Annotated in this window: 112 protein-coding genes, 1 tRNA gene and 1 pseudogene (1 of these 114 cut by a window edge); 46 read left to right on the top strand and 68 right to left on the bottom strand. The window is 67.7% G+C overall.

Annotated elements, in window-relative coordinates; genetic code table 11:
* The 3 genes from fusA to rpsL form a co-directional block, all read right to left on the bottom strand.
* Positions 1 to 1,136 carry the 5' portion of an elongation factor G gene (gene fusA / locus ACP690_RS10985; protein ID WP_043060690.1) on the bottom strand. Its footprint begins 958 nt before the window's first position, so only the first 1,136 of its 2,094 coding nucleotides appear in the window; it begins with the start codon at positions 1,134 to 1,136; the stop codon falls past the left edge of the window.
* 84 nt (positions 1,137 to 1,220) lie between these two features.
* The gene (rpsG, locus tag ACP690_RS10980) at positions 1,221 to 1,691 is read right to left on the bottom strand and encodes a 30S ribosomal protein S7 (RefSeq protein WP_017979497.1); all 471 of its coding nucleotides are present in this window, start codon (positions 1,689 to 1,691) and stop codon (positions 1,221 to 1,223) included.
* 57 nt (positions 1,692 to 1,748) lie between these two features.
* Positions 1,749 to 2,120, bottom strand: coding sequence for a 30S ribosomal protein S12 (rpsL, locus tag ACP690_RS10975; protein WP_010185487.1), 372 nt, complete (start codon positions 2,118 to 2,120; stop codon positions 1,749 to 1,751).
* 272 nt (positions 2,121 to 2,392) lie between these two features.
* Between rpsL and ACP690_RS10970 the strand changes: the two genes are divergently transcribed.
* The 7 genes from ACP690_RS10970 (at position 2,393) to ACP690_RS10940 (ending at position 5,772) form a co-directional block, all read left to right on the top strand.
* Positions 2,393 to 3,019: a hypothetical protein gene (locus ACP690_RS10970; protein WP_426261092.1), complete on the top strand. Its 627-nt coding sequence runs from the start codon at positions 2,393 to 2,395 to the stop codon at positions 3,017 to 3,019.
* Positions 3,020 to 3,102: 83 nt separating this feature from the next.
* Positions 3,103 to 3,178: transfer RNA gene (locus ACP690_RS10965), tRNA-Trp, on the top strand.
* A gap of 135 nt (positions 3,179 to 3,313) precedes the next feature.
* Positions 3,314 to 3,457 (top strand): hypothetical protein, encoded by a 144-nt coding sequence (locus ACP690_RS10960; protein ID WP_167509723.1) that lies wholly within the window; start codon positions 3,314 to 3,316, stop codon positions 3,455 to 3,457.
* Between the two features lie 173 nt (positions 3,458 to 3,630).
* Positions 3,631 to 3,828 (top strand): preprotein translocase subunit SecE, encoded by a 198-nt coding sequence (secE, locus tag ACP690_RS10955; protein ID WP_017979500.1) that lies wholly within the window; start codon positions 3,631 to 3,633, stop codon positions 3,826 to 3,828.
* Between the two features lie 11 nt (positions 3,829 to 3,839).
* Positions 3,840 to 4,376 carry a transcription termination/antitermination protein NusG gene (gene nusG, locus ACP690_RS10950; RefSeq protein ID WP_017979501.1) on the top strand — a complete coding sequence of 179 codons (537 nt, stop codon included), beginning with the start codon at positions 3,840 to 3,842 and terminating at the stop codon, positions 4,374 to 4,376.
* A 185-nt stretch (positions 4,377 to 4,561) separates the two neighbouring features.
* Positions 4,562 to 5,035: a hypothetical protein gene (locus tag ACP690_RS10945; protein ID WP_426261093.1), complete on the top strand. Its 474-nt coding sequence runs from the start codon at positions 4,562 to 4,564 to the stop codon at positions 5,033 to 5,035.
* Positions 5,032 to 5,772, top strand: a complete 741-nt coding sequence (locus tag ACP690_RS10940) for a TorF family putative porin (RefSeq protein ID WP_426261094.1) — start codon at positions 5,032 to 5,034, stop codon at positions 5,770 to 5,772. The genes ACP690_RS10945 and ACP690_RS10940 overlap by 4 nt, the downstream gene beginning before the upstream one ends.
* Before the next feature lie 25 nt (positions 5,773 to 5,797).
* Here the strand turns inward: ACP690_RS10940 and ACP690_RS10935 are convergent, their stop codons facing one another.
* Genes ACP690_RS10935 through glmU form a run of 5 tightly spaced genes read right to left on the bottom strand, consistent with a single transcriptional unit; the run spans position 5,798 to position 13,797 of the window.
* Positions 5,798 to 7,687, bottom strand: coding sequence for an ATP-binding protein (locus ACP690_RS10935; protein WP_426261095.1), 1,890 nt, complete (start codon positions 7,685 to 7,687; stop codon positions 5,798 to 5,800).
* Positions 7,684 to 9,588, bottom strand: a complete 1,905-nt coding sequence (locus tag ACP690_RS10930; RefSeq protein WP_331361554.1) for an EAL domain-containing protein — start codon at positions 9,586 to 9,588, stop codon at positions 7,684 to 7,686. Before ACP690_RS10930 ends, ACP690_RS10935 begins: the two co-directional genes overlap by 4 nt.
* Before the next feature lie 48 nt (positions 9,589 to 9,636).
* On the bottom strand, positions 9,637 to 10,569 hold the full coding sequence (locus tag ACP690_RS10925; protein ID WP_426261096.1) for an ROK family protein: 933 nt from the start codon (positions 10,567 to 10,569) through the stop codon (positions 9,637 to 9,639).
* Positions 10,570 to 10,619: 50 nt separating this feature from the next.
* A complete protein-coding gene (gene glmS, locus ACP690_RS10920; RefSeq protein ID WP_294284518.1) occupies positions 10,620 to 12,443 on the bottom strand; it encodes a glutamine--fructose-6-phosphate transaminase (isomerizing) in 1,824 nt (607 codons plus the stop codon).
* A 1-nt stretch (position 12,444) separates the two neighbouring features.
* The gene (gene glmU, locus ACP690_RS10915) at positions 12,445 to 13,797 is read right to left on the bottom strand and encodes a bifunctional UDP-N-acetylglucosamine diphosphorylase/glucosamine-1-phosphate N-acetyltransferase GlmU (RefSeq protein ID WP_426261097.1); all 1,353 of its coding nucleotides are present in this window, start codon (positions 13,795 to 13,797) and stop codon (positions 12,445 to 12,447) included.
* A 62-nt stretch (positions 13,798 to 13,859) separates the two neighbouring features.
* Here glmU and ACP690_RS10910 point away from each other — a divergent pair, with 62 nt between their 5' ends.
* Complete coding sequence (locus tag ACP690_RS10910; protein ID WP_426261098.1) at positions 13,860 to 14,552, top strand: HAD-IA family hydrolase; 693 nt, start codon at positions 13,860 to 13,862, stop codon at positions 14,550 to 14,552.
* A gap of 132 nt (positions 14,553 to 14,684) precedes the next feature.
* Here the strand turns inward: ACP690_RS10910 and ACP690_RS10905 are convergent, their stop codons facing one another.
* The 4 genes from ACP690_RS10905 to ACP690_RS10890 are packed head-to-tail and all read right to left on the bottom strand — an operon-like array spanning position 14,685 to position 17,275.
* Entirely contained in the window at positions 14,685 to 15,716 is a 1,032-nt protein-coding gene (locus ACP690_RS10905) for a nucleotidyltransferase domain-containing protein (RefSeq protein ID WP_426261099.1), read from the bottom strand.
* Positions 15,701 to 16,555 carry an HprK-related kinase A gene (locus ACP690_RS10900; RefSeq protein WP_426261100.1) on the bottom strand — a complete coding sequence of 285 codons (855 nt, stop codon included), beginning with the start codon at positions 16,553 to 16,555 and terminating at the stop codon, positions 15,701 to 15,703. Before ACP690_RS10900 ends, ACP690_RS10905 begins: the two co-directional genes overlap by 16 nt.
* Positions 16,552 to 16,833, bottom strand: a complete 282-nt coding sequence (locus ACP690_RS10895) for an HPr-rel-A system PqqD family peptide chaperone (RefSeq protein ID WP_426261101.1) — start codon at positions 16,831 to 16,833, stop codon at positions 16,552 to 16,554. Before ACP690_RS10895 ends, ACP690_RS10900 begins: the two co-directional genes overlap by 4 nt.
* 4 nt (positions 16,834 to 16,837) lie before the next feature.
* The gene (locus ACP690_RS10890) at positions 16,838 to 17,275 is read right to left on the bottom strand and encodes a hypothetical protein (RefSeq protein WP_017979513.1); all 438 of its coding nucleotides are present in this window, start codon (positions 17,273 to 17,275) and stop codon (positions 16,838 to 16,840) included.
* 166 nt (positions 17,276 to 17,441) lie between these two features.
* Here ACP690_RS10890 and ACP690_RS10885 point away from each other — a divergent pair, with 166 nt between their 5' ends.
* The 9 genes from ACP690_RS10885 to ACP690_RS10845 all read left to right on the top strand — a co-directional run bounded on the left by ACP690_RS10885 (position 17,442) and on the right by ACP690_RS10845 (position 26,472).
* Complete coding sequence (locus ACP690_RS10885) at positions 17,442 to 18,677, top strand: ATP-binding protein (protein ID WP_426261102.1); 1,236 nt, start codon at positions 17,442 to 17,444, stop codon at positions 18,675 to 18,677.
* A 248-nt stretch (positions 18,678 to 18,925) separates the two neighbouring features.
* Positions 18,926 to 19,996 carry a substrate-binding domain-containing protein gene (locus ACP690_RS10880; RefSeq protein WP_426261103.1) on the top strand — a complete coding sequence of 357 codons (1,071 nt, stop codon included), beginning with the start codon at positions 18,926 to 18,928 and terminating at the stop codon, positions 19,994 to 19,996.
* 169 nt (positions 19,997 to 20,165) lie between these two features.
* The gene (gene pstC / locus ACP690_RS10875; protein ID WP_426261104.1) at positions 20,166 to 21,542 is read left to right on the top strand and encodes a phosphate ABC transporter permease subunit PstC; all 1,377 of its coding nucleotides are present in this window, start codon (positions 20,166 to 20,168) and stop codon (positions 21,540 to 21,542) included.
* A complete protein-coding gene (pstA, locus tag ACP690_RS10870; RefSeq protein ID WP_426261105.1) occupies positions 21,535 to 22,785 on the top strand; it encodes a phosphate ABC transporter permease PstA in 1,251 nt (416 codons plus the stop codon). Before pstC ends, pstA begins: the two co-directional genes overlap by 8 nt.
* Positions 22,779 to 23,540, top strand: a complete 762-nt coding sequence (gene pstB, locus ACP690_RS10865; protein WP_426261159.1) for a phosphate ABC transporter ATP-binding protein PstB — start codon at positions 22,779 to 22,781, stop codon at positions 23,538 to 23,540. The genes pstA and pstB overlap by 7 nt, the downstream gene beginning before the upstream one ends.
* Positions 23,540 to 24,244, top strand: a complete 705-nt coding sequence (gene phoU, locus ACP690_RS10860) for a phosphate signaling complex protein PhoU (protein ID WP_017979519.1) — start codon at positions 23,540 to 23,542, stop codon at positions 24,242 to 24,244. The genes pstB and phoU overlap by 1 nt, the downstream gene beginning before the upstream one ends.
* The gene (gene phoB, locus ACP690_RS10855; protein WP_020486556.1) at positions 24,244 to 24,936 is read left to right on the top strand and encodes a phosphate regulon transcriptional regulator PhoB; all 693 of its coding nucleotides are present in this window, start codon (positions 24,244 to 24,246) and stop codon (positions 24,934 to 24,936) included. Before phoU ends, phoB begins: the two co-directional genes overlap by 1 nt.
* Positions 24,937 to 25,046: 110 nt before the next feature.
* A complete protein-coding gene (locus ACP690_RS10850) occupies positions 25,047 to 25,466 on the top strand; it encodes a hypothetical protein (protein ID WP_426261106.1) in 420 nt (139 codons plus the stop codon).
* 100 nt (positions 25,467 to 25,566) lie between these two features.
* Positions 25,567 to 26,472 (top strand): SDR family NAD(P)-dependent oxidoreductase, encoded by a 906-nt coding sequence (locus tag ACP690_RS10845; protein ID WP_426261107.1) that lies wholly within the window; start codon positions 25,567 to 25,569, stop codon positions 26,470 to 26,472.
* 49 nt (positions 26,473 to 26,521) lie between these two features.
* Here the strand turns inward: ACP690_RS10845 and ACP690_RS10840 are convergent, their stop codons facing one another.
* Positions 26,522 to 27,343 (bottom strand): ferredoxin--NADP reductase, encoded by an 822-nt coding sequence (locus ACP690_RS10840; RefSeq protein ID WP_043060734.1) that lies wholly within the window; start codon positions 27,341 to 27,343, stop codon positions 26,522 to 26,524.
* Between the two features lie 137 nt (positions 27,344 to 27,480).
* Between ACP690_RS10840 and uvrB the strand changes: the two genes are divergently transcribed.
* Both uvrB and ACP690_RS10830 read left to right on the top strand, forming a co-directional pair.
* Positions 27,481 to 29,676 (top strand): excinuclease ABC subunit UvrB, encoded by a 2,196-nt coding sequence (gene uvrB, locus ACP690_RS10835; protein ID WP_426261108.1) that lies wholly within the window; start codon positions 27,481 to 27,483, stop codon positions 29,674 to 29,676.
* 98 nt (positions 29,677 to 29,774) lie between these two features.
* The gene (locus ACP690_RS10830; RefSeq protein WP_426261109.1) at positions 29,775 to 31,259 is read left to right on the top strand and encodes a PQQ-dependent sugar dehydrogenase; all 1,485 of its coding nucleotides are present in this window, start codon (positions 29,775 to 29,777) and stop codon (positions 31,257 to 31,259) included.
* Between the two features lie 15 nt (positions 31,260 to 31,274).
* Here the strand turns inward: ACP690_RS10830 and ACP690_RS10825 are convergent, their stop codons facing one another.
* Positions 31,275 to 31,652, bottom strand: coding sequence for a PRC-barrel domain-containing protein (locus tag ACP690_RS10825; RefSeq protein WP_017979527.1), 378 nt, complete (start codon positions 31,650 to 31,652; stop codon positions 31,275 to 31,277).
* A gap of 103 nt (positions 31,653 to 31,755) precedes the next feature.
* Between ACP690_RS10825 and ACP690_RS10820 the strand changes: the two genes are divergently transcribed.
* Entirely contained in the window at positions 31,756 to 32,298 is a 543-nt protein-coding gene (locus tag ACP690_RS10820) for a hypothetical protein (RefSeq protein ID WP_426261110.1), read from the top strand.
* Positions 32,299 to 32,663: 365 nt separating this feature from the next.
* Here ACP690_RS10820 and ACP690_RS10815 read toward each other — a convergent pair whose 3' ends face one another.
* Complete coding sequence (locus ACP690_RS10815) at positions 32,664 to 33,155, bottom strand: GNAT family N-acetyltransferase (RefSeq protein WP_426261111.1); 492 nt, start codon at positions 33,153 to 33,155, stop codon at positions 32,664 to 32,666.
* Positions 33,152 to 33,580: a hemerythrin domain-containing protein gene (locus tag ACP690_RS10810; protein WP_426261112.1), complete on the bottom strand. Its 429-nt coding sequence runs from the start codon at positions 33,578 to 33,580 to the stop codon at positions 33,152 to 33,154. Before ACP690_RS10810 ends, ACP690_RS10815 begins: the two co-directional genes overlap by 4 nt.
* Before the next feature lie 127 nt (positions 33,581 to 33,707).
* Here ACP690_RS10810 and ACP690_RS10805 point away from each other — a divergent pair, with 127 nt between their 5' ends.
* Genes ACP690_RS10805 through ACP690_RS10790 form a run of 4 tightly spaced genes read left to right on the top strand, consistent with a single transcriptional unit; the run spans position 33,708 to position 35,489 of the window.
* A complete protein-coding gene (locus ACP690_RS10805) occupies positions 33,708 to 33,959 on the top strand; it encodes a helix-turn-helix transcriptional regulator (RefSeq protein WP_116461802.1) in 252 nt (83 codons plus the stop codon).
* Positions 33,959 to 34,471, top strand: coding sequence for a hypothetical protein (locus tag ACP690_RS10800; protein WP_426261113.1), 513 nt, complete (start codon positions 33,959 to 33,961; stop codon positions 34,469 to 34,471). The genes ACP690_RS10805 and ACP690_RS10800 overlap by 1 nt, the downstream gene beginning before the upstream one ends.
* Positions 34,468 to 34,974, top strand: coding sequence for a hypothetical protein (locus ACP690_RS10795; protein WP_426261114.1), 507 nt, complete (start codon positions 34,468 to 34,470; stop codon positions 34,972 to 34,974). Before ACP690_RS10800 ends, ACP690_RS10795 begins: the two co-directional genes overlap by 4 nt.
* On the top strand, positions 34,971 to 35,489 hold the full coding sequence (locus tag ACP690_RS10790; protein WP_426261115.1) for a hypothetical protein: 519 nt from the start codon (positions 34,971 to 34,973) through the stop codon (positions 35,487 to 35,489). The genes ACP690_RS10795 and ACP690_RS10790 overlap by 4 nt, the downstream gene beginning before the upstream one ends.
* A gap of 161 nt (positions 35,490 to 35,650) precedes the next feature.
* Here the strand turns inward: ACP690_RS10790 and ACP690_RS10785 are convergent, their stop codons facing one another.
* Positions 35,651 to 37,183, bottom strand: a complete 1,533-nt coding sequence (locus tag ACP690_RS10785) for a fumarate hydratase (protein ID WP_426261116.1) — start codon at positions 37,181 to 37,183, stop codon at positions 35,651 to 35,653.
* Between the two features lie 184 nt (positions 37,184 to 37,367).
* Between ACP690_RS10785 and ACP690_RS10780 the strand changes: the two genes are divergently transcribed.
* From ACP690_RS10780 to ACP690_RS10760, 5 genes are all read left to right on the top strand, one after another.
* Positions 37,368 to 39,938: a putative bifunctional diguanylate cyclase/phosphodiesterase gene (locus tag ACP690_RS10780; protein WP_426261117.1), complete on the top strand. Its 2,571-nt coding sequence runs from the start codon at positions 37,368 to 37,370 to the stop codon at positions 39,936 to 39,938.
* A gap of 149 nt (positions 39,939 to 40,087) precedes the next feature.
* Positions 40,088 to 40,819, top strand: coding sequence for a prolyl hydroxylase family protein (locus ACP690_RS10775; RefSeq protein WP_426261118.1), 732 nt, complete (start codon positions 40,088 to 40,090; stop codon positions 40,817 to 40,819).
* 13 nt (positions 40,820 to 40,832) lie between these two features.
* The gene (locus tag ACP690_RS10770) at positions 40,833 to 41,153 is read left to right on the top strand and encodes a hypothetical protein (protein ID WP_426261119.1); all 321 of its coding nucleotides are present in this window, start codon (positions 40,833 to 40,835) and stop codon (positions 41,151 to 41,153) included.
* A gap of 78 nt (positions 41,154 to 41,231) precedes the next feature.
* A complete protein-coding gene (locus ACP690_RS10765) occupies positions 41,232 to 41,759 on the top strand; it encodes an AAA family ATPase (protein ID WP_426261120.1) in 528 nt (175 codons plus the stop codon).
* Positions 41,760 to 41,823: 64 nt separating this feature from the next.
* Positions 41,824 to 42,612 carry a class I SAM-dependent methyltransferase gene (locus ACP690_RS10760; protein ID WP_244055919.1) on the top strand — a complete coding sequence of 263 codons (789 nt, stop codon included), beginning with the start codon at positions 41,824 to 41,826 and terminating at the stop codon, positions 42,610 to 42,612.
* A 91-nt stretch (positions 42,613 to 42,703) separates the two neighbouring features.
* Here the strand turns inward: ACP690_RS10760 and ACP690_RS10755 are convergent, their stop codons facing one another.
* Positions 42,704 to 43,609, bottom strand: coding sequence for a protein-L-isoaspartate(D-aspartate) O-methyltransferase (locus ACP690_RS10755; RefSeq protein ID WP_426261121.1), 906 nt, complete (start codon positions 43,607 to 43,609; stop codon positions 42,704 to 42,706).
* 413 nt (positions 43,610 to 44,022) lie between these two features.
* Here ACP690_RS10755 and ACP690_RS10750 point away from each other — a divergent pair, with 413 nt between their 5' ends.
* Positions 44,023 to 45,933 carry a ribonucleoside-diphosphate reductase subunit alpha gene (locus ACP690_RS10750; RefSeq protein ID WP_017979541.1) on the top strand — a complete coding sequence of 637 codons (1,911 nt, stop codon included), beginning with the start codon at positions 44,023 to 44,025 and terminating at the stop codon, positions 45,931 to 45,933.
* 245 nt (positions 45,934 to 46,178) lie between these two features.
* On the top strand, positions 46,179 to 46,595 hold the full coding sequence (locus ACP690_RS10745) for an endonuclease domain-containing protein (RefSeq protein WP_426261122.1): 417 nt from the start codon (positions 46,179 to 46,181) through the stop codon (positions 46,593 to 46,595).
* Between the two features lie 74 nt (positions 46,596 to 46,669).
* Here ACP690_RS10745 and ACP690_RS10740 read toward each other — a convergent pair whose 3' ends face one another.
* Positions 46,670 to 46,918 (bottom strand): DUF2171 domain-containing protein, encoded by a 249-nt coding sequence (locus ACP690_RS10740; protein WP_043060737.1) that lies wholly within the window; start codon positions 46,916 to 46,918, stop codon positions 46,670 to 46,672.
* Between the two features lie 74 nt (positions 46,919 to 46,992).
* On the opposite strand from ACP690_RS10740, the gene ACP690_RS10735 reads away from it, so the two are divergent.
* From ACP690_RS10735 to ACP690_RS10725, 3 genes are read left to right on the top strand one after another with little or no spacing between them, the layout of a single operon-like run.
* Positions 46,993 to 47,193, top strand: coding sequence for a hypothetical protein (locus ACP690_RS10735; RefSeq protein WP_063685777.1), 201 nt, complete (start codon positions 46,993 to 46,995; stop codon positions 47,191 to 47,193).
* Positions 47,190 to 47,402, top strand: a complete 213-nt coding sequence (locus ACP690_RS10730; RefSeq protein ID WP_426261123.1) for a hypothetical protein — start codon at positions 47,190 to 47,192, stop codon at positions 47,400 to 47,402. Before ACP690_RS10735 ends, ACP690_RS10730 begins: the two co-directional genes overlap by 4 nt.
* Positions 47,403 to 47,406: 4 nt before the next feature.
* Entirely contained in the window at positions 47,407 to 48,468 is a 1,062-nt protein-coding gene (locus ACP690_RS10725; protein ID WP_017979546.1) for a ribonucleotide-diphosphate reductase subunit beta, read from the top strand.
* 1,008 nt (positions 48,469 to 49,476) lie between these two features.
* On the opposite strand, the gene ACP690_RS10720 is transcribed toward ACP690_RS10725, so the two are convergent.
* Entirely contained in the window at positions 49,477 to 49,902 is a 426-nt protein-coding gene (locus ACP690_RS10720; RefSeq protein ID WP_426261124.1) for an ExbD/TolR family protein, read from the bottom strand.
* Between the two features lie 119 nt (positions 49,903 to 50,021).
* Here ACP690_RS10720 and ACP690_RS10715 point away from each other — a divergent pair, with 119 nt between their 5' ends.
* Both ACP690_RS10715 and ACP690_RS10710 read left to right on the top strand, forming a co-directional pair.
* Positions 50,022 to 50,222 (top strand): hypothetical protein, encoded by a 201-nt coding sequence (locus tag ACP690_RS10715; protein WP_017979549.1) that lies wholly within the window; start codon positions 50,022 to 50,024, stop codon positions 50,220 to 50,222.
* A gap of 176 nt (positions 50,223 to 50,398) precedes the next feature.
* Complete coding sequence (locus ACP690_RS10710; protein WP_426261125.1) at positions 50,399 to 51,046, top strand: hypothetical protein; 648 nt, start codon at positions 50,399 to 50,401, stop codon at positions 51,044 to 51,046.
* 48 nt (positions 51,047 to 51,094) lie between these two features.
* Here the strand turns inward: ACP690_RS10710 and ACP690_RS10705 are convergent, their stop codons facing one another.
* The 6 genes from ACP690_RS10705 to ACP690_RS10680 form a co-directional block, all read right to left on the bottom strand.
* Complete coding sequence (locus ACP690_RS10705; RefSeq protein ID WP_241769258.1) at positions 51,095 to 51,430, bottom strand: HNH endonuclease; 336 nt, start codon at positions 51,428 to 51,430, stop codon at positions 51,095 to 51,097.
* A 115-nt stretch (positions 51,431 to 51,545) separates the two neighbouring features.
* On the bottom strand, positions 51,546 to 52,205 hold the full coding sequence (locus ACP690_RS10700) for a hypothetical protein (protein ID WP_017979552.1): 660 nt from the start codon (positions 52,203 to 52,205) through the stop codon (positions 51,546 to 51,548).
* A gap of 348 nt (positions 52,206 to 52,553) precedes the next feature.
* The gene (locus tag ACP690_RS10695; protein WP_426261126.1) at positions 52,554 to 52,895 is read right to left on the bottom strand and encodes a DNA primase; all 342 of its coding nucleotides are present in this window, start codon (positions 52,893 to 52,895) and stop codon (positions 52,554 to 52,556) included.
* A 54-nt stretch (positions 52,896 to 52,949) separates the two neighbouring features.
* On the bottom strand, positions 52,950 to 54,218 hold the full coding sequence (locus ACP690_RS10690) for a multidrug effflux MFS transporter (RefSeq protein WP_043060723.1): 1,269 nt from the start codon (positions 54,216 to 54,218) through the stop codon (positions 52,950 to 52,952).
* Between the two features lie 73 nt (positions 54,219 to 54,291).
* Positions 54,292 to 54,747 (bottom strand): peroxiredoxin, encoded by a 456-nt coding sequence (locus tag ACP690_RS10685; RefSeq protein ID WP_426261127.1) that lies wholly within the window; start codon positions 54,745 to 54,747, stop codon positions 54,292 to 54,294.
* Positions 54,740 to 57,430: a DUF294 nucleotidyltransferase-like domain-containing protein gene (locus ACP690_RS10680; RefSeq protein WP_426261128.1), complete on the bottom strand. Its 2,691-nt coding sequence runs from the start codon at positions 57,428 to 57,430 to the stop codon at positions 54,740 to 54,742. The genes ACP690_RS10685 and ACP690_RS10680 overlap by 8 nt, the downstream gene beginning before the upstream one ends.
* Positions 57,431 to 57,503: 73 nt before the next feature.
* Between ACP690_RS10680 and ACP690_RS10675 the strand changes: the two genes are divergently transcribed.
* Entirely contained in the window at positions 57,504 to 57,674 is a 171-nt protein-coding gene (locus ACP690_RS10675) for a hypothetical protein (protein ID WP_426261129.1), read from the top strand.
* Positions 57,675 to 57,698: 24 nt separating this feature from the next.
* Here the strand turns inward: ACP690_RS10675 and ACP690_RS10670 are convergent, their stop codons facing one another.
* The 3 genes from ACP690_RS10670 to ACP690_RS10660 form a co-directional block, all read right to left on the bottom strand.
* The gene (locus ACP690_RS10670) at positions 57,699 to 58,355 is read right to left on the bottom strand and encodes a sigma-70 family RNA polymerase sigma factor (protein WP_017979558.1); all 657 of its coding nucleotides are present in this window, start codon (positions 58,353 to 58,355) and stop codon (positions 57,699 to 57,701) included.
* A 99-nt stretch (positions 58,356 to 58,454) separates the two neighbouring features.
* Positions 58,455 to 58,592 carry a hypothetical protein gene (locus ACP690_RS10665; RefSeq protein WP_426261130.1) on the bottom strand — a complete coding sequence of 46 codons (138 nt, stop codon included), beginning with the start codon at positions 58,590 to 58,592 and terminating at the stop codon, positions 58,455 to 58,457.
* Between the two features lie 95 nt (positions 58,593 to 58,687).
* On the bottom strand, positions 58,688 to 59,497 hold the full coding sequence (locus ACP690_RS10660) for a response regulator (RefSeq protein ID WP_426261131.1): 810 nt from the start codon (positions 59,495 to 59,497) through the stop codon (positions 58,688 to 58,690).
* A gap of 243 nt (positions 59,498 to 59,740) precedes the next feature.
* Between ACP690_RS10660 and ACP690_RS10655 the strand changes: the two genes are divergently transcribed.
* From ACP690_RS10655 to ACP690_RS10645, 3 genes are all read left to right on the top strand, one after another.
* Entirely contained in the window at positions 59,741 to 59,911 is a 171-nt protein-coding gene (locus tag ACP690_RS10655) for a NepR family anti-sigma factor (RefSeq protein WP_017979561.1), read from the top strand.
* Positions 59,912 to 59,973: 62 nt separating this feature from the next.
* Positions 59,974 to 61,512, top strand: a complete 1,539-nt coding sequence (locus tag ACP690_RS10650; protein ID WP_426261132.1) for a sensor histidine kinase — start codon at positions 59,974 to 59,976, stop codon at positions 61,510 to 61,512.
* Between the two features lie 279 nt (positions 61,513 to 61,791).
* Positions 61,792 to 61,926: an entericidin A/B family lipoprotein gene (locus tag ACP690_RS10645; protein ID WP_017979563.1), complete on the top strand. Its 135-nt coding sequence runs from the start codon at positions 61,792 to 61,794 to the stop codon at positions 61,924 to 61,926.
* Positions 61,927 to 61,992: 66 nt separating this feature from the next.
* On the opposite strand, the gene tatC is transcribed toward ACP690_RS10645, so the two are convergent.
* The 31 genes from tatC to ACP690_RS10490 form a co-directional block, all read right to left on the bottom strand.
* Entirely contained in the window at positions 61,993 to 62,772 is a 780-nt protein-coding gene (gene tatC, locus ACP690_RS10640; RefSeq protein ID WP_426255279.1) for a twin-arginine translocase subunit TatC, read from the bottom strand.
* Positions 62,769 to 63,176: a Sec-independent protein translocase protein TatB gene (gene tatB, locus ACP690_RS10635; RefSeq protein ID WP_426255278.1), complete on the bottom strand. Its 408-nt coding sequence runs from the start codon at positions 63,174 to 63,176 to the stop codon at positions 62,769 to 62,771. The genes tatC and tatB overlap by 4 nt, the downstream gene beginning before the upstream one ends.
* 29 nt (positions 63,177 to 63,205) lie before the next feature.
* Positions 63,206 to 63,445: a Sec-independent protein translocase subunit TatA gene (locus ACP690_RS10630; RefSeq protein WP_063685790.1), complete on the bottom strand. Its 240-nt coding sequence runs from the start codon at positions 63,443 to 63,445 to the stop codon at positions 63,206 to 63,208.
* Between the two features lie 27 nt (positions 63,446 to 63,472).
* On the bottom strand, positions 63,473 to 64,051 hold the full coding sequence (scpB, locus tag ACP690_RS10625; protein WP_426255277.1) for an SMC-Scp complex subunit ScpB: 579 nt from the start codon (positions 64,049 to 64,051) through the stop codon (positions 63,473 to 63,475).
* Positions 64,048 to 64,773 (bottom strand): segregation and condensation protein A, encoded by a 726-nt coding sequence (locus tag ACP690_RS10620; RefSeq protein WP_426261133.1) that lies wholly within the window; start codon positions 64,771 to 64,773, stop codon positions 64,048 to 64,050. Before ACP690_RS10620 ends, scpB begins: the two co-directional genes overlap by 4 nt.
* Before the next feature lie 10 nt (positions 64,774 to 64,783).
* Positions 64,784 to 65,785: a glycoside hydrolase family 3 N-terminal domain-containing protein gene (locus ACP690_RS10615; RefSeq protein WP_426261134.1), complete on the bottom strand. Its 1,002-nt coding sequence runs from the start codon at positions 65,783 to 65,785 to the stop codon at positions 64,784 to 64,786.
* A 59-nt stretch (positions 65,786 to 65,844) separates the two neighbouring features.
* On the bottom strand, positions 65,845 to 66,564 hold the full coding sequence (locus ACP690_RS10610; protein ID WP_426261135.1) for an SPOR domain-containing protein: 720 nt from the start codon (positions 66,562 to 66,564) through the stop codon (positions 65,845 to 65,847).
* Positions 66,564 to 68,291 carry an arginine--tRNA ligase gene (argS, locus tag ACP690_RS10605; RefSeq protein ID WP_426261136.1) on the bottom strand — a complete coding sequence of 576 codons (1,728 nt, stop codon included), beginning with the start codon at positions 68,289 to 68,291 and terminating at the stop codon, positions 66,564 to 66,566. The genes ACP690_RS10610 and argS overlap by 1 nt, the downstream gene beginning before the upstream one ends.
* Before the next feature lie 267 nt (positions 68,292 to 68,558).
* Positions 68,559 to 69,707, bottom strand: a complete 1,149-nt coding sequence (locus ACP690_RS10600) for a DUF1501 domain-containing protein (protein ID WP_426255272.1) — start codon at positions 69,705 to 69,707, stop codon at positions 68,559 to 68,561.
* A gap of 4 nt (positions 69,708 to 69,711) precedes the next feature.
* The gene (locus ACP690_RS10595) at positions 69,712 to 71,226 is read right to left on the bottom strand and encodes a DUF1800 domain-containing protein (RefSeq protein ID WP_426261137.1); all 1,515 of its coding nucleotides are present in this window, start codon (positions 71,224 to 71,226) and stop codon (positions 69,712 to 69,714) included.
* A 196-nt stretch (positions 71,227 to 71,422) separates the two neighbouring features.
* A complete protein-coding gene (locus ACP690_RS10590; protein ID WP_426261138.1) occupies positions 71,423 to 72,589 on the bottom strand; it encodes a deoxyguanosinetriphosphate triphosphohydrolase in 1,167 nt (388 codons plus the stop codon).
* Between the two features lie 10 nt (positions 72,590 to 72,599).
* Positions 72,600 to 74,648: an SPOR domain-containing protein gene (locus tag ACP690_RS10585; protein ID WP_426261139.1), complete on the bottom strand. Its 2,049-nt coding sequence runs from the start codon at positions 74,646 to 74,648 to the stop codon at positions 72,600 to 72,602.
* 549 nt (positions 74,649 to 75,197) lie between these two features.
* Entirely contained in the window at positions 75,198 to 76,724 is a 1,527-nt protein-coding gene (gene ftsZ, locus ACP690_RS10580) for a cell division protein FtsZ (protein ID WP_183949534.1), read from the bottom strand.
* Positions 76,725 to 76,837: 113 nt separating this feature from the next.
* Positions 76,838 to 78,100 carry a cell division protein FtsA gene (ftsA, locus tag ACP690_RS10575; RefSeq protein ID WP_426255268.1) on the bottom strand — a complete coding sequence of 421 codons (1,263 nt, stop codon included), beginning with the start codon at positions 78,098 to 78,100 and terminating at the stop codon, positions 76,838 to 76,840.
* Positions 78,100 to 79,068 (bottom strand): cell division protein FtsQ/DivIB, encoded by a 969-nt coding sequence (locus ACP690_RS10570; protein WP_426261140.1) that lies wholly within the window; start codon positions 79,066 to 79,068, stop codon positions 78,100 to 78,102. Before ACP690_RS10570 ends, ftsA begins: the two co-directional genes overlap by 1 nt.
* A complete protein-coding gene (locus tag ACP690_RS10565) occupies positions 79,065 to 80,012 on the bottom strand; it encodes a D-alanine--D-alanine ligase (RefSeq protein WP_426261141.1) in 948 nt (315 codons plus the stop codon). Before ACP690_RS10565 ends, ACP690_RS10570 begins: the two co-directional genes overlap by 4 nt.
* Positions 80,013 to 80,169: 157 nt before the next feature.
* Entirely contained in the window at positions 80,170 to 81,060 is an 891-nt protein-coding gene (murB, locus tag ACP690_RS10560; protein ID WP_426261142.1) for a UDP-N-acetylmuramate dehydrogenase, read from the bottom strand.
* Positions 81,057 to 81,257 carry a hypothetical protein gene (locus ACP690_RS10555; RefSeq protein WP_024310406.1) on the bottom strand — a complete coding sequence of 67 codons (201 nt, stop codon included), beginning with the start codon at positions 81,255 to 81,257 and terminating at the stop codon, positions 81,057 to 81,059. The genes murB and ACP690_RS10555 overlap by 4 nt, the downstream gene beginning before the upstream one ends.
* Positions 81,254 to 82,669, bottom strand: a complete 1,416-nt coding sequence (gene murC, locus ACP690_RS10550; protein WP_426255347.1) for a UDP-N-acetylmuramate--L-alanine ligase — start codon at positions 82,667 to 82,669, stop codon at positions 81,254 to 81,256. The genes ACP690_RS10555 and murC overlap by 4 nt, the downstream gene beginning before the upstream one ends.
* Positions 82,669 to 83,826, bottom strand: a complete 1,158-nt coding sequence (gene murG, locus ACP690_RS10545; RefSeq protein ID WP_426261143.1) for an undecaprenyldiphospho-muramoylpentapeptide beta-N-acetylglucosaminyltransferase — start codon at positions 83,824 to 83,826, stop codon at positions 82,669 to 82,671. Before murG ends, murC begins: the two co-directional genes overlap by 1 nt.
* Positions 83,811 to 85,028, bottom strand: a complete 1,218-nt coding sequence (locus tag ACP690_RS10540) for an FtsW/RodA/SpoVE family cell cycle protein (protein ID WP_020486562.1) — start codon at positions 85,026 to 85,028, stop codon at positions 83,811 to 83,813. The genes murG and ACP690_RS10540 overlap by 16 nt, the downstream gene beginning before the upstream one ends.
* Positions 85,029 to 85,039: 11 nt before the next feature.
* On the bottom strand, positions 85,040 to 86,332 hold the full coding sequence (murD, locus tag ACP690_RS10535; protein WP_426261144.1) for a UDP-N-acetylmuramoyl-L-alanine--D-glutamate ligase: 1,293 nt from the start codon (positions 86,330 to 86,332) through the stop codon (positions 85,040 to 85,042).
* A 157-nt stretch (positions 86,333 to 86,489) separates the two neighbouring features.
* Positions 86,490 to 87,560 carry a phospho-N-acetylmuramoyl-pentapeptide-transferase gene (gene mraY, locus ACP690_RS10530; protein ID WP_017979586.1) on the bottom strand — a complete coding sequence of 357 codons (1,071 nt, stop codon included), beginning with the start codon at positions 87,558 to 87,560 and terminating at the stop codon, positions 86,490 to 86,492.
* Positions 87,561 to 88,964, bottom strand: a complete 1,404-nt coding sequence (locus tag ACP690_RS10525; RefSeq protein ID WP_043060311.1) for a UDP-N-acetylmuramoyl-tripeptide--D-alanyl-D-alanine ligase — start codon at positions 88,962 to 88,964, stop codon at positions 87,561 to 87,563.
* Between the two features lie 136 nt (positions 88,965 to 89,100).
* Positions 89,101 to 90,516 (bottom strand): UDP-N-acetylmuramoyl-L-alanyl-D-glutamate--2,6-diaminopimelate ligase, encoded by a 1,416-nt coding sequence (locus ACP690_RS10520; protein ID WP_426261145.1) that lies wholly within the window; start codon positions 90,514 to 90,516, stop codon positions 89,101 to 89,103.
* Positions 90,517 to 90,541: 25 nt separating this feature from the next.
* Positions 90,542 to 92,257 (bottom strand): peptidoglycan D,D-transpeptidase FtsI family protein, encoded by a 1,716-nt coding sequence (locus ACP690_RS10515; protein ID WP_017979589.1) that lies wholly within the window; start codon positions 92,255 to 92,257, stop codon positions 90,542 to 90,544.
* Positions 92,254 to 92,889, bottom strand: a complete 636-nt coding sequence (locus ACP690_RS10510; protein WP_241890994.1) for a hypothetical protein — start codon at positions 92,887 to 92,889, stop codon at positions 92,254 to 92,256. Before ACP690_RS10510 ends, ACP690_RS10515 begins: the two co-directional genes overlap by 4 nt.
* A complete protein-coding gene (gene rsmH, locus ACP690_RS10505) occupies positions 92,886 to 93,812 on the bottom strand; it encodes a 16S rRNA (cytosine(1402)-N(4))-methyltransferase RsmH (RefSeq protein ID WP_426261146.1) in 927 nt (308 codons plus the stop codon). The genes ACP690_RS10510 and rsmH overlap by 4 nt, the downstream gene beginning before the upstream one ends.
* Positions 93,805 to 94,308: a division/cell wall cluster transcriptional repressor MraZ gene (locus ACP690_RS10500; RefSeq protein ID WP_024310403.1), complete on the bottom strand. Its 504-nt coding sequence runs from the start codon at positions 94,306 to 94,308 to the stop codon at positions 93,805 to 93,807. Before ACP690_RS10500 ends, rsmH begins: the two co-directional genes overlap by 8 nt.
* Positions 94,309 to 94,609: 301 nt before the next feature.
* Entirely contained in the window at positions 94,610 to 94,879 is a 270-nt protein-coding gene (locus ACP690_RS10495; protein WP_286165109.1) for a hypothetical protein, read from the bottom strand.
* A 207-nt stretch (positions 94,880 to 95,086) separates the two neighbouring features.
* Positions 95,087 to 96,055: a cysteine synthase A gene (locus ACP690_RS10490; protein WP_043060316.1), complete on the bottom strand. Its 969-nt coding sequence runs from the start codon at positions 96,053 to 96,055 to the stop codon at positions 95,087 to 95,089.
* Between the two features lie 141 nt (positions 96,056 to 96,196).
* Here ACP690_RS10490 and ACP690_RS10485 point away from each other — a divergent pair, with 141 nt between their 5' ends.
* Together ACP690_RS10485 and ACP690_RS10480 are read left to right on the top strand one after the other, a co-directional pair.
* Positions 96,197 to 96,583, top strand: coding sequence for a hypothetical protein (locus ACP690_RS10485; RefSeq protein WP_017979595.1), 387 nt, complete (start codon positions 96,197 to 96,199; stop codon positions 96,581 to 96,583).
* A gap of 170 nt (positions 96,584 to 96,753) precedes the next feature.
* Positions 96,754 to 98,853 carry a TonB-dependent siderophore receptor gene (locus ACP690_RS10480; RefSeq protein WP_426261147.1) on the top strand — a complete coding sequence of 700 codons (2,100 nt, stop codon included), beginning with the start codon at positions 96,754 to 96,756 and terminating at the stop codon, positions 98,851 to 98,853.
* Between the two features lie 22 nt (positions 98,854 to 98,875).
* Here ACP690_RS10480 and ACP690_RS10475 read toward each other — a convergent pair whose 3' ends face one another.
* Positions 98,876 to 99,958, bottom strand: coding sequence for an alpha/beta hydrolase (locus ACP690_RS10475; RefSeq protein ID WP_426261148.1), 1,083 nt, complete (start codon positions 99,956 to 99,958; stop codon positions 98,876 to 98,878).
* A gap of 101 nt (positions 99,959 to 100,059) precedes the next feature.
* Here ACP690_RS10475 and ACP690_RS10470 point away from each other — a divergent pair, with 101 nt between their 5' ends.
* Together ACP690_RS10470 and aat are read left to right on the top strand one after the other, a co-directional pair.
* Positions 100,060 to 100,770, top strand: coding sequence for a ParA family protein (locus tag ACP690_RS10470; protein ID WP_426261149.1), 711 nt, complete (start codon positions 100,060 to 100,062; stop codon positions 100,768 to 100,770).
* A 110-nt stretch (positions 100,771 to 100,880) separates the two neighbouring features.
* Complete coding sequence (aat, locus tag ACP690_RS10465) at positions 100,881 to 101,624, top strand: leucyl/phenylalanyl-tRNA--protein transferase (RefSeq protein ID WP_426261150.1); 744 nt, start codon at positions 100,881 to 100,883, stop codon at positions 101,622 to 101,624.
* A 35-nt stretch (positions 101,625 to 101,659) separates the two neighbouring features.
* Here aat and ACP690_RS10460 read toward each other — a convergent pair.
* The 5 genes and pseudogenes from ACP690_RS10460 to ACP690_RS10440 all read right to left on the bottom strand — a co-directional run.
* Positions 101,660 to 101,893, bottom strand: a pseudogene (locus tag ACP690_RS10460) (DUF2155 domain-containing protein); the annotation flags it as partial.
* A 209-nt stretch (positions 101,894 to 102,102) separates the two neighbouring features.
* Positions 102,103 to 102,498, bottom strand: a complete 396-nt coding sequence (locus ACP690_RS10455; RefSeq protein ID WP_426261151.1) for an NADH:ubiquinone oxidoreductase subunit NDUFA12 — start codon at positions 102,496 to 102,498, stop codon at positions 102,103 to 102,105.
* A gap of 112 nt (positions 102,499 to 102,610) precedes the next feature.
* On the bottom strand, positions 102,611 to 103,111 hold the full coding sequence (locus tag ACP690_RS10450) for a DUF192 domain-containing protein (RefSeq protein ID WP_426261152.1): 501 nt from the start codon (positions 103,109 to 103,111) through the stop codon (positions 102,611 to 102,613).
* Positions 103,112 to 103,114: 3 nt separating this feature from the next.
* Positions 103,115 to 103,726 carry a cold-shock protein gene (locus ACP690_RS10445; protein ID WP_426261153.1) on the bottom strand — a complete coding sequence of 204 codons (612 nt, stop codon included), beginning with the start codon at positions 103,724 to 103,726 and terminating at the stop codon, positions 103,115 to 103,117.
* Positions 103,727 to 103,850: 124 nt separating this feature from the next.
* Entirely contained in the window at positions 103,851 to 104,423 is a 573-nt protein-coding gene (locus tag ACP690_RS10440; RefSeq protein WP_426261154.1) for a RecX family transcriptional regulator, read from the bottom strand.
* A 98-nt stretch (positions 104,424 to 104,521) separates the two neighbouring features.
* On the opposite strand from ACP690_RS10440, the gene ACP690_RS10435 reads away from it, so the two are divergent.
* Together ACP690_RS10435 and ACP690_RS10430 are read left to right on the top strand one after the other, a co-directional pair.
* Positions 104,522 to 106,291, top strand: coding sequence for a fatty acyl-AMP ligase (locus tag ACP690_RS10435; protein ID WP_426261155.1), 1,770 nt, complete (start codon positions 104,522 to 104,524; stop codon positions 106,289 to 106,291).
* A gap of 72 nt (positions 106,292 to 106,363) precedes the next feature.
* Positions 106,364 to 108,721: a putative bifunctional diguanylate cyclase/phosphodiesterase gene (locus tag ACP690_RS10430; protein WP_426261156.1), complete on the top strand. Its 2,358-nt coding sequence runs from the start codon at positions 106,364 to 106,366 to the stop codon at positions 108,719 to 108,721.
* Between the two features lie 2 nt (positions 108,722 to 108,723).
* Here ACP690_RS10430 and ACP690_RS10425 read toward each other — a convergent pair whose 3' ends face one another.
* Together ACP690_RS10425 and ACP690_RS10420 are read right to left on the bottom strand one after the other, a co-directional pair.
* On the bottom strand, positions 108,724 to 109,068 hold the full coding sequence (locus ACP690_RS10425; RefSeq protein ID WP_426261157.1) for a DUF3140 domain-containing protein: 345 nt from the start codon (positions 109,066 to 109,068) through the stop codon (positions 108,724 to 108,726).
* Between the two features lie 56 nt (positions 109,069 to 109,124).
* A complete protein-coding gene (locus ACP690_RS10420; RefSeq protein WP_426261158.1) occupies positions 109,125 to 110,534 on the bottom strand; it encodes a hypothetical protein in 1,410 nt (469 codons plus the stop codon).
* Between the last annotated feature and the right edge of the window lie 203 nt (positions 110,535 to 110,737).

Below are 110,737 nucleotides of genomic sequence, written 5' to 3'. Positions count from 1 at the left end.
TCGCCCGCACGCGCCTCTTCGATGTCCTCACGCGAGTTCGCGTGCATGAGGAGCATACGGCCGATCTTTTCCTTCTTGTCCTTCACCGAGTTCAGGTAGCCGCCCTTGACCAGGACGCCCGAATAGATGCGCGCGAAGGTGAGCGAGCCGACGAACGGATCGTTCATGATCTTGAACGCCAGCGCCGAGAAGGGCGCTTCGTCCGACGACGGACGCTCGTCCGGCGTTTCGCCGTCGAGCTTGACGCCGTTGATCGCCGGCACGTCGAGCGGGCTCGGCAGATAGTCGACGACCGCGTCGAGCAGGGGCTGCACGCCCTTGTTCTTGAACGCCGAGCCGCAGACGACCGGCACGAACGCCATCGACAGCGTACCCTTGCGGATCAGCGCCTTCAGCGTCTTCGTGTCGGGCTCGTTGCCCTCGAGGTACGCTTCCATCGCCTCGTCGTCCTGCTCGACGGCGAGTTCGATCAGGTCGTTGCGATACTTCGCCGCCTTCTCGACCATGTCGGCCGGAATGTCCTGATATTCGAACTTCGCGCCCAGCGACTCTTCGAGCCAGATGATCGCGCGGTTCTCGACCAGGTCGACCAGGCCCTTGAAGCCGCCCTCGACGCCGATCGGCAGATACAGCACCGCCGGCTTCGCACCCAGACGATCGATGATCGAATTGACGCAGAAGTAGAAGTCGGCGCCGGTGCGGTCGAGCTTGTTAACGAAGCACATGCGCGGCACGCCGTACTTGTCGGCCTGACGCCACACGGTTTCCGACTGCGGCTCGACGCCAGCAACGCCGTCGAAGCAGGCGACCGCGCCGTCGAGGACGCGCAGCGAACGCTCGACTTCGATCGTGAAGTCGACGTGGCCCGGCGTGTCGATGATGTTGATCAGGTGCTCAGGGCCCTGACCCTCTTCGGCCTTCCACTTGCAGGTGGTGGCGGCCGACGTGATCGTGATCCCGCGCTCCTGCTCCTGCTCCATCCAGTCCATCGTCGCGGTGCCTTCGTGCACTTCGCCGATCTTGTAGGACTTGCCGGTGTAATAGAGGATGCGCTCGGTCGTGGTCGTCTTGCCGGCGTCGATGTGCGCCATGATGCCGATATTGCGATAGCGCTCGAGCGGATGGCTGCGGGCCATGATCGTGATTTCCTTAGAGATATGGGGAGCGCAGCTTTCGCCGGCTCCCCATGATATAGTTTAAAAGCGGTGCGCTTCCAAGCCTTACCAGCGGTAGTGCGAGAACGCCCGGTTCGCTTCCGCCATGCGGTGCGTGTCTTCGCGCTTCTTCACCGCGTTACCGCGGTTGTTGGCGGCATCCATCAGCTCGCCCGAGAGGCGGGCCGACATGGTGTTCTCGCTGCGGGCACGCGCCGCGGCGATGAGCCAGCGGATCGCGAGCGCCTGGGCGCGCTCCGGACGGACCTCGACGGGGACCTGGTAGGTCGCACCACCGACGCGGCGCGAACGCACTTCGATGCCCGGCTTGATGTTGTTCAGCGCGTCGTGGAACACGCCGATCGGCTCGCGCTTCGCGCGCTGCTCGACGGTTTCCAGAGCACCGTAGACGATGAGTTCTGCGACGGACTTCTTGCCGTCCAGCATCACCGAATTCATGAACTTCGACAGAACCTCATCCCCGAACTTGGGATCAGGCAGGATGACCCGCTTTTCGGGACGACGACGACGTGCCATTTCAAAAACCTTTCAAACTTCAGCCTTCTGGACGAGCCTCTCGGGAGGCCGACCGGCTTACTTCGGACGCTTGGCGCCGTACTTGGAGCGGGACTGGCGGCGATCCTTGACGCCCTGCGTGTCGAGCACGCCGCGCAGGACGTGGTAGCGCACGCCGGGAAGATCGCGCACACGGCCGCCGCGGATGAGCACCACCGAGTGCTCCTGCAGGTTGTGGCCTTCGCCCGGGATGTACGAAATGACTTCGCGACTGTTGGTCAGGCGGACCTTGGCCACCTTGCGAAGCGCCGAGTTCGGCTTCTTCGGGGTCGTCGTGTAGACGCGGGTGCAGACGCCGCGCTTCTGCGGGTTCTGCTCCATCGCAGGGACCTTCGACTTGGCCTTCTGCGGGTCGCGGCCCTTGCGGACCAGCTGGTTGATCGTCGGCATGAAGCCTTCACCTCGTATATGGGTTACTTTGCTGGAGCCATCACAGCACTTCGGAATACAAAAAGGGACGCGGACGGCGAAACGCCACCCCGGCCCCACAACTTTTGCATCCAGCAATGTTCAAGCTTGCCCACCGGATCGCTCCGATGGAACGGGCGGGCCTATACGCAGAGTCGGGCCGGCGGTCAATCCGGGGCGCTCCGGGCACGCTATCGTACGGGCACGATGACGCCTTAACCACGCGGCAACCGGTCCGGGTGCAGAACAGGGCCATGCCGCCGTTCCGTCATGCCCCTCCCCCCATGCCGGTCGCGGCGCTTGCGAGCGCGGCGCTGATGGCGGGTCTGTTGCCCGATACCGGCTGGAGCGACGCTTTGGCATTGCTGGCCATCACCGCCGCGCTGTTCGCCGCGCACGAATGCCGCCATCGCGACATGGTGATCGCCGCGGCGCTGGGCGTCGCCTTGTCCCCGGCGGGGCTGCTGCTGGCGCCGCTATGCCTCGGCCTCGCCATCGGCCGCGGCGCGATCCGACACCTGCCCGTGGCTGCCGTCATCGGGCTGCTGGTCGCCACCCGCCTGCCATGGACCGTGCCGGCCGCCCAGCTGCCGAATCTGGCGCTACTCCCCGCGGCATGGCCGGCAAGCCTCGCTTTGGTCGCCGCAATCGGCGTCGGCGCGAGTGCGTGGCTGGCGGCACGCGGCTCCATCACCCGTCCGGCCACCTTGTTCGCCGAAGCCCGCTTAGGAATCGTCGTGCTGGCCATGCTCCTGCCTCTGCCGCCGGGCGTCCTCGGCTTCGTGGTGATGATCCTTGCCCTCCCCCTGTCGACCCCCGTCCGCTGCCACGCGGCGAACGACAATGTCGTCGTGCGCCGCCCGATCCGCCTCGCCGCCTGACGCATTCGCCCCCCGCGCCGTCTTTCGTCACACGAGCCGCTTGCGGTTTCGCCCGGACAGCGCTAGAGGCCGCCCCCGGCTGCAGGAGTGTAGCTCAGTTGGTAGAGCATCGGTCTCCAAAACCGAGGGCCCACGGTTCGAGTCCGTGCACTCCTGCCAGTTCGCCACCGAACGGCGAACACGCGCATCGCGACGAACACTTCGAAAAATAAGACTGACAGATGAATGATCTGTCATAATCCTTGACGAAGGTTGTTTACGCCGCCGTCGGGCATCCCTACACGCGCCCGCATCATGGATGAAGCGACCCGCCACACCCTCGTCATTGCGATCATCGCGGTTCTGCTTCTGATCGGCACGCCGGTGCTCATCCTGAAGTTGCGCAAGCGCAAGCGGGACAAGCTGCGGCGGCGCGGGATCAAACGCTACGGCCATTGATCGTGCGAGGCAGGCGGGCCGCCCTTGCGTTCGGCGCCCCGTACGGCTATTTGCGTAGGCCATCCGACAGCTGAGGACGGGCAGCGCCGGTTTCCCATCATGGGAAAGCGGCGGAAGGCTCATGCCCCGGCGGTACGGATTTTCGTGATTCCAGCGGGTTTCTGAGAAAAACAGTGGCAAAGACGACCCCCATCGAATTCATCCGCCAGGTTCAGGCCGAAACCAAGAAGGTGGTCTGGCCGACCCGGCGCGAGACGATCATGACGGGCGTCATGGTGGTCATCATGACGACCATCCTCGCGCTGTTCTTCCTGGGCGTCGATACGTTCTTCAACGCGGTCGTCCAGGCGCTGCTCAAGCTCGCGAAGTAAAGGTTCAGGCAATGGCGCGCTGGTACATCATTCACGCCTATTCGGGCTTCGAGGGCAAGGTTCGCGACGCGATCATGGCAGAGGCGACGCGCCTCGGCCTGGAGCAGCTGGTCGAACAGATCGAGGTGCCGACCGAGACGGTGACGGAAGCCCGTCGCGGCAAGAAGATCGCGGTCGAGCGCAAGTTCATGCCGGGCTATGTGCTCGCCAAGCTGAACATGAACGACGACGTCTATCACCTCGTCAAGAACACGCCCAAGGTCACCGGCTTCCTCGGCAGCATGGGCAAGCCGCAGGCGATCAGCGAGGCGGAAGCCGCGCGCATGCTCAACAGCAAGGAAGAAGCGGCCGCCGCACCCAAGACCAAGATCAAGGTCGATTACGAGATCGGCGATGCGGTCAAGGTGCTCGAGGGTCCGTTCGCGAGCTTCAACGGCGTCGTCGAGGAACTCGATTTCGACAAGGCGAAGGTCAAGGTGTCGGTGTCGATCTTCGGCCGCGCGACCCCGGTCGAGCTGGACTTCGAACAGGTCGAACGCAGCAAGTAAGACCTGCCGGCGCCTGGCGCTGGCAATCTTGCAGAAACACACGGGAAAACCGGGGCTTAGGCTCCGGTTTTTTTGTGTTTCCGGCCGCCCGGCCAGCGCCCCATGGTGGCAACCCGGCACCCGTTCGGCCATTGTGCCTGCATCACGGTCACCGGCCCAAAGGCCGGGACCGCCGCAGGAGACCCATGATGCCCCCTCACCTTCCCGTGCTGGCCCTGACGCTCGGTCTGGCCGCACCAGCCATGGCGCGTGATGTCGCGCCGGCGGTGACGATCGACCACAGCGCACAGCTCGATCATCACAGCGGCCCCGTCACCGCCCGGTATCGCGGCGCGTTGGTGGTCGACCATCGCCAGATCGGCGCCGTCGCGCCCGCCGGTCGTGCCCCCAGCTTGCGCTGCCACTGGACCGCCCAGCTCGCGGTCGATCGCCACGCCACCACCGCGACTGGCGCCACCACGCAGCGCAGCTTTGTGAGCGATCGGTCGCTATCCGGCCATCGTCCCGGCTGGTGCGCCGGCCAGCGCGACGCCATCGCGCGAGACGTCGCCGCGCAGTCCATCGCTCTGGACCGTCACATCCAGGCGGTCGCCCGCGAGGATCATGACATATTGCGTGCCGAGCTCGATCGTCTGCACGGCAGCGTTGCCGCCGGATGATCGACAGTCTTGCGAAAACCGCCCTCGCTGCCGGCGCACTGCTGGCGACCACGCCCGCCATCGCGCAACTCGCGACCAGCGCCGGTGTCGAGGCGACGACGGACGAGAATCGCCGCGGCATCAGCTGGAGCGAGGGCCGCGCCTCGATCGCGGGGGATGCCACGGTCAGCGGCTACGGCCTCGATGTCAGCGCGCGCGTCGCGGCGCTGCGCGGATCGGACCGGCACGGGGGCGCAGGTGCGGTCGCCGACCTGACGCTCGGCAGCGGGTGGGACGTCGGGGCGGTGCGGCTGCGCGCACAGGGCACCGCGCATATCTTCGGCGGCGCACGTGAAAGCATGGACTATGCCGAACTCGGCGGATCGGCGAGCTACACCTATGGCCCCGCCGATCTCACCGCGGGGGCGATCTGGGCGCCCGAGCAGCGCGCGATCGGGGGCAGCAACCTGTACCTCTACGCCAATGCGAGCGCGGGCCTCCCCGGTACGCCGTTGACCGCAATCGCCGGGCTAGGCCACTCGTCGGGAACGGTCACCGATCCGGTCCGCGCGCAGCGGTTGCGCCCCGGCGGCAACTATACCGATTGGCGGCTTGGCGTCGAATATCGCCGCGACCGCCTGACGCTGGGCGTCGACTATGTCGGGACGGACGTCACGCGCGCCGATGCGTTCGGGCCGTTCGCGGATGCGGGCCATGCCGGCGACAGGCTACTCGGCCGGGTCCGCTTCGACTTCTGATCCCGCGCGCCGCCACGGGACGCGATCACGCCGCCTGCGCGATCTCGTCCCGTTCCGCCGCGCGCAGTGTCAGCACCGCGGTCGCGCCCAGTCCCTTGCCGTCGCTCTCGAGACGCAGGCTGCCCTCCATCGCGGTCATCGAATTGGCGCACCAGTGCAGGCCCAGCCCGCCCGATTTGTGCGCGCGCGTCGAAAAGCCGCGCTGGAACAAGGTCGCACCCGTCGCCGCGTCGAAGCCCTCGCCATCGTCGCGAATCCGCACCACGACCTCATCGCCTTCCTCGTCGATCGTCACCCCGATCGACCCGCTCTGCCGCCCGGTCGCCGCGATCGATTCGGCCGCATTACCCAGCAAGTTGCCGATCACCTGGCTCAGGATCACGCGGTTCGCCAAGCCCAGATGCGCCTCCGCGGGGAAGCTGAACGCGATCGACGCGCTGTCCGAATAGCGCGCGATGGCCGCGTTGCGCGCGACGATCTCGCTGAGGTCGCAGCGTTCCAGACTGGGGCGCTCGTGCGCCTGCTTCTGCTGCTGGCCGATGATCTCCAGCACGTGCGCCATCGCCTCGCGCCCCACCTCCAGCTCGCGGCGCATCGCCTCGCGGCTCGCCATCTTGGCGGCGAAGGCGGCCTGGACGAAGGCGGCAAGCTTGGCACGGCGCTCGGCCGGCAGATCGTCGCGCGCGAGTTCCGCGATCGCCCGTTCCAGTGTCGCACGATCGATCGGCGGCGCCTGTGCGATGCCCTGGCTCAGGATCGTGCTGATCGGATTGAGCGCGTTACGCACATTGTGCATCACCGCGACCGCGCTTTCGCTGCGGCCGAGCGCGAAGCTCTGCACCTCGATCTGCTCGCGCAGGTCCTTCAGCTGCGACAGCATCGCGTTGAGGCTGCGGCCCAGCGAACCGAATTCGTCGCGGCGCCCGTCATCCTGGAACAGCGCCATCGATCCCGACGCCCGCACCCGCTGCATATGCCGCTCGACACGCAGCAGCGGCGCCAGCACCAGCCGCGCGATGACGCGGCGCAGGACGAGCAGCACGATCAGCAATAGCAGCGTCGACCCGGCGATGGCGAGCAGCAGCATCCGCCGTCCCAGCAGCGACACGTCGCGCACGACATGGAATCGTGCCGCGGCAACGGCATGGCCATCGACACCCGCAATCGGCACGGCAATCGCCATAGTGCGCTTGCCCGGCGTGACCATCGGCGCATCACCCAGCCCGGACCGGTCGATGCGCGCGTCGAGGCGGATCAGGTCGGACAGCTGACGCGACGTCACCTGCCGCGCCATCAGCACATAGCCGCGCGGGCTTCCCGTACCATCGGACCGTCGCACCTGCGCCACACCGATCGCCGCGACCACCGGCCCCAGCCGCGCATAGAAATGCCCGGAATTGTTACGTCCGATCACCCTGGCAAGATCGGCATGCGTCGCCAGCTGCACCAGCGCCGTGCGCAGCCGCGCCCGTTCGCGTCCGCTGGCGGGGTCGAGCCAGCGCGCGATGCGCAGCGTCCCCTGCGGCGTCACATAGGCCATGCCCTGCACGCCGAGGTTGGTCATCGCCAGCGGCGAGAAGCTGTCGCGTTCGAACGTCGCCGCCGCGGGCGACCCCGGCGGCGTCGCCATATAATCGTAGCTCTGCGTCCAGTCTCCATAGTCGCGCACGGCGTTTTCGACCTTGGCGGCATATTCGCCCAGCGCCGCCTGCGTGCGCTCGACATGGCCGGCGATCGCCTTGGCCTCCAGCGCCGAAAAGCTCGGCGTGATGACGCTCGCGAGCAGCAGCGTGATCCCCAGCGCACCGGCAACGCCGACCGCGGTCAGGATCAGCACCAGCTTGGCACCGAGCGAGGCAGGACCGATCGGCCGCCGGCGCCCGAAGGGCCACCGGGTCCGTAGCGCCGGGATCATCCGTGCGTGCCCGTGGCGGCTCCGGCTTCGACCAGGTCCTGATTGAGGAACCGCTGCTCAGCCAGCGCCAGCGCCGCATCGGGCGCGACGGGCCGCGAGAAGAAATAGCCCTGCAAATGGCTCGCCCCCGCGAGTCGCAGCGCCTGCACCTGCGCCTCCGTCTCGACGCCCTCGGCGATCACCTCCAGCCCCAGCGCGCGGCCCAGGTGGATGATCGAATGGACGATCGCGGCACTCTCACGCTCGCGGCCCATGCCGTCGATGAAGCTGCGATCGATCTTCAGGCTGTCGAGCGCGAACTTCCGGATATTGTAGAGCGAGGAATAGCCGGTGCCGAAATCGTCCAGAGCGATGCGGAATCCCATCTGGCGCAGCTTGTAGAGCGTTTCGGCGGCGCGTTCGGCGTCGTCGAAAATCGCGGTCTCGGTGATCTCGATCTGCACGCGGTTCGGCGTCACGCCGGCGCGCTGCACCGCCTCCATGATGTGGCCGACGAAATTGTGGCGGCGGAACTGGCGGGGGCTGAAGTTGACCGAGACATATTGGCCGGGGAAGCGCGTCACCATGGCGAGCGCGGTGTCGAGGATCCAGTCGCCCAGTTCGTGGATGACGTTCGATTCCTCGGCAATCGGGATGAAGGTCGCCGGGCTGATCGGGCCATATTCCTGCGTGTTCCAGCGGACCAGCGCCTCGAAGCCCGTCACCTCCAGCTGGTTGCGCGCGACGATCGGCTGATAGACGAGGCTCAGCTCGTCGCGCGCGATCGCCTGGCCCAGGCCATGTTCGATCCGGCGGCGGAAGCGGATGCCCTCGTCCATGCTCTCGTCGAACAGGCGGGTCACGCCACGACCGGCGCGCTTGGCATCGTTGAGCGCCAGGTCGGCGCGGCGCAGCGCGTCGATGGGATCGCACACCCCCGCGCCCTCGACGACGACGAGGCCGGCGGACGCGCCGCTCTGCACCGAATTGCCGAACACCTGATGCGTGCCGGCACAGGCCGCGACGATGCGGTCGCAGGCCATGACCGCCGCCTCGTCGCCGGGTGCATCGAACAGCACGCCGAATTCGTCGCCACCCAGACGCGCGACGATCGCCCCCTCGGGCGCCTGCGCATGGAGGATGCTGCACACTTCGCGGATCAGCGCGTCGCCGGCGAGGTGGCCCAACGTGTCGTTGACGATCTTGAACCGGTCGAGATCGAACATCGCGGTCGCGAACAGGCCCGGCCGCTTGGCGCGATCACCCAGCGCGCGCAGGAAGGCGAGCCGGTTGGGCGCATCGGTCAGCGAATCGTGCGTCGCCATGTGGATGGCGCGGCTTTCGTTCGCGGCAAGCTCGGCGCTCTGCTCTTCGAGCTGGACGATCTGGGCCGCGAGCTGCTCCCGCGCGGCGGTGAGTTCGCGATCGACCTGCCAGCGATGCGCCAGCGCGGTCGCGGTCTGGACGATCTCCGCCACTTCGAACGGCTTGGCGATGTAGAAGATCTTGTCCGCCGGCCCTGCGACCTTGCTGATCTCGATCGGCGAAAAGTCGGAAAAGCCGGTGACGATGCACAGGTTGATCTCGGGATCGAGCGCGCGGATGCGGCGCGCGGTCTCGCGGCCGTCGATGCCCGGCGGCATGCGCACATCGATGAACGCGACCGCATAGGGCGTCCCCGCCGCCAGCGCCGCCTCCACCGCCGCGACCGCGTCGAGGCCCTGATGGCAATGCGTCAGGTCGAAGCTGTCGTCCGCCGCCGCATCCGCCGCCGGCGCGTCGTCGCCGAACAGCTCCGCCGCCATCGCGTCGAGCGCATTTTCCGCCGCACCGCGCTGCACCGCGAAGCAGCGGGCATAGCTGTCGTGCATGGCCGGCTCGTCATCGACGATCAGCAGGCGCTTCGAAACGGCGGCGGTCATCTGCAGCAACTTCCCTCTTATGGTTGACGAGGGAGTAAGCAGATGCGGTTAAGGCGTCGTAAACGCCCCCGCCGACGCGGCTGTGCCCATGCGTTCGGCCAGCGCCTGCTCACCGAGCACGATCGCGCCGAGCGGCCCGGCATTGCCCCCCAGCGCGGGCGGCACGATGAACGCGGGTTCGGCGATCTCGGGCAGCGCGATATAGCCGGCGAGGCTCTGCACCATCGCGTCGCGGACGCGCGGGAACAGATGGTCGTTACCGACCATCACGCCGCCGCCCATCACGATCCGCCGCGGCACGCCGGTCAGCACCAGCGTATGGCACAGCTGACCCAGCACATGCGCGACGGGTTCCCACACCGGATGGTCCGCGGGAATGTCTTCCCCCTTGCAGCCGGCGCGTGCGCCGATCGCGGGCCCGGCGGCCAGGCCCTCCAGACAACTGCCGTGGAACGGGCAGATGCCCATCCAGTCGTCGCCCGGCATGCGCTGCGGCCGGATATGGCCGAATTCGCTGTGCGTCAGGCCGTCGACCGGCTTGCCGCCCGCGATCAGGCCGACGCCGATGCCCGTGCCGACGGTGACATAGGCGATATCGGGCAGGCCCTTCGCAGCGCCCCAGCGCGCCTCGGCCAGCGCCGCGCCGACCACGTCGGTGTGGAAGCCGGTCGGCACCTGATAGCGCGCGGTCAGACGGCCCGCGACGTCGGTGCCCGCCCAATGCGGCTTGGGCGTCGAGGTGACGTGGCCGTAATCGGCGGCATGCCGGTCGATCGAGATCGGCCCGAAGCTCGCGATACCCAGCGCCTCGAAACCGCCCCAGCCGTCCAGCACGGCCTCGACCGCCGCCAGCGCCTCGTCGGGCCGGGTCGTCGGGATCTGCACGCGGTCCTGAATATCGTCCGGTCCGCGCGCGAGGATGCAGACGATCTTCGTGCCCCCCAATTCGATGCCGGCAACCAACGGGGGCACACGGTCCATTCTGTCATCCCATCCCATGAAAGCAGCGCAACGGTCGCGCAGGGCCGCGCTTATTCCACCGTCACCGATTTGGCGAGGTTGCGCGGCTGGTCGACGTCGGTGCCCTTCGCTACCGCGACGTGATAGGCGAGCAACTGCACCGGCACCGCATAGACCAGCGGGGCGATCAGCGGATGGACCTTGGGCATCGTGATCGTCGCGACGCAATTCTCGCCCGCCGCCTGGATGCCGTCATAGTCGCTGATCAGCACGACCTTGCCGCCGCGCGCCTGCACTTCCTGCATGTTGCTGACGGTCTTTTCGAACAAAGGACCCGACGGCGCGATGACGATGACGGGGACGTTCTCGTCGATCAGCGCGATGGGGCCGTGCTTCATTTCGCCCGCGGCATAGCCTTCGGCGTGGATGTAGCTGATCTCCTTCAGCTTCAGCGCGCCCTCCAGCGCCAGCGGATAATCGGTGCCGCGGCCCAGATACAGCACGTCACGCGCGGCGGCGACGACGCCCGCCATTTCCTGGATCGATTCGTCATAGGCGAGCGCGGCGTTGAGCGCGGCGGGCGTCTCGGCGAGATGCTTGACGATCTCGCGTTCCTCGCCGTCCTTGAACTTGCCCTTGGCGCGGGCGAGGTTCGCGGCAAGCGCGGCGAGCACCGCGAGCTGGCAGGTGAAGGCCTTGGTCGATGCGACGCCGATCTCCGGCCCGGCATGCGTCGGCAGCAGCAGGTCCGCCTCGCGCGCCATGCTGCTGGTCGGCACGTTGACCACCGCGGCGATCGTCTGCCCTTCCGACTTGGCGTGGCGCAGCGCGGCGAGCGTGTCCGCCGTCTCACCCGACTGGCTGATGACGATCATCAGACCGCCCGGCTCCATCACCGGCGCGCGGTAACGGAATTCGGAGGCGACATCGAGATCGACCGGCACGCGCGCGAACTGTTCGAACCAATATTTGGCGACCATGCCGGCGTAGAAGCTGGTGCCGCACGCGACGATCGTCACGCGCTTGATGCCCGCGAGGTCGAAGTCGGGGATCGGCAGCGTCACGCGATCCTCCATCCGCTGCAGGTACGACCGCAGCGTCTGCGCGACGACGATCGGCTGTTCGTAGATCTCCTTCAGCATGTAATGGCGGTGATTGCCCTTGCTGATCAGCTCGCCGGTGACGCCCGAAATGGTGATCGCCCGCTCGACCGGATGATTGTCGCGGTCATAGACCTGCGCGCCCTCGGTCGTGCAGACGACCCAGTCGCCCTCGTCCAGATAGGCGATGCGCTGCGTCAGCGGGGCGAGCGCCAGCGCGTCCGAGCCGAGATAGGTCTCGCCCTCGCCATAGCCGACGACCAGCGGCGAGCCGAGCCGCGCGCCGATCAGCATGTCGGGATGCTTGCGGAACAGGATGGCGAGCGCGAACGCGCCGTGCAGGCGCGGCAGCACCTCGCGCACCGCGCCGACGGGATCAAGGCCGGCTTCCACCTTCTCGCTCACCAGATGCGCGACGACTTCGGTGTCGGTCTCGCTGGTGAACACGCGGCCGCGCGCGATCAGTTCGTCGCGGAGTGCCTTGAAGTTTTCGATGATGCCGTTGTGGACCACCGCGACCTCGTCGGTCGCATGCGGGTGGGCGTTGTTGGTGGTCGGGCCGCCATGCGTCGCCCAGCGGGTGTGCGCGATGCCGGTCGTGCCGGGCAGCGGCGCGGCGGCGAGTTCCTTGGCGAGGTTGACCAGCTTGCCGCTGGCGCGGCGCCGCTCGATCTGCCCGTCATGGTCGGTGGCGATGCCCGCCGAATCGTAGCCGCGATATTCCAGCCGCTTCAATCCGTCGAGCAGACGGTCGGCAACGGCCTCGGCCCCGACGATTCCAACGATTCCGCACATGTTATTTCGCTTCCTTTTTGGCGCGCATCATCGCGCGGAATTTGGTGGCCCAGCCGGGTTTGGCAATCTGCGGCGGCCGGACGAGCGCGAGTGCGCCGGCCTCAACGTCCTTCGTCAGCACCGATCCCGCCGCGACGATCGCGCCGTCACCGACCGACACCGGCGCGACGAGCGCCGAGTTCGAGCCGATGAAGGCGTCCGCGCCGATGCTGGTCTTGTACTTGAAGAAGCCGTCGTAATTGCAGGTGATCGTGCCCGCGCCGATATTGGCGTTCGCGCCCACCTCGGCATCGCCGATATAGGACAAATGGTTGACCTTGGCGCCCTTGCCGATCGTCGCCTTCTTCACCTCGACGAAATTGCCGACCTTCGCCTTTTCGGCCAGGTCCGCGCCGGGGCGCAGGCGGGCATAGGGGCCGACATCGGCTTTGGCGCCGACCTTCGCACCCTCCAGATGGCTGAAGGCGCGGATCGTCGCGCCGTCGGCGATCGACACGCCGGGACCGAAGACGACGTTGGGCTCGATCACCACGTCGCGGCCGATCTGAGTGTCGTGGCTGAACCACACCGTCTCCGGCGCGATCAGCGTCGCGCCATCGGCCATCGCCTGATGGCGGCGCGCCGCCTGCCAGCCCGCCTCGACCGCGGCGAGTTCGGCGCGGCTGTTGACGCCCGCCACCTCGTCCTCGCCCGTTTCGATCACCACCGCGCGGCCGCCTTCGGCGACGGCGAGCGTGACGATGTCGGGCAGATAATATTCACCCGCCGCATTGTCGTTGCCGACCGCCTCCAGCAGCCGCCACAGGTCGCGCGTGCGCACAGCGGTGACGCCCGAATTGCACAGGTCGACCGCGCGCTCCTCGGGCGAAGCGTCCTTGAACTCGACCATCTTGGCGATCGTGCCGTCCGCATCCGCGATGATCCGGCCATAGGCGCGCGCATCGACGGGTCGGAAGCCGAGCACCGCGACCGTCGGCGCATCCCCGGCCTCCAGCCGCGCGGCGAGCCGTGCCACCGTCTCGGTCGCGAGCAAAGGCGTGTCGCCGAAGCAGACGATCGCGACGCCGTCGAAATCGGCCAGTGCGTCCTTCGCCTGCAACGCGGCATGCGCGGTGCCCAGCTGCTCGCGCTGCCACGCGATCTCGACCCCCGTGGCGGCGACCGCCGCTTCGACCTGCTCGCCGCTCGCGCCGACCACGACGACGCGCCGCGTCGCCCCGGCCTGGTTCAAACTGTCGATCAGGTGGATCAGCATCGGCCGCCCGGCGATCGGGTGCAGCACCTTGTGCAGATCGGACTTCATGCGCGTACCCTTGCCCGCAGCAAGGATGATGACGGCGAGAGGACTGGTCATGGCGATGTCGCCTGCCACGGAAGACTTGCCATTTCCATAGGGAGACGTCACCGGCGCGGCATATGACGCTAAATTCATCGCCCGATCCGTTTTTCGACATTGTCGGCTTCGACCTGGACGGCACGTTGCTCGATACGAGCGACGACTTGGCGGCGGCGGTGAACCATGCACTCGCCTCCATCGACCGGCCGCTGCTGACCGTCGAACAGGTGAAGCCGATGATCGGCGGCGGCGCGCGGCACATGCTGGCGCAGGGGCTCGCCGCGACCGGCGGGTGCGACGATGCGACGCTCGACGTGCTGCATCGGCGGCTGCTCGACCATTATGAAGCGAACATCGCGGTCTTGACCCGCCCCTATCCCGGCACGCTCGAGGCGCTCGACACATTGGCGGCGCGCGGCGTGCGGATCGCCGTCGTCACCAACAAGCTGGAAGCGCTCGCCCGGAAGGTGATCGACACGCTGGACCTGACGCGGCGCTTCGCGTGCATCATCGGCGGGGACACGATGGGCCCGGGCAACGGCAAGCCCAGCCCCAAGCCGATCTACGAAATGCTCGCCCGCTGCGGCGGGGGCACCGCGGCATTCGTCGGCGATTCGATCTTCGACGTGCAGGCGGGCCATGCCGCGGGACTGCCGACCGTGGCATGCTCGTTCGGTTTCCTTATGCAGCCGGTCGGGGAACTCGGCGCAGATGCGATCATCGACGGCTTCGACGAACTGATCCCGACGCTTGAGCGGCTGGCAGCGCGCTAGCCCCACGCACTCCGTCACCCCGGCCTCGTTCCGGGGTCCACTCTGCGGCGAGGGGGACGGCTTGAGGCTCGTACGTTGCCCCCGCGGCCCGGTGGACCCCGGACCAAGTCCGGGGTGACGCAGTGTGCGGGGCTAGGCTTTGCTCCTACGCCATTTGATCCACAGATGCCGCGCCAGCATCGCCGGCGGCATACGCAGCCAGTGCGAGCGCACGTAGAACGCCAGCCGCGTCACCGGACGGATCGGCCGCCCCCAGTCGTCTCGCGCCAGCAGGCGGCGGCGGAAGAGCCGGTCGCTCCACCGCGGCGTCAGGCGGATACGACCCGAACTTTCGTACGCCCGCACCTGCGTCCCGAACAGCTGCTGCGACAGCCGCAGCGCGCGCACCACCGCCTCATACAAGCCATGGCGCCCTGCCTCGTCCACCAGCGTCAGGCCGAAGGCGGGATCGTCCTCCGCCGCCTCGCCATACAGGCAGTGAATATCCCACAGGTTACGCAGGCCCCCCGCCAGATCGCCGTCAGCGAGCAGATGCGCCGCCGCATGGACGATCATCGCCGCGGGCGACAGCACCGACAGCCCGTTACCAAGCGGCACCGCATCCGCGATCAGCGCCGCCGCGTTGGGCCGTACCCGCGCGGTCAGCGGCAGGATCGTATGGTGCACGTCGATCATCCGGTCGCGCTCCGCGTGGATCAGCGGCGGTAATTCGTGCATCCAGCGCCGATAATAAGCGTCGTCATACGGATCGGGCTTCACCCATTCCCAGCCCTCCGTGAGCAGCGCCTCCTCGACGGCATCCAGCGCCTCGCGCGGCACCAGGATATCGAGGTCGCCGATCGACCGCCCCTGCCCCGCCGCCAGTCCCGCCGCGACGAAGGCGGTCCCCTTCAGCAGCACGACCGGCACGCCGAGCGGCGCCAGCGCCCGCCGCGCCATCTCCGCCTCCCACAAGGCCGTGCGGCGCCCATTCTCGGCCGCGGCGCGCGCATCGCTCAGCAGCAACGCGACGTCCTCGGGTAGCGGCAGGCCGTGCAGCCGCCACGCGAGCGTGCCCAGCAACTGTTCGGCGCGCGCCATGGTGACGAGGCCCGCCCAGTCGGTGTCGAGCGCCAGACTGGTCGGATCGGCGAGCGCACGGGCGAGGATCAGAGCGTCCGCCACAGCGCCTCCACCTGCTCGACTGCGGCAGCGCCGTCGGGATAGTCGATCGCCATGGCGGGGGTGTCGCAAACAAGCCGGGTCAGCGCGTCGAATCCGGTCTCGCCGAGCATCACGTAATTGGTCGACGCCTGCGTCAGCCGTACGAACGCCTCCGATGCGGCGACCGCGCGGGTATCCGCCGCAAAGCCGTGCCGCGGGAACAGCAGCAGTGCCGGCTGCGCCGGCTCGTCCATCGCGCCGACGCTCAGCGCATCGGGCACCATGTGGCGGATGTCACCCTTGGGCGTCCCGGCGAGCAGTGGCCCCATGCGCGCGCTCGGCCAGGCCGCCATCGCCGCGGCGATCCCGTCGTTCTTCAGGCTGATCAGACGCGGAAAGGCGTGGACCAGCCCCGTCTCGTGATCGATCAGCGCGAATTCATCGCCCATGAAGCGCCAGCCGCGCGCAGCAAGCAACGTCGCCAGCGTCGATTTGCCCGCCCCCGATTCGCCCGTCATCAGAAGCGCCCGCCCATCGCGCTCGACACACGAGGCATGGATCAGCAGATAGCGCCGGCAGCCCAGTGCCAATTGCAGGTTCATCGCCATCTCGGCGGCGAGCAGCCCCTGCGCCAGCGGCAGCGGCGCGGCTTCGGGCAGCATGTAATCGCCGCCGATCCGCACCGACGGCCGCACCCAGCGCCGCCACGGCCGCGTCGCCTCCAGCCGCACGGTGAAGTCGGGCAGATTGGGCGAGGGGTAATAACGATACAGCTCTTCCAGCGCCGCGATCGGCGCGCGCCACTCGCTGCCGATCCGAAAACCGATCGGCCCGATCCGAACGCAGAAGACGTGCCTCATGCCGCCCCGATCGGCTCCGCTTCGACCAGCCCGGCCGCGACCAGTTCGTCGAGCCGCGCGGCCAGTGCATCGCCACCGCCATCGCCCAGCTCGAACGTCTCGCCGAGCTGGGCGAGCAGCCCGTCCCGATCAAGCGGTCCCGCAGCCAATGTCTCCAGAATTTCAGGCGCGGGGCTGGCAAGCAGATGCGTGATCCCCGACGATCGATGGAAGACCGCGACCAGCATATCCAGTTCGCGGCTCAGCAGCGTGTCGGGCGCCGCGGCGCGATAGCGCATCGGGTCAGCGCGGCATCTGCAACGAGGCGAAACAGGTAAAGCCGCCCTGCCCGCGCTGCAGCCGCCGGATATAGGCCATATAGGCGCGGCTGCTGTCGTAGGTCGTACCCGGCAGCTGCCCGCCGGCGAGCGCGCGCTTCACCTCGTCGCCCTTGAACGGGCGACCCGGCGGCGCGAACGCGCCCTTGGTGCCTGCCGGCACGACATTGCCATATTGGTCGATATACTGGCCCGCACGGCCCAGGTCGGGCACCGGGATCTCGCAGGTCATCACCGACGCCGCGCTCTGTGCCAGCGCCGGGCGGATCGAGACGACCGCCCCTGCGGTGACCGCACCGAGCATCAGCACCCGGCGGCGCGTCGACACGCCCTCCGTCACCGGCGCAGCATCAGGCTGTCCGGCGGTCTGGTCCGCACCGTCGATCGGCGTTTCGTCGCTCATGACACCCCTGTTATCGCAAGCGTGCCTTTCATATTCGTAAGCCACTGGCAAGTATGGCGCGCGTACCGTGGCGGGACGGTCTGCCGCGGCGTTGGCGCCGCGCGCCCCGCAAATTGCGTCATGCGCCCCCTCCCGCAAGCGGTCATCCTCGGCTAGCGAGGACGCCATGCTAACCCGATTCGCCCGGCGGCTCAGCGGCGCGCTCGTCATCGCGCTCGGCACGGGCGTGGGCGTCTATGCGGTCGGCGGCAGCGTCGACGGCGCGGCGGTGACGGTGGTCGGCGCCATGGCCGCCGCGCTCGCCGCCATGGGCCGCGGCGATCAGGGACAGGCGGCCGCCCGCGCACGGGGGCCCGACGCCGATACCCTGCTCGGCGAGGTGCTCGACGTCATCGCCGAACCCGTCTTGCTCGTCCGCCGCGGCATCGTCACCTGCGCCAACGCCTCGGCCCGCTCCGTACTGGGCAAGCATATCGTCGGCGAGGACGTGCGCGTTGCCATCCGCCATCCCGCCGCCGCCGACCGCCTGGGCCCGACCGGCACGCTGCCTGGCCGCCCGGTCGAACTGGTCGGCGTCGGCGCGCCCGACCAGCGCTGGGAGATGCGCACCGGCGAAACCACCGACGGCATGCGCATCGTCCATCTCGTCGACCAGAGCGGCAATTACGCCGCCGAAAAGATGCGCGTCGATTTCGTCGCCAACGCCAGTCATGAATTGCGCACCCCGCTCGCCTCGATCCTCGGCTTCATCGAAACGCTGAACGAAGAGGCCGGCGAAGACCCCGCCTTGCGCGCGCGGTTCCTGAAGGTGATGTTCGACGAGGCCCGGCGCATGCAGCGGCTGGTCGAAGACCTCATCTCGCTGTCCCGCATCGAGGCGGAGAAGTACCGCCTGCCCGGCGAACGGCTGGACCTTGGCGAATTGCTGGAAGACGTCGCCGCAGAGATCGCCGCCGCGCGCAGCCCGCGCGCCGGCGACGTGTCGGTCACGATCGATCCCGGCCTGCCCGCGGTCACCGGCGACGAAGCGCAGCTGTCGCAGCTGTTCCACAACGTCATCGGCAATGCGATGAAATACGGCCGTGCGAACACGCCGGTGCGCGTGTCCTTGAGCCTAAACCGCTCGAAACTGGTCCAGCTCGTCGTCCGCGACGAAGGCGAAGGCATCGCGCCGCAGCACATCCCCCGCCTCACCGAACGCTTCTACCGCGTCGATGCCGGCCGGAGCCGCAGCGTCGGCGGTACGGGGCTGGGCCTCGCGATCGTCAAGCATATCGTCGAACGCCACCGCGGCCGGCTTGATATCGCGAGCCGCGTCGGCATCGGCACCACGGTGACGATCGCGCTGCCGGCAGCGGAGGCGGAGACGGCAGTCGCCACGCCGACGGCGGCGAAGGCCTGACACGGCACGTCGATAGCGAGTCGCGCGACCTATCCCCCACACCCCCGTCACCCCGGACTGGTTCCGGGGTCCACCGGGCCGCGAGGGCAGCGTGCGAGCCTCCCGCCGTCCCCCTCGCCGCGGAGTGGACCCCGGAGCCAGTCCGGGGTGACGATGCAAATGAGGCACCCGCCGCCCATGTCATCAAATGGCAACAAAACCGTCACAGAGGCGGGTTGGGCGACGCGCGAGTCGCCCGCGGGGATCCGATGCGCTGTCTTCCTTCCGGCCGCTTGCTGGCCGGCTCTCTGCTGACGCTGGCGCTCTGCCTTGCAGGGTGCAAGGATCAGGCGAATGGCGGCGGCAGCGGCGCGCGCGATCAGATTGCCGTCGTCGGCTCGTCCACCGTCTATCCCTTCACCACCGCGGTGGCCGAGGCGTTCGTGGCTGACAACCCCGACGCCCGATCGCCGGTGATCGAATCGACCGGCACGGGCGCCGGCATGAAGCTGTTCTGTGCCGGCATCGGTGCGGGACACCCCGATATCGAGGATGCCTCGCGCCGGATGAAGCGCAGCGAATATGCCGCCTGCGAGGCACACGGCGTCGGGCCGGTACTCGAAATCCAGATCGGCATCGACGGCATCGCCTTTGCCGAGGCGAAGAACGGGCCCGGCATGCGCCTGACTCCCGCCGATTTGTATCGCGCGCTCGCCGCGACGCCCTTCGGCAAGCCCAATCGCGCGAAGACGTGGCGCGACGTGAACACGGCGCTGCCCGCGACGCCGATCCAGGTCTATGGCCCGCCCGCGACCAGCGGCACGCGCGATGCGCTCGCCGAACTGATCCTGACGCGCGGCTGCGATGCGCTCGATCCCCGCGCGCGCCTGCTGGCACGGACCAAGCCCGACGCGCATCGCGCACTCTGCACGCGGGTGCGCGAGGACGGTGCCTATGTCGACGCGGGTGAGAACGACAATCTGATCGTCCAGAAACTCAGCGCCAACCCCGATGCGATCGGCGTGTTCGGTTACAGCTATCTCGAACACAATGCCGATACGGTGAACGGCGTCGCGATCGACGGCGTGCTGCCGACCTATGACGCGATCGCCGACGGCCGCTATCCGGGGTCGCGCCCGCTATACCTCTACGTCAAGAAGGGGCATCTGCGCGCCATCCCCGGCCTCGACACGTTCCTGCGCCTGTACGCCGCGGCCTGGGGACCGGGCGGCCCGCTCGTCCGCCGCGGCCTGATCGCCGCGCCCGCTGCGGTGCGTGCGGCGTCGGCGGCGGTGATCGCGAACGAGACGCCGCTGAACCCGGCGGACCTGCCGTCGTGACGGTTGCCCACCTCACTCCGTCACCCCGGACTTGGTCCGGGGTTCACCGGGCCGCGGGGGCAGCGCTTAAGCCTCTAGCCCGCTCCCTCGCCGCAGAGTGGACCCCGGACCAAGTCCGGGGTGACGATGAGTACGTGACCGCCGCCATACGCCCCACGCGAGCCGCCGCATGAGCGGCCTGGCCCTCGTCATCATCGTCTTCGGCCTCGCGCTGATCGGCTGGCTCGCCGCGCGGATGCGGGCGGCGACGTTTCGCAAGCCGGGGGTCGCGCGCTTCACCGCTCTGCCCGTCCATTACGGCTATTTCGTCGCGCTCGCCGCCTTGGTGCCGCCGCTCCTCTTCCTGGCGGTGTGGAGCCTCACCTCACCCGCGCTCGTCACCGATGCGGTGATCGCGACGCCCGCCGCGGCGACGCTGCCCCCGCCGGGCTTCGAGCGTGCCTCGATCCTGTCGGAAGCACGCGCGCTGGCGAGCGGGCGCAGCCATGTACCGTTCCACGCGCTCTCGGTCCGCCTCGCCCCCGCCTATGCCGCCGCGCAGGCGCGCTACGACTGGATCGCCACCGCGTTGACCTTGTGCCTCGCGATCGGCGGCGGCGCCTTCGCCTTCACGCGCGTCCGCCCCGATTTCGCCGCCCGCACGCAGGTGGAGCGCGTCGTCATGCTGCTGCTGCTGTGCGCGTCGCTCATCGCGATCCTCACTACGGTCGGCATCGTCGCGTCGCTGCTGTACGAATCGGGGCGCTTCTTCGGCATCGTGCCGATCGGCCAATTCCTGTTCGGCACGCATTGGTCGCCGCAGGTCATCCTGCCCGACGATCCCGGCGCCAGCCTGGGCGCGGTGCCGCTGTTCTGGGGCACGTTCTTCATCGGCGCGGTGATCGCGATGGCGGTCGCCGTGCCCTTCGGCCTGATGAGCGCGATCTACCTCACCCAATATGCGCATGCCGCGACCCGCCGCTGGATGAAGCCGGTGCTGGAGATGCTCGCGGGCGTCCCCACCGTCGTCTACGGCTATTTCGCCGCACTCACCGTCGCGCCCGCGGTCCGCCAGCTCGGCCTTGCGCTCGGCATTGCGAACGCCTCGTCGGAAAGCGCGCTGGCGGCGGGCGTGGTGATGGGGATCATGATCATCCCCTTCGTGTCGTCGATGGCCGACGATTCGATCGCCGCCGTCCCCGCCGCGATGCGCGACGGCAGCCTGGCGATGGGCGCGACGCAATCGGAAACGATCCGCAAGGTGATCCTGCCCGCCGCCCTGCCCGGCGTCGTCGGCGGCATCCTGCTTGCCGTCTCCCGCGCGATCGGCGAAACGATGATCGTGGTCATGGCGGCGAGCGGCGTCGCGACGCTCACCGCCAACCCCTTCGCCAGCACCACCACCGTCACCAAGCAGATCGTCGACCTGTTGACCGGCGAAGCGGAGTTCGACAGCGCCAAGACGCTCGCCGCCTTCGCGCTCGGCCTCACTCTGTTCGTCATCACGCTGGCGCTCAACGTCGTCGCGCTGACCGTCGTGAAGCGGTATCGGGAGGCCTATGACTGATCCCCGCCCCCTCCGCGATCCCGCCGCGGTGAAGCGGCGGACGCAGCGTCGCTATGCCGCGGAACGTCGTTTCCGCCGGCTCGGCCTTGCCGCGGTCTGGCTGTCGGCGGGGTTCCTCGCCTTCCTGCTCGCGACGATGATCTGGCAGGGGGCGAGCGGCTTCCGCCAAACCCGCATCGCGCTGCCGGTCGATCTCGCCGCCGCGCGCCTGCCGATCGCGCCGGCACAGCTGAAGGGCCGCGGCGCCAATCTCGCGCTCGCCGATGCGGGGCTCGAACAGGTGGTCGATGCCGCGGCGATCCGTGCCTATGGTCCGCGCGGGCCCGAGCTGTTGTCCGACGCCGCCTGGCTCACCGTGCGCGACGCGATCAAGCGCGACCCCGCGCTGCTCGCCACGCGCACCACCTTCGCCCTCCCCACTGCGACCGAGATCGACGTCGCCGCCAAGCATGACGGCACACGCAGGGCCGAGGCGATCGTCGCGCGGCTGCAGGCACGCGGCGTGCTGTCCGAAGGGTGGGACATGCGCTTCCTCGCCGGCGCCGATGCGACCGATCCGGTGCGCGTCGGCATCTGGGGCGCGCTCAAGGGATCGCTGCTCACCATGGCGGTGACGCTGGGCCTCGCCTTCCCGATCGGCGTGCTGTCGGCGCTCTACCTCGAGGAATATGCGCCGCGGAACCGCTGGACCGACCTGATCGAGGTATCGATCAACAATCTCGCCGCCGTGCCCTCGATCATCTTCGGGCTGCTCGGCCTCGCGGTCTTCCTCAACACCTTCCACCTGCCGCGATCCGCGCCCTTGGTCGGCGGGCTGACGCTGGCGCTAATGACGATGCCGGTCATCGTCATCGCCGGCCGCAACGCGATCAAGGCGGTGCCGCCCTCGATCCGCGACGCCGCGCTCGCGATCGGTGCCTCGCCGGTGCAGGTGGTGTTCGACCATGTCCTCCCCCTCGCGCTGCCCGGCATCCTGACCGGCACGATCATCGGCATGGCCCGCGCGCTGGGCGAAACCGCACCGCTGCTGATGATCGGCATGCGCGCCTTCATCGCCGCGCCGCCCTCGCGCCTGACCGATCCCGCCACCGTCCTGCCCGTGCAGATCTTCCTTTGGTCGGATGAGGTCGACCGCGGCTTCGTCGAAAAGACCAGCGCCGCTATCATCGTGTTGCTCGTCTTCCTGCTCGCGATGAACGGCCTCGCCATCTACCTCCGCAACCGCTTCGAGACCCGCTGGTGACCCCCAAGATTTCCGCTCGCGACGTCAGCGTCCGCTACGGCGACACGCAGGCGATCGACCACGTCTCGATCGACGTCGATTCGGACAATATCGTCGCCTTTATCGGCCCGTCGGGCTGCGGCAAGTCGACCTTCCTGCGCACGCTCAACCGCATGAACGACACGGTCGCGAGCGCGCGCGTGACGGGCCAGATCCTGCTCGACGGCGAAGACATCTACGCGCTGGACATGGACGTCGTGCAGCTGCGCGCGCGGGTCGGCATGGTGTTCCAGAAGCCGAACCCCTTCCCCAAATCGATCTACGAAAACGTCGCTTATGGTCCGCGCATCCACGGCCTCGCGACCGCCCGCGCCGACCTGGACGATCTGGTCGAGGAATCTTTGCTCCGCGCCGGTTTGTGGGACGAGGTGAAGGACCGCCTGTCCGACAGCGGCACGGCGCTGTCGGGGGGTCAGCAGCAGCGGCTGTGTATCGCCCGCGCCATCGCGGTCGAACCCGAAGTCATCCTGATGGACGAACCGTGCAGCGCGCTCGATCCCATCGCCACCGCGCGTATCGAGGAGCTGATCCACGAACTGCGCGGCCGCTACGCCATCGTCATCGTCACGCACAACATGCAACAGGCCGCGCGCGTTTCGCAACGCACCGCCTTCTTCCACCTCGGCCAGCTGGTCGAATGCGGCGCGACCAGCGACATCTTCACTAACCCGCGGGAGGAACGGACCCGCGACTATATCACCGGACGGTACGGCTAATGGTGGATCACACGGTCAAGGCATTCGACGCCGATATCGGCCAGCTGCGCGGCATGATCTCGCAGATGGGCGGGCTTGCCGAGGATGCCATCGCGCTCGCCATGCAGGCGCTCGCCCGCCCCGATCCTGAACTCGCCGCGCGCGTGCGCGCCGACGACAAGGCGATCGATGCGATTGAGGCGGAGGTGGAGCGGCTCGCGGTGCGCATCATCGCGCTGCGCGCGCCGATGGCGGTCGATCTGCGCGAGGTGGTGGCGGCGCTCAAGATTGCCGCCGTCGTCGAACGCATCGGCGATTACGCCAAGAATATCGCCAAGCGCGTGCCGATGATCGATGCCGACGGCGGCAGCCACCGCATCGAACCTTTGTCGCTGCTCCCCTCGATGGCGCGCATGGCGAGCGACATGGTCCGCGCCGCGCTCGACGCCTTTGCCGCACGCGATCCCGAAGCCGCGATCCGCGTCGTCGAAAGCGACGCCGCGCTCGACGATTTCTACGACAGCATCTTCCGCACGCTCGTCACCTACATGGTCGAGAACCCGCGCACGATCAGCCAGGTCGCCCACCTGCTGTTCGTCGCCAAGAACCTGGAGCGCGTCGGCGATCACGCCACCAACGTCGCCGAGATGGTCTATTTCGCCGCAACCGGAACCCAGATGGCCGATCGCGACCGCGACGGCGCTACGCACGAGGACATATTCTGATGGCACGCGCATCCATGCTGCTCGTCGAGGACGATGCCGCTCTCGCCGAATTGCTCATCTATCACTTCAAGCGTGAGGATTTCGACGTCGCGCATACGCCCGATGGCGAGGAAGCCTTGCTGCTCGCCAAGGAGAAGACGCCCGACATCGTGCTGCTCGACTGGATGGTCGAAGGGCTGTCGGGGATCGAGGTCTGCCGCCGCCTGCGCCGCATGACCGAAACGCAGAACGTGCCGATCATCATGCTGACCGCGCGCGGCGAGGAAGAGGATCGCATCCGCGGCCTGGAAACCGGCGCCGACGATTATGTCACCAAGCCCTTCTCCCCCCGCGAACTCGTCGCCCGCGTCAGCGCGGTGCTGCGCCGCGTCCGCCCGGCGCTCGCCGGCGAAGCGCTGACCTATGACGACATCGAGATGGACACGGTCGGCCACAAGGTCCGCCGGGGCGGCGAGGTCGTGCCGCTGGGGCCCACCGAATTCCGCCTGCTCAAACACTTCCTGGAGCATCCCGGCTGGGTGTTCAGCCGCGAACGCCTGCTCGACGCGGTATGGGGCCACGACAGCGATATCGAGAGCCGGACGGTCGACGTCCACATCCGCCGCCTGCGCAAAGCCATCAACATCGGCGACCGGCCCGATCTGATCCGCACCGTGCGCTCTGCGGGTTATTCCCTCGATTCAGGCACTTAACCGCAAAGAATCGAATCGGCGGCGAAACGAAGGAGAAAAGTCTGCGATGGGACGTTGGGCCTCGGTGCTGACACCAGTCGGCGCATGAGGTTTCAAAGGAGATTCCCGCGATGAAGCTCATTCTGCTCGCCGCCACGGCGATGATCGCAGCGCCGGTGATGGCGCAGACCACGCCGGCCCCCGCGCCCGCCGACCAGACGATGACCCCGGCTCCGGCCGATCCCGCCGCAGCGCCCGCCGACGCGCAGACCCCGCCGCCGCCCGCCGCCCCGGCACCGCAGGCGAGCATGCCCCCCGCCGAAACCACCGGCTCGCCCGCCGGCGGCTATGCGCCGACCGGCCCGGCCGTGACCGGCGGTACGCCCGGTTCGACGCTGCCACCGGTCTTCCGTCAGGCGCCGACCCCGGATCAGGCCTTCCCGCCGCCCCCGGCGAAGGAAAGCTACCCGATCTGCAAGAAGGGCCAGTATGACGGCTGCATGCAGGCGAGCCAGGCCCCGCATAAGGCGAAGCGCCGCGCGCGTCGCTAAGCAAGGCTGACCATCGACGGGCGCGACATGCTGTGTTGCGCCCGTTCGAAGGTCCGGTATGGAAGGCGCTTCATCCCATCGTGGAAGGAGCGCCTTTTCCATGTCCAGTCCGATCCGCTTCGATGATCGCGTCGCCATCGTCACCGGAGCCGGCGGCGGCCTCGGTCGCCATTACGCCCTCGAACTCGCCAGGCGTGGCGCCAAGGTCGTCGTCAACGATCTCGGCGGCGCCCGTGACGGCACGGGCCATTCCGACGCGGCGCTCGCCGTGGTCGAGGAAATCCGCGCGGCTGGCGGCGAGGCCATGTCGAACGGCGGCAACGTCGCCGAATATGACCAGATGGTCGAGATGGTCGCCCGCGCCAAGGAAGCTTGGGGCGGCGTCCACGTCCTCATCAACAACGCTGGCGTCCTGCGCGATAAGACCTTCGCGAAGATGGAACCCGCCGATTTCGAATTCGTGGTCCGCGTTCACCTGCTCGGCTCGGCCTTCGCCACCAAGGCGTGCTGGGAGACGTTCCGCGAGCAGAATTACGGCCGCGTGCTGATGACCTCGTCGTCCAGCGGTCTGTTCGGCAATTTCGGCCAGGCCAATTACGGCGCCGCCAAGCTGGGCCTAGCCGGCCTCGCCAAGACATTGGGGATCGAGGGCGCGAAGAACGACATCCGCGTCAACACGATCGCCCCGACCGCCGGCACGCGCATGACCGAGGATCTGTTCCCCGCCGCCGCCTTCGAAGCCTTCGCGCCTGAAAAGGTCGCGCCCGGCGCGCTGTATCTGGTCAGCGAGAACGCGCCGAGCAACGTCATCCTGGGCGCCGGCGCCGGCGTCTTCCAGGCCTCCTATGTCACGCTGACGCCCGGTACGCTGCTGACCGGCGAAGCGCTCTCGCCCGAAGGCGTCGCCGATGCGTGGGACGCGATCGCCGACCGCCATGGCGAGATCGTGCCGAAGACCGGGGCCGAACAGGCGATGACGATCGGCAAGCTGCTCCAGGGCGGCTGAGCCGCCAGCCTGCGCGCCCCGCCGGCTCGGGCCGGCAGGGCGCCAGGGATCAGTCGACGAACGCGCGCTCGATCACATACGTCCCAGCCTTGGCGTTCGAGCCTTCCTCGAAGCCGATGCCGTCCAACATCGCCGCCGTTTCGCGGATCATCGCCATCGACCCGCACAGCATGATGCGGTCGGTTTCGGGATCGAGCTTCTTCGCGCCCTGCACCGGATCGCCGAACAGCGCCGCGCTCTCGATCAGGTCGCCGATGCGCCCCGTCGTGCGGAACGGCTCGCGCGTCACCGTCGGGATATAGTGGAACTGCGTCGCTGCTTCCTCCGACACCAACGGATCGTCGGCGAGGCGCGCCTGCAATTCGTCGTGATAGGCCAGGTCGCTGACCTGCCGCACCGAATGGACCAGGATCACCTGATCGAACATGCTGTACACGTCGGGATCGCGCGCCAGGCTGAGGAACGGCGCAAGGCCGGTGCCGGTCGAGAAGAAGAACAGCCGCTTGCCGCCGATCAACGCGTCGGTGACGAGCGTCCCCGTCGGCTTCTTCCCCATATACACTTCGTCGCCCGCCTCGATCAGCTGCAGCTTCGACGTCAGCGGCCCGTCCTCGACCTTGATCGACAGGAATTCCAGCTCCTCGGCATAATGCGGGCTGGCGATCGAATAGGCGCGCATGATCGGCTTGGCGCCCTCGCCGTCACCGGGCAGGCCGATCATCACGAACTCGCCCGAGCGGAAGCGGAAGCTCGCCGGGCGCTCGACCGCGAAGCTGAACAGCCGGTCGTTCCAGTGGCGCACCCACAGCACCTTGACGTTGGCGAACGCCTTGGTTTCGGGGATCGTCTTCGGCGTGCGGGTATCGGTCATCGCGGGCAGGACTTCGGGTTGTTCGAGAAGCGTTCGCAATATGAAGCACGCGCGCCACGGTCAACCGAAGCAAAGCTTGTCGGGACCCCGTCCGGACATTGCCGAGCCTTGCCCCCCACCCCATATCCGTTCCCGATATGGTCATCCAGATTCGCACCACCCTCGACGAGCCGGAAACCGGCCAGAGCTTCATCCCCCACCGCCCCGCGCGCCCCGACAAGGTGGAGGGCGGCCGCCCGTTCAAGCTGGTCAGCGAATATCAGCCGTCCGGCGACCAGCCGACCGCGATCGCCGAGCTGACCGCGACCGCGCGCGCGGGTGAGAAGGACCAGGTGCTGCTCGGCGTCACCGGCTCGGGCAAGACCTTCACCATGGCCAAGGTGATCGAGGAATTGCAGCGCCCTGCGCTGATCCTCGCGCCCAACAAGATCCTCGCGGCGCAGCTCTACGGCGAATTCAAGAGTTTCTTCCCCGAAAACGCCGTCGAATATTTCGTCAGCTATTACGATTATTACCAGCCGGAGGCGTACGTGCCGCGGTCGGACACGTATATCGAAAAGGAATCTTCGACCAACGAATCGATCGATCGCATGCGCCATTCGGCGACGCGCTCGCTGCTCGAACGTGACGACGTGATCATCGTCGCCTCGGTCTCGTGCCTCTACGGTATCGGCTCGGTCGAAACCTATTCGGCGATGATCTTCGACCTAAAAAAGGGCACGACCGTCGACCAGCGCGAGATCGTGCGCAAGCTCGTCGCGTTGCAGTACAAGCGCAACGACGCCGCCTTCCAGCGCGGCAACTTCCGCGTGAAGGGCGACACGCTCGAAATCTTCCCCTCGCACTATGAAGACAGTGCGTGGCGGATCAGCTTCTTCGGCGACGACATCGAAGAGATCACCGAATTCGATCCGCTGACCGGCAAGAAGGTCGCGTCGCTCAACAGCGTGCGCGTCTACGCCAACAGCCATTATGTCACCCCCGGGCCGACGCTCAAGCAGGCGGGCGAGGCGATCAAACACGAGCTGTCCGAACGCCTCAAGGAACTGATCGCAGAAGGCAAATTGCTCGAAGCCCAGCGCCTCGAACAGCGTACCAACTTCGACCTCGAAATGATCGCGGCGACCGGCAGCTGCGCGGGCATCGAAAATTACAGCCGCTTCCTCACCGGTCGCCTGCCCGGCGAGCCACCCCCCACCCTGTTCGAATATCTCCCCGAAAACGCCGTCCTGTTCGTCGACGAGAGCCACCAGACCGTGCCGCAGATCGGCGCGATGGCGCGCGGCGACCATCGCCGCAAGATCACGCTCGCCGAATATGGCTTCCGCCTGCCGTCGTGCATCGACAACCGCCCGCTACGCTTCAACGAATGGGACGCGATGCGCCCGCAGACGGTCAGCGTCTCGGCGACGCCCGGCAATTGGGAGATGGAGCAGACCGGCGGCGTCTTCGCCGAACAGGTGATCCGCCCCACCGGCCTGATCGACCCGCCCGTGGAAATCCGCCCAGTCGAGGAACAGGTGCAGGACCTGATCCAGGAGTGCAAGGCGACCACCGCCAAGGGCTATCGCACGCTGGTGACGACGCTCACCAAGCGCATGTCCGAAGACCTCACCGAATATATGCACGAAGCGGGTATCAAGGTCCGCTACATGCACTCGGACGTCGAGACGCTGGAGCGTATCGAGCTGATCCGCGACCTGCGCCTCGGCGTCTACGACGTGCTGATCGGCATCAACCTGCTGCGCGAAGGTCTCGACATCCCCGAATGCGGGCTGGTCGCGATCCTCGACGCCGACAAGGAAGGTTTCCTGCGCTCCGAAACCTCGCTGATCCAGACGATCGGCCGCGCCGCGCGTAACGTCGACGGTCGTGTGATCCTCTACGCCGACCGCATCACCGGCTCGATGGAGCGGGCGATGAACGAGACGCAGCGCCGCCGCGAGAAGCAGGAGGCGTATAACGCCGAACACGGCATCACGCCGACGACGATCCGCCGCAACATCGGCGACATCATCGCGCACGTCAGCCAGGGCGATCAGGTCACCGTCCCCATCGACGAAGACCGCCCCCACATGGTCGGCCACAACCTGCGCGCCTATATCGAGGACCTCGAAAAGCAGATGCGTAAGGCTGCCGCCGACCTCGAATTCGAAACCGCCGGCCGCCTCCGCGACGAAATCCGCCAGCTCGAAAACGAAGAACTCGGCCTGCCCGCACACGAGCAGAAGGCCCCGATCATGGGCCGCAGCAGCGAAGGCAAACCGGGGACGCGCAAAACGCGATATGGGAAGGAACAGAAGATGCGGATGGGAGGCCGACGGGGGCGGTAATCTCGCCGCCGCGGCGCTCCGCCAAAATTCTTTTCGAATTGTTCTAGGACGACAGCCTGCTCCGCCTTACAGTCGAAAGACTTAGGGGGAGTGTTTGCGTGACGGATCGTTGTTTGGCCGGCAATGCCGGCAAGAAGTCGTTGAAATTGCTTTTACGACTGTCGACGGCCGGCGTCGCCTTGGGACTGGCGGCATGCGGCGGCGGGAATGGCGGGGGCGGGACGACACCGATCGCTAATCATCCGCCGACGTTCACCTCGGTGACCACTGCCAGCGTCACCGAAAATTTCGCCGGGTCATTCTATCAGGCGGCAGCCACCGATCCCGATAACAATGCGATCACCTATTCGATCAGCGGCGGCAGCGATGCCGCACGCTTCGTCCTGGACGGCGATCGCCTGCGCTTTGCCGCCGCACCGAATTACGATCTGCCGACCGACAGCGACGAGGACAATGTCTATCTCGTCCAGATCACCGCCAGCGACGGTCAGGCCACGACGACGCTCGATCTGCGCGTAACGGTGACCAACGACCGCGAAGGCGTCGTCGTCCGCCGCATCGGCACCGGCTTCGATCGCCCGGTCGGGTTCGTCTCCATTCCTGGCGACACACGCGTCTTCGTGCCCGAACGCGGCGGGCGCATCTTCCTGTTCGATCCCACCAGCGGCACCAAGACGCTCTTTCTGACGGTCAATGTCTCGACCGCCGGCGAAGGCGGCCTCGCCGCGATCGCGCCTATGGCGGACTATGCGAAGTCGGGGCAGTTCGTCGTGCTGTACACCGCGAGCAACGGGGCGTTGGTAGCGGCGATCGGCCAGCGGTCCGGCATCTTCGGGTCGCCGGCACTGACGTCCGAGACGGTGTTGTTTGCGGCCATGCCCGCCGGCGCAAGTGCCACGGGCACCGCCCAGCTCGCTGCGGACGGCAAGCTCTATATCGCCACCAGCGATGCCATCGGCGCCACCGATCCCGCCTTGGGCAGCCAGTCCGCGACGTCGACGTTCGGCAAACTGTATGTCGTCGAGCGCAACCCCGATCCCTTTGCCGGGGTCAGCCCGCAATATTTCCTCACCCGCCGCATCGCCAGCGGCCTCCGCTATCCGCGTGGCACCACGCTGCTGGATGGCCGTTTGCTGCTCGCCGATCGCGGCGGCGACAGCCGGCATGAGGTCGACCTGATCGACCCTACCGCCGGCAGCAATTTCGGCTGGCCCTATAAGGAAGGTACGGTCACCGTGCGCAGTGGCGCGCCGGCCGGCCTGGTCGATCCCGCGCTGGAATATCGCTTTGGGACGGGACCCGGCATGGGCACCGGCATCGTCGGCGGGGTCGTCTATCGCGGCGCCATCGCCAGTCTGTCGGGCCAATATGTCTTTGCCGATCGCAGCGGCGCCATTTTCGCGACGAGTGCGGCGAAGCTGGGCGGCACGCTCATCACCGCCAGCACCATCGAGCGGCGGCGGGCCGATTTCGCGCCGGACGTGGGGACGCTGAGCGAACCCACGGCGATCAGCGCCGATGCCAGCGGCACCCTCTATATCGTCGATGCCGGTGGCGATATTTTCCGGGTGGATGCGGGCTGAGCGCCCGCATCCCGCTTAACCCGCCGCCAAATTCTCGCTGCCGACGCCGTAGTAGCTCGCGACGCGATCGGCATAGGCCTGATCGAAGACCGGCGCGTTGTTCGCCCAGCTCGGGCCGCCTTCCAGGATGCGGCGGTCGATGGTGATGACGTACAGGTCGCGGACGGGATCGAACTGCAACAGGCCGAACGGCACCGGGTAGAAGCTCTTGCCCATCCCCAGGAACCCGCCGAGGCTCAGCACGGCGTGCGTCGTGCGGCCCGATCCCTTGTGGACCATCAGCGCATAGACCGCGCCCACCTGATCCCCGTCGCGGCTTTCGACCTTCAGCGAATGGGCGATATTGGCCTGCGCGAGCAGCTGGGTGGTGGCGGTCTGCGTGTCGGTGGACATCGAAAAGCTCCTGTTTCGTGCCGGGTGAACCGCCTTGTGGCCGCGCCGGTTCCATGTTCACGCGCCTTGAGCGCGCCTGCCGCTTCCCCCATAAGCCCCACCCATGCGCCGTCTCGCCTTCAATCCTGCCCCCGGTCTCGCCATCGCCCTGCTCGCGGCGCTCGGCGCCTGCGTGCCTCAGCCGATCGCGCCGCCGGCCACGCCGACGCCCGTGCCCGTTCGCCCGCAGCCCGCCCCGGTCGCAGCGCCGCGCGGCAGCGACTGGCGCGACTGGCCGCTGACGCCGGGCACCTGGACCTATCGCCGCGATGCGCGCGGCAGCCTGGCGCTGTTCGGGATGGCGGGCTGCGACGCGTTGGTGACGCTGCGCTGCGACCTGTCGGGCCGTCAGATCTTCCTGTCGCGCGCCGGCAGCGTGCTCGCACCGCTGACGATCCGCACCACCAGCACCACCCGCGCGCTGGCGATGCGCCCGACCGGCGGCACGCCGCCGTATGTCGCGACCACGATCGCGCCCAACGACAGCCTGCTCGACGCGATGGGCTTCAGCCGCGGACGGCTCGTGGTGGAGCAGCCCGGCAGCGGCACGTTGGTCCTGCCCGCCTGGGCGGAGATCGAGCGCGTGACCGAGGATTGCCGGCGCTAGCCCAAAGACCCGGGGCCAAGGGGCGCGATGCTCGTGCAAAACGCGTTGCATTACAAGTCTTGCATGTGGCCGCGGCGATGCGCACATTGCCGGTGTGGCGGGGGTCCCCGGCACATGGCTATCACAAGCGAAAGGAGGTGATCCGATGTCTCATGGTTCAGCAGTGGGGTCGGTTCAGTTCGTTCGGGGGACTGGCTTCTAACACCCGATACGGCGGCACCGGGGGGTATCCTCCCCCAATCAACGATGTCGTCATGGGTTGAAGAGGCCTCATGGTCTCCCGGGCTGGAGCTCTCCGGCCGCTGACCATGTTTGGGGGGTGTCGGGTCGCCGGGAGGCGCCCGGCACCCTCTTCTCATTTCGGGCTACAGGAAGCGGTGCATCACCAAAGCATCGACCGGGCCCAGCCGCGGATGGTCGAACGCCTCGGGCACCCGCCCGACGATCGCAAAGCCCAGCGCCTGCCACAGGTTCGCCGCGACCGTGTTGCTGGCGAGCACGAAATTGAACTGCATCGCGCGAAAGCCCGCGGCCCGCGCCGCGTCGAACGAATGCTCCGCCATCGCCCGCGCGACGCCCTGCCCGCGCGCCGCTTCGGCCGTGACATAGCCCGCATTGGCGACATGCGCGCCGCCGCCCGCCTGATTGGCCTGTATGTAATAACTGCCCAGCAGCACGCCATCGCGCTCGGCCACGAACACCTGATGCGCCGCCGCGAACCAATGGTCCGCGATGGCCGCCGGGGTCATGTCGCGCGGCAGGGCATAGGCCTCGCCCAAGGCGATCACGGGCGCGAGCATCGCGACGGTGCCCGCCACGTCGTCGGGGCTTGCCGGGCGGATCGTCGGCGCCGTCACGCCGCTGTCCGCCGCGACGGGGTCTCCTCGATCAGCGTGTAGAGCATTGTCTCTTCCCCTTCGATCCGACGCAGCAGCAGCTGCAGGATCTGCCGCGTGGCAGCCCCGAAGGCAATCCAGTCGCCCGCGATCCGCTCCGCCGGCCAAGCCGCGACATAAGCGCGGTAGCGGTCGGCGAGCGACCCCATCTCGGCGGCGAAGCGGGTTGCGACGGCCGCCACCCGCGGATCGGGGCTCGCGCACAGCCGAGGATAGAGCAACGCATCCTCCTTCGCGAGATGCGCCAGCAGCTTGCGGGTCAGCAGCCACCGCGCCTTCCCCAATGTCGTCAAATCGGGATGCGGCGCCGCCACACAGGCCAGCAGCGCTGCGGCCAGTTCGCGCAGCTCGTCATGCTCGGCGGAGAGCGTTTTCCTGCTCAGCATGGCCATCCCCCCACAGATTGGGCGTCGAATCACATACTAAGCTGCCTCGGTTTCCGGTGGGTAAATATCGGACACGTCCACGCCCCTAGCGGAGCCAAAACGAATCGTTGTGTAAACACAACAGATCATGCAGAATGGACGCATGCACAACCGCATCGCCCTGTTCCGGAACGACCGCAACGTGTCGCGGCGCGAGCTGGCGGAGGCGGTCGGCGTCAATCCGCAGACGATCGGCTATCTCGAACGCGGCGATTACAACCCCAGTCTGGAATTGGGCCTGAAGATCGCCGCCTATTTCGATGTGCCGGTCGAGTTGATCTTCTCGCTCGCCCCCTTCCCCTCGCTCACCGACGCGTTGCGCCGGGCCGGAGACGCCTGATGGGCTATGACAGCCGCCGCTGGACCGGGCGTTATGCGCCGGGCGAGATGCCGCCGGAGTTTGCCGGTGGCCGGCCCTATCGGCGTCGTTCTTTGCGATGGTGGCTGATGGCCGCCGTGGTCGTCAGCCTTGGCCTAGCTCTCGTCCAGTTCTGGGTGCCGGGCGACCAAAGAACCGGCCTGCCAATCGGATGGTTCGTCGTCATCGGCATCATGAACATGGGCTCGGGCCGCTCACCCTTCGCCAAGGGAGGCTGGATGCAAGACTCGTACGACGAGTTCGAACGCGCGGCCCTGATGCGCGCGACACAGCGCGCCTATTGGGTCGTCACATTGCTCAGCGCCGGTGCGTTCGGCTGGTGCGCACTCGCCACGTCCTACGGCTGGCCGATGCCGCACCGCTGGGGCGATTGGGCAGTCTGGGGCCTCGCGCTTGTCGCCACCGCCTCCAACCTGCCCACCCTGTTCGCCGAATGGGCGATCCCCTTTCCCGATTCCGAGGACGCCGCATGAGCTACCGCGACGGCTACGACATCCGCAAATGGCAGGCGAACGAGATCAAGCAGCGTCCGCGTCGATACTGGGTTCGCTGGGGCATGAGCGCTGGCCTCCTCTTCGTCCTCACGATTCCCGTCCTCGCGATGGTCGGCGCCTATGATCGCGGCACCGTGCTGCCGAACGTCATGCCGATGAGCATGCTGCTGCTCATCACCTCGCTCCAGTCCCCTTTCACGCGCGAGGCGTGGCTGAGTCCGGCCGGTTTTGCGACCTTCGACGAGTTCGAACGTACCGCGCTGTCGGACGCGATGCGCCGCGCCTATCTGATCGACATCCTCGCCGTCAGCATGCTGTTCGTCTGGCTGATGCTCGCCAGCCGTCTCGGCTGGCCGATGCCGGCGACCACCAGCCAATGGGGCGCGATCGGCTATGCCACGGTGATGACCATGCTGACGCTCCCCGTCCTCTTCGCCGAATTCATGGTGCCGATGCCCGACCCGGAGGATGAGCCGCTGTGACCGACAAAACGACCCTTCAGCGCCTCGACGCGCTCGTCGGCTGGACCGGCATTCCGGCGCTGTCGCAGCACCCGCCCCGCCGTCGTCCCTTGCGCTGGCCCGCGACGATCGCGCTCGCCCTGGCCTTCGCCGGCATCGCGCTGTCGCTCACCCGCGGCATGCAAACGCCGCTCGCGCTCGCCGGCTATGGCATCGAGATGCTCGGCTTCGCGCTCGGCACGTTCGTCAAGATCGTCGGCCCGCTCAAACCCTATGGCGGTGTCGAAAAGGCCGATGAATGGGACCGCGCGGTTCGCGCCCGCGCCTATCTGTCGACCTTCGCCGTCTTCGCGATCACGACGATGGTTGCGCTGTTCGCGCTGATGGCCGGCCTCGCCTTGGACTGGCCCAAGCCTGCGCTGATGCAGGGCGCGGCACAGACGCTGTTTCTGCTCTTCACAATCCTCAACGCCACCCCCGCCGCCCAGGCAAGCTGGGCGGTCCGCTGGCAGCAGGACGACGATCAGACGGGGTGAGGCTCATCATCCGTCATTGCGAGCGTAGCGAAGCAATCCAGGGCGTCCTGGTCCGGCTCTGGATTGCTTCGCTACGCTCGCAATGACGAACTGGAAACGGCCCACGAGAGTCGCACGAGCCCGAAGGCAGCGTTCTCAGCCGTTTGGAGCCGGCGTCTACTTCACGCCGGCTGCAACAGCCCTTCCTTCGCGATCTTGTCGCGCCACACCAGCGGGGCGAGCTGGTGGACGTTGTTGCCCTCGCTATCCACCGCGACGGTGACGGGGAAGTCGCTGACCTCAAATTCGTAGATCGCTTCCATCCCCAGGTCCTCGAAGCCCACGACCTTGCTGCCCTTGATCGCGCGCGCGACCAGATAGGCCGCGCCGCCGACCGCCATCAGATAGGCGCTCTTCGCCTCGCGGATCGCGTCGGTCGCGGCGGGGCCGCGCTCCGCCTTACCGACGCAGGCGAGCAAGCCCTGATCCAGCATCATGCGCATGAACTTGTCCATGCGGGTGGCCGTGGTGGGGCCGGCGGGGCCCACGACCTCTTCACCGACCGGATCGACCGGGCCGACATAATAGATCACGCGGCCCCTGAACTCGACCGGCAGCTCCTCGCCCTTCGCCAGCATGTCGGCGATGCGCTTGTGCGCGGCGTCGCGCCCGGTCAGCATCTTGCCGTTGAGCAGCAACCGGTCGCCCTGCTTCCACGACTGCACCACCTCCGGCGTCAGCGTGTCGAGGTCGACGCGGATCGCGGCCTTGTCGGGCGTCCAGTTGACGTCGGGCCATTCGCTGAGCTTCGGCGCTTCCAGATAGGCCGGGCCACTGCCGTCCAGCGTGAAATGCGCGTGGCGGGTCGCGGCGCAATTGGGGATCATCGCCACCGGCTTGCCCGCCGCATGGCAGGGCGCGTCCTTGATCTTGACGTCGAGGATGGTCGAGAGGCCGCCCAGCCCCTGCGCGCCGATGCCCAGCGCATTGACCTTGTCGAAAATTTCGATGCGCAGCGCCTCGATGTCGTTCTTCGGCCCGCGCGCCTTCAGCGGGCCCATGTCGATCGGCTCCATCAGCGCCTGCTTGGCGAGCAGCACGCAATGTTCGGCGGTGCCGCCGATGCCGATGCCCAGCATCCCCGGCGGGCACCAGCCCGCGCCCATCTGCGGCAGCATCTCGATCACCCAGTCGACGATCGAATCGCTGGGGTTCATCATCTTGAACTTCGACTTGTTTTCGCTGCCGCCGCCCTTGGCCGCGACATCGACCGAGACGGTCGCGCCCGGCACCATCTCGACATGCAGCACGCACGGCGTGTTGTCGCGGGTGTTGCGGCGGGTGAAGGCGGGGTCGGCGAGCACGCTGGCGCGCAGCTTGTTTTCGGGGTGCAGGTACGCCCGGCGGACGCCCTCGTCGATCACCTCCTGCATCGATCGGCTGTTGTCGTCCAGGCGGCAGTCCATGCCCCATTTGACGAAGACATTGACGATGCCGGTGTCCTGGCAGATCGGGCGATGTCCCTCCGCGCACATGCGGCTGTTGGTCAGGATCTGCGCGATCGCATCCTTGGCGGCCGGGCTCTGTTCGGCCTCGTAGGCTTCGCCGAGCGCGCGGATGTAATCCATCGGGTGATAGTAACTGATGAATTGCAAAGCGTCGGCGACGCTGTCGATCAGGTCGGCGGCGCGGATGGTCACGGGCAGGCTGGTCACGGGCGAAAGCTCCTTCGGGAAGCAGCCTTTACCGCCCGGCTGCGCCCCCGCCAAGCATCGCCGCGATGCGGCCGCTTCGGGCCCCTTTGCAGGGATTTATCAAGGATCGGGGCGCTATCTGGGTCGTATGAATCGCATGACCCGACCTCAACCTCTCGATATGCGGGGACCGGACGCGTCGGCGATGACGATTCTGGGCGTGCGCTACGACAGCCCGGACTATGTCGTCGTGTCGCTCGGGCAGCGGCTCGGAATGGTCGCGACGCTGTGGCCGCTGGCCTGTGCGTCGCTCGCCGCGATGTCCGTGCTGCTGGGAGTGGGAGCCCATGCGACCGGCCTCTCCCTGCCCTTCGTCATCGCCATCCTGCTGATGATCGCAAGCGCCAGCGTGCTGTGGTTCACCGCGTTCGGACAGCATAGCGACCGCTGGCCGGTGTTTCAGCGCGTGCGCATCACCGCAGTCGCCGCGCTCTCCATCGGTGGCGCGCTGGCCGTGCTCGCCGCCGATCTGCCGCACGGGTCGTTCGCCATCGTCTGCTGGGTCAGTATCGCGGCGACCGTCGCGCTGGTCGCCCTCGCGCTCCAGCCGATCCGCATCGCCACGCTGTCGCTGGCGGTCGGTTTCTCGCTGATGCCGGCGGCGGCGGGTCATATCCTCGCCACGCTCGCCGCGCTCCCCTTCGTCATCGCCTTCGGCTTCGTGATCGTCCGCCTCGCCCGGATCGATGCGCGCACCGCTTATGATCATATGATCGACAGCGGCAACGGCCGCCTCGCGCTCAAGATGATCGCCGAATTCGAAGATCACGGCACCGGCTGGTTCTGGGAAAGCGACCGGCAGGGCCGGCTGACCTATCTGTCGCGCAAGGTCGCCGACGATCTGGTCCAGAACGGCCAGCCGCATCCGATCGGCCAGTTCCTCACCGACGTCTTCCGCATGGACGGCGCGGCGATCGGGACCGAGCGCACGCTCGCCTTCCATCTGTCGTCGCGTACCGCCTTTGCCGATTACATGATCTGCGGCGCGGGCGACGCGCCGGAGGTTGCCGAACGCTGGTGGTCGATGTCCGGCCGGCCGATGATCGACGATCTCGGCCGCTTCGGCGGCTTCATCGGCTCGGGCAGCGACCTGACCGAAAAGCGGCGTTCGGATGCCGAGATCACGCGCCTTGCCCTCTTCGACAGCTTGACCGGCCTCGCCAACCGCCAGCGCATGCGCCACAGCCTCGACAAGACGCTGCAGCAGCAGGCGATCACGCACAGCCCCGCCGCGCTGTTCCTGATGGACCTCGACCGGTTCAAGGCGGTGAACGACACCTTGGGCCATCAGGCGGGTGACGAACTGCTCAAACAGGTCGCACAGCGCCTGCAACGGATCGTCGGCGATGCCGGCCTCGTCGGGCGCCTCGGCGGCGACGAATTCCAGGTCCTGCTGCCCGGCAACGACCGCCGCGACGCGCTCGCGCTTCTCGCCCGCGACCTGATCGCTGGTCTGTCGCAGCCCTATTTCGTCGCCGCCACGTCGGTGACGATCGGCTGTTCGATCGGCATCGCGATCGCGCCGCAGGACGGCAAGGATGCCGAGGCGCTGATCCGCAACGCCGACCTCGCGCTCTATGCCGCCAAGGCGGACGGGCGCGGCGTCCACCGTTTCTATTCCGACGACATGCTGGCCGGCGCGAAGAGCCGCAAGGCGCTCGAGGACGACATGCGCCTCGCGCTGACCGAGGGCGGCTTCGTCCTCCACTATCAGCCCGTCGTGTCGACCAAGGACGCGAAGATCGTCGGCTATGAAGCGTTGATCCGCTGGCACCATCCGGTGCGCGGGCCGATCTCGCCGGCCGATTTCATCCCGGTTGCCGAAGAATGCGGACTGATCGAGCCGCTGGGCGAATGGGTGTTGCGCACCGCCTGCGCCGATGCCGCGCGCTGGCCGGGGGACGTGCGCGTCGCGGTCAACGTTTCGCCGATCCAGTTCGCCAATCCGGCCTTCCCCGCGCTCGTCACCTCCGCGCTCGCGCATAGCGGCCTGCCCGCGCGCCGCCTGGAGCTGGAGATCACCGAAGGCGTGTTCCTCGCCGGCTCCGGCTCGACCGATGCGATGTTCAAGGCGCTGAAGGCGATCGGCGTCCGCCTGGCGCTGGATGATTTCGGCACCGGCTATTCCAGTCTCGGCTATCTGCGCACCGCGCCGTTCGACAAGATCAAGATCGACCAGAGCTTCGTGCGCGGCGCCGCCGCGCCGGGCAACCGCAACGCCGCGATCATCCGCGCGATCGTGTCGCTGGCCGAGACGCTGGGCATGGAGACGACCGCGGAGGGCGTCGAGATCCAGGACGAGATCGATCTGGTCCGCGATCTGGGCTGCAGCCACATCCAGGGCTATGTCTATGGCCGCGGCGTGCCTGCCGCCGACGTCATGGCGCAGCTCGGCGAAGCCGCACCCGCCCACCCCGTCGGCCACCGCATCAGCCGTGCGCCGCGCACGCGCATGCTGCGCTCCGCCCGGATCGAGATCGGCCGCAAGCAGGGCGACGTGCGCATCCGCAACATGTCGAGCAGCGGCGCGCTGATCGACGGCATCACGATCGATGGCGAAGCGGTGGGCGTCGACGTGATGCTCGAGGTGGCGGAGGACATGATGGTCGCCGCGCGCATCGCCTGGGCGCACGACGGCCGCGCGGGCATCGCCTTCAACGAACGCATCGACCTCGACCGGCTCAGCACTCTACAGAACCGCCTGCGCCACGGCTGACCCGACGGCACACCGGCCGCGCGCGCCACAGTGCCCCAAGCGCCGCCGCCCACACGCCCTCCCGGCGTTAAACGCGCATTTACCATCACCCGCTAACCCGGTTCGCACCCGCCGGCATTCCGCCGACCGGGTGGCAGGAACCGCCCTCGATGAGCATGCACGCGCCGATCGACATCACCACGCTCGGTCTCGACGAAGCCGCCATCCACGCCATGCGCTTTGCGGGCGGCGTCGAACTGCACAATCCCTACATTGATCTCGTCATGGCGCGCGGCTTCCTCAACGCGGACGAATGCGCGCTGATGTGTACGATGATCGATGCCAACCGCCAGCGGTCGCGCGTCGCCGATGGCGTGTCGCAGATGCGCACCAGCGAAACCTGCGCGTTCGACGTCGACGAACCGCTCATCCAGCTGCTCGACCTGCGCATCTCGCTGTTCCTCGGCGTCGGTCCGCAATTTGGTGAGAGCGTGCAGGGTCAGCGCTATGCCGTCGGTCAGGAATTCCGCAGCCACGCCGATTATTTCAAATCGACCGATCCCGAAGACACCTCGCACCTGCGGCGCTGCGGCCAGCGCACCTGGACCGCGATGATCTACCTCAACGAGCCAGAGGCGGGTGGCGAGACCTATTTCCACCATCTCGACCACGATTTCGTGCCCGAAATGGGCACCATGTTGTGCTGGAACAACATCGACGCCGAAGGCAAACCCAACCCCTATACGGTCCATCAGGGCAAACCGGTGATCGCCGGCACCAAGTACATCATCACCAAGTGGTTCCGCGAGCGCCCCTGGAACAGCCCGCTGCCCACGCCGGTAGCGCCCCCCGCCGTCGACAGCTCGGTCCGCGCGATGCGTGCGCTGAAGGGTCGCCGCTGACACGGGCGCGCCGGTGCTCCTCGCCCTCCTCCTCGCCCAGCTCGCCACCGCGCCCGCCGCGCCGCCGCAACCGGACATAGAGGTCACCGGCCGCCACCTCTCGCGCCTGCGCCTGTCGCTCGACCTCGACGGCGGCGTGCTGAAGGCCTGCCGCATCACCGTCTCCAGCGGCGACGCGCTCATCGACGCGCAGGCCTGCCCCGCCGCCCGCACCTGCGTCGCACAGCGGCCGCAGACCAGCACCACCTTGCTCGCCTGCATCGACCAGCGCATCGGCGCCGCGGTGCAGGCGCACGATGGCATGCCGGGCAGCATCAACGGCATGGAGCGTTAAGTCTCGATCCCCCTCCACCATCCGTTGTGAAGCCCCACCCGCAGGCATAGTACATCCCGCGAGGAGCTATGCCGCGCCATGACGCTGAACGAGCTGGGCACACGCATCTGCATCATGGGGCCGTCGAACAGCGGTAAGTCGACCCTCGCGGAGGCGATTGCGAAGGCCCGGGGCTTGCAGGTGGTACACCTCGATCAGCTCCACCATCTCCCGCACACCGACTGGGTGCCACGACCGCCAGCCGAGTTCGCGGCGCTCCATGATGCCGCGATCGCCGGCGACCGCTGGGTGATGGACGGCAATTACTCGCGACTGCTCCCGCAACTCCTGCAACGGGCGACCGGCGTCATCCTGCTCGACGTTCCGACGACGACCAGCCTGTATCGATACATCCGACGCTGCTGGTTCGAGCGCGACCGTCGCGGCGGGCTGGAAGGCGGTCGCGATAGCGTGAAATGGGACATGATCCGGCACATCGCCATCGCCACCCGAGCCAACCGGACCCGCTACCGCGCCCTGTTCGACGGCATCGCCCTGCCCATGATACAGATCGCGTCCACCGCAGCGCTGACCGCCTTCTACCGCGCCAACGGCTTGAGACGGTGAGGTCCGTATTCTCATACAGCCAAGGACGCCATAAACCGGCTCGCAGTTCATCACCGAGGGCGTCATGGCAAGCAGTGAGCAAAGCTATCTTCGCGATGTTCAATATCGCTTCCCCGATCGGCTGAAAGCGCGGTCGATCTTGCATACCCGCTATGGGCGGGGCGACTGGTTCGAGTGGCTGTCCGCCAACATTCCGCTGCCTGCGGGCGGTGTCATTGCCGACGTGGGGTGTGGCGCGGGATCGTTCTGGACGAACGCGCCGCAAGCGGTGCCATCCGACCTGAAGCTGCGGCTGTCTGATATCTCACAAGGCATGGTGGACGCTGCCCGCGCCGCCATTGCCGCCGTGCAGCGGTGGCACGATGTCAAGGTGTCCGTGGCTGACGCCGTTGCCCTGCCGCTGGCCGATGCCAGCGTGGACACGACAATCGCGATCCACATGCTCTATCACCTCGCCGACCCGACTGCCGGACTGAAGGAGATGGCAAGGGTAACGCGCGAAGGCGGTACCGTGGCCGTGGTGCTCAATCCAGCAGGTACGATGGCAGAGCTGTCGGCGTTGGCGCGGGCACCATTCGGAGGCCAGGCTGATCCACGACCAGAACCGCTTTCGTCGGAGCAAGGCCTCGCGCTCATGCACGACGCGTTCGCCAGCGTCGATGTCATCCGGTACGACGACGAGTTGCGCGTCACCGATCCCGTCGATCTGTTAGGCTATCTGACTAGCCTGCCGATTGCCGATAAGCCGGGCATCATGGAGCACCTGGCGGCTGCCGTTCAGGACGCCTTCGAACGCGAGAATGGGGTCTTCACCATTACAAAGGCATCCGAATTGCTCATCGGGCGCAGATAACGCTGGCGTGTTGGGTTGCCCAAATTTGCATCGTTGGCGGGAATGCCGCCCCAACCCTGAGATCGAAGACGCCTCGCCCGCTCCCGCCCCCTCAAACCACCCCCACGATCGGAGCGCGAAAGCACAGCGGGATCGTGCGATCGGTCAGCGCGCGGGGCGCGAAAGGGCGGACGCGGCCGCCGGTGAAGTGGACGAACAGCGCGGGGCCCAGCGTGCATCGATCCAGCGTACCGTCGGCGCGCTTGGTCATGCGCAGCAATTGCGTGCTGGTGTCGGACGGGCCGATGGGCATGACGATGCGGCCGCCGACCTTCAGCTGGTCGACCAGCGGTTGCGGCACCGCGGTGGCGCTGGCGGCGACGACGATCCCGTCGAAGGGCGCCTGCTCCGGCCAGCCGAGGAAGCCGTCGCCCGCCCGCACGGTGACGGTCGCATAGCCCATCCGGCGCAGGCGTGCGGCCGCCATGCGGGCGAGCGGCGCGACGATCTCGACCGAGGCGACGCGCGCCGCGACCGCCGCAAGCACCGCTGCCTGATAGCCCGATCCCGTGCCGATATCGAGCACATGAGCGCTGCGATCCGCGGGCAGGTCCAGCGCCGCGGTCATCACCGCGACGACATAGGGATCGGAGATCGTCTGACCGTGGCCGATGTCCTGCGGCAGATCGACATAGGCCGCCGCGCGTCCCCTGGCGTCGACGAAGTTCTCGCGCGGGATCGTGCCGATCGCCGCCAGCGCGCGCGCCAGGGCCGGCGTGTCCGCCGCCGGATCGTTGCTGCGAATGTCGGCACGGATGTCGGCGACCATCGCCGCGCGCTGCTGTGCCGGGGTCTGGTGCGCCCGCGCCTTGGCCAGCATGGTCAGCATATCGACCCCCGCCACCGGTCGCTGCGCACAGCCGGCGAGTATCAGGGCGGAGAGGACGAGAGACGAACGACGACGCATCGCCGCGGCTTCGACGGTATCCCCGGCCGCCGCAACGAAACTTTCGTTCATGTTTGACGGACGGGACGACATGGGTTGAATCGCGTCCGGATTGGCCCCTTCGGCCACTAAAAAAATTTTCATCGCGCCACTCGCCGCTTGCACTTTCCGGAAGCCGCGGAAGTCCACGCGTCGCGGCCCCTCGACCGGCCCGCCGCGCCCCGTTCGCACCGGAACCGCACGGCTGCCGCGTCATTAAGCCTCTTGCCCGCGGCGACGCTTTGCCACAATTTGTGGGGGTTGCGTTCGGGGGTGAACCCAATCGCTGGTAGAGATCGATGGCGGCATCCCGTGCCGGATTCGCCATGGGGCACAATGCGGCCGTGAACCGCGACCCCTTTTTGTTCTCACCATCGGGGCGCCCGGGTGATATGCTGTGCATGTCGCCCCGAGTCGAACATGTATGGAACAAGGGACGGTAATCGATGGATTTCAGGGACACGCAGGGTGAGGCCATGACCGATACGATCGACGCCACCGTCGCCGCCGAGGCGCCCGCCGCAGAGGCGAATGGCGGCAGCAAGGCGATCCACGCCCGCCCCTATCCCGTCGAGGTCGATCATAGCCGCGATGCGCTGCTGACCGATTTCGGCAAGGAAACGCTGAACGATCGCTACCTGCTGCCGGGCGAAAGCTATCAGGACCTGTTCGTCCGCGTCGCCTCGGCCTATGCCGACGATGCCGCGCATGCGCAGCGCCTGTACGATTATATCAGCCGCTTGTGGTTCATGCCCGCGACGCCGGTGCTGTCGAACGGCGGCACGGGGCGCGGCCTGCCGATCAGCTGCTACCTCAATTCGGTGCCCGACAGCCTGAACGGCATCGTCGACACCTGGAACGAGAACGTCTGGCTCGCCTCGCGCGGCGGCGGCATCGGCACCTATTGGGGCAGCGTGCGCGGCATCGGCGAACCCGTCGGCCTCAACGGCAAGACCAGCGGCATCATCCCCTTCGTCCGCGTAATGGACAGCCTGACGCTCGCGATTTCGCAAGGGTCGCTGCGCCGCGGTTCGGCCGCCTGCTACCTCGACGTCAGCCATCCGGAGATCGAGGAATTCCTCGAAATTCGTAAGCCCAGCGGCGACTTCAACCGCAAGGCGCTGAACCTGCACCACGGCGTGCTGCTGACCGACGCCTTCATGGAAGCGGTGCGCGACGGCCGCGAATGGAATCTGCTCAGCCCCAAGGACGGCACCGTCCGCGCGACGCTCGATGCGCGCTCGCTGTTCCAGAAGCTCGTCGAAACCCGCCTGCAGACGGGTGAGCCGTACATCGTCTTCGCCGATCACGTGAACAAGGCGATGCCCAAGCATCACCGCGACCTGGGCCTGAAGGTCTCGACGTCGAACCTGTGCTCGGAAATCACGCTGCCGACCGGCCGCGACCATCTCGGCAACGATCGCACCGCGGTCTGCTGCCTGTCGTCGCTCAACCTCGAAACGTGGGACGAGTGGAAGGACGACAAGGTCTTCATCGAAGACGTGATGCGCTTCCTCGACAACGTGCTGCAGGATTATATCGACCGCCACGAACCGGGCATGGAACGCGCCGCCTATAGCGCCGCGCGCGAACGCTCGGTGGGCTTGGGCGTCATGGGCTTCCACTCCTTCCTCCAGGCGCGCGGCCTGCCGTTCGAAGGCGCGATGGCGAAGAGCTGGAACCTCAGGATCTTCAAGCACATCAGCGCGCAGGTGAATCAGGCGTCGATGACGCTCGCCGCCGAGCGGGGCCCTTGCCCCGACGCCGCCGACGTCGGCGTGATGGAGCGCTTCAGCTGCAAGATGGCGATCGCGCCGACCGCGTCGATCAGCATCATCTGCGGCGGCACCAGCGCCTGCATCGAACCGATTCCGGCGAACATCTACACGCACAAGACGCTGTCGGGCAGCTTCTCGGTCAAGAACCCGTATCTGGAAAAGCTGCTCAAGGAGAAATCCAAGAACAGCGACGCGGTATGGAATTCGATCCTCGAACACGGCGGCTCGGTCCAGCACCTCGACTTCCTGTCGGTGGAAGAGAAGGATTGCTACAAGACCAGCTTCGAAATCGACCAGCGCTGGCTGCTCGAACTCGCCGGCGACCGCACGCCCTATATCGACCAGGCGCAGTCGCTGAACCTGTTCATCCCGGCCGACGTCGAGAAGTGGGACCTCCTGATGCTCCACTTCCGCGCCTGGGAGCTTGGCATCAAGTCGCTCTACTATCTGCGCTCGAAGAGCGTGCAGCGCGCGGGCTTCGCCGGATCGGGCGGCGTGGAAGCGGACAACACCATCGCCGCGCCGAAGTTCGAAATCGGCGAGACGACGGACTATGACGAATGTCTGGCGTGTCAGTGAGGTGTGGGCGGCTTCGGATGGCGTAAGCCATCCGAAGACTCGCCACGGCGGGCAGCAGCGTCGGCATGAGCCGACGATGTCTGACGGCGTGGCGTAGCCGGCGAGGGGCCACCCTCACCCTCCCACCCGCTGACGCGGGCGGGCCCCTCCCTCTCCCGGGGGGAGAGGGGTGAGGCGCCGCCAATTCCCTCTCCCCCTGGGAGAGGGAGGGAGCGCCCGTCAGGGCGCGGAAGGGTGAGGGTGACATGCGATACAAAGACGCACCGTCCGGCACCGTCCAACGCGCCCGAGACCTACGCCGCAATGCCCCCGCGCCAGAACGCCACCTGCTCCGCGCGCTCCGCGACACCTATCCGCATCTGAAATGGCGCCATCAGGCGCCGCTGGGACCTTTCTACGCCGACATGCTGTGCTTTTCCGAAAAGCTGGTCATCGAGGTCGACGGCGATACCCACGCCGGCGCGGAAGGCTCAGACGCGTCCCGCGCAGGTTTCATGGCCCGTGAAGGCTACAGAACTATCCGCGTCTCGAACACGGACGTGATGACAAATATCGAAGGCGTGATCGAACACATCTCCTTCTCCCTCCGAGAGAAGGAAGGAGCGGCGAAGCCGCGGAAGGATGAGGGTCTTTCGCCCAAGAAAAAGGGCGGCACCGCATGAGCGGCACCACCCTCACCCTTCCGCCGCCTGACGGCGGCTCCCTCCCTCTCCCGCCGGGAGAGGGAGACGGCCCATCACGCCTCTTCGAACATGTCCTGGGCGTTCTGCGCGGTGGCCGACAGGCGCACCGTGTCGCCTTCGATCTCGGCGACCAGGCCAGCCGGCAGGTAATGGTGCTTGGCGCCCTGCCCGTCTTCGGTGCTGGGGCTGTCGTTCTTGGTGAGCTTGATGCGCTCGCCCTCGACATGGTCGACGGTGCCGACGTGGACGCCGTCCGCGCCGATGACCTTCATATGTTCCTTGATGTTGCTGTGATCGTGCATCATGCGTCTCCTGGCTTGGGTTCGGCGGTGAAACGACCGGTGTTCCAATTGGATGCATCGGAGGCGCAGCACTGATGCCGCGCGAGAGTCTCATCATGTTCGCCGTCGCCGCGGTGCTGGGCCTTGCCGGCCTGTGGCTGCTGCTCCAGCTGCGAGCGCCCCAGGGCCCGGCGCGCGTCTACGTCTATCGCATGGCCGGCATCATGATGGTCGCTGGCGGCATCGTCCTCGGCTTTTCGGCCTATGCGATGTGGCAGTGGAGCGCGCAGCCATGATCGCCGCGATCGAACCGTGGATTTGCGTCGCGTTCGGTGCATGGCTGATCGTTCTCGGCTATCGCTGGGCGCGCTACCCGAACCGATTCGTCGGCCACGGCGTGATCCCCATCACCGTACCCCGCACGATCCGCGGCCTCGGCATCGTCGCGACCCTCGTCGGCGCGATGACCCTGGCCAGTTATTCTTCCAAGCTTATCCCGGAGTAACCCCATGTCCCTCCTCCAAGCCTCCAAGCAGTACAAGCCGTTCGAATACCCCTGGGCGTTCGAATTCTGGAAGCGTCAGCAGCAGCTCCACTGGCTCCCCGAAGAGGTGCCGTTGGGCGAGGATTGCCGCGACTGGGCGCAGAAGCTGACCGATCACGAGCGCAACCTGCTCACCCAGATCTTCCGCTTCTTCACGCAGGCGGACGTCGAGGTGCAGGATTGCTACCACGAGAAATACGGCCGCGTGTTCAAGCCGACCGAGATCAAGATGATGCTGACCGCGTTCAGCAACATGGAGACGGTCCACATCGCCGCCTACAGCCACCTGCTCGACACGATCGGCATGCCCGAGAGCGAGTATGGCGCCTTCCTCGAATATGCCGAGATGAAGGAAAAGCATGATTACATGCAGAACTTCGGCGTCGACAGCGACGAGGATATCGCCCGCACGCTCGCCATGTTCGGCGGCTTCACCGAAGGCGTGCAGCTGTTCGCCAGCTTCGCGATGCTGATGAACTTCCCGCGCTTCAACAAGATGAAGGGCATGGGCCAGATCGTCAGCTGGTCGGTGCGCGACGAATCGCTGCACTGCGAAGGCATCATCAAGATGTTCCACACCTTCGTGAAGGAACGTCAGTGCCTGACCAAGGCGGTGAAGGACGATATCGCCGACGTCTGCCAGACCACGATCCGGCTCGAGGACAATTTCATCGACCTCGCGTTCGAAATGGGCCCGGTCAACGGCATGACGCCCAAGGAGATCAAGAAGTACATCCGCTACATCGCGGACTGGCGCCTGGGCCAGCTCGGCCTGAAGCCGATCTACATGATCGACGAACACCCCCTGCCCTGGCTAGCCCCGCTGCTCAACGGCGTCGAGCACGCCAACTTCTTCGAAACCCGCGCGACCGAATATTCGAAGGCCGCGACCAAGGGCCAATGGAACGACGTCTGGGACAGCTTCGACAAGCGCCAGAAGGCCAAGGCGGTGAAGCCCGCGAACGAAGACCTGGGGCTGCTCGACGGCGGCGACATGTTCTCGCGCGCTGGGGTTGCGGCGGAGTAATTCTTTGTAGACTACTTGAATCCTTGACTTTGCCACTTATCATACATTGCTATAAGAATAATGTGTGAGGGGCCGATCATGAGGATAACGCGAAATCACATCCGCAACCTAGATCGTTACATTCATCGTGAATTAAAAGGTCAGTTCGTTAGGGTCGTAAGTCCCATGTCTGACCTCTCGGATAATCAGCTGTCCCGATTAGGACTGGAGGCGCCATTGGCGGAGGGAGAATCATATCTCCCTCCTGCCGTCGGGCGCGTCTCACGGTTTAATGCCGAGGGGAAATGGATCGCATTACGGGACCAACCTAAAGAGAAAAGGTATATCCGAACGATCCACTGGACTTGGAAGCAATTCACAGGAGGCGGCGGAACCGAAGAGGTCGAGGACTCCCGAGATATCTATCGGATGTGCTATCCAAGAGACTTGATCCTACCTCCATCCGAAGAGGTTTTCGGCTTTCCAATAGAGGGGGCGATATTCGCTGCCACTGAGGCGATCTCCCATCCAGACGAAGCCGACCGCCTCAAGCATCAAGTTAACCTTATGCTTGAATTATTTAAAGAGTGCGAGATCGTCCGAGCAGATGGAACATCCGCCTCCCCGGCACGAACTCATCGCCGCTGGGTTTTTCTACCTTCTGGCCCGTATAAACGGGAAGACGTTTCCAGAGCCCTCACGAGCATGACTAGCCGATTGTCTGACGGAGACAAACTGATCTTGAAAGATCGGCAAGACTTTTTGACGGGATTAGACCCACAAGAAGTAGCTCAGGGGCAGGGGGGATTTAACGACTACCTTGCGTATGTCTTCCCTCAGTTTGGGCGCGTCGTTTTAGAAAGCCTCCGTCGGGATAACGCTATCTACGTTTTCAAGGGCGCATGGGAGAGCTTTTCACGACTGACCAAGCGCGAGATACTGGACAGCGGAGTCCATGACGCTCGTGTACTCCACACGAAGGGTTGGCAAAGCAGACTTTCTGAGGTTTTAAATTCGCGCTAGAATCCCTCACTCCACCATCGCCTCATTCCCCGCAAACCCCAGCCGCGTGATCCCCGCGCGCTTCACCTCGGCCAGCACCGCGTCGAACCGGGCGTAGCGCGCCTCCGGGTCGGTGCGCATCACCAGCAGCGCCTTGGGGTCGGCGTCCACGGCCTTGAACCGCGCGGGCATGCCGGCATCGCTCAGGCCCACGCCATCCAGCGTCACCGTGCCGTCGCGCGCCAGCACCAGCGGGTGCGTTACCGTCTCGGACGGCGGCGCCTTGCCCTGCGGCAGGTCGATCGGCACTTTGTGCAGGACGGTCGGCAACGTCAGGATCATCATCACCAGCAACACCAGCATCACGTCGATCAGCGGCGTGATGTTGAGGTCGGACAGCGGCGCGTCGAAGGCGGGGCCGGCCGGGGCGGAGAAGGCACGCTTGCGTGGCATCCTGACGTCTCCTTATCAATGTGATGGTAGACCATCACGATGCCTTTCCTTCGTCAAGGGGCGGCGATTAACCCTCCCCCGCAACCGTCCGGCAAGGCGGGCCGGGCCAGACTGTCACGATGCTCCCCAACCCGCGCCTCTTCCGCAGCCGCTGGGCGGCGCTGCTCTGGGCGGGCGGCGTCCTGTGGTTTGCCTATGACGTCGCCGGATCGGCGCCCGCCGGCAACGGCGCCGCCACCCCTGCGACCACCACAGATGCGACCGCCACGGGCGCCAATGCCGCCGACGTCGCCGCCGTCGCCAACCTGCTCGCCCCCTGATCGCGCGCACCGGGGCTGCGCGGCGGCGATCCGGCATGGCCTGTTGGATCGCACCGCGCCCGCCGCCCGGCCAAGCCGCTGATCGATGGCGGCTTTTCCGGCGTCCCACGACGCCCCCTGTCCTACACGCCCGATCGCGCGTAGCTGGATCGGCTCCTCGAACAGGAGCATCGTGTATGTCATCCTTCCCCGACGACGATCCCGGCCCCATCCCGCGCTCGCATGCGGACGACGACGCCTTCGACCCGCCGTCCTATCGCCGGCCCAAGCGCAAACCCCCGCCCCGCGCGCCGCGCGAGATCGTCGAGGATCGCCTGACCGTCGAGCTGCGCCGTCGTCACGACGGCTGGACCGCGGAACGCCAGCGCATCTTCCTCAACACGCTGGCCAACACCGGCCGCGTCACCGAAGCGGCGGAGATGGCGGACATCACACCGCGCTCCGCCTATCGCCTGCGCAACCATCCGCAGGGCGCGGCCTTTGCCAAGGCGTGGGATGCCGCGATGATGCGGGCCAGCGGCCGATTGCTCAGCGTCGCGATGGAGCGCGCGATCAGCGGCACGCCGCAGGTCGTCTGGCGCGAAGGCCGCATCGCCGCCGAAATCTGCCGGCCGTCGGACCGGATGCTGATGTTCCTGCTGCGGCACTTGAATCCGGGGCTGTTCGACTCGCGCGATGCGGCGAACCTGCGCGCGCATCATCTCGCCGTGCGCGCGATGGGCTTCGAGCCGGCGATGGAGGCGATCACCGACACCGATGTCGAGGCGGACCTGATCGACATCGACGATTACCGCCCGCACCCGCCGCCCGACCATGAACCGTAAAACACGCGCGTCGGCGTGACTTTTGTGACTTTTCGAACCGTTCGCGCCTCAGCGTCGCCGCCGCACCGGCACATGGAAATCGGCGGGCTTGTCGGCGATCCACGCCAGAAAGCGCGCGATGTCGGGATGCGCGCGCAGCACCGCGGGCTCGGCATAGTCGCGGGCCAGCTGCGCGTTGGGCAGGGTCGCATGGATGGTGCGATGGCAGATCGGATGGACCGGCGCGGTTACGCGGCCGCCTTCGGATTTGGGGACCAGATGGTGCCACTCCACCTTGGCGCCCAGCGGCCGCTCGCACAGCGCGCACGTCGCGGGCGCCGCGGTGCGGGCGGCCAGGGCCTCGGCGGCGGCCAGCCCCGCCTTGCGCTTCACGCGTCCGGTCATGGCCCGGATATAGGGACGCCTGCGCCCCGCCCCAATGCAAAGGGGGCGGACCTGCCCGCAGCAGATCCGCCCCCTCGCGTGTCAGTCGTCACCCGTTGCCGGGTGCGTCATGCACTTAGAAGTGCGCGACCACGCCGCCCATCGGACGGAAGCTGTGCGCGTTGTCGAAGGTCGACACTTCGAGACGCAGGCGCAGGCCCGAATTGCCGGTCAGGCCGCCCAGACCGATGTCCTTCGGGCCGACTTCGGTGCCGATGCCGTACACGGTCGCGTGATAGTCACGCTTCAGGTCGCCCTGCACGCCCGGTGCGAAGTTGTTGAAGTTGTTCCAGCGGTAGCCGACCTTGCCGTAAAACAGGCCGCTGTCGCCGGCGCGGAAGCCGAAGCGGCCGTACGCGCCATACTGCCAGTCGATGTCACCCGACACGCCCTTGGCGACCGCGCCCTCGGCGCCGACGAACACGGGGCCCAGCGGCACGTTGAAGCCGACGATGCCTTCGATCAGCGCGCCGTCCAGGTTATAGCCCTTGGGCTGCGCGGGAATGCCGGCGACGGTCTGACGATCGAACTGCTCCCAGCCGCCCATCACGGCGACATAGGGCTCGATACCGAAAGCGCGCGTGCCGTCCGGAGCCTTGGGCGCGGTGTCGGCCTGCGCGTCGACGGGGGCCGGCGCGGTCGCGTCGGTCGTCGCGGTGGTCGACATGTCCTGCGCGAAGGCGGGGACGGCAAAAGACGCTGCCGCAACGGCGGCCGCGAGGGCGAGCTTACGCATGATGTGAATACCTTTATTGCCTCAACTCGGGCGGCGGGGACCATGTCCGCTCGCTGCCCAGGCCCCTCCAAACACGGAGATTACGGCTTTGTTGCAGCGCGGGACGGCTTTTACCGGATCGGCCGGGAAACGTGACAAACTTGCCACAGTTCCTGTCTAGCCGATGAACGAAAGCGCGCATTTCCAAGGCATATGCCCTAGTCGCGCCGCAATTTCGCTGTGACGGAAATACCAAGGCGCCGGCAAATCTACTAACGCAGGTGCGAAAGGATTGGGGCTAGACGTGGCTACGGCGCCACCTTCCGGATGGAGGGCAGCGCCGTCAGCGCATGGTGGAACGGGGGGCGATCAGGGCCGCAGCGCGGCGTCGTCGGCGTCGTCCAGCGTGTCGTCGTCGGTCGCGTCGGCGTCGAAATCGTCCTGGGCGTCGTCCTCGTCCATGTCGGCTTCGTCCATGGTCACGCTGGCATCGGTCTCGCCGACCTCTTCGGAATCCATGTCGACCTCGTCGATCGATTCGTCCTCGACATCGTCATCGCCCAGGTCGGGGTCCAGATCGGTCAGGACCAGGCCGTCGCTGGGGCCGTTGCGCGTCGCCTCCAGGATTTCGGCGCGCTGGCTCTCGTCATAGCCTTCCTCGTCATAGCCGTCGTCGCCCGACCCATGGCTCTGCACCTGATGTCCACCCATCGTATCTCTCCTGGATTACCCGGGTCGAACGGCGGGGATGCGGGCCGGGTTCCGTCAGGCGGGACGGAACAGGCGGAACCGCTCGGTGATCGCGACGACCAGCAGCGACATCAGGCCGCAGATCAGGAACCCCGCGGCCAGCGGCGCGGTGGTGCCGTTGAACGCCTGCCCGATGACGACGCCCACCACGGCGCCGACGGTGATGCTGGTGAACCCCTGCACGCTGGAAGCAGTGCCGGCGATCCCGCCCATATTCTCCATCGCCATCGACGAGAAGTTGGACGTGGCGAGGCCGAAGCACCCCATGGTCAGCGCCTGCAACACGACGAAGCCGACCAGCGTCTCATAGCCGGCGAGCGCGATGGCGAGGTGGATCGCACTCAGCACCACCAGCATCGTCACCGCGCTATGGCTGATCAACCGCGTACCCAGCCGCATCACCAGCCGAGCATTGGTCAGGTTCGCCCCCGCCATCAGCGTCGCGGTCACGGCGAACATCACCGCGAGCAGCTTCGGCCGGTCGAACGTGTCGAACATGATCTGCTGCACCGAATTGAGATAGCCGTACAGCGCCCCCATCAGCGACGTCGACGCCAGCGTATACCCCAGCGACAAACGGTCGCCGAGCGTCTGCTTCCACCCCGCCCAGATCCGCGACACCGACAGCGGCTGCCGCGCTTCGGGGCGCAAGGTCTCGGGCATGCGGACGAAGAACCACATCCAGATGCCGAGGCTGAGCCCCGCGACAACCCAGAAGATGCCGCGCCAATTGGCGAACAGCAGCACCGTCTGCCCGAATGCCGGCGCCATGACCGGCACGACCATGAACACCATGAACGCAATCGACATCACCCGCGCCATCGGCCGGCCATGATAGCAATCGCGCACGATCGCCACCGTCGCCACCCGCGTCGCCGCTACCATCGCACCGCCGAACACCCGCGCCGCGAGCAGCAGCGTGAAGCTCGCCGACACCGCGCAGGCGATATTGGCGACCACATAGCCCCCGATCGCCCACAGCAGCACCGCCCGCCGCCCATAGCGATCCGCCAGCGGCCCATGCGCCAGCTGCGCGATGCCGAACCCCAGGATGAAGGCGGTGATGATGAACTGCCGCTGGTTCTCGGTCGCCACGCCCAGCGACCGCCCCATCGCCGGCAGCGCGGGGAGCATCGAATCGATACCCAGCGCCGCCAGCGACATCAGCGCCGCCACCAGCGCGACGAATTCGACGAAGCCGATCGGGGCGCCCGCAGGCTCCGGGGCAACGATGGACGGGGCGCCGGCAACAGCCGGCGCGGTGGACAAGGTCTGACGGGTCACGATGGCTTTCCTGTAGGCGCAAGCGACGCGAACAGGAACCCGCTACGGCACCGATGGTGCCGCCCACCTGCCGTCAAAGGGCGCGCACGGCCTCCAGCACGGCAGCGGCATGGCCCGGCACCTTCACCTTGCGCCACGCGCGCACCAGCGTGCCGTCGGCGCCGAACAGGAAGGTCGCGCGCTCGATTCCCATATACGTCTTGCCGTAGAGCTTCTTCTCGCCCCACACGCCGAAGGCCTCGCAGACGCTGCCGTCCTCGTCGCTGCCCAGGTTCACGGTCAGGCCATGCTTGGCGATGAACTTGGTATGCGCGGCCGGTGAATCCTTGCTGATCCCCATCACACTCGCGCCCGCGGCGGCGAAGTCCTCGGCCAGCGCGGAGAAATCCTGCGCCTCGCGGGTGCAGCCGCTGGTGTCGTCCTTGGGGTAGAAATAGACGACGGCCGGCAACGGCAGATCGGTCAGCTGGATCGTCTGGCCATCCGGGGTCGTCACGCTCACCGCCGGGATCGGCGCACCGTCATCCATCGCATCCTCCTGTCATGCCGCGCCATGCGGCCTCTACCTCCTGCCGCGTCGCCGCGAAGGCAGCAAGCACCGCCGGCCAGTCGGGCAGCCGCAACGCCCGCGCGATCAGCGCCTGCGTCGCGGGCGGCGGCTCCTGCGCATCCGGCGCAACCAGCCGCAGCGTCACCAGCAGCCGCGTCAGCAGATCGTGCGCGGTCAGCAGTCCATCGGGCAACGCCCCCGCCGCGGTCAGTGCCGGGATGGCGACGCGCAGATCAGGATCGAAGCCGCTCCGATGCAACAGCTGCGCCAGATGCACGGTGAACTCCAGATCGACGAGCCCTCCCGGTAGCAGCTTTGCGTCGAGCGGCCCGGCGGGCGGCTTGTGCCGCGCCATGTCGGCGCGCATCGTCGCCGCCTCTGCGGGCAGGTCCCGCTCGGGTCGCGTGCCCTCCAGCACCTCGGCGATCACCCCGGTGACGGCAACACGGGCCGCGGGCGATCCGAACACCGGCCGCGCCCGCGTCAGCGCCATATGCTCCCACGTCCAGGCGTCCTCCCGCTGGTAGCGCGCGAAGGACTCGACCGACACCACCAGCGGCCCTTGCGTTCCCGACGGCCGCAGCCGCGTATCCACCGGATAGAGCGGCCCCGCCGCCGTCGGCACCGACAGCGCGGCCGTGATCCGCTGCGCCAGTCGGTTGTAATAGAGCGTCGCACCCAACGGCTTCGCGCCATCCGATTCCGCCGCAAAGTCGCCGGTGAACAGATAGACGAGATCGAGATCGCTGGCATGCGTCAACGCACCACCGCCCGTGCGGCCGAAGGCGAGGATCACCAATTCGCTGTCCGGCACCCGGCCATGCGCCCGCGCGAATTCGGCGACCGTCCCCGCCGCCAGCACCTCGATCGCCGCTTCCGCCAGCCGCGCATAGCCGCCCGCCGCGTCGAGCGGGTCCGCCGCCCCCGCGACGATCTGCGCGCCCACCGCAAAGCGCTTCTCGCCGACCAACCGCCGGACGGTATCGAGCAGCGCCTGATAATCGCCCTCGTCCGCCGCCCCCAATTCGGTGGCCAATTCGCCGACGCTACCCAGGGGTTCGAACGCGCTCGCGTCGATCAACCAGTCGATCAGTTCCGGCCGGGTCGCGAGGGCGTCGGCGAGCGGCGCTGCATGGCTGAGGATCGTCGCGAGCAACGTCGCCAGCCCCGGCCGTGCCTCCAGCAAGCGCAGGATGTTGATCGCGCTTGACAGCCGCTCGAACAAGACGTCGAGCCGCAGCAGTGCCGCGGCGGGGTCCGGCGCCCCGGCCAGCGCCGGCATCAGCACGGGCAGCACCGCCTCCAGCGCCGCCCGCGCCGCCGGGCTGCGCAGTGCGGGATAGCGTCCTGCCCGCCACCCTGCGATGCGCGCGGCGGCCTTGCTCGCCCCCTCGCCGTCTGCCGCGAACCCCGCCGTCTCGAGCCAGTCGGCCAGCGCCTGTGGCTCGTGCGGCAGCCCCGCCGCCTGCCCGTCGTCGAGCGCATCATAGATACGCCCCGCGGTCGCCACCGGTTCGCGCAACAGCTCGACCAAGTCGGCCCCGTCCGCCAGCCCGTGTAGCCGTGCCACCCCGTCCAGCGCCCCGCCGGTCGGCAGCGTGTGCGTCTGCCGATCGTCGACCATCTGAACGCGATGCTCGATTGTGCGCAGCAAGGTGTAGGATCGGGTGAGCGCAGCAGCCTCGTCGGCGCCGATCCAGCCCGCCCCGGCGAGTGCCGCCAATGCATCGCGCGTTGCGGGTGCCCGCAGCGCCGGGTCGCGCCCGCCATGAATCAATTGATGGATCTGCGCGAAGAACTCCGCCTCGCGGATACCGCCCCGCCCCCGTTTCAGGTCGTAGCCGGGGCCGAAGCGCTGACCGCTCGCATAATGGTCGCGGATGCGCCGCGACAGGTCGCGGATTTCGCCGATCGCGCCAAAGTCCAACCCGCGCCGCCACACGAACGGTCGGATCGCATCGAGGAAATAGCTGCCGAGCGCCTTATCACCGGCCGCTGCCCGGGCCCGGATGAACGCCGCCCGTTCCCACGCCAACGCCTGGCTTTCATAATAGCCGATCGCCCCTTCGACCGGCAGCGCGATCGGCGTCGCTTCGGGGGATGGGCGCAACCGCAGATCGACGCGCAGCACATAGCCATCGCCGTCGCGCGCCTGCAGCAACTCGACGACACGCTTGGCGATTCGCACCGCCGCCTCTTCCGGTTCCTCACGCGCCCGGTGCGGCAGCGTTCTGGGGTCGAACAGCAGGATCGGATCGATGTCGGACGAATAATTGAGCTCGCGACTGCCCTGCTTGCCCAGCGCGATCGCGACGAAGCCGCGCGGCTCCTCCCCCGGGGTACGTTCCGCAATCGCGGCACGGATCGCGCGATCGAGCGCTGCGTCGGCGAAATCCGTCAGGGCGTGTGTGACCGCGGTGAGATCGAGCGCCCCGGCCAGATCGCCGATCGCTACCGACAGCGCCAGCGCTCTCCGATCCAATCGCAATTGCCGTGCAACTGGCATATCCGCCTCGGCGCTAGTGAATCCCAGCTCGATCTGCCCCGCCGCCAGTCGCTCCGCCAGCACCGGCTCGCGATCGAGCAACAGCGACAGGAACGGCGCATGTGACCGCGCACGCTGGATGGCATCGGTAAAATCGGGGCCAAAACCGGGGGGCATCGCGTCACATCCTTCGCGAACGACCGGTTTCGTTCGCACGCAACAATTCGCGTATCCGGCCGTTGGAACGATTATGAACGTCGATGCGCATCCCGTCGAGAAAAGCCGTAAGGGCGACTATGTCGTCCGGCGCCCGCGCTCGACCGACGCACTCGGCCACAGCTTGCGCGGCGCATTCGGCAGTTCCGACATGCCCGATGACTTCGCGATGCTGCTAAAGCGGATCGACCGCGCGACGCATTGATCCGCCCGTCAGCGGCGGGCCACCTCAACGCCCGCGGCTAAGTTCGTCGACTTCACCCATGATCGTATCGAGCGCCGTCTTGTTGACGTCCTGCTCGTGCTCGCGACGCGACGGCAGCGTGCCATCGTTCAGGATCGTTTCCAGCGCCACACGCCCACGCGCGACGCGGCTCTTGATCGTGCCGACCGCGACCTGGCAGATTTCAGCGGCTTCCTCATAAGCAAAGCCACCCGCACCAACGAGAATCAGCGCCTCACGCTGCGGCTGCGGCAGGTGGAGCAAGGCACGCTGCATGTCGCCCAGTTCGACGTGACGATCCTGGCTTGCCGGCGCCGCCAGAATGCGGTCCGCGACCAGATCGTCCCACTCGCCCTTGAAGCGCGCACGCCGCATCTGCGACAGATATAGATTGCGCAGGATGATGAAGGTCCAGGCACGCATATTCGTACCGGCCTGGAAGCGCTGACGCGCCGCCCATGCCTTCAGCAGCGTTTCCTGAACAAGATCGTCGGCGAGGTCGCGGCTGCCCGACAACGAGCGACCGAAGGCGCGCAGATGCGGGATGACCTGCGCCAGCTGTTTCTTGAACTCGGGATCCGACAGCGCAACGTGTTCGACCGGCTCGACCACCGCATCGTCGTCATCGTCATACTGGTCATCACGCGTAGCGGGCTGGGTCATGCAAATCCGTTCGAAGCCGGGGACAACATCGCCGCCTGTCTGGCGAAAATAGGTGTCTCTTCCGGCAAATACCAGTCGTGCGGCCGAAAAGCCTTGCGGTCAGCGCAAGATCAGAAAGGCGAATATGGCGATGACGAGCACCAGCGAAATGCCGAGCACATAGCGGGCAACTCCCGGAGCCGCGCCCGCACGGGCCTCGGTTGCGGTGACATGCACTGGTTCGTTCGGATCAGCCATGATCATCAAACCCCCGAAACCCGTTTTGGGTCCGTAACTTTTCGTCAATGCCTCACGGGCGGGCGGCACAGAGCCCGACCCCGCCCGTTACGCCGTCACGCAACCGCCGCCGGCACCGTCGCTTCGTCGAAGAACAGCGCCTGACTGATCGCGGCCTTCACCGTCGACCGCTGGAACGGCTTGGTGATGAGGAACGTCGGCTCGGGCCGCTCGCCGGTCAGCAGGCGCTCAGGGAAGGCCGTGATGAAGATCACCGGCACTTCGAATTCGGCAAGGATGTCCTTCACCGCGTCGATGCCGGAGCTGTCGTCGGCCAGCTGAATGTCCGCCAGCACCAGACCGGGGCGATCCTCCATCGCCAGCGCGACGGCCTCGTCACGGGTGACGGCAACGCCGGTCACCTCATGGCCCAGATCACGCACGATCGTCTCGATATCCATCGCGATGATCGGCTCATCCTCGATGATCAGCACGCGCGCGCGCGTCTGCTTCTCGATCTCGGCCAGCGCCTCGGCGACCAGAGTTTCCACCTCGCTGGTGTCGACTTCGATCAGATAAGCGGCGTCCTCGGGCGAGAAGCCTTCCATCGCGGTCAGCAGCAGCGCCTGTCGCGACAGCGGCGTCATGCGAGCGAGGCGCGCACGCGCCACAGCTTCGGTGCCCTCGGCATCGCTCTGCGAGGTCTGCGCTTCACCATCGGCATTGGCCGACGCCCAGATACCCTGGAACATGCGATACAGGCCAAGGCGCGGATCGACGTCGCGCGGGAACTGGTCCGGCGCCGCAACGATCGCCTCCAGCGTCGCACGGACGTATTTGTCGCCTTGATTCTGGCTGCCGGTCAGGGCCCGGCCGTAGCGCCGCAGGAAAGGAAGGTGCGGTGCGAGTTGCTGTCCAAGCGACATGGGTCGTGTTCACTCCCTGAGATACTGAACGGGCACCCCATCTGAGCGGGCACCCGTACCTTTACAACGGTGTTTGTCGAAGAACCCACCCGCCCCCTCGGACCTGCGGAATTTTCGCGCTGCAATGGAACCAACGAACGCGACTTTGGTTTCATCGCCACTTGAACGGCCAGACCGCACCTGCAAAGCGGGGCTGTTCGTGTAGCGTCGACTGCCCGGGTTCAGCCGGGTCACCAGGGGGACATGTTGGATTTGCCCGGCAACAAGGACAAGAAGGCGTCTTCCAAGAAGTCTCCTGCCAAGGTTCAGAGCAAGGATCGCGACATGGGCGCGGCCCTGCGCTCGGCCTATCAAAAGACGATCGAAGAACAGGTGCCGGACGAAATGCTCGACCTGCTGAACAAGCTCGCCTAGCAGGGGGCATGGCCTCCCAACCCGACGCAGCCTCGTTACCGCGCCGTACGGCGATGGCCCCCATGTCCATGCTGTCGCGCCTGCCAACTGGCGCCAAGCTCTTCATCACGCTCAGCGTCGCGCTGCTGCTGCTCGCCTTGATTGCGATCGGCGCGACATTGCAGACTGGGCGGACCGCCGACGCCGAGGCGCGCGCCCGGCTGCGCATCGCCGCCAACGAAAGCGCGCGCAGTATCGCCATCGAGCTTGTCGGCGACATGACCGCATTGCGCGTCGCCGTCACCGCATTGCAGGCCGACGCCGGTGACGCGCCCAGCTGCGCTCGCGCGCAAGGTGTGTTCGCGCAGCAATCGACGATCGGCACGCGCTTTTCGATCGTTGATCGCAATGGCCGATTGCTGTGCGGCGAACCGTTCGATGCCAATGTCGCGCTGGATACTAGCACGCCGGTCGGCGCAGCCATCGTACCCGATCGCGGCCTGATCCTGTCACTGCCGGGCTTGCGCCATGGCCCCTCGGCGCGCGTCTTCTTCCCCAAAGCCTTTCTGACGCAACTTGCGGCCCCCGGCACGCGGGCCATGCCGCTCGCGAGCGCGCTGGTGCATGACGACGAAACGCTGACCCTCTCGCGCATTCCTGACCTCGGGGCGTTCGACCGGGTCGAGACGGTACAGACCGATCTGGGCCTCGGCGGCTTGGCGTTGCGCACCAGCATCCGCAGCGCGCCCATCACCTCGTCCTTCCTCGTGGCGCTGATGCTGCCCCTGCTGATGTGGGCCGCTGCGGCAGGCCTGTCGTGGTTCATCGTCGACCGGCTGCTGATCCGGCCGCTGCGCGTGCTTCGCGCGAGTGTCGCTGCCTACACGCCCGGTGAGGTGATCGATCCGGGCAAGCTTGGCCCCCTGCCCGCGCAGGAGATCCGCGAACTCGGCGATACCTTCCGCGCGATCAGCCGCACGGTCGCGCTGCACGAGGCCGGCCTAGCCGAAGCGGTTGTACGCCAGACCAAGCTGACGCGCGAAGTCCACCATCGCGTGAAGAATAATCTTCAGGTCATTTCCAGCCTGATCAACTTCCACGCCCGCGGCGCACCCAGCCCCGATGCGACGGCAGCCTATGCCTCGATCCAGCGCCGCGTCGATGCGCTAGCCGTCGTCCACCGCAACCATTTCGCTGAGATGGAGGACAATCGCGGCCTCAACCTGCGATCGGTGATTGGCGAACTCGCCTCCAATATCCGCGCGACCGCACCCGAAGGGGCCACCAGCCTGTCGATCGTGCTGGATGTCGATCCCTATCTCGTAAATCAGGACGTCGCCGTCGCCGTCGCCTTCCTCGTCACCGAGACGATCGAACTGGCGATGAATTGCGATGCCGCCGCCCAGGTCCGGGTCGCAGTCAAACCCGGCGAGGACGATAAAAAGGCTAAGCTGCGCGTCGTCTCGCGCGCTTTCGTGGAAAGCGAACGCCTGGAGACGTTGCTGTCGACCCGCTACGGCCGCGTGATCGAAGGTCTGTCGCGACAGCTGCGCGCGCCCCTGCATCACGATCCGATGACCGGCGCCTATGAAATCGCGATCGCCGTGATGGGCCGCGATTGACGGCTTATCGACGATAAAGATTCGTAAAAATTCGCCGGCGGACGTGGAACCGCGGTCCGTCGGCCGGGTTATGCACTGCGGATCGCGACCTTATGCCCCCCGCTCTCGCGATCCACGACATAGGCCCGGAAGCATCCACCCTCCCCCCCCCCGGTGATGCTTTCGGGCCTTACTCATTTCCAGCCGGAAAACTTTTGTCCCCCTGCCCGCTCAGTTGCGGAGCCGGAACGAATGGCCCGACCGATCATTGTTCTCGGGCTATCACGTTCAGGAGGTTTTATGCGCAAGGTTCTCGGTTTTGCGGTCGTCGCGGGCGCGCTCATGGTCAGCGCATGCAACACGGTGGAAGGCGTCGGCAAGGACGTCAGCTCGGCGGGCCAGACGGTCGCCAAGACGGCCGACAAGTCCAAGTAAGCCTTCGGGCTCAGCCTCACCCGGCTGCGCAGGGCCTTCGCTCCTCGATGAGCGGAGGCCCTTTTGTTATACCTCGACGATGTCGGTGCCGGTATCCTTGCTGCGGCGACGCTCGGTGAACCAGATACCGATGATGGCAAGTTCGTAGAGCAGGATCAGCGGCACCGCGAGCAACACCTGGCTCATCAGGTCGGGCGGCGTCAGCACCGCCGCGATCGCCGTTGCCGCGACGATGGCATAGCGGCGCGCGCCGATCAGCTGCTTGCGCGTCACAATGCCTGCGCGCTCCAGCAGCATCAACAATACCGGCAACAGGAAGGCGAGACCGAAGGCGAACAGAAACTGCATCACGAACGACAGGTAGTTACCGATGCCCGGCAATGCCTCCTGCTGCACGCCGCCGATATTTCCCTGGAAACCCAGCAGGAAATGCAGCGCCATCGGGATCGCCATATAATAAGCGAGCGCCGCGCCGGCGATGAACAGCACTGGTGTCGCGAGCAGGAACGGCAGCAGCGCGCGCTTTTCCTTGCGGTACAGGCCCGGCGCGACGAACTGCCACAGCTGGTTGGCGATCACCGGAAAGGCGATCATCATTGCCGCGAAGAAGGCGACCTTCACCTTGACGAAGAACGCTTCGAATATCTGCGTGTAGATCAGCGTCTTCTGCCCCACGGCCAACAGCGGCTGGACGAGGAAGGCGAAGATATTCTCGGCAAAGAAATAGCTGACGCCGAAGGCCAGTACGATCGCGACGATGCAATAGAGCAGGCGACGGCGCAGTTCGATCAGGTGATCGAGCAGGGGCGCGCGGCTGGCATCGATCTCGTCTTCCACGTCGCTCATGACGGCGTAACGTCGGACTGCTGGGCGGGCTTATGCTCGGGCGCCGGGGCAACCACCGGCTTTTCCACCATAACCGGCTCTGCCTCGTCGTGCTGGACCTCATGCTGCCCGGCAGGCGTCGGCGCGGGCGAGACACCCGCGGCCGCATCGGATTCCACATCGGAGGTCATCGGATGCTCCGCCATGATCCGCGCATTTTCGGCGGCCCAGCGCTTTTCCATTTCGGCAAGCTCCGCCTCACGGACCATATTGTCGAAGCCCTGCCGGAATTGGCGCGAGACGCCGCGCGCCTTGCCAACCCAATAGCCGACGACGCGCATCGCCTTTGGCAGGTCCTTCGGCCCGATCACGACAAGCGCCACGATCGCGACCAGCAGGAACTCGCTCGAATCGATGTTGAACATGGACGCCGAATACTATCGGGCGACGCGGATCAACGCTGTTCGTCGCGGATGCGGTTACCGTCGCGATCGAACGCAGGATCGGCGGTCTTCTGCGCCTCGATACGCGCAGCAGGCTTGGTGGCCGCGTCGTCGTCTTCGGCCATGCCCTTCTTGAAGTTCTTCACGCCCTTGGCGACGTCGCCCATCAGGTTCGAGAACCGCCCGCCACCGAGCAGCAGGATCGCGACGACGGCGAGGACGAGCAGATGGATCGGGCTGAAGCTGCCCATGGCATATCTCCTAGAATGCCCAACTATCTAGTCGCTCTCATCGTCCTTTGCCACCTCCAAAGCTTCCTCCAGTGCAAGATCGACAGGGTCGAGCAAACCGGCGGCGCGCAGGTCGTCGATGCCCGGTAGATCACGCCGGCTGGAAAGCCCGAAATGCGCGAGGAAACCGGGCGTCGTCGCGAACATCAGCGGTCGCCCCGGCACCTCGCGGCGACCCGCGGGGCGCACCCAGCCCGCCTCCATCAGCACGTCGAGCGTGCCCTTGGCGGTCTGCACGCCGCGGATCGCCTCGATCTCGGCGCGCGTGACGGGCTCGTGATAGGCGATGATCGCCAGCGTCTCGGTCGCGGCGCGGCTGAGGCGGCGCACCTCGTCGCGGTCGCGGCGCAGCAGATGCGCAAGATCGGGCGCGGTCTGGAAATGCCAGCGTCCACCGCGGTGGACGAGCGTGATGCCCCGCCCCGCATAATCCTGCTCCAGCCGGGCCAACGCCGCGCGCACGTCGATGCCGCCGACATGCGCACGGATCGTGTCGATTCCCAATGGTTCGGCGGCGGCGAACAGCAACGCCTCCACCGCCCGCGCGCCATCGTCCGGTGGCGTCATGTCGGCGCCCGAACGTAGAGCGGTGCGAAGGCGGCCTGCTGGCGCAATTCGACGCGCCCCTGCTTGGCGAGCTCCAGCGCTGCGAGGAACGACGAGGCGAGCGCCGACTTGCGCAACCGCCCCGACCCTTCTGGCAGGAAGCTTTCGAGCATCGACCAGTCGAGCCGCTCGCCGACGAGGCGCGCCACGCGCTCCAGCGCCGCCTCCAGCGTCATCACCTCGCGATCGGCGACGACATGCATCACGGGCCGCGTTCGCGCGCTCACACGACCGTAGGCGGCGATCAGATCATAGATCTCCGCCTGCCATTGCGCGTGCCGGATCGTGCGCAGCCCTTCCGGCGCGGCACGCACGAAAACGTCACGGCCCAGCCGGTCGCGCGCCATCAGCCGCGCGCCCGCCTCGCGCATCGCCTGCAACCGTTCGAGGCGCAGTTGCAGCCGCAGCGCCAGTTCCTCGGGATCCGCTTCGTCCTCCGCCTGGCGCGGCAGGAGCAGCGCGGATTTCAGATACGCCAGCCATGCCGCCATCACGAGGTAATCCGCCGCGACCTCCAGCTGCACCGACTGCCGTTGGTGGATGTAGCGCAGATATTGCTCGACCAGCGCTAGGATCGAAATGCTGCGCAGATCGACCTTTTGCGATCGCGCCAGCGTCAGCAACAGGTCGAGCGGCCCTTCCCAGCCCTCGAGGTCGAGCGTCAGCTGTTCGGGTTGCGCCACCGATCCGCCGTCAGGCCAGCGCGAGGAAGGCGTCGCGTCGTGCGATCAGCTCCGCGAAATCGCCCTCGGGCGCGCCGACGCTCGCCATTGCCGTGTCCAGCCGCGCCCGTGCCGAGTCGCTGATCGACCCCAGCCGCCCGGCGATCTCGACCATCTCGTCCATCCGCGCCCAGCAGTCGAGGACGAGGTCGCACCCCGCGGCGATCGCGCCTGCCGCCTTTTCACCTGCGGTGCCCGACAGCGCCTTCATGTCGATATCGTCGGTCATGAGTAGTCCGTCGAAGCCGATCATCCCGCGGATCACATCGTGGACGATGGTCGGGGAGAGCGTCGCCGGGCGCTCGGCATCCCAGGCCTCAAACACGATGTGCGAAGTCATGCCCATCGGCGCATGGCGCAGGGTACGGAACGGTTCGAGGTCCGCCTCCAGCGCCTCCGCCGACGCGCTGACCGTAGGGAGTAGATGGTGGCTGTCCACCACCGCGCGGCCATGGCCCGGCATGTGCTTCACGACGCCGACGACCCCACCGGCGGCCAGCCCCTCCAGCATCGCACGACCCAAGGTGGCGACCTGCATCGGCTCGGAGCCATAGGTCCGGCAGCTGATCGCCTCGGTCGTATCGGGCTGCGCGATGTCGAGGATCGGTGCGCAATCGACGGTGATGCCGACCTCAGCCAGCATCAGGCCTAGCGCTTGCCCGTTGGCGCGCATCGCCTGGATCGCCGACATGGGCGCGGTGTCGTACAATTTGGCGAAGGCCGGCCCGGCAGGGAAGGCCGGCCATTCAGGCGGCCCCATGCGCGCGACACGACCGCCTTCCTGATCGATCAGGATCGGCAAGCGATCGTTGCCCGACAGCGCCCGCAACGAATCGGTCAGCGCCAGCACCTGTTCGCGGGTCGCGATGTTGCGTTTGAAGAGGATGTAGCCGGCGGGCTCCGCCTCGGTGAAAAAGGCGCGTTCGTCGGGGGAGAGCTCTAGGCCGGCGATGCCGAATATGACGGGCTTCATGCCGGACCAGTTAGCGCGGACGCCGCCAATATGCGAGCGCCGCGCCACCGCATAACGCCTCAGCTGGCGACGAAGCAGCTTTCGCCGGCGACGCGCAGACGGCCGCAGATGTCCGCCGCCTGGTTGGCGCTGCCCGCGTTGACGCGCAGGCGGTACAGCGTGCGGCCGCCGATCGCGACCGACTGGACCGACTTGCCGAGCGGCGCGAGATAGCTGAACCGCTTCGAAAAGCCCGTCCATGCCGTGTTCGCCGCCGCCTCGCTGGGATAGGCCCCGAGCTGGACCAGCGAGCCGCTGGCCGCCGGGCCCGCCGCCGCGCTACGCTGCGCGCTCACCGGCTGTGCCGCGACAAGGCGACCGCCCGAGGCCGGCACCTGCGCCACCGCATTGGCACCGCCCGCGCCGCTGGGCTTGGCGGTCGGCGCGACGCGATGGCCGTCGATCGGCTTCTCCGGCACCGCGCTCAAGTCGATCGAGCCGTTGCCCGCCTTGCCGGCGCTGGTCGCGATGGCGGCATTGCCCTCGCCCTTCACCTTCAGGCCGCCGGGATCGTCGGGCTTGACCTTATAATCACCCTCCTGTGCGGCGATCAGATCGCCGTCGGGGGTGGCGCGGTTCTGAAGCTTGTAGATGCCGAAGATGATCGCGGCGAGTACGGCCAGGCCCAGTACGACCAATGCGAGCACCTTGCCGATCGGCGCGCCGCGCTCCTCGTCCGGCTCGACCGTTTCGAGCCAGGGCAGCCGCTCCTCGTCCCGCAGGTCCAGACCGTCCGTCATCACTTCATCTCCGAAACCGCGACAACACCCATGATGCTGAGGCCATTACGAATAATCTGTGCGATGGCGCTCGCCAAGGCGAGACGCGCACGCGTGGCATCATGATCCTCGACCACCAGGAAACGCCGCTCCGGACGGTCGTTGCCGACGTTCCACAGGGCATGGAACGAAGCAGCTAAGTCATACAGATAAAACGCAATTCTGTGCGGCTCGCGTGCCGTCGCGGCGGTTTCCACGATACGCGGGAATTGCGCCGCCAGCTTCACCAGCGCCAGCTCTTCCGTATCAAGCCGGGACAGGTCGGCACCCTCGGCCGCGATCCCCGCTTCCTCGGCGCGGCGATGGAGCGAGGCGACGCGGGCGTGGGCATATTGGACGTAGAAGACCGGATTGTCCTTCGACGCCTCGACCACCTTGGCGAAATCGAAGTCCATCTGCGCGTCTGACCGGCGGGTCAGCATCGTGAAGCGGACGACGTCCTTGCCGACTTCGCGCACGACATCGGCGAGAGTCACGAAATTGCCCGCGCGCTTCGACATCTTCACCGGCTCGCCGCCGCGCAGGAGCCGCACCATCTGGACGAGCTTGACGTCGAAGCGCGTCTTGCCTTCGGTCAGCGCGGCGACGGCGGCCTGGATGCGCTTGACGGTGCCGGCATGGTCGGCGCCCCAAATGTCGATCAGCTGGTCGGCCGACTGGCTCTTCTGAAAATGATAGGCGAGGTCGGCGCCGAAGTACGTCCACTGGCCGTTCGACTTCTTGATCGGGCGGTCCTGATCGTCGCCGAATTGCGTCGAGCGGAACAGCGGCAGCTCGACCGGCTCCCAATCCTCGGGCGTTTCGCCCTTGGGGGCTTCGAGCACGCCGTCGTAAACCAGGTCGTGATCGCGCAGCCATGCTTCTGCGGCTTCGGGCTTGCCCGCCGCCTGCAATTCCGCCTCCGACGAGAACAGGTCGTGGTGGATGCCGAGGAGGGCGAGATCGTCCTTGATCATGACGAGCATCGCCGCGACCGCGCGGGTGCGGAACAGCGCGAGCCATTCGCCTTCCGGCGCCGACGCATAGCGGTCGCCAAATTCGTCGGCGAGCGCCTTGCCGACCGGGACCAGATAGTCGCCCGGATAGAGGCCTTCGGGGATCGCGCCGACGTCTTCGCCCAGCGCCTCGCGGTAGCGCAGGTGCGCCGAGCGGGCGAGCACGTCGACCTGGCCGCCGGCGTCGTTGACGTAATATTCGCGGATCACATCGTGCCCGGCGAATTCCAGCAGGCTGGCGAGCGCATCGCCGACCACCGCGCCGCGGCAATGGCCCATGTGCATCGGGCCAGTCGGGTTGGCCGAGACATATTCGACGTTGACGCGCACGCCCTTGCCGCTGGTCGAGCGGCCGTAATCGTCGCCCGTCGCCGCGATCTGGGTCAGTTCATCGCGCCACGCCGCGTCGGTCAGGCGCAGGTTGATGAAGCCGGGGCCTGCGACGGTCGCTTCGGCCACTTCGTCCAGCGTACCAAGTTCGGTCGCCAGCGCTTCGGCGAGCGCACGGGGGTTGGTCTTTGCGGGCTTAGCGAGCACCATCGCGGCGTTGGTCGCGAGGTCGCCATGCGTCACGTCGCGCGGCGGCTCGACCGTCACGTTGCGGCGGTCGAGATCGGCGGGCAACGTGCCCGCGGCGACCAGGGTATCGAGGGCCGCGGCGACATGCGCGGCAAAGCGGGTGTAAAGCGTCATGAGCGTCCGTTCGGCGAAAGCGCCGCGCTCTACCGCAAGACGGGGGTGGGTTCAAATCGCCCGGACATAGACAACATGAACACCTTGGGCGAAACGATCCGGGGTTATCGTTTGCGGTTGCGAGACAGTGAGAACGAGCCGTGTGAGACCATAGCCTGCGCTCGGGTAACGGCGTGGGCGATGAAGCAGAAACTTGCCCTGCAGGACAGAGCCGCTCGATTAAACTTCGTACTCAGCGGGTTACGCCACACACCCTCCCACACTCGATCAAACGCGCAGCAATCCGCCGATCGCCGCGGTGCGCTGGCTTGCCGGGAAGAGCGCGGTCATCGCGCGGGAGGGATCGACGGCAAAATGGTCCGCCACCGCGCCGCCGATCAGCGCGTCGAGCTGCGTGGTCGGTTTCAGGTCGCGCGCTTCGTACAGGTTGGCGGTGGCGAGGCCGGGCCAGTCAGCGAGCACGCGGCCGCCCTTTACCGCGCCGCCGAACAGCATCGTGGCGGTGCCCGTGCCGTGATCGGTGCCGCCGGTGCCGTTGACCGCGACGGTACGGCCGAATTCGGTCGCGACGAGGACCAACGTGTCATCCCACACCGGACCGAGCCCCGTCTGGAGTGCGGAGAGCATCGCATCGAGCCCCTTCAATTGCTGCGCCAGCCGACCGCGCTGGCCGGCGTGCGTGTCCCAGCCGCCGGTTTCGATCGTCGCGATCCGCGCACCATTCGCGGGGGCGAGCAGCCGCGCGGCGAGTGCGCCGGTGGCGGCGGCGTTGCGGCCATTGTCCTTGGCCAGATCGTCGGTCAGCGCGCGCGTCTGCATCGCCTCGCCCCACAGGCGGTGGAGCTGGTCGTCGCCGCGATAGAGCTGCGTCACCCGCGCCATCAGGTCACCGGACGCATCGGGCAGCGACGAGGGCGCGTAGCTGGCCACTTCGCGCGCGCCGCGCAGCGCCATCGGCACGGTGGCGGCGACGGCGATCGCCTTGGCATCGTCGGTCGGCACGATCCCGAGCAACCGGTTCATCCAGCCGTCCTTCAGCTGGTAGGCGCCGATGCCGCCCGTCTCCAACACGTTCTGCCCGTCGAAATGCGACCGATCGCGGTAGGGCGAGGCGACGGCGTGGGCGAACAGCGCCTGCCCCTTGCCGTACAGCGCCGCCGCGGTCGTCATCGCCGGGTGCAGCGCGAACATCGCGTCGAGCTTCGTACCGTTGGCGACATCGGCGGCGAGATCGCCACGCGCGCCGACGAAGGCCGGATCGCCGACCGCGCCGATCGTGCCCAGGCCATCAGCGGCGCCGCGCTGGATGATGAAGACGAAGCGCTTGGCCGTTGCCGCTTTTGCGAAGGCGATGCGGGGGGCGAAGGTGCCGAGCAGGCCGAGGCCGCTGCGGGCGAGGAAGGCACGACGGTCCATGGGATTACCTCCGCATCATTTCGGGCGAGACGAGCAGCAGCGCGAGAGCCTGAGTCGGGCTTTCGGCACGGGACAGCGCCTGGGCGGTCATCGGCGACAGCGCGGCGGGAAACAGCTGCGGCGCCAGCGCGCGGGCGTCGATCGAGGGCGGCGCCTTGGAGGCGAAACGCTGTGCCGCCTCCACCCGGCGCAGCACCGCGTCGGGGGCCGCCCAGCTGGCGGCGGTGTCGTCGTAACCGATCGGCTGACCCGGCTTCCACATGGGCTGGCCCAATTGGTCGAGCAGGCCCTGCATCGCCTTCGCCGGCACCTCCGTGACCCCGAGCGCGCGATAGCTGGAGACGCTCCATTCCCACGGTGTCTTGAACTTCGCGGGCGTCGCGGACCAGGCTTCTGGCGAAGCGATCAGTGCGCGATAAACCGTGGGCAGATCGCCGCGCGATGACAGGAACGCTTTTTCCAGCCGCGCGACCATCGCGGGGGGCGGATTATCACCGGCGAAATGGCGGGCGAGCTTGGTCGCGATATGGCGTGCGGTCGCGGGATGCACCGACAAATCGGTCAGGACCGCGGAGGCCTGCGCCTCGCCGTCCTGCCCGTACGCCTTGCCCATGATCGTCCGCGCGCCCGGTTGATGCACCTGGGGCACGAAGGCGAAGCTGCCCACCGGCCGATCGGCGACGAAGCGCGCCGCCGGGCCGCCGCCGATCCCGCCGACCGTCCAGCCGGTCATCGCGCGCGCGAATTCGGTCACGTCCGCCTGGGTATAGCCGGTGCGCACGCCGAGCGTGTGTAGCTCCATGATCTCGCGCGCGAGGTTTTCGTTGAGGCCGGAACGGCGGCGGCCCTTGGCGCGCAGCCCAAGCGGGCTGTCGGGACCGATCGATACCGCCTGATCGAGGTAGATCAGCATCGCCGGATGCCGCTCGACGGCGAACAGCATGTCGGCGAAGCGACCCATGACGTGCGGGCGGATCGCCTCATTCTCCAGCGTGCCGGCAAGGCCGATCAATTCAAGCTTGTCGGCGGAGGTGGCGAAATGGTTCGACCAGAAATGCACCAGTCGTTCGGCGAACGGCGTCGGCGTGGTGAGCGCCGACGTGGTGCGCAGGCCGACGAGGTTGGTGTAATCGTCCTGCGCGAGCCGCCGGGCATCCTGTCGCGCGACCTGCTGCGCGCTGCGTTTTTCCTGCGCGGGCGATGGGGGTGCCATGACGGTGGCCGCCATGTTGGCGGTCAGCGGCGTCATCGCGGGTGCGGGTGGCGGTGTCACGACTGCCGCCGGAGCGGGAGCGCCCTGCTTGGCCATCGCGGCTTGGCGGATCGCCCGCTGTTCGGCTTGATAAGCGGCGATATCCTCCGCCACCGCGGCGCTGGTCGGGGCAGCGGCCAGCACGGGCGTGGCGGGCTGATAGGCGTCGATCTGTTCGAGCAGCCAGCGTTTGGGATTGCCGGGCGGCTCCTGGCCACGTGTGGCCCCCAGGCCGAACCGGTTCATCGCTACGGCAGCGTCCGACATCACGACTCACTCCACCTCGTAAGAGTGGGCATAACCGAGGTTTGTCGCAGAAGTATGCCGGTGGGACGGGCAATAGGACGTCACACCAGTGCAGGCTGGGGTCTTTCGCGGCTCTTGCATCGTGCCGTCACCGGGAGATCCCAGCCTGCGCTGGGATGACGGGTCTAAATGAGTGATGGGGCGTCTGGCCTGCGCCTCAGAACCCTTCGGGCAGGTCGATGTCGCCGACCAGTTCGCGGTAGCGCGCGATGGCGTAGCGGTCGGTCATGCCGGCGATGAAGTCGGCGATGTGGCGGCTGCGGGCGGGCTCTTCCGCCGGCACGTCGGCGGCCCATTCGGGGCTCATCGTCGCCGGATCGTCGCGATAGGCAGCGAACAGGCCGCGGACGATGCCATGCGCGGCATCCGCCGCCGCGAGCTGGCGCGGGTGGTGATAGAGATTGGCGTACATGAAGCGTTTGAGATCGCGCTCCTGCTCGCGCATCGCGGGCGAAAAGCCGCATAGCGCCTGGCCCGCCGCGCGCACGTCGTCGACAGTGGCGACGCCCGACGCGCCGATGCGCCGGCGCGTCTCCTTGATCAGGTCGTTGACCATCGTACCGATCTGGCTGCGCACCAGCTCATGCGCCAGCCGGCGCGGCGCGATGTCGGGGAAGCGCGCACGCGCCGCATCCCAGCCGCGCGCGACGATCGGCACCGCGAGCAGCTGGTCGAGCGTCAGCAGCCCGGCGCGCAGGCCGTCGTCGATGTCGTGGTTGTCGTAGGCGATATCGTCGGCGATCGCGGCGACCTGCGCTTCCAAGCTGGCGTGGCTGGTCAGGTCGAGCGGGAAGGCGTCGTCCGCCTCACGCAGCGCCCAACCGGGATGGCGGACAGGGCCATTGTGCTTGGCCAGCCCCTCCAGCATCTCCCACGTCAGGTTGAGGCCGTCGAAGCGCGGATAGGGCCGTTCGATATGCGTCAGCGTGCGCAGGGTGTGGCCGTTGTGGTCGAAGCCGCCCGCATCGGCGAGCGCCGCCTTCAGCGCATCCTCACCGGCATGGCCGAAGGGCGGGTGGCCGATGTCATGTGCGAGGCATAGCGCCTCGGTCAGATCCTCGTTGAGGCCCAGCACGCGCGCGATCGTGCGGCCGATCTGCGCGACCTCCAGGCTGTGCGTCAGGCGTACGCGGAAATGGTCGCCGTCGGGGGCCATGAACACCTGCGTCTTGTGGCGCAGGCGGCGGAAGCTGATCGAATGGATGATGCGGTCGCGGTCGCGCTGGAAATCGTCGCGGGGACCGCGCGCCGTCCCCTCCCCTTCGGGATGGAGGCGGCCACGGCTGGCGGCGGGATGAGAAGCCCAGGGGGCGATGGCGGTCATGCCGCCGGCCTTACTTCGCCGACAGCCGCTCCACCACCTGTCCCGCGTCGCTGGTGAAGGTAAAGGCGCCGATCCCCTGCTTGGTCAGCTGGTTGACGAAGCTGCGCGCCTCCGCATCAGTCTTGAACGGGCCGGTCAGCACGCGGTTAGTGGCGCGCAGCGGCGTCTTCCAGCCGCTCTTGCCGGCGAGCGCGGGTGCCTTGGCCTTGGCCGCCGCCCAGGCCTTGGGCAGATCGTCCTCGTTCGCGCCGCCCGCCACCTGCACCCAGATGCGCGACGGATTGGCGCGGGCGAGCTTCTTCGCCTCGGCGGCTTCCTTCGCTTCGGCCAGCTTCTTCTCGGCGGCTTCCTTCTTGGCGGCGGCGGCCTTTTCGTCGGCGAGCTTCTTCGCGGCGAGCGCCTTCTTGTCGGCCAGCGCCTTGCGGTCGGCCGCGCGCTTGTCGGCGGCGGCCTTCAGCGCGAGCGCCTTTTTGGCGGCGGCGTCGCGTTCCTCCTTGGCCTTCGCCTCGGCGAGCACGCGGGCGGCGGTGTCGTCGGCGGTGGCGGGAGCGGGCGTGGCGCGGACCGGCTCGGTCACGCCCAATTCGGACGCAGGGATCGACAGGCTGGCGACGATGCGCGCGAGCACCGAATCGCTGTCGGGCTTGGCCGGGGGTACGGACACGATGGGTGTCGCGGTCGCGACCTCGGCCGGGCGGGGCGCAGGGAGCGGCTGCACAACCGCGGTCGCTGGCGTGGATGCCACCGTCGTGCCGACGGCGGCTGACCGGGTAGGCGTCGCCGTCGCGATCGCGGGATTGGCCGTCACCGGCGTCGGCGCGACCGCCGCCGTCGCCGTAACGACGGGCTGTTGCGGCGTGACGGTGGCGGCCGCCGGGTTCGCCGTAGCCGGTGCGGGCGTGACCACTGGGCGCGTGATCGCGCTGGCGATCGCGACATTGGCAGCGGAGGCGGTGGTTGGGGTCGCCACCGGCGCGGCGGGCGCGCGCGACGGCAAGGGCTGCACCATCGCCGTCGTACTCGCCTGCGTGACGGGGGCGGGACTGGTGGCCGCGGGCACCGGCTGAACGCGCGCCAGGGCCGCGGTCACCGCTTGATAGGACGGAGCGCCGGCGGGCGTGGCGACGGGCGGCGTGTTGGCCGCCAGCGCGACCGTCGGCTGCTTCGTCTCGCGCGTAATCCGGCCGCGACGCGCTTCGCGACCGGTGGGACGCGCCGGCGTCTGGACCGCGGCCAGTGCCACCGGCGGCCGTTCGGGCGCCAGCTGCGGCAGGACGTGCGCGAGGCGGGCGTCGGCGATCCGTTCAGGCGAGGCGTGGACCTCACCGAAATGGACGGCGAAGGCGCGATCGGCAGGCGACAGGGCCGGGAGGCGCTGGAAGAAGGGCAGCAGCCCCTGCGCCATGCCCTGCGGCAGCATCGTCGTGACGATCTTTTCCGCGCCGGGCTGGTCGCCGGTCATCGCCAGGACGAAGGCGCGCGTCCGCCATGCGCTGCGATCCTGCTTGCGGACCAGGGGATCGAGCAGCTGTAAGGCCGCGTCCCGCTGGCCGACGATGCCGAGCGACAAAGCGTAACGCTGGATGACCTCGTCATTCGCGCCGGCCTGCATCGCCAGCCGATAATCGCGCTGCGCCCGCTCCGGCTGGCCGATCAGATCGTAGGCGAGGCCGCGATCGCCGGCATAACGGCGCACGTCATATCCCGCCGCCTCGGCCTGCGCGAAATAGCGCAACGCCTCGCCGGGCCGTTCCGACCGGACCAGAATCGCGCCCTCGCCCGCCTTGATGCGGGGATCGTTCGGCGAGACCTTTTCGGCGCGCGCATACAGCGACGCCGCGCCGCTGAGGTCGCCCAGCGACAGCGACAGGTCTGCCGCGGCGACCAGCGCGTTCAGATCGCGGGGATTGGCGGCGAGCGCCCGCATCTGCTCGGCGAGCCGATCCGCGTCGGTGGTGCCGGGCAGCGGTTGCACGACCTCCTGCGCCGGGGATGCGGCCGGGACGGATGCCAGCAGCAGGGCCGCGGACGCCAACAAAGCGGGGACGATGACACGCATGAGATACCATCACGCTAAAGCCGGAACCGGCTGAACCGGCAATGTCCGGCGCCCGGCGGCGCGGTGAAGCGAGACGCGCCGGCGACGAATGCGGGTTGGGTGGTTCGGAATGGGACGCGGTGGCGGGGGTGTGGAAGGCGCGCGCTTGGGACCGGCATTGCCTGGGGCGCACGCATAGCCGGTCGGGAGGCCATGACGTTTGCCTCAAGCACCACGTCACCCCGGACTTGGTCCGGGGTCCACTGTGCGGCGAGGGATGGCTGGAGGCTCCAGCGTTGCCCTTGCGGCCCGGTGGACCCCGGAACAAGTCCGGGGTGACGGAGGAAAGGGGCGAGCGGTACGCGCCAATCGGTTACAGGGCCTTAGGACGTGGCAGTCCGGACGATGCCCTTACTTCATCTGCCGGTGGCGTGCATGATTGATGGAGCGGGTCGGAAGCCCTGCGAACCGTCAGTTTGGGAACCGGCGCGGCTTGCCCCAAGTACCACGTCACCCCGGACTTGCTCCGGGGTGACGGGTTGGATGGGGCGAGCGGTCGCCCCGATCCAATTACTGGTTGTTCTGGCGGTGCAGGAAGCGCGGCAGGTCGAGCGGTTCCTTCGAATCGCCGTCGCTGTCGTCGCGCGCCGGGCCGCGGGCGGCGTTCGACATGCGTTCGAACAGCGTGCCGCCCAACTTCACGCGCGGCTGCGGGGCAGCGTCCGCGGGGGCCGCGTCGCTGCCGGGCGCGATCCACGAGCGGCGGCCGGCGGGGGCCTGAGCCGGCGCGGCAGGCTCTTCGCCATAGGTCTTGGGCGTCGGCGGGACCATCGTTTCGGCGCCCAGTACCAGTTCGTCGTCCGCGGCGGCAGGCGCGGAGGGCTGTACCGCCTGCGTCGGCTGGAGATCGAGCGGCGCGGCCTGCGGGGCCGGCTGGGCGGCCGTCGGCGCGGTGAACGACACCGACGGCGACGGCGCGGCAGCCGGGGCCGGCGCGGGTTCCGGCGCGCTCACCGGCGCCGACGTGGTCGCGCTGGGACGGAAGGAGGTGCTGTCGTCGGTCTTGCGGCCCATGCCGAAGCTGAACGACTTGGTCGGTTCGGCCGCGGGGGCGGCGAGGCCGGGCTTGGCGTCCGAATCGATGCCGGTCGCGACGACCGACACGCGGATGCGGCCTTCGAGTTCCGGGTTGAACGCCGAGCCCCAGATGATGTTCGCGTCGGGATCGACCAGATCGCGAATGTGGTTCGCCGCCTCGTCGACTTCGAGCAGGCGCATGTCGTCGCCGCCGGTGATCGAGATGATGACGCCCTTGGCACCCTGCATCGACACGCCGTCGAGGAGCGGATTGGCGATCGCCTTTTGCGCCGCCTCGAGCGCGCGGTTGTCGCCGGACGCTTCGCCGGTGCCCATCATCGCCTTGCCCATTTCCTGCATCACGCTGCGGACGTCGGCGAAGTCGAGGTTGATCAGGCCGGGCATGACCATGAGGTCGGTGATGCCGCGCACACCCTGCTGCAGCACCTCGTCCGCCATCTCGAACGCTTCCTTGAAGGTCGTGTTCGCGTTGGCGATCAGGAAGAGGTTCTGGTTGGGGATGACGATCAGCGTATCGACATACTTCTGCAGTTCCTCGATGCCGCCATCGGCGCTCTTGGCGCGACGGTTGCCTTCGAAGCTGAACGGCTTCGTGACGACGCCGACGGTCAGGATGCCCATGTCGCGCGCGGCCTTGGCGATGACGGGCGCGGCGCCGGTGCCGGTCCCGCCGCCCATGCCGGCGGCGATGAAGCACATGTGCGCGCCTTCCAGACGCTTGGCGAGATCGTCGATCGTCTCTTCCGCCGCGGCACGGCCGATTTCCGGCCGCGAGCCGGCGCCCAACCCTTGCGTGATCTTCGCACCCAGCTGGATGCGCTGCGGCGCGATCGACGACTTCAGCGCCTGCGCGTCGGTGTTCGCGACCAGGAAGTCGACGCCCTGCACGTCGGCACGCATCATGTTGGCGATGGCGTTGCCACCCGCGCCGCCCACGCCGATCACGGCGATACGGGGGGTCAGTTCGTCGACCTCGGGAGTGATGAATTCGATGCTCATGGCCTAAACTTTCTCCGCCCCTGTCCGGAATTGCGCGCCGGGACCCTGATTAACCTTTTGCCTCAACGATTCACGCTCTTCCATAGGAAATCCGCGCGAAAGGTCATCGGCGCTTAATAATTTGCCCGCGCCGCCTGAATCAGCTTGCGGACCATGCCCATGCCACGCTGGCGATGAACGGTGGTTTGCTGGGGTGCCACCCCGCGCAGATCAATCGGATCCGACGCCGCATAGAAGGCAAGGCCCGCCAGCGTCGCGAACGCCGGCCCGCCATGCGCCTCCGGCAGCGCGGTCAGCCCGCGCGGCCGGCCGATACGCACCGAGCGGCCGAGCGCCTGCTGCGCATAATCGGCGATGCCCTTCAGCTCCGCACCGCCGCCGGTCAGCACGACCTGCCGCCCCACGGGCCCTTCAAATTTCAGCTGGGCGAGCGACTTGCGGATCTCGTCCATCTGATGCTCCAGCCGCTGGCGGACGACGCCGATCAGCTGCGCCTTGGTGATCTGCATGCCGCCGTGGACATCATCTTCGGCGGCGATCGGCATCACCGGGATCATCTCGTGATTGTCACGCGGGGAGGCATTGGCCGAACCGTGGAAGCACTTCATCCGCTCCGCCTGCGCGCGGCGAGTGCCGAAGGCGCTGGCGATATCGTCGGTGATGTCCTGCCCACCCATCGGGATCGAGCACAGGCCGACCAGCATGCCGCCGGCGAACAGCGACACGTTGGTGATCCCCGCCCCCATTTCGACCAGCGCAACGCCCAGCTCGCGCTCTTCGTCACTGAGGCAGGCAAGGCCTGTCGCGACCGGCGCGGCGATGATCGACTTCACTTCCAGATGCGCCGAGCGGACGCACAGATCGAGGTTGCGCACCGGCGACCCGTCCGCGGCGACGACGTGGATGTGGACGCCGAGGCGATCGGCGTGGAGCCCCAGCGGCTTCTTCACGCCGGTGAGGCCGTCGAGCGTGTACAGCGCGGGCTGCGCGTGCAGCACCATCCGCCCCTGCGGATCGATCGAATTGCGCCCCGCCGCGAGCAAGGCGTCGATATCCTGCTGTTCGACGCGATGGCCGCCCAGTTCGAACTCGACCTCAGCGACGTCGCTGACGAGGCCGCCGGCGGAGAAGCCGACCCAGACGTTCTCGATATTGATGCCGGCGATGCGTTCGGCCTGCTCCACCGCCTCGCGCACCGCGGCTTCGGTGGCGCCCATGTCGGCGATATAGCCGCGCTTGACGCCGCGGCTTTCGCGCTGGCCGGTGCCGAGCACGATCAATTCGCCGCCGTCGCCCTTTTGCGCGATCATCGCCGACACCTTGGACGAGCCGATGTCGAGCGCGGTGATGAGTCCTTCCGGTGCTGCTTTCGCCATTATCCCTCGGCCCCCGTGTGCGCGTCTGCCGCGTGTCGATCGCCGGTGTTTCCCGCACCGGTATCGGTCTGTGTACCCGCCGGCGCCGCGATCTCACTGGGATCGGGCACGTCATGCGCCATGCTGGCGCCGGGCTTGCGCGCGACGAGCTTGCTCGGATCGCGCATGTCGAACCGCATCCAGCCGCGCCCCAAAAGAGGCCGCGCGCCGTCGAGCTCGGCGAATTTGAGCAACGCTGCGGGCGCGCCGTCTTCGGGCAGCGCCAGCGTCTCGCCGCTGTCGAAGGTCAGGTCCCAGCGGCGGTTGCCGATCCAGGTCGCCGCCTTGACGCGGGGCTTGAGCGCGGGAGCCGTGGCGAGCAGCGCCTGATAGCCTGCCTCCTGCCGGTCCGCGCCCGGGCCGATGACCAGCGGCAAATCGGGGATCGCATCCGGCTTCACCGGTTCCAGCAGCACGCCGTCCTTGTCGATCAGCGTCAGTTGGCCATTGTCCTGCCACACCGCGGCGGGGCTGCGTTCGACGATGTCGATCAGCAGCGTGTCGGGCAGCCGGCGCGAGACGTGCGCGTCGGCGATCCAGCCGTAGCGCAGCAGCTTCTGGCGCACCGCCTCCAGATCGACGAGCGGCATCGCACGGCTCTGCTGGTCGAGCGCGACGGCATAGACGCTCATCCGGTCCATGCGCTTGAGGCCGGTGACCTCGATCTGCTCGACGCGAAAGCCCGCCTGCCCCGCGCCTTCGGCAATGGCGGTGCCGATGATGCCGGGGATGCCGATCCAGGTCAGCGCGGCGAGCGCCACGGCGATGCCGCCGCCGGTGATCGTCCACGTCGCCGCCTTGCGGATCGTCTCCTCGCTGACCGGCAGCGCGGCGATCGCACGCTCGAACAGCCCGAGCTTGCGGACGGGCTGCTTGCGCCGGGCAGCGGGGCGCTTGGGCGGCGGGCCGCGCTTGATCGTGCGGCTCATCCCGCGCCATCCTTGGCCTGACGCGCCTTGGCGTCGGCGAGCGCCTCGTCGACGATCGCCTGGACGAGCTGTTCGTAGCTCATGCCGATGTGGCGCGCCTGTTCGGGAACGAGGCTCAAGGGCGTCATGCCGGGCTGCGTGTTGACCTCGAGCAGGAACAGGCCGTCGACGCCGCGCTCGTCGTCCCAGCGAAAGTCGGAGCGGCTGGCGCCCTTGCACCCCAAAAGGCGATGCGCCTCGAGTGCGAGCCGCTTGCAGGCGTCGGCGATCTCGTCGGGGATGTCGGCAGGGCAGACGTGTTCGGTCAGGCCATCAGTGTATTTGGCGTCGAAATCGTACCAGCCGGTCTTGGGCTTCAATTCGGTGACGCCCAGCGCGCGGTCGCCCAGCACCGCGGTCGTCAGCTCGCGGCCGCGGACATAGGGTTCGGCGAGCAGTTCGTCGAACTCGGCCCAAGGTCCCGCCACGTCGCGGCCGATCGGATTGCCGTAATTGCCGTCATCGGTGACGATCGCGACGCCGACCGACGAGCCTTCGTTGATGGGTTTGAGGACGTAAGGGCGCTGCAACGGATCGCGCTCGTGGACGTCGGCGGACTTGACGATCCGGCCGCCCGGCATGGGGATGCCGGCGGGGACGAGCACCTGCTTGGTCAGCACCTTGTCGATCGCGATGACCGACGTGGCAAGGCCCGAATGGGTATAGGGGATGCCCATCAGGTCGAGCATGCCCTGCACGCTGCCGTCTTCGCCCGGCGACCCGTGCAGCGCGTTGAAGACGAGATCGGGCTGCGCCGCGGCAAGGCGCGCAGCGACGTCGCGGCCCATGTCGATGCGGGTGACGCGGTGGCCGTTCGCCTCGAGCGCATCGGCGCAACCGTTGCCCGACAGGAGCGATACGGGGCGTTCGGCAGACCAGCCGCCCATGAGGACCGCGATGTGCATCAATTCCGCCCCCGCAAGGGGGAGGTGGCATGCGCAGCATGACGCAGGGGGAGGACACGGAACAGCGGAGAGGACACTGCCGTCCTCCCCCTCCACCACTCGGCTGACGCCGAGCGGTCCCCCTCCCCCTGGCGGGGGAGGAACTGGATCACGCCGCTCACGCCGCCACTCCCACGCGCTGAATTTCCCATTCCAACGTCACGCCCGATTGCGCCTTCACCTTGTCCCGCACCTCTTCACCCAAACCTTCGATATCGGCGCTGCTCGCCGAACCGAGGTTGAGCAGGAAATTACAATGTTTCTCAGATACCTGAGCATCACCACGCCGCAAGCCCCGGCAGCCGGCGGCATCGACCAAAGCCCAGGCCTTGTGCCCGTCGGGGTTCTTGAACGTCGAGCCGCCGGTCTTCGACCGGAGCGGCTGCGATGCCTCGCGCGCGGCGGCGATGCGGTCCATTTCCGCCTGGATCACGGCCGGCTCGGCGGGCGCGCCGCGGAAGGTCGCGGATACGACGACCGCGCCGTCGGGCAGCGCGCTGTGGCGATAGGTGTAGCCGAGGTCGGCGAGGCTGAGGGTCACGCGTTCGCCGGAGCGCAACACGACGTCGGCCTTGACCAGCACGTCCTTGACCTCACGGCCGTAGGCGCCACCATTCATCCGGACGAAGCCGCCGACCGTGCCGGGGATCGAGCGCAGGAATTCGACGCCGCCGATGCCCGCATCGCGTGCGGTCGAGGAGACGAGGATGCCGCTCGCCCCGCCACCGCAGCGCAGGGTCACGTCGTCGAGTCGCTGAACGTGCGCGAACGGCTTGCCGAGCCGCACCACCACACCGGGAACGCCACCGTCGCGGACGATGAGATTCGATCCCAGCCCCAGCGCCATCACCGGCACCGTTGGGTCGAGCGCGGCGAGGAAGTCGGACAGATCGTCCGCGTCTTTCGGCTCAACCAGCCATTGGGCATTGCCCCCCGCCTTGAACCAGACGAGCGGCGCCAGCGCGGCGCCCTCCGTCAGGCGCCCGCGGACCGGGGGCAATGCGGTCACCAAGGCCCGACGCCCCAGAGTCGCGTCCACGCCTGGAACGCGGCGAGGTTCGCCTCGGCCGCCTTGCGCGTCGCCTCCTGGGCCTCGACCATCGCGGCGCCGGCATCGACCGCGTGGCCGCCGGCCTCCAGCGCCTGGCGCTGCGCGTCGAGCATCTGCTTCTGGAGCTTCAGGCCCGCATCGAACCAGTCGGTCATCGCCGTGCTCCGATCGCGGCGGCGAGGCCCGCCGCCCATTTGGTGATGTCGCCCGCGCCGAGGCAGACGACCATGTCGTTGGGCTGGATCGTCGCGGCGAGTTCGTCCGCCAGCGCATCGGCATCGGCGACGGTCGCGGCGGAGCGGTGGCCGCGGCGCTTCAACCCCTCAACCAAGGCCTGCGCGTCGACGCCCTCGACCGGCGTCTCGCCCGCGGCATAGACAGGGGTCACGAGCACGCGATCGGCGTCGTTGAACGCGGTCTGGAACTCTTCCATCAGGCTGCCGAGGCGCGAATAGCGGTGCGGCTGGACGACGGCGATGACGCGGCCCTCCGCCCCTTCGCGTGCGGCGGCGAGCACGGCGCGGATTTCGACCGGGTGGTGGCCGTAATCGTCGATGATCGTGACGTTGCCGTCCTCCATCGCCACTTCGCCGACATGGGTGAAGCGGCGCTTGACGCCACCAAACGCGGAAAAGCCGCGCTGGATCGTCTCGTCGGGAATGCCGAGCTCCAGCGCCACGCCGATCGCCGCGAGCGCGTTCTGGACGTTGTGGCGACCGGGCATCGGCAGCTCGATATTCTCGATCGAGCGGCTGGTGCCGTCGCGCTCGCGCACGATGCATTCGAAGCGGTTGCCGCCCGGCACCGGGGTGACGTTGACACCGCGGACGTCGGCCTGTGCGGAAAAGCCGTAGGTCACGACGCGCCGGTCGCGCACGCGCGGCAGGATGTTCTGGACCTCCGGGTGGTCGAGACAGAGCAAGGCCGCGCCGTAGAAGGGCACGTTCTCGACGAATTCGACGAACGCGTCCTTCACGCCGTCGAAGCTGCCGTAATGGTCGAGGTGCTCGGGATCGATGTTGGTGACGACCGCGATCGTGCCGTCGAGGCGCAGGAAGCTGCCATCGCTCTCGTCGGCCTCGACCACCATCCAGTCGCTCGCGCCGAGACGTGCGTTGCTGCCGTAACTGTTGATGATGCCGCCGTTGATGACGGTGGGGTCGACGCCGCCGGCATCGAGCAGCGCCGCGACCATGCTGGTCGTCGTCGTCTTGCCATGCGTGCCGGCCACCGCGACGGTCGACTTGAGGCGCATCAGCTCGGCTAGCATTTCTGCGCGGCGGACGACGGGGATGCGTCGTTCCAGCGCCGCCTCGACCTCCGGATTGGTGCGCGTGATCGCCGTCGAGGTGACGACGACTGCGGCGTCCGCCACGTTCTCGGCAGCGTGGCCGATCGTGACGGCGATGCCCTTGTCGCGCAGGCCCTGCACGACATAGCCTTCGGCAACGTCGGAGCCCTGCACGGTATAGCCGAGGTTCTTCATCACCTCGGCGATGCCGGACATGCCAATGCCGCCGATGCCGACGAAGTGGATCGGACCGATGTCGGTTGCGACGCCCCTAATCATGCCGTCACCGCCTTGGGCTTGGTCGGCACGCCGACGGGGAGGCGCGACAGCGGGGCGTCGAGGCTTTCGACCAGATCGGCGAGGTCGCTGACCGCGGTCGGGCGGCCGACGCTCTTCGCGCGCGCGGCGGCGTTTTCGAGTGCCGCGGGGTCGAGGCCCAGTTTCTGCATCTGCTTGGCAAGCTCCACGGCGGTAAATTCGGGCTGCGGGATGGTGCGCGCGCCGCCCGCCTTGGTGATCTCGCGCGCATTCGCGGTCTGGTGGTCGTCTGTCGCGCCGGGCAGCGGCACGAGTATGGCGGGCCGCCCTGCCGCGGTCAGTTCCGCGATCGTCGACGCGCCGGCGCGGGCGATGACGAGGTGCGCCCAGGCGAGCTGTTCGGGCATGTCGGGCAGATAGGTCGCAAGTTCGGCCGGAATCTGATGCTCGGCATATTGCGCGCGCACCGCATCGATATCCTCGATCCGCGCCTGATGCGTCACCTGCAGGCGGCGACGGAAGGTGACGGGCAGCATGGCGAGGCCGTCGGGCACCACCTGGCTGAGGATGCTCGCGCCCTGGCTGCCGCCGGTGACGAGGACGCGGAAGATGCCGTCTTCTTCCAGCAGCGGATAGGGTTTCGCACGCAAGGCGAGCACCGCGTCGCGCACCGGATTGCCGACGAGATGGACCTTGTGCTCGTGCTTCGCCGCCAGCCGCTCGGTCGCCTTGTACGAGGTCGCGATCGCATCGACCTTGCCCGCGACGACGCGGTTGACGCGGCCCAGGACGGCGTTCTGTTCGTGGACGGCAGTCGGGATCTTCTCCGCGAACGCCGCGAGCAGCGCGGGGAAGGCGGGATAGCCGCCGAAGCCGATCACCGCGGCGGGCTTGAACGTGCGGTACAATTCACGCGCCATCGCCCGGCCGCGCAGCATCTCGCGCACCGCGCTCGCCCAGCCCTGTGGCTTCTTCACCTGGAAGCGGCCCGCGGGCAAGACGTGCGTCTGGACGTTCTCGAACAGGCCGGGGAAGCGCACGCCGCGCGCATCGCTGACCAGCGCGACGCGATGGCCGCGCCGGGTCAGCTCCTCCGCCAGCGCCGCGGCGGGGACCATGTGACCGCCCGTGCCACCGGCTGCCAGGACGTAATGCTTGCTCAATTCGAACCCCATCTCACCACATACGGGCTGCGCGTCAGGAACGGATTGCGCCGGGTGAAGGCAAGCAGCAACCCCATGCCGATCGACAGCGCGATCATCGACGACCCGCCATAGCTGATGAACGGCAGCGTCATACCCTTGGACGGCGCGAGGCCCGTGTTGACCGCCATCGACACCAACGCCTGCGCGCCGAACTGCACGGCGAGGCCGCTGGCGGCGAGCAGCTTGAATTCGTCCTGTTCGTCGAGCAGCTTGACGAACACGCGTACGACGATCGCCAGGAAGACGAGCGCGATGATCGCGCAGGCGATCAGGCCGAATTCCTCGCCGATCACCGAATAGATGTAATCGGTATGCGCTTCGGGCAGACCGAACTTCACCGTGCCGCCGCCGGGACCGGTGCCGGTCCAGCCGCCGCTGGTGATGGTCGCATGCGCGGCATTGGTTTGGAAGTGATCGCTCGCGCCCTCGCCCTCGACGCTCGGGAACAGGAAGGCGTCGATGCGGTTGCGGGCGGTGCTGTAGAACATGTACGCGCAGACGAGACCGACCGGCACCATCGCGATGATCCCGCCCAGCACGCGCATCGGCGTGCCGGCGATCATCAGCAGCGCCATCCATACGGTGCAGAAGATCACCGTCTGTCCGAAATCGGGCTGCATCATCAGCAGCAGCGCGATCAGCCCGGTCATCGCACCGGTGATGAGCACGGTCGGCAGCGTCGGGTCCTTCGCCTTGAGCGACAGCAGCCATGCGACCGTGACGATGAAGAGCGGTTTCAGGAACTCGGACGGCTGGAACGAGGCGAAGCCATAGCCGATCCAGCGCCGCGCGCCGTTGATGCTGTTCCCGACGAAGGGCGTGAGCGCGAGGCAGACGATCAGCACCGCAGCGCCGATCAGCGCGAGCCGGCGGGCGAGCGGCACCGGCAGCATCGACACGCCGAACAGCACGGGCAGCGAGATGCCGACCCAGATCAGCTGGCGCCAGAAATAATAGAGCGCGGTGAACTTGTGATGCTCGCCCGAATAACGAACTGCGGTCGCGGGGCTTGCCGCCGCCACCGCCACCAGCCCGATCGCGATCAGGAACAGGGTGAGCAGCAGGAGCATCCGGTCGATGTCCCAGAACCAGGTGCCGAGCGGCGATCGGTCGCCGCGCCCGCCCGAGCGCTTCACCTTGGCGATCAGGGTGTCGCGCTTGTCGTCGGTCATGCTGGCGCCCGTCATGCTAGAGCCTCGACAGCCGCGCGGAACGCAGCGCCCCGCGCCTCGTAATCGCGGAACTGGTCGAAACTAGCACAGGCCGGCGACAACAGCACGACCTCTCCGGGCTGCGCCGCCGCGGCGGCGGCGCGGACGGCCGTGACGAGATCGCCGCTCCGTTCGACGTGCGGGAGTTTTGGCGTCAGGATGTCGGCGAACAGCTCGGCCGCCTCGCCGATCGTATAGGCCGCGACGACGTGGCTGAGGAACGGCGCGCAGGCGTCGAGATCGTCGCCCTTGCGCTTGCCACCGACGATCCAGTGAATGCGCTCGAACGCGCCGAGCGCGGGGGCGGTGCTTTCGGGGTTGGTCGCCTTGCTGTCGTCAATGAAGGCGACGCCGTTGCGCTCGGCGATGCGCTCCATGCGGTGGGGCAGGCCGGTGAAAGTTTCGAGCGCTGCGGACAGTTCGCCGGCGGGCACGTCGAGCCTCGCCGCGACGATACGTGCGGCGGCGACGTTCTGCGCATTGTGTGGACCGCGCAATGCGGGTCCGAACACCGCGCCGTTGTATTCGGCGGTCGACACTTCGATCAGATCACCCCGATCGCGAAGCGCGCCGGCAAGGTTCCGCGTGGCGTCATCGTCGATGCCAACAACCGCGAGATGACCCGCTGACTGCATCTCGAACAGCCGCGCCTTGGACGCCGCATAGCCCTCGAACCCATCATAACGATCGAGGTGATCCGGTGTGATGTTGAGCAGCACCGCGACGTCGCAATCGAGCGTCTGCGTCAGGTCGATCTGGTAGCTCGACAGTTCGAGGACATAGACGCCCCCCTCCGGCAGCGGATCCTGTTCGAGTATCGGCAGGCCGATGTTGCCGCCCATCAGCGTCGGCACGCCCGCGGTCTTCAGGATATGATGGACCAGCGCGGTCGTCGTCGACTTGCCGTTGGTGCCGGTGATGCCGACGACCTTGTGCGGCGGCAGTTCGGCGCGGGCCTGGGCGAACAATTCGATGTCGCCGATCACCGGCACGCCCGCCGCGCGCGCCTGCGCGACCAGCGGGTGGGTGTTGAGTGGGACGCCGGGCGAGACGACCAGCCCGGCCGCGCCGGTGAGGTCGAGGGCGGCGGGATCGTGGACGATGACGCCGTCGATCGCTTGCGCCCGTTCGCGCGCGGCGGGGTCGCTGTCCCACGCCACCACGTAAGCACCGGCGGCGGCGAGCGCGCGGACGGTCGCCATGCCGGAGCGGGCGAGGCCGAGGACGGCGTAGCGTTGGCCCTTCCAGGCGGTGGAGAGGATCATGCCGCGTCTGCCCAAATCGATCCGTCATCCCGGACTTGGTCCGGGGTCCACTTTTCGGCGGGGGGGACGGCTAGAGGCGCGCACCGCCCCCACGTGGCCTGGTGGACCCCGGAACGAGTCCGGGGTGACGGGGGGAATGGGGCTACGGTCATCCCCCTCACCGCAGCTTCAGCGTAGACAGGCCGGCGAGGGCCAGCACCAGGCTGATGATCCAGAAGCGGATGACGACGGTCGGCTCGCTCCAGCCCAATTGTTCGAAATGATGGTGGATTGGCGCCATGCGGAACACGCGCTTGCCGGTGCGCTTGTAGAAGAACACCTGGATGATGACCGACAGCGCCTCAACGACGAACAGGCCGCCGATGATGCCCAGCACGATCTCATGGTGCGCGACGACCGCGATCGTGCCGAGTGCGCCGCCCAGCGCGAGGCTGCCGGTATCGCCCATGAACACCGCAGCGGGCGGTGCGTTGAACCACAGGAAGGCGAGTCCGGCGCCAACCACCGCGCCGCAGAAGATCGCGAGTTCGCCCGCGCCTGGCACGTGCGGGATGCCCAGATACGTGGCGAACTTCACGTTGCCCGCCAGATACACGATCAGCATGAACGCCACGCTGGCGATGATGACCGGCATCGTCGCCAGGCCGTCGAGCCCGTCGGTCAGGTTCACCGCATTGCCGAAGGCGACGATCGTGAAGGCGGCAAACAGCGGGAAGGCATAGCCAAGGTCGAGGTACAGCCGGTCCGTGAACGGCAGATACAGGTGCGGACCGTTCTGCTGCATGATGATCCACGACGCGATGCCGGCGATCGCAAATTCGAGCAGCAGGCGCGTCTTGCCCGACACGCCGGCGGTGCTCGCTTTGCGCACCTTGTCGTAATCGTCGAGGAAGCCGATCGCACCGAAACCGAGCGTCACGAACAGACACGCCCAGACATAGGGGTTGCTGAGATCCATCCAGATCAGGATCGCCAGCGCCATGCTGGTCAGGATCATCAGCCCGCCCATCGTCGGCGTGCCCCGCTTGGCGAGGTGCGTCTGCGGGCCGTCAGCGCGGATCGGCTGCCCCTTGCCCTGGCGGACGCGCAGCCAGCCGATGAAGCGCGGCCCGATGATCAGGCCGATGAACAGCGCGGTCGCCACCGCCGCGCCGGTCCGGAAGGACTGGTAGCGGATAAGGTTCAGCAGCCCGGTGAAGCCCAGGTGCTCGGCGATCCAGTACAGCATTTACGTTCCGCCCCCCATGCGATCTGCGATCGCAACACCTGCCTCCAGCCCCGCGACCAGGCGCGACAAGCCGACACCATTAGACCCTTTGACGAGTACCGCGTCTCCTGCCCGGACCAGGTTCTTCAGCCGGTCGAGCGCCGTCGCAGCATCCGGCACATGCATGATGTCGACGCGTCCCTCAAGGGCCTGTGCCAGCGGCGCCATCGCTTCGCCGACGAGCAGCGCCGTTTCGACGCGCGCGGCCAGGATCGGTTCGGCGAGGGCGGCGTGATAGGCGGCGGAATCGTCGCCGAGCTCGCGCATCTCCCCCAGCACCGCGACGTGCCGGCCGGGCTCCTCCGCCAGCACCGCCAGCGTCGCGCGCATCGAGGCGGGGTTGGCGTTGTAGCTTTCGTCGATGACCAGCATCTCGCCCTCGCCGACGCGCGCCGTGACGCGGAGGCCGCGCCCGGCGAGGCCGCCCATTTCGGCAAGTGCGAGACCCGCACGGGCGAGGTCGGCGCCGGCGGCATCGACTGCGGCGAGGACCGCGAGGGCATTCGACACCCAGTGCATGCCCGGCTGCGACAGCGTGAACGACAATTCGCGCGCGCCGACCTTTGCGGTCACGAACGACCCGCCCGCGGGCAGACGCATCGCCTCGACCGCATGGACGTCGGCGCCCTTGGTCAGACCGAAGGTGACGGTGCGTGCGGCATAGGGGGCGGCGGCCGCCATCAGCCGGTCGCGGTGCGGGCTGTCATAGGGGACGATGGCGACGCCGCCGGGCTCAAGACCCTGGAAGATCTCGCCCTTGGCGTCGGCGATGGCGCTTTCGTCGGCGAAGAATTCGGTGTGGGCAGGCGCGATGGCGGTGATGATCGCGATGTGTGGGCGCACCAGGCGCGTGAGCTGCGACAGCTCGCCAGCATGGTTCATGCCCATCTCGAACACGCCGACCGTCGTGTCGCGCGGCATGCGGGCGAGGCTGAGCGGCACGCCGGTGTGGTTGTTGTAGCTCTTGACCGAGCGATGCACCGCGCCGGTCAGCGAGCGGTCGAGCGCGGCGAACAGCGCCTCCTTGGCCGACGTCTTGCCGACGGAGCCGGTGACGCCGATCACCGTGCCATTCATGCGGGCGCGGGCGGCACGGCCGAGGTCGTTCAGGGCCGCGAAGGTATCATCGACGCGCACGTGCGGATGGGGCGTGTCGGCGGATACGATCGCGCCAGCGGCCCCTTGCGCGAAGGCCTGATCGAGGAAGCGGTGGCCGTCGGTGCTGTCGCCCGTGAGGGCGATGAACAGGTCGCCGGGACCGACCTCACGGCTGTCGAACGCGACGCCGGTGACGGCGAAGTCGGTGGAGGCGGTGCCCGAGGTGGCAGCGGCGAGTTCGGTGGCGGTCCAGAGGGGACGCATCATCGCCCAACTCCTTCGTCACCCCGGACTTGTTCCGGGGTCCACCAGTCCGCGAGGGGCGGGCAAGAGCCTCCAGCCATCCCCCTCGCCGCGGAGTGGACCCCGGAACTAGTCCGGGGTGACGAAGAGTACACGCCCCTCACGCCGCATACTCCCGCGCCACGCTGACGTCGTCGAACGGCAGCACGAGGTCACCGACGATCTGGCCCTGTTCGTGGCCCTTGCCGGCAATCAGCACGATATCCTGCGGGCCGGCTTCGCGGATCGCGGTGGCGATGGCTTCGCGGCGGTCGCCGATTTCGCGGGCGTCGGGCGCGCCCTTCAGGATCGCGGCGCGGATCGCGGCGGCATCCTCGGTACGGGGATTGTCGTCGGTGACGATCGCGAGGTCGGCCTGCATCTGCGCGACCTGCCCCATCGTCTCGCGCTTGCCCGCGTCGCGGTCGCCGCCCGCACCGAAGACGACGATCAGCCGGCCGCCGGCATGCGGCTTCAACGCGGCGATCGCCGCCTCCAGCGCGTCGGGCGTGTGCGCGTAATCGACGTAGACGGGCGCGCCGCCGCGCGCGATCGCCGCACGCTCCAGCCGGCCGCGGACGGGTTGCAGGCGGGCGAGATTGGCGATCGTCTGCGTCACGTCGCCGCCGGTCGCGATGACCAGTCCCGCCGCGACGAGCGCATTCGCCGCCTGATAGCCGCCGATCAGCGGCAGGGTGACGCGATGCGTCGCGCCCTCCGCCTCGATCACCAGCCCCTGCCCCAGCAAGGTCGGATCACGCTCGACCAGGCGCAGCGTGCTGCCGCGTTCGCCGACCGTCACCAGCCGGTTGCCGCGCGCCTGGGCGAGATCGATCACCCGCGCCGATTCGACGTCGTCCGCCCAGACGACTGCGGCGCCATCGGGGCTAAGCACTTCGGAAAACAGCCGCAGCTTGGCGGTGAGATAGGCGCCCATGTCGCCATGATAGTCGAGGTGGTCGCGGCTGAGGTTGGTGAAGGCCGCCGCGGCGACGCGTAGCCCCTCGGTGCGATATTGCGTCAGGCCGTGGCTCGACGCCTCGAAGGCGACATGCGTCACGCCCTCGCGCGCCAGCCCGGCGACGTTGGAGAGAAAGGTGACGACGTCCGGCGTCGTCAGCCCGGTCGTCACGCGCTCGTCGGCGGTGGTGACGCCCAGCGTCCCGATCGAGGCGGCATGCTCGCCCGCCATCCGCCACAATTGCCGCGTCATTTCGACGGTGGAGGTCTTGCCGTTGGTGCCGGTCACGGCGACCGCGACCTCGGGAAACGGCGCGAAAAATTGCGCGGCAAGCTGCGCGAAGCGTTCGCGCGGGCTGTCGGACGGGATTGCCACAGCGCCCTCCACCGGCACGCCCGGCCGCGTCACGACGGCGATCGCACCCGACCGCACCGCGTCGGCGATATACTCCTCGCCATTCACCCGCGCGCCCTGAAACGCGCCGAAGACGGTGCCCGGCGCGACCTTGCGATGGTCGATCGCAAAGCCGGTGACCACCGCCTCTTCACTCCCGCCGGTGAGCGTCCCCAGCTTCATGTCGCGCTCCTCAATAGTCGGCTCGTCAATTGCCGTTCGCCTGCTTCGGCGGCGTCTCCTGCCAGATCAGCGGCATCATGTCAGCGACGTCGATGTCGCGCTGCGCATCGGGCACCACGCCGAGCATCGATCCGACGCGGGCGATCGTGCGGCCGACGACGGGCGCGGCGTTCCAGGCGGCGGTCTTCCAGCCGCCCGTTTCCTTCGTGCCCTGCGGCGAATCGAGCATCGCGAGCACGACGTATTTCGGCGCATCCATCGGGAAGGCCGCAGCGAAGGTCGCGACGTTGCGCGAATGGTCGTAGCCGCCCGCGACCGCCGCCTCGGCGGTGCCGGTCTTGCCGCCCACGCGATAGCCGGGCGCGTCGCCCTTGCGGCCCGTGCCGCGCATGACGATCAGCCGCAGCATCTGGCGCATCTTGTAGCTGGTCGCCTCGCTGATGACGCGACGGCCGGCGGGTGCCTGGCCGGGGGCGATCTTCATCAGCGTCGCCGGGCGCCAGATGCCGCCGTTGACCAGAGCCGCATAAGCGCTGGCGAGGTGCAGCGGCGTCACCGCGATGCCGTGGCCATAGGCCGTCGTCATCGTCGTCGTCCGCGCCCAGTACCGCGGCCACAGCGGCCGGCCCTTTTCGCGCAATTCGATGTCGGGCCGGGTGTCGAAACCCAGCTTGCGGAACATCGTCTGCATCTTCTGCGGACCCACCTCATCGGCGATCCGCGCGGTGGCGATGTTGGACGAATAGATCAGCGTTTCGGGCATCGACAGCCAGCGCTGCGGATCGCCGCGCTCGTCATGGATGGTGAAGCCGCCGACCTTCAGCGGATGCGTCGCGTCGAACTTGCGGTTCATCGTGATCGTGCCGGTGTCGATCGCGGTCGCGACGGTGATCGGCTTGAAGGTCGAGCCCAGCTCGAACACGCTCTGCGTGGTCAGATTGCGCAGTTCCTCGCTGCCCGCCATCCCGACGCGATTGGGATTGAACGTCGGCAGCGAGACCATTGCGAGCACTTCGCCGGTATGGACGTCCATCACGATGCCGCCCGCCCCGCGCGCGGAGAAGGTGCCCATCGCGCGGCCGAGTTCGCTTTCCATCGCCGCCTGCACGCGTGCGTCGATCGCCAGCGCGACCGGCTTGCCCGCCTGCGCCGGATCGAGCAGCCGTTCGTCGAGCACACGCTCCATGCCGCTCATGCCGTGGCCGTCGGTCGACAGGAAGCCCAGCGCATGCGCCGCCATCGTCGACTGCGGGTACAGGCGCTGCGTCTCGCGCGCGAAGACCAACGCCGGCTCGCCGATCGCATTCACCTGCTCGACCAGCGCCGGGCTGGCGCGACGCTGGAGGTAGACGAAGCTGATGTTGCGGGTAAGCTGGTGATAGAACCACGCCTGGTCGCCGCGATCGGGCATCAGCGCCGCGAGCCGGGCGGCGATCTCCATCTTGTCGCCGATGATCTTGTTCGGGTGGACCGCGATGGTCCACGCGTCGATCGTCCGGGCGAGCGGCGCGCCGTTACGATCGACGATATCGCCGCGCGCCGCCAGTGCCGCCGTGCGCGCCGCCGCCTCGCCGCCCGACAGGATACCGAGCATCGCCAGCCGGCCGATGATCAGGACCACCGCCGCCGCGAACAGCATCATCAGCATCATCAGCCGCATATGCGACGTCGCGACCAGCGCGTGACGCTGGCCGGCGCTGCGATGCTGGGCCTGGGCCGGACGGGCGACGATGACGGTCAACGTTTGCGAGCCTCGGCGCGCGCGCTGCTGAGGATATCGCCCAGCGTGCTGTCGGACAGCAGCTTCTTGTCGAGCATCGCGACCGCTTCAGGCCGCACCTTCGCCACCGCCGCCTTGGCGCGGGCCGCCTCGTTGAGCTTCGCCAGCATCGGCGCGCTCTTTTCGATGGCGGCGACCTTGATCACCGCGCGCTGCGCCTTGGGCATCGCAGCGGCGACCTGCACCACGGCCGGGGCCGGCGTGGCGGCGGGCGCGGCGACGCTGACGCCCGGCTGCGACGGCACGACCAGCGACGCCATCTGCGTTCCGGACTTGCCATCGGTGGGCACGCCCACCTGATTGACGTCGAGGCTGGCGAGCGCCGCCTCGTCGGTCACGAACTGGCCCGCGGTCGGCGCGGCGAGCGACAGCGTCTCGCCGTTCCACTTTTCGAGCTGGGCGAGGTTGGCACGCGTTTCGAACTCCGTCTCCAGCGCGCGGATATCGCGCTGCGCGGCATCGATCTTGCGATCCATGCTCTCGAGCTTCTTGCGCTCGGTCGCGACCTGCAGCGAGACCAGGTAGAAACCGAGGACGATGGCCACGCAGCCACCGAACCATCCGATCCCCTTCAACCGATACGCCGCCGTCATGCCGTCACCTCTTCATTCCATGCAGGGGCGGCCGTCCGGATGGCGGTCCGCAATGTTGCCGATCGTGCGCGCGGGTTGCGCGCGAGTTCCGCCTCGCCGGCACGGATGCCGCGGCCGACGGTCGCGAAGCTGGGTGCGCGCGTCGCGCCCGCCTGCGGCAGGTGCCGAGAGCCGCCGGGCGTGTTGCCCGAGCGTTCGCGCAGGAAGCGCTTGACCATGCGATCCTCCAGGCTGTGGAACGTCACCACCGCCAGCCGGCCGCCGGGCTTGAGCAGCCGCTCGGCAGCGGCGAGGCCGTCGGCCAGCTCACCCAATTCCCGGTTCACATGGATACGGATCGCCTGGAAGGTCCGCGTCGCCGGATCCTTCTTGTCGTGCGGCCGGTGGCCCAGCGCCTTGCGCACGACGGTGGCCAGTTCGCCCGTACGGGTCAGCGGGCGCGCCGCGACGATCGCACGCGCGACGCGGCGCGACTTGGGCTCGTCGCCATACTGGTACAGCACGTCGGCGATGGTTTCCTCGTCGGCGGTGTTGAGGAAGTCCGCCGCGCTGGGGCCGTCCTGCGCCATCCGCATGTCGAGCGGACCGTCGGACTGGAACGAAAAGCCGCGCTCCGCCTGATCGAGCTGCATCGACGACACGCCGATATCCATCGTCAGCCCGTCGACGGGCGCATCGATCGCCGCCTCCATCGCGGAGAAGTCGCTGTGGACGAGCGTCAGCCCCTCGATACCAGCCGCCCGCCCTTCACGGATCGCGTCGGGGTCGCGATCGAAGGCGATGACGGTGGCGCCGGTCTTCAGGATCGCGCGCGTGTAGCCGCCCGCGCCGAACGTGGCATCGACCATCACTTCGCCCGGGGCGGGGGCAAGTGCGGCGACCACTTCGTCGAGCAGCACAGGGATGTGAGGGGCGTCAGTCAAGCGGCACCCCCTTGTCCTGGCAGTAATAGCGGCAGGCAGCGACCATCTGCGGCGCGATGCCCGGCGTCGACAGCAGCGTCTTGGGGTCCCAGATCTCGATATAGTCGAGCGTGCCCCAGAAGAAGGCGTGCGCGCCGATATTGGCGTAGAAGCGAGGGAAGCCGGGCATGATGAACCGGCCGGAGCCATCGAAGGGCACCGCCTCGCCGTTCGCGCCGCCGCGCTTGATATTGTGGTCGATCTTGCCGTCGGCGCCGCGCGACAGGGCGACGCGCTCGTTCAATTCGCGCTTCAGTTCGGCGATATAGGCGGGATCATAGGCGATCAGGCAGGGCTGATCCTCATGCGCGGCGATGATGACGGTGCCGCCGTCCTTGCCGTCGGCGCGGGGCGCATTGGCAGCCAGCGTGTGGCGGAGCGCATTGGGGATGGCGACGCGACCCTTGTCATCGACAAGAGCGAGTCCACTTCCCTGATAGTCGCCCCTTTCCAACACGCCCGTCTCGCACCCTGACGCGCACGGCTCATCGTCTGGAAAGTCGGATTTTCACCGCCTCCCAAGCATTTGCGCCCAAACGCAAACGATGATGCCTGCCCCGTTGTTAACTGTCGCTACCAACAGCCAACCGGGGATGCAACGGGATTTTTGGGGATGAGCGGGGAAAAGCCCCCATGAGACGGCTAACCGGGCGGGAAACACCCCCATGGTGGCATGGATGCCACAGGCGCCAACCGCCCGTGCGGGCGTGCGATTCTGCCGGCGCGGGGCGCCGTCCCCGGTTTTCCCCGAAATTGGATCATCGTGCGGCTTGCGCGTTGCCCGTGGCCGGCGCGACGCCGAGTTCGGCGAGTGGTTCGCCCGAGGCATCGGCCGCCGCAGCAGCGCCGGCATTGGTCATGGCGATATTCGCGACGACGTCGGCCTGGGCGGATCCGGCGGTGGCGATGGGCTTTTCGCGCGTCGCCGACCCCAGAATCGCGGTGGCGATCGCGATGAGCATGACGACGGCGACAAGGCCGATCACGCCGACCTTGATCCGTTGCATCGTCTGGTGAGTGTCTCGCACGGCTCTCATCTTGCCGCGCGGCTGTACCGCTTTGTCGGGCACTTGTCGATTGGGCGGCGAGTCGGGGGCCGCAGACATGCCCCCGACTCGCCGTCATCCCCGCGCAGGCGGGGATCCAGACGCGCTGACGTCACGACTTTATCATCAGCGGTAGCGGTTATGGATTCCCGCCTTCGCGGGAATGACGAAGAAGGGAAGTCCCCCTTCTCACGCCAACCCCTTCTCCGCCCGCCAAGCCGGATCATGCAGCGTCGACAGATACCGGAAACCCGTGTCGCATAGGATCGTCGCGATCCGTTTGCCCGGGCCCAATTGTTCCGCCAGCCGGACCGCGCCCGCCACGTTGATGCCCGACGACAGACCCAGGCACAGCCCTTCCTCGTCGAGCAGGCGGCGAACCCAGTGATAGCCTTCCTGGTCGGAGATGCGGAACTGCGTGTCGATCGGCGCGCCCTCCAGATTGGCGGTGATGCGCCCCTGCCCGATCCCCTCGGCGACCGACGATCCCTCGCTGCGCAGCTCGCCGTGCGCGTAATAATCGTATAGCGCCGCGCCATGCGGATCGCTCAGTGCGATGCAGACGCGCTCGTCCTTCGCCTTCAGCCCCAGGCCGACGCCCGCGATCGTGCCGCCGGTGCCCGCCGCACAGGTGAAGCCGTCGATCCGCCCGTCCATCTGCTGCCAGATCTCTTCCGCCGTGCCGACGATATGCGCGCGGCGGTTGGCGACATTGTCGAACTGGTTCGCCCAGATCGCATTGTCGCGTTCCTCCGCGATGCGGCGGCTGGTGTGGACGAAGTGGCAGGGGCTGGAATAGGGCGCCGCCGGCACCAGCACCAGCTCGGCCCCCAGCGCACGTAGCGTGTCCATCTTCTCGCGGCTTTGCGTCTCGGGCATCACGATGATCGTGCGATAGCCCTTGGCGTTGGCGACCAGCGCCAGACCGATGCCGGTATTGCCCGCCGTGCCTTCGACGATCGTCCCGCCGGGATGCAGCACGCCGCGCGCCTCCGCATCCTCGACGATGCCAAGCGCCGCGCGATCCTTCACGCTGGCGCCCGGATTGGCGAATTCGCATTTGCCGAAGATGTCGCAGCCGCTCGCCTCGCTCGGCCCCTTCAGCCGGACGAGGGGCGTGTTGCCGATCAGGGCAAGCGTGTCTGGGGTCGTATGCATGCCCGCTAGATGGCGCGTGGCCGGGCCTGCGACAAGCAAAGCTGCACTTGGGACGCGCAAAGGCGCGCGATCAACCGAACGACCAAAACCGACGGATCGCCTTGACGCTCCCCCTTCGCATGCGCAAAGCGTGCCCTCGCTATGAAGAGCCTCCCCCTGTTCGCCGCCACCGCCGCGCTTCTCGCGCTGGCCGCCTGCAACTCCAAGCCCGCGCAGCCGGACGTGCTGGATTCGAATCCGGATCCGATGGCCAACCAGCTCGCCAACCGCGCGCCGGTGGAACTGCCGCCCGCGATCAAGGCGGAAAAGACCTTCCGCTGCAAGGACAACAGCCTGCTGTACGTGACGCTGTTCGACGGCGACAAGCTCGCCCTCGTCAAGACGTCGCAGACCGGCACGCCCACCCGCCTGACCGCCGAAAAGGCCGGCGAGCCGCTGACCGCCGAGGGTGGCTGGAAGCTGACCGGCAATGCGTCGAACATCACCGTGTCGCAGCCGGGCAAGGCCTCGCAGACCTGCAAGTCGTAAGCCACGACGGACCGACTTTTCACAAGGGCCGGCGGAGCGATCCGCCGGCCCTTTTCTCATGCGCGGCGCACGGCCGACCCTTCCCGCACATTGCTATTGCGAACGATCCGCAAGTTCAGTAGCTGGCCGTCAAGACCGGAACTGTCCGGCCGATTCCAGGAATTTGCTGCGTGATCCTTGCACACGACCGGCGCGTCGCCGTGTCCGTTCTTGCCATCGCCTTCGGGCTTGCGGCGCCGGCCATGGCGCAGACCACCGGCGGCGATACGCCCTCGCCCGAGACCCCTGCCGACATCGTCGTCACGGCGCGCTCGGCCAGCGCTAGCATCATCGGCAGCCACACCCCGCTGCTCCGCTATCCGCAATCGGTGCGCGTGCTGGACGAGGACGACCTGACGCCGCTAAACGTCACGCGGCTGCAGGATGCGCTGGATTATGCAGGCGGCGTCACCCGTCAGAACGACTTCGGCGGCCTGTGGGACAAATATGCGATCCGTGGCTTTGCGGGGGACGAAAACACTGGCCCTGATATCCTGATCAACCGCTTCGGCAGCAACCTGGGCTATAATTCCCCGGTCGACAGCGCGACGATCGAACGCGTCGAGGTGATGAAGGGCGCGAGCGCCGCTTTGTCCGGCCGGGGCGAGCCGGGTGGATCGATTAACATCGTCACCAAGGCGCCGCTCGATCACGCGCATGCCGCGGCCAGCGCGATGGTCGGCAGCTGGAACCAGCGGCGCGTGACGGGAGACGTGGGCGGCCCGATCGCCGGCGGGCTGTCCGTCCGCCTGATCGGCGTCGCGGAAGACCATGACAGCTTCCGCGACCATGTCGGCGGATCGCGCCGCCTGATCGCGCCCTCGATCGCCTGGACGCCCGCGCCGGGGCTGCGCCTGCTGTATCAGGCCGAATATATGCGCAACCGGTCGGTGCTCGATCGCGGCGTGGTCGGCATTGGCGGCAACGCCCGCGCGATGGATCGCACCACCTTCCTCGGCGAGCCGGCAGACGGCCGCATCACGCAGCGTATCCTGTGGCAACAGGCGAGCCTGTTCGCCGATCTGGGATCGGGCATCGGCCTGGAGCTGGGCGGCAGCCAGCGCGACGGGTCGCTGCGCGGCTTCGGCACGATGGTCGACTTCGGCGCCCGCGGTCTGCAAAGCGACGGACGCACCGCCGGGCGCGACCGCCGCTATCACGACTTTGCGTGGAACGATCTGTCGTTGCGTGCCGAACTGACTGGGCGGCTTCACCTGCTGGGGCTGGAGCACGACCTGCGCGTCGGCATCGACCGCGTACGCCATGCGCTCGACTTCCGGCTCGATCGCGCACGCGGCACGACGACGCGGCCGATTCTGCTGATCGATCTGTTCGCCCCCGTCTACGGCCAGCCGCTGCCGACCCCGCCCGCTTCGCTCAGCCGCACCGCGTCGTTTCGCAGCGAGAGTCTGTATGCGCAGGACGTCATCCGGCGCGGCTCCCTCACCTTGCTGCTCGGCGCGCGATGGAACAGCTTTCGCGAGGACGTCTTCAACCGGCTGACCGTCCGCGAACTCGACACGCGCGATGCCGGCGTCACGCCGCGCGCGGCGGTGTCGTGGCAAGTCCGGGAGGGCGTATCGCTCTACGCCAGCCGGGGCAATTCGCTGCGGCTCAACCCGTCCGACGGCACCGCGACCTTCGATGCCGAACGCAGCCATTCGACCGAGGCGGGGGTCAAGGTCAGCCTGTTGCGGCGCCGCCTGACCGGCACCGCCGCCGTGTTCGACATGGAAAAGCGCAACGTCCTCAATCCCAATTCGGTCGATCCGTTCGTCAAGAGCCAGATCGGTCGCCAGCGGTCGCGCGGTGCGGAGGCGGAACTCACCTATGTCCGCCCCGACGATCTCTACGTCACCGCTGCCTATACCTATGTCGACGCGACCATCCGCAACGATCAGGACCGCACGCTGATCGGCAAGCCGCTGTCGAACGTGCCGCGCCATGCGGGCAGCCTGTTCGCGCTGAAGACGATCGGCCGCCTGGGCGTGGGTGGTGGGATCACGTATGTGGGCACGCGCGCCGGCGATCCGTTCGGCACCAGCTATCGCCTGCCCGCGTACACGATCGCGCGCGCGACGCTGAGCTATGCCGTCACGCCGCGGCTGAGCGTGCGGGCGGACGTCGATAACCTGTTCGACACCTATTATATCGCCAGTTCGTACGCGAACGTGTGGACCGTTCCCGGTGCGCCGCGGAACGTGCGCGTGACGCTGGCGAGCCAGTTCTAGGGGCGATCCGCGGCCGGACCGATCACAGCATGCCGATATCGCGCAGCCATTGCTTGAGCGCACCCGGCCATTCGCGCGTCACCGGGTCGGCGGTCGGACGCATTCCGAAGGCGTGGCCGCCTTTGGCGTACAGGCGCATGTCGACCGGCACGCCCACGTCGGTCAGCGCCAGGGCATAGGCCATGGGCTGGCGGATCGGGTCGGTGGAATCGTTCATCGCGTGCAGGATGAAGGTCGCCGGCGCTTTCGGGCTGATCGTCACCCATGGCTGCAATTCCAGGCTGTTGCGGCCCTTGCTGTCGTCGAGCATGCGCGCGGTATAGGCGATTACCGCAAAGTCGGGGCGCGGCGATTGACGATCGGCGGCATCCGCGATGGGATAGGTCCGCGCCTCGGTATTGCTCATCGCCGCGGCCAGATAGGCGCCGGCCGAAAAGCCGATGACGCCAATGCGATGCGGATCGATGCCATAGCGCGCCGCCCGCACGCGCAGCAGCCCCATCGCGCGCTGCGCATCCTCCAGCCCCAGCAGCACCTTGGGCCGCTGCTGCCGGCCGTTCACCACCGGCCACGCTTGCGGCACGCGATATTTGAGCACTGCGCAGGTGATCCCCTGCCGCACCGCCCAATCGCAGATTTCGGTCCCCTCCAGATCCATCGCGACGACGGTGAAGCCGCCGCCCGGCAGCACCAGCATGGCCGTGCCCGTGTTGCGCGCCTGCGGCCGGAACACCGTCATCGTCGGTCGCATGATCGACCCCGCCCAATGCCACATCCGCCCGCCGACGATCGCCGAACCGTTGCCGGTTTCCTCCGGCGCCTCCCCGCTGTCCGGCTTGGCGAGCGGGACGGCGGCCGCCCATAATAGCTCCTGCCGTCCACCCGCCGGCGCCTGCCACACGCCGGGTCGGGAAACGATCGGCACGCTTTTACGCACCGGCCCGGTTGCCCGCCCACCTGTCGACGATGCAAGCGACACGGCAAGCAGGATCGCAGACGAAAGGACGGCACGGCGCAGCATATCGAACTCCCGATCCGGATGGTGACGCAGCGCATCGCCGCCCGATGCCGCCGCGTCTTGCGTCCGGCCCGTATCGGGCGGCATCGCGCCCGACAAAGCACCTTTGCTCGGGCCAGCCCCCAGTTTCTCTCATGGCGCGGATGGCGCATTGCCCCATCGGGTCCAGAACGGTACGATCCCGCCCCATGGCAACGATCGCGATCTACAGTTCGAAGGGCGGCGTCGGCAAAACCACGCTGGCCGTCAATCTGGCCTATTGCGCCGCCACCCTGTCGAAACGGCGCACCGCCTTGTGGGACCTCGATCCCCAGGCGGCGAGCAGCTGGGTGCTGGGTCGCGATCCCGCGGGCGATCAGGCGCGCGCGTTGTTCACCAAGGACACGAAGGTCGCGCGCCACGCCCGCCAGACCGAGATCGCGAAGCTCGATCTGATCCCGGCCGACGCATCATTGCGCGACCTCGACGTGCTGCTGCACGATCTCGGCAAGAAGCGGCGGCTCGACAAGCTGGTCGCTGACCTCGGCAGTTACGATCACGTCCTGCTCGATTGTCCGCCGGGGCTTACCGAAACCAGTGAACAGGTGATCCGCGCCGCCGACCTGATCGTCATGCCGATCATCCCCTCCGCGCTCGCGCAACGCGCCGCAGAGGAAGTGGTGCGCCATCTCGGCGGCAAGGTGCCGGTGCTGCCCGTCCACATGATGGTCGACCGCCGCCGCCGCCTGCACGCCGCCGCGCTTGCCGCGCAGCCCGACTGGCCCGCGATCCCGATGGCGAGTGCGGTCGAGGCGATGGCAGATCACCGCGCGCCCGTCGCCACCTATGCGCCGCGCAGCGCCGCCGCGACGGCCTTCGCCGGGCTGTGGCGCGCGATCGAAAAGCGGGTGGCGCGCTGATCCGACGCGCGATGCGGGTCGCCCGGATTTAGATCGTACGGGCTTGACCGTCGTCCGGCCGGAGCGGCCCACCTTGCCATCGCCCCCGGGCACCGCCACCTTGGCCGGCGATGGAGACGCTCGACCCGAAACTCGTGCTCGGCGCCTATGCCATGGGCGTCTTCCCGATGGCGGATCACCGCGACGCCGACAGCGTCTATTGGGTCGAGCCGCGCACCCGTGCGATCCTGCCGATTGATGGCTTCCACCTCTCCGCGTCGCTGCGCAAGACGATCGCGCGTGACCGCTTTCGCGTCACCGCTGACACCGCCTTCGAGCGGATGATCCAGCTGTGCGCAGAAAGCGCCGACGATCGCCCGGAAACCTGGATCAACAGCGGCATCGAGCAGGTGTTCGTGACGCTGCACCGCATGGGCTATGCGCATTCGATCGAATGCTGGGACGGCGACGATCTGGTCGGCGGCCTGTACGGCCTGGCGCTGGGCCGGGCCTTTTTCGGCGAATCGATGGTCAGCCGCCGGACCGATGCGTCGAAGGTTGCGCTCGCCTGGCTCGTCGCTCGCCTGAAGGTCGGCGGGTTCACCTTGCTCGACTGCCAGTTCCAGACGCCCCACCTCGCCTCCTTGGGTGCGGTGGAGATCGACCGGAACGATTATTGCGCGTTGCTGGCCGGCGCGCTCGACGGGGCGACTGGCTCGTCGACGGGCGCCGCATCGTCGCCCTCGCTCGCATCGGCGTCCGCACCGCCCGATTTCTTCGCGCTGGAGCGCGCCGCGCCGCCACTCGCCGCCGATACCGTGTCGGGACCGGTTTCCGGCCAGGACATCGTGCAGCTCTTGGTCCACACGTCATAGACGGGGTGCTGGACGACATTCAGCGCCGGCCGTTCCTTGAACAACCAGCCGGAAAAGGCGCGGCGCCAGTGCCGGTCGGTGCCGCGCACGTCGAGCTGGACGAACGCGCCGGTCAGCTGATCCTGCTCCCAGGGCGCGGTCTTTTCGCAGGCGCGCAGGCGCACGATCGCGTCGCCGATGCGCACCGCCTGCCCCGGCTTCAGCGTCAGGTCGCGACTGACGCCGTTGCGCTTGTTGAGCAGGCCGACGACGGCGACCCGTTCGGCCATCGGCGTACCGCCGGTGGGCAGCGTCGTGTCGGAGGCGGCGATCGTCTCGATCCCGTCACCCTTGGCGGGATCGGCGGGCAGGTCCTGCGTCGCGACCGTCCGGTTCGCCGGGCCGTTACTGCCATGCCAAGCGCGATAGCCGAAGACGCCGGCCACCGCGAGCGCGACCAGCAGGACGCCGGCGGCCAGCCAGCGGCCGATCCGTGGGCTCACCCTTCGGGCGTCCACGCCTCGTAATCGCCGGTCGCGGCGGCGCGCTTGCCGCCCTTCTCCAGCGAGCCCGAGGGGCGATAGGCGAGCGGCGTGCCGGTCATGTTGGGGATCGGCGGCTTCTGCCACGCACGCACCGGCGGCAGCGCGCGATCGGGCACGTCGTCGATGTGATGGTGCAGCCAGCTGAACCATTCGGGCGGCACCCGGCTGGCATCGTTCGCACCCTCATAGATCACCCAGCGCCGCTTGCGGCCGCTGCCGTCATTGCCGCCTTCGTAATAGACGTTGCCGAGCTGGTCGGTGCCCATCTGCGCCATGCCGCGCAGGCCATAGAGCATCGTGCCCCACGACGCGCCGGTCCACCAGGTGAAGGGATTGAGGTTGATGCCCATAGTGGCTCAGCGCTTACCCGTGTCCGCTGCGCCCTTCAACAGGGGATCGCGATCGGGGATGGCGGCCGTGACGAGAATCCGCGCGAAGAGCGTCGGCGGTCGAGCCGACTCCTCACTTCGCCCAGGTCACCTTGTCGCCTTCGGCGATGCCGAGGTCCGCCGCGCGGCCGCCGACCAATTCGAGCACCGCCGCCACCGGCTCGCGCGACAGGACGGGCGTTTCGGAGAAGGGAACGGTATTTTCGGCGATCGTCGCGATCGTGCCGTCGGCGCGGATGAACAGGATGTCGAGCGGCGTCGGCGTGTTCTTCATCCAGAAGCTCGCCTGACGCGGACCGCCGCCCTCGGGCGGATAGGGCCAGAACAGCATGCCGCCATCGGGCTTCAGGTCGGTGCGGTACATCAGCCCGCGTTCCTGCTCGGCGGGCGTGACCGCGCGTTCCACCGTAAAATTATGCGTGCCGTTGGCGCTGCCGATGGTGATCGGCAACAGCGTCTTGGCCGCATCCTTCGCCGCCGTATCGTGCGAGAAAACACCGGTCTGCACCGCGACCCCGGTCGCGCCCAGCCCCAGCGCCGCGACGATCGCCACCAGCGCCTTCGTTCCGATCATCGCTCAATCCTCTTCGACGCTGACCGCCAGAGGCCCCTTGTTGCCCGCGACGATCCGCGCGCGCAACCGCTGGCCGGGTTCGACCACCGCCAGCCCCGCACGACGCAGCGTTTCCATATGGACGAACACGTCCGCCCCATCCGCATCGCGGACCAGGAAACCATAGCCCTTCAGCCGGTTGAACCATTTCACCACCGCGCCTTCGAACGCGCCGGCCGCATCGATCAGGCTGAGCGGATCGACGCGATCGGGATTGCGCGGCGGCCGGGGCGCATCCTCGATCGCATTGGTCAGGTCGATGCCGATCACTTCGCGCGCCTGATAGCCGCGACCGCGCTGCACCGACAGCGTCTCCACCCGCGCCCCTTCGGGCAGGCTGCGCCGGCCGTGCGGCTGCAACACCGAAAAATGGATCAGCACGTCGCCATATGCCGGATCGTCCGCCACCGCGAAGCCGAAGCCGCGCGTCGCGTCAAACCATTTGACGACGCCGCCGATCGCGATGGGGCCTTCGTCTGCGACGGCCGCGCGGGTCGTCGCGTCCGGCGCGTCGGCGTCGATCGTATCCCCGGATTCCACCTGTCGGCCGAACGCGCGTTCGCGGTCGCCGGGCATCTGCCCGTCGTCTCGCTCGTCGCACTCCCGTTGCGGCTCGCCACGCATCACTGCACCCCTGTCGCCGACACGCTAGCACGGTTCGTCGCAGCCGCAATTATGAAACGAAAGCCTCTGCGGGTTTTTAGGCCAGTCTGGGCAAGAAAAAGGCTTCGACCGCAGCCTCATCGTCCGATTCGAGCCCCAGATCGGACAGGTCGCGCGCCGCCAGGATGCGTCGGGACAGGTCGAGCGGATGGCCGGCGCGCAGCATCGCGGCCAGCTGCCGGTCGCGGATCGCACGATCCGCGACCTCTGGCCCGAACGGTCCGACGCGCCGTCGCCGCGCAAAGGTGAGCGCGGCGGCCAGCGCCCGCGCGGCGATGTCGGGCGCCAGATCCTCCGCGACGTCCGCGACATGCGCCTGACGCAGCGCCGCGCCGACCCGTCGTGCGCCCAGCCCGCGCCGCGCCAGCGCCGCCGCCTTGCTCTCGGCGTAGAGCCGGTCGTCGACATAGCCCAGCGCCGCCATGCGCGCGGCGATCGCCGCCGGATCGGCGGGCTCACCCTCCCAGCCCCTTTCGCGCACCTTGCGCCGCAGGTAATCCGCCAGTTTGCCCTGCGTCGTCGCAAACCGTTCGACGTAGCGCAGCGCCAGTCGGTCGAGCGCGGCGGCGTCCAGCGGGCGCGGAGGGCGACGTTCGGCGGGCATGGCCATGTTGTTGCCACAGTGGCAACGGAATGAGAACGTTGATCGCGCGTTAAAGCGCCAGGATATGACAGCCGCATGATAGCGGCGCGTGAACAGGAATTTCGATGACCGATCAGTCTGCGGCTTCGCCGACTCCCCGACCGGCCCCTACCCCGACGCTCGACGCGCTGCCGCGCCGCTTCGCCGATTTCGCCACCTTGGGCGAGGCGCTGGACTATGCCGCCACCGGCGTGCGCGGTCTGAATTTCCACGACGCGCGCGGCACACTGGCGCGCCCCTATCCCTTCGCCGAGCTGCGCAGCGACGCGATCGCCGCCGCCTATCGCCTGATCGCGGCGGGCGTGCAGCCCGAGGATCGCATCGCGCTGGTCGCCGAAACCGGGCCGGAATTCGCCGCTTTGTTCTTCGGCACCATCTACGCCGGCGCCTGGCCGGTGCCGCTGCCGCTGCCGACCAGCTTTGGCGGCCGCGATTCGTATATCGAGCAGCTGCGCATCCAGCTGGCGAGCTGTGACCCCAAGATGCTGATCTTCCCGCCCGAGCTCAGCGCGATGGCGGCAGAGGCCGCGCGGCTGGCGGGCACCGACGGCATCGACTGGTCCGAATTCGCGACCCGCGCAGCACCGGAAGCCGCGCTGCCGCAGGCGCATGGCGAGCAGATCGCGTATCTGCAATATTCCAGCGGCTCCACCCGCTTCCCCCACGGCGTCGCGATCACGCACCATGCGCTGCTCAACAACCTCGCCGCGCATAGCCACGGCATGCAGATCGACGGCACCGATCGCTGCATCAGCTGGCTGCCCTGGTATCACGACATGGGCCTCGTCGGCTGCTTCCTGTCGCCGATCGCCAATCAGGTATCGACCGATTATCTGAAGACCGAGGATTTCGCGCGCCGCCCGCTCGCCTGGCTCGACATGATCTCGCGCCACGACGGCACCGCTTTGTCCTATTCGCCGACCTTCGGTTACGACATCTGCGCGCGCCGCATGTCGTCGCAGACCAAGGCGGCCGGGCGCTTCGACCTGTCGCGCTGGCGCGTCGCGGGCAATGGCGCCGACATGATCCGCCCCGACGTGATGCAGGCGTTCGTCGATGCCTTCGCCGATGCGGGCTTCAAGGCGAGCGCCTTCCTGCCCAGCTACGGCCTTGCCGAGGCGACGCTGGCCGTGTCGCTGATGCCGCCGGGCGAAGGCATCCGCGTCGAGCTGGTCGAAGAAACGCAGCTGTCGGGCGGGGGCGATTCGCTCGCCGCCAACGACGGCCCGCGCCCGCAGCGCTTCCGCGCCATCGTCAATTGCGGCAAGCCGGTGCGCGACATGACGGTCGAGATCCGCGAAGAGGACGGCACCCCCCTGCCCGACGGTGCGATCGGCAAATTGTGGTGCAAGGGCCCCAGCGTCATGGTCGGCTATTTCCGCGATCAGGAGGCGACCGACGCCTGCATGGTCGACGGTTGGCTGGATACCGGTGACATGGCCTATATGTCGGACGGCTACATCTATATCGTCGGCCGCGCCAAGGACATGATCATCGTCAACGGCAAGAACCACTGGCCGCAGGACATCGAATGGGCGGTCGAGCAGCTCCCCGGCTTCAAGTCGGGCGACATCGCCGCCTTCGCGATCACGACGCCCGGCGGTGAGGAAACCCCCGCCGTCCTCGTCCAGTGCCGCAGCAGCGACGATGCCGAGCGGCTGCGCCTGCGCGACGAAATCCGCGAGCGCGTCCGGTCGGTCACCGGCATGAACTGTGTGATCGAGCTGATCCCGCCGCGCACGCTGCCGCGCACCAGCTCGGGCAAGCTCAGCCGGGCCAAGGCGCGCAACCTGTACCTCAGCGGCGACATCAAACCCTATCCGATCGCCGCATAATTCGCTGATCAGGGCGGCGAACCGGCGCCGCCCTAACTATCCGTAAACGTTCAACACCTTACCATCTCAGGCGTGACAGTCGCGCCGCTCCAAACCCTCGATTCCGAAACAATCGGATTCGCCCAATTGCTGGGCCTGACCGACGGCGCCGATGCCGCGCAATGGGCGCGGATCCGATCCAAACAGCTTGATGCGGGGCGCCATCTGGCGCTGTTCCTGCTGGCGGCGAATCTGATCGGCGCGGCCCTGGTCGTTCCCCTGTTCGCCGGTAACGAGCCCCTGACGTTTCTGATCGGCTGGGCCGCGCTGGTCGGCATCGTGGCGGTCGCCGTGGCGATCCGCCGCCTGAGCACCCATCACCGCGACGGTGGCTATGCCAGCGCCCGCGACGTCCGCACCACGCTGTGGGAAGGGGTAGCGCTCGCCGTCGTCTGGGCGGTTCCCGTCTTTGCCTTTCGCGTCGATCCCGGCTCGCACGGCACCTACGCCCTCTGGATGATCCTGGCGCTGCTGATGACTGCGGGCGCGATGGCGATGGCACCGCTGGCGCTGGCGACGATCGCCTTTCTGGGCGGATTGGGCGCCGCCGTGTCGCTGCGTATCGCGTTGGACGGCAGCCCGACCGGCGCAGCGGCGACGGCGCTGTTCACCGTCATGCTGATCGTCATCTGCCTCCATCGTGCGCGCGCGCTGGTGGTGATCCGCGCGGTCCAGATCGCGCTTGCCGAACGGAACGACACCGTCAGCCTGCTGCTGCGCGAATTCGAAGAGACCGCCGCCGACTGGCTGTGGGAAACCGACGCGGGCAAACAGATCGTCAAGGCCTCGCCGCGCTTCGCCTATGCCTGCGGCCTCGATCCGATCGCGATCAACGGCCAGTCCTTCCTGCGCGTCCTCGCCGGGCCGACATGGGACACGGGCCACTTTTCCGACGCGCTACGCGAGCTCGCCGCCAAGATGAAGGCGCGCGAGAGCTTCCGCGACCTGCGCATCCCGGTCGAGGTGAATGGCGAGCAGCGCTGGTGGCAGGTCTCGGCCAGCCCGCGATTCGACGAAAAGGGCAGCTTCTGCGGTTTCCGCGGCGTCGGGTCCGACGTTACCGAACAATGTATGAGCGCCGATCGCATCGCCCGGATGGCGCGCTTCGACACGCTCACCGGCTTGCCCAACCGCCTGATGATCAACGAAACGCTGGCCCAGGCGATGGCGGAGGCGGAGCGCAACGGCCAGCGCTGCAGCTTCATGATGATCGATCTCGACCGGTTCAAGGCGGTCAACGATACGCTCGGCCATCCGATCGGCGACCGTCTGCTCGCCCGCGTGTCGGCACGGCTCGCGCAATTGATGGACGCCTCCACCGTCTGTGGACGGCTGGGCGGTGACGAATTCGCCGTCGTCGTGCGCGACGCGACGCGGATCGACGCGGTCGAGGCGCTCGCCCGCCGCATCATCGACACGCTGTCGCAACCCTATGAGATCGACGCACACACGCTCTACATCGGCGCGTCGGTAGGCCTGGCGATCGGTCCGCGCGACGGGCGGACGGCCGAGATGCTGATCCGCTCCGCCGACCTTGCCCTCTATCGCGCCAAGGATGCGGGCCGCGGCGTCTACCACGCCTACGAACCCGAACTGCACGTTCAGGCGGAGGAACGCCGCGTGCTCGAAATGGCGCTGCGCCAGGCGGTGGAGCGCAACGAGCTGCACCTGCAATACCAGCCCGTGGTCGATGCGGGAAACGGGCGGCTGACCGGTTTCGAGGCACTACTGCGCTGGCGCCACCCCGAACTGGGGCTGATCTCGCCCGAGAAATTCGTCCCCCTGGCCGAGGAATCGCGCCTGATCGGGCCGATCGGCGAATGGGTCGTGCGGACCGCCTGCGCCGAAGCCGCGCAATGGCCGTCGACCGTCCGGATCGCGGTCAACGTGTCGCCGGACCAGCTGCAGAACCCGCAGTTCGTCTCGGTCGTCGCCTCCGCCCTCGCCAATTCGCGCCTGCCCCCCGAACGGCTGGAGCTTGAGGTCACCGAAAGCGTGTTCCTGCACGAAGGGCTCGGCACGACGAAGGTTCTGGACCAGCTGCTGTCGCTCGGCATCCGGCTGAGCCTGGACGACTTCGGCACCGGCTATTCGAGCCTTGGCTATCTGTCGCGCACGCGCTTTTCGTCGATCAAGATCGACCGCAGTTTCGTGCAGGGCGCTTCGAGTGGCGTGAAGGAAGCGGTGGCGATCATTCGCGCCGTCGTCGCCCTCGCCCAGAGCCTGGGCATGGCAACCACGGCGGAAGGCGTCGAGACCGAGGAGGAGCACCGTCTCGTCCAAGAGCTGGGCTGCACCAAGGTACAGGGCTTCTTCTTCAGCCGGCCGCTCAGTGTCGAAGACGCCCGCGCGCTCGTCGCGCGCAGCTGGAACGCCTCGGCGGCCGCCTGACCCTATTTCTCGGGGTCGTGCCCCCAGTTCATCAGCGAATAGCGCCAGTCGCTGTGCGCCTTGTCCTTGTCGGGGCCGCCCTGCGCCAGATGGCGGCGGACATAGGCGACCACCTTCTTCATATGCGCATAATCGTCGTCGGTCAGGTCCGCCTTGGCTTTGCGCTTGATCGCCACGATCCGCTTGCCTGATTTGTGGCCGACGCTCTCGCCCGATCCCTCACCGTCCTCGCCCTTCCAGCCGACGCGCTTGCTCTCGTCGGTGTCGAGGAAGTGTTCGAGTTCGGCCGGCGCCATGTTCACCGCGTCCTTGAAATCCTTGTAGATCTGTTCGTGATCGTCGGCCATCGCATCGCTCTCCTTGCGCGCCGCCAACGATCGCCCGCTGCCGCGGTTGCACGCGATCAGCCGAGCATCCCGCTATAGGTCTGCGCCGCCTGCGGCAGCCAGAGGCGCGCCGCGATCCCGCCGACGAGCACGACGATCACCGCACCCCACGCCCATCGGCCCCGCGGCATGCGGCCCAGCACCACCCAGCCGATCGCGGTCGCTGTCATCGCCCACAGATGATAGCGCAGGTCGGACGCGATGCTGATCACCGCAAAGCTCGCCTCCTGCCCGACCGCCGAGGCGAACAGCGCCGCCGCGAGACTGCCCGCAGCATCCTCCGCCCGCCATGTCGCGGCCAGCCCGATGACGGCGAGCACCGCCCATAAAGCCGGCCAGCCGAATGGCGTTTCGACGAGGACGCCGGCCAGCTGCTGCCAACGCCCCGCCGCTTTGCCCGGCGCGTGGAAATCATAGGGGTTGGGCTCGTTGGCCATGGGCGGTGCCGCGCCATACCAATGCAGGGGCACCAGCCAGCGATCGGTCGCATTCAGATGGGCCAGCCGATGCGCGGTATAGGCGAACGGATGATTCACAACGGCCCGCGCTAACTTGCCGTAGAGCGCCCCGACCAACGTTGCGCGCAGCCCGGCCGTCTCCGCCCCGCACCGCCCGCCGTCCCCAAGCGGGTCCCAGAAGAACGGGCGTACGCAGGCCCGGGCCCGCAGCGTCGCGATCTCAGACCGCGTCAGACCGGTGTCCGTGTCGTCGGTCGCGACCGCAATGCCCGACAGGTCGTACATCGCCTGCGTCCGCTCCACCCCGCTCGCGCCCGCGCCGAGCAGCCGATGGTTGATCGGCCCGGCCGCCGCCAGCACCAGCGGCACGGCCACCGCGATCGCCGCCAGTCGCCAGACCGTCCTGCGCGGCGGGATCGCCACCATTGCCGCCAGCGGCACGACGGCGAATACCGCATTGGCGCGGACCAGCATCGCATAGGCCGCCAGGCACCCCGCCGCCGCCCATGCCGCCGCGGGCACGCGCACCCCGCGCAGCCGCCACGTTGCGACCAGCCCGATCGCCGCCAGCAGCGCCGCGAGCATCTGCAGATCCTTCAGCACCACTGCCTGCCAACCGAGCAGCGCCGGCCAGCACGCCAGCCCCAGGATCGCGAGCGCCGCCAGCCGCCGCCCCTGCGCGGTCAGCGTCACCGCCAGCGCGCCGAAGCCACTCCAATAGCAGAGCATCTGAAGTACCAGCATCGGCGCAGGACCATGGGCGCCGAACAGCGCCCAGAGATGCGCCATCGCCGGCGGGTGCCAGTCGTCATACCGGCCGCTGAGCGCCTGCCGATATTGAGCGAGGCTGTCGTACGAGACGTAGCCCGGCCAGAACAGCGCGAGGCTGCCGCCGAACAGGATCGCGACCGCAAGCGCGACGCGCGCGGCGGTTACGCGGTCGGTATGCGCGTTGGACGCCCTGATCATTGCCTCGTGTCCATCAGAGCGCGATTAATCGACGGACGTCGTCATTGCGAGCGCACGCGAAGCAATCCAGGGCGTCGTGGTACGGCTCTCATGACTGCCATCCGAGACGCTGGCCGAGTTTACCTTGTCGCTGGCCGCAAGACCAGCGTTCGCATTGACCTTGGCGGGTGTGCCGCGGACGCCTGATCGACGACGATTGATCA

Origin of the sequence: Sphingomonas sp. DC4900 (assembly GCF_049896485.1) — a bacterium.
In the GTDB taxonomy this organism is placed as follows: domain Bacteria; phylum Pseudomonadota; class Alphaproteobacteria; order Sphingomonadales; family Sphingomonadaceae; genus Sphingomonas; species Sphingomonas aquatilis.
Note: the sequence above shows the minus strand (reverse complement) of the source record. Positions and strands in the feature narration are given on the sequence as shown.

What these genes read in the sequence shown, in the direction of transcription:
- rpsG (WP_017979497.1), bottom strand. Translation starts at nt 1,691, where the DNA reads ATGGCACGTCGTCGTCGTCCCGAAAAGCGGGTCATCCTGCCTGATCCC.
- rpsL (WP_010185487.1), bottom strand. Translation starts at nt 2,120, where the DNA reads ATGCCGACGATCAACCAGCTGGTCCGCAAGGGCCGCGACCCGCAGAAG.
- ACP690_RS10970 (WP_426261092.1), top strand. Translation starts at nt 2,393, where the DNA reads ATGCCGCCGTTCCGTCATGCCCCTCCCCCCATGCCGGTCGCGGCGCTT.
- ACP690_RS10960 (WP_167509723.1), top strand. Translation starts at nt 3,314, where the DNA reads ATGGATGAAGCGACCCGCCACACCCTCGTCATTGCGATCATCGCGGTT.
- nusG (WP_017979501.1), top strand. Translation starts at nt 3,840, where the DNA reads ATGGCGCGCTGGTACATCATTCACGCCTATTCGGGCTTCGAGGGCAAG.
- ACP690_RS10945 (WP_426261093.1), top strand. Translation starts at nt 4,562, where the DNA reads ATGATGCCCCCTCACCTTCCCGTGCTGGCCCTGACGCTCGGTCTGGCC.
- ACP690_RS10940 (WP_426261094.1), top strand. Translation starts at nt 5,032, where the DNA reads ATGATCGACAGTCTTGCGAAAACCGCCCTCGCTGCCGGCGCACTGCTG.
- ACP690_RS10935 (WP_426261095.1), bottom strand. Translation starts at nt 7,687, where the DNA reads ATGATCCCGGCGCTACGGACCCGGTGGCCCTTCGGGCGCCGGCGGCCG.
- ACP690_RS10930 (WP_331361554.1), bottom strand. Translation starts at nt 9,588, where the DNA reads ATGACCGCCGCCGTTTCGAAGCGCCTGCTGATCGTCGATGACGAGCCG.
- ACP690_RS10925 (WP_426261096.1), bottom strand. Translation starts at nt 10,569, where the DNA reads ATGGACCGTGTGCCCCCGTTGGTTGCCGGCATCGAATTGGGGGGCACG.
- glmS (WP_294284518.1), bottom strand. Translation starts at nt 12,443, where the DNA reads ATGTGCGGAATCGTTGGAATCGTCGGGGCCGAGGCCGTTGCCGACCGT.
- glmU (WP_426261097.1), bottom strand. Translation starts at nt 13,797, where the DNA reads ATGACCAGTCCTCTCGCCGTCATCATCCTTGCTGCGGGCAAGGGTACG.
- ACP690_RS10910 (WP_426261098.1), top strand. Translation starts at nt 13,860, where the DNA reads ATGACGCTAAATTCATCGCCCGATCCGTTTTTCGACATTGTCGGCTTC.
- ACP690_RS10900 (WP_426261100.1), bottom strand. Translation starts at nt 16,555, where the DNA reads ATGAGGCACGTCTTCTGCGTTCGGATCGGGCCGATCGGTTTTCGGATC.
- ACP690_RS10895 (WP_426261101.1), bottom strand. Translation starts at nt 16,833, where the DNA reads ATGCGCTATCGCGCCGCGGCGCCCGACACGCTGCTGAGCCGCGAACTG.
- ACP690_RS10890 (WP_017979513.1), bottom strand. Translation starts at nt 17,275, where the DNA reads ATGAGCGACGAAACGCCGATCGACGGTGCGGACCAGACCGCCGGACAG.
- ACP690_RS10885 (WP_426261102.1), top strand. Translation starts at nt 17,442, where the DNA reads ATGCTAACCCGATTCGCCCGGCGGCTCAGCGGCGCGCTCGTCATCGCG.
- ACP690_RS10880 (WP_426261103.1), top strand. Translation starts at nt 18,926, where the DNA reads ATGCGCTGTCTTCCTTCCGGCCGCTTGCTGGCCGGCTCTCTGCTGACG.
- pstC (WP_426261104.1), top strand. Translation starts at nt 20,166, where the DNA reads ATGAGCGGCCTGGCCCTCGTCATCATCGTCTTCGGCCTCGCGCTGATC.
- pstA (WP_426261105.1), top strand. Translation starts at nt 21,535, where the DNA reads ATGACTGATCCCCGCCCCCTCCGCGATCCCGCCGCGGTGAAGCGGCGG.
- phoU (WP_017979519.1), top strand. Translation starts at nt 23,540, where the DNA reads ATGGTGGATCACACGGTCAAGGCATTCGACGCCGATATCGGCCAGCTG.
- phoB (WP_020486556.1), top strand. Translation starts at nt 24,244, where the DNA reads ATGGCACGCGCATCCATGCTGCTCGTCGAGGACGATGCCGCTCTCGCC.
- ACP690_RS10850 (WP_426261106.1), top strand. Translation starts at nt 25,047, where the DNA reads ATGAAGCTCATTCTGCTCGCCGCCACGGCGATGATCGCAGCGCCGGTG.
- ACP690_RS10845 (WP_426261107.1), top strand. Translation starts at nt 25,567, where the DNA reads ATGTCCAGTCCGATCCGCTTCGATGATCGCGTCGCCATCGTCACCGGA.
- ACP690_RS10840 (WP_043060734.1), bottom strand. Translation starts at nt 27,343, where the DNA reads ATGACCGATACCCGCACGCCGAAGACGATCCCCGAAACCAAGGCGTTC.
- uvrB (WP_426261108.1), top strand. Translation starts at nt 27,481, where the DNA reads ATGGTCATCCAGATTCGCACCACCCTCGACGAGCCGGAAACCGGCCAG.
- ACP690_RS10825 (WP_017979527.1), bottom strand. Translation starts at nt 31,652, where the DNA reads ATGTCCACCGACACGCAGACCGCCACCACCCAGCTGCTCGCGCAGGCC.
- ACP690_RS10820 (WP_426261110.1), top strand. Translation starts at nt 31,756, where the DNA reads ATGCGCCGTCTCGCCTTCAATCCTGCCCCCGGTCTCGCCATCGCCCTG.
- ACP690_RS10810 (WP_426261112.1), bottom strand. Translation starts at nt 33,580, where the DNA reads ATGCTGAGCAGGAAAACGCTCTCCGCCGAGCATGACGAGCTGCGCGAA.
- ACP690_RS10805 (WP_116461802.1), top strand. Translation starts at nt 33,708, where the DNA reads ATGCAGAATGGACGCATGCACAACCGCATCGCCCTGTTCCGGAACGAC.
- ACP690_RS10800 (WP_426261113.1), top strand. Translation starts at nt 33,959, where the DNA reads ATGGGCTATGACAGCCGCCGCTGGACCGGGCGTTATGCGCCGGGCGAG.
- ACP690_RS10795 (WP_426261114.1), top strand. Translation starts at nt 34,468, where the DNA reads ATGAGCTACCGCGACGGCTACGACATCCGCAAATGGCAGGCGAACGAG.
- ACP690_RS10780 (WP_426261117.1), top strand. Translation starts at nt 37,368, where the DNA reads ATGACGATTCTGGGCGTGCGCTACGACAGCCCGGACTATGTCGTCGTG.
- ACP690_RS10775 (WP_426261118.1), top strand. Translation starts at nt 40,088, where the DNA reads ATGAGCATGCACGCGCCGATCGACATCACCACGCTCGGTCTCGACGAA.
- ACP690_RS10765 (WP_426261120.1), top strand. Translation starts at nt 41,232, where the DNA reads ATGACGCTGAACGAGCTGGGCACACGCATCTGCATCATGGGGCCGTCG.
- ACP690_RS10760 (WP_244055919.1), top strand. Translation starts at nt 41,824, where the DNA reads ATGGCAAGCAGTGAGCAAAGCTATCTTCGCGATGTTCAATATCGCTTC.
- ACP690_RS10755 (WP_426261121.1), bottom strand. Translation starts at nt 43,609, where the DNA reads ATGAACGAAAGTTTCGTTGCGGCGGCCGGGGATACCGTCGAAGCCGCG.
- ACP690_RS10750 (WP_017979541.1), top strand. Translation starts at nt 44,023, where the DNA reads ATGGATTTCAGGGACACGCAGGGTGAGGCCATGACCGATACGATCGAC.
- ACP690_RS10745 (WP_426261122.1), top strand. Translation starts at nt 46,179, where the DNA reads ATGCGATACAAAGACGCACCGTCCGGCACCGTCCAACGCGCCCGAGAC.
- ACP690_RS10740 (WP_043060737.1), bottom strand. Translation starts at nt 46,918, where the DNA reads ATGCACGATCACAGCAACATCAAGGAACATATGAAGGTCATCGGCGCG.
- ACP690_RS10735 (WP_063685777.1), top strand. Translation starts at nt 46,993, where the DNA reads ATGCCGCGCGAGAGTCTCATCATGTTCGCCGTCGCCGCGGTGCTGGGC.
- ACP690_RS10730 (WP_426261123.1), top strand. Translation starts at nt 47,190, where the DNA reads ATGATCGCCGCGATCGAACCGTGGATTTGCGTCGCGTTCGGTGCATGG.
- ACP690_RS10725 (WP_017979546.1), top strand. Translation starts at nt 47,407, where the DNA reads ATGTCCCTCCTCCAAGCCTCCAAGCAGTACAAGCCGTTCGAATACCCC.
- ACP690_RS10720 (WP_426261124.1), bottom strand. Translation starts at nt 49,902, where the DNA reads ATGCCACGCAAGCGTGCCTTCTCCGCCCCGGCCGGCCCCGCCTTCGAC.
- ACP690_RS10715 (WP_017979549.1), top strand. Translation starts at nt 50,022, where the DNA reads ATGCTCCCCAACCCGCGCCTCTTCCGCAGCCGCTGGGCGGCGCTGCTC.
- ACP690_RS10710 (WP_426261125.1), top strand. Translation starts at nt 50,399, where the DNA reads ATGTCATCCTTCCCCGACGACGATCCCGGCCCCATCCCGCGCTCGCAT.
- ACP690_RS10705 (WP_241769258.1), bottom strand. Translation starts at nt 51,430, where the DNA reads ATGACCGGACGCGTGAAGCGCAAGGCGGGGCTGGCCGCCGCCGAGGCC.
- ACP690_RS10700 (WP_017979552.1), bottom strand. Translation starts at nt 52,205, where the DNA reads ATGCGTAAGCTCGCCCTCGCGGCCGCCGTTGCGGCAGCGTCTTTTGCC.
- ACP690_RS10695 (WP_426261126.1), bottom strand. Translation starts at nt 52,895, where the DNA reads ATGGGTGGACATCAGGTGCAGAGCCATGGGTCGGGCGACGACGGCTAT.
- ACP690_RS10685 (WP_426261127.1), bottom strand. Translation starts at nt 54,747, where the DNA reads ATGGATGACGGTGCGCCGATCCCGGCGGTGAGCGTGACGACCCCGGAT.
- ACP690_RS10680 (WP_426261128.1), bottom strand. Translation starts at nt 57,430, where the DNA reads ATGCCCCCCGGTTTTGGCCCCGATTTTACCGATGCCATCCAGCGTGCG.
- ACP690_RS10675 (WP_426261129.1), top strand. Translation starts at nt 57,504, where the DNA reads ATGAACGTCGATGCGCATCCCGTCGAGAAAAGCCGTAAGGGCGACTAT.
- ACP690_RS10670 (WP_017979558.1), bottom strand. Translation starts at nt 58,355, where the DNA reads ATGACCCAGCCCGCTACGCGTGATGACCAGTATGACGATGACGACGAT.
- ACP690_RS10665 (WP_426261130.1), bottom strand. Translation starts at nt 58,592, where the DNA reads ATGGCTGATCCGAACGAACCAGTGCATGTCACCGCAACCGAGGCCCGT.
- ACP690_RS10660 (WP_426261131.1), bottom strand. Translation starts at nt 59,497, where the DNA reads ATGTCGCTTGGACAGCAACTCGCACCGCACCTTCCTTTCCTGCGGCGC.
- ACP690_RS10655 (WP_017979561.1), top strand. Translation starts at nt 59,741, where the DNA reads ATGTTGGATTTGCCCGGCAACAAGGACAAGAAGGCGTCTTCCAAGAAG.
- ACP690_RS10650 (WP_426261132.1), top strand. Translation starts at nt 59,974, where the DNA reads ATGTCCATGCTGTCGCGCCTGCCAACTGGCGCCAAGCTCTTCATCACG.
- ACP690_RS10645 (WP_017979563.1), top strand. Translation starts at nt 61,792, where the DNA reads ATGCGCAAGGTTCTCGGTTTTGCGGTCGTCGCGGGCGCGCTCATGGTC.
- tatC (WP_426255279.1), bottom strand. Translation starts at nt 62,772, where the DNA reads ATGAGCGACGTGGAAGACGAGATCGATGCCAGCCGCGCGCCCCTGCTC.
- tatB (WP_426255278.1), bottom strand. Translation starts at nt 63,176, where the DNA reads ATGTTCAACATCGATTCGAGCGAGTTCCTGCTGGTCGCGATCGTGGCG.
- ACP690_RS10630 (WP_063685790.1), bottom strand. Translation starts at nt 63,445, where the DNA reads ATGGGCAGCTTCAGCCCGATCCATCTGCTCGTCCTCGCCGTCGTCGCG.
- scpB (WP_426255277.1), bottom strand. Translation starts at nt 64,051, where the DNA reads ATGACGCCACCGGACGATGGCGCGCGGGCGGTGGAGGCGTTGCTGTTC.
- ACP690_RS10615 (WP_426261134.1), bottom strand. Translation starts at nt 65,785, where the DNA reads ATGAAGCCCGTCATATTCGGCATCGCCGGCCTAGAGCTCTCCCCCGAC.
- ACP690_RS10610 (WP_426261135.1), bottom strand. Translation starts at nt 66,564, where the DNA reads ATGACGGACGGTCTGGACCTGCGGGACGAGGAGCGGCTGCCCTGGCTC.
- argS (WP_426261136.1), bottom strand. Translation starts at nt 68,291, where the DNA reads ATGACGCTTTACACCCGCTTTGCCGCGCATGTCGCCGCGGCCCTCGAT.
- ACP690_RS10600 (WP_426255272.1), bottom strand. Translation starts at nt 69,707, where the DNA reads ATGGACCGTCGTGCCTTCCTCGCCCGCAGCGGCCTCGGCCTGCTCGGC.
- ACP690_RS10595 (WP_426261137.1), bottom strand. Translation starts at nt 71,226, where the DNA reads ATGTCGGACGCTGCCGTAGCGATGAACCGGTTCGGCCTGGGGGCCACA.
- ACP690_RS10590 (WP_426261138.1), bottom strand. Translation starts at nt 72,589, where the DNA reads ATGACCGCCATCGCCCCCTGGGCTTCTCATCCCGCCGCCAGCCGTGGC.
- ACP690_RS10585 (WP_426261139.1), bottom strand. Translation starts at nt 74,648, where the DNA reads ATGCGTGTCATCGTCCCCGCTTTGTTGGCGTCCGCGGCCCTGCTGCTG.
- ftsZ (WP_183949534.1), bottom strand. Translation starts at nt 76,724, where the DNA reads ATGAGCATCGAATTCATCACTCCCGAGGTCGACGAACTGACCCCCCGT.
- ftsA (WP_426255268.1), bottom strand. Translation starts at nt 78,100, where the DNA reads ATGGCGAAAGCAGCACCGGAAGGACTCATCACCGCGCTCGACATCGGC.
- ACP690_RS10570 (WP_426261140.1), bottom strand. Translation starts at nt 79,068, where the DNA reads ATGAGCCGCACGATCAAGCGCGGCCCGCCGCCCAAGCGCCCCGCTGCC.
- ACP690_RS10565 (WP_426261141.1), bottom strand. Translation starts at nt 80,012, where the DNA reads ATGCACATCGCGGTCCTCATGGGCGGCTGGTCTGCCGAACGCCCCGTA.
- ACP690_RS10555 (WP_024310406.1), bottom strand. Translation starts at nt 81,257, where the DNA reads ATGACCGACTGGTTCGATGCGGGCCTGAAGCTCCAGAAGCAGATGCTC.
- murG (WP_426261143.1), bottom strand. Translation starts at nt 83,826, where the DNA reads ATGGGGTTCGAATTGAGCAAGCATTACGTCCTGGCAGCCGGTGGCACG.
- ACP690_RS10540 (WP_020486562.1), bottom strand. Translation starts at nt 85,028, where the DNA reads ATGACCGACGACAAGCGCGACACCCTGATCGCCAAGGTGAAGCGCTCG.
- murD (WP_426261144.1), bottom strand. Translation starts at nt 86,332, where the DNA reads ATGATCCTCTCCACCGCCTGGAAGGGCCAACGCTACGCCGTCCTCGGC.
- mraY (WP_017979586.1), bottom strand. Translation starts at nt 87,560, where the DNA reads ATGCTGTACTGGATCGCCGAGCACCTGGGCTTCACCGGGCTGCTGAAC.
- ACP690_RS10525 (WP_043060311.1), bottom strand. Translation starts at nt 88,964, where the DNA reads ATGATGCGTCCCCTCTGGACCGCCACCGAACTCGCCGCTGCCACCTCG.
- ACP690_RS10520 (WP_426261145.1), bottom strand. Translation starts at nt 90,516, where the DNA reads ATGAAGCTGGGGACGCTCACCGGCGGGAGTGAAGAGGCGGTGGTCACC.
- ACP690_RS10510 (WP_241890994.1), bottom strand. Translation starts at nt 92,889, where the DNA reads ATGACGGCGGCGTATCGGTTGAAGGGGATCGGATGGTTCGGTGGCTGC.
- ACP690_RS10490 (WP_043060316.1), bottom strand. Translation starts at nt 96,055, where the DNA reads ATGCATACGACCCCAGACACGCTTGCCCTGATCGGCAACACGCCCCTC.
- ACP690_RS10485 (WP_017979595.1), top strand. Translation starts at nt 96,197, where the DNA reads ATGAAGAGCCTCCCCCTGTTCGCCGCCACCGCCGCGCTTCTCGCGCTG.
- ACP690_RS10475 (WP_426261148.1), bottom strand. Translation starts at nt 99,958, where the DNA reads ATGCCGCCCGATACGGGCCGGACGCAAGACGCGGCGGCATCGGGCGGC.
- ACP690_RS10470 (WP_426261149.1), top strand. Translation starts at nt 100,060, where the DNA reads ATGGCAACGATCGCGATCTACAGTTCGAAGGGCGGCGTCGGCAAAACC.
- aat (WP_426261150.1), top strand. Translation starts at nt 100,881, where the DNA reads ATGGAGACGCTCGACCCGAAACTCGTGCTCGGCGCCTATGCCATGGGC.
- ACP690_RS10455 (WP_426261151.1), bottom strand. Translation starts at nt 102,498, where the DNA reads ATGGGCATCAACCTCAATCCCTTCACCTGGTGGACCGGCGCGTCGTGG.
- ACP690_RS10450 (WP_426261152.1), bottom strand. Translation starts at nt 103,111, where the DNA reads ATGATCGGAACGAAGGCGCTGGTGGCGATCGTCGCGGCGCTGGGGCTG.
- ACP690_RS10445 (WP_426261153.1), bottom strand. Translation starts at nt 103,726, where the DNA reads ATGCCCGGCGACCGCGAACGCGCGTTCGGCCGACAGGTGGAATCCGGG.
- ACP690_RS10440 (WP_426261154.1), bottom strand. Translation starts at nt 104,423, where the DNA reads ATGGCCATGCCCGCCGAACGTCGCCCTCCGCGCCCGCTGGACGCCGCC.
- ACP690_RS10435 (WP_426261155.1), top strand. Translation starts at nt 104,522, where the DNA reads ATGACCGATCAGTCTGCGGCTTCGCCGACTCCCCGACCGGCCCCTACC.
- ACP690_RS10425 (WP_426261157.1), bottom strand. Translation starts at nt 109,068, where the DNA reads ATGGCCGACGATCACGAACAGATCTACAAGGATTTCAAGGACGCGGTG.
- ACP690_RS10420 (WP_426261158.1), bottom strand. Translation starts at nt 110,534, where the DNA reads ATGATCAGGGCGTCCAACGCGCATACCGACCGCGTAACCGCCGCGCGC.